The 115343-nt window shown below is 72.1% G+C and carries 100 protein-coding genes, 1 other RNA gene and 1 riboswitch (3 of these 102 cut by a window edge); of the genes, 66 read left to right on the top strand and 35 right to left on the bottom strand.

What is annotated here, in order from left to right; genetic code table 11:
• On the top strand, positions 1-2 hold a 2-nt sliver of the coding sequence (gene neuC, locus ABD297_RS13830) for a UDP-N-acetylglucosamine 2-epimerase (RefSeq protein WP_344255533.1). The gene continues 1222 nt to the left of window position 1, outside the view; a 2-nt sliver of its 1224-nt coding sequence is all that appears in the window; its start codon lies off the left edge, out of view; the stop codon is cut by the window's left edge — 2 of its three bases fall inside, at positions 1-2.
• A protein-coding gene (locus ABD297_RS13825) for a nucleotidyltransferase family protein (RefSeq protein WP_344255532.1) crosses the window boundary here: on the top strand, positions 1-1054 show its 3' portion. The gene continues 2 nt to the left of window position 1, outside the view; 1054 of the gene's 1056 nt are visible here — the last part of the coding sequence; only part of the start codon is in view: it crosses the left edge, with 1 base visible at position 1; its stop codon occupies positions 1052-1054. The genes neuC and ABD297_RS13825 overlap by 4 nt, the downstream gene beginning before the upstream one ends.
• A 173-nt stretch (positions 1055-1227) precedes the next feature.
• Complete coding sequence (locus ABD297_RS13820; RefSeq protein WP_344255531.1) at positions 1228-2205, top strand: GDP-mannose 4,6-dehydratase; 978 nt, start codon at positions 1228-1230, stop codon at positions 2203-2205.
• Between the two features lie 59 nt (positions 2206-2264).
• Positions 2265-3461, top strand: a complete 1197-nt coding sequence (locus ABD297_RS13815) for a DegT/DnrJ/EryC1/StrS family aminotransferase (RefSeq protein ID WP_344255530.1) — start codon at positions 2265-2267, stop codon at positions 3459-3461.
• A 65-nt stretch (positions 3462-3526) separates the two neighbouring features.
• Positions 3527-5413: a Na+/H+ antiporter gene (locus ABD297_RS13810; protein ID WP_344255529.1), complete on the top strand. Its 1887-nt coding sequence runs from the start codon at positions 3527-3529 to the stop codon at positions 5411-5413.
• 18 nt (positions 5414-5431) lie between these two features.
• Here ABD297_RS13810 and recQ read toward each other — a convergent pair whose 3' ends face one another.
• From recQ to ABD297_RS13795, 3 genes are read right to left on the bottom strand one after another with little or no spacing between them, the layout of a single operon-like run.
• A complete protein-coding gene (gene recQ / locus ABD297_RS13805) occupies positions 5432-7372 on the bottom strand; it encodes a DNA helicase RecQ (protein WP_344255528.1) in 1941 nt (646 codons plus the stop codon).
• 35 nt (positions 7373-7407) lie between these two features.
• Positions 7408-8460: an LD-carboxypeptidase gene (locus tag ABD297_RS13800; protein ID WP_344255527.1), complete on the bottom strand. Its 1053-nt coding sequence runs from the start codon at positions 8458-8460 to the stop codon at positions 7408-7410.
• Between the two features lie 52 nt (positions 8461-8512).
• Positions 8513-9829, bottom strand: a complete 1317-nt coding sequence (locus ABD297_RS13795) for a bifunctional o-acetylhomoserine/o-acetylserine sulfhydrylase (protein ID WP_344255526.1) — start codon at positions 9827-9829, stop codon at positions 8513-8515.
• Positions 9830-9917: 88 nt separating this feature from the next.
• Positions 9918-10037: riboswitch (SAM riboswitch) on the bottom strand.
• Positions 10038-10212: 175 nt separating this feature from the next.
• Between ABD297_RS13795 and ABD297_RS13790 the strand changes: the two genes are divergently transcribed.
• The 4 genes from ABD297_RS13790 to ABD297_RS13775 all read left to right on the top strand — a co-directional run bounded on the left by ABD297_RS13790 (position 10213) and on the right by ABD297_RS13775 (position 14056).
• Complete coding sequence (locus tag ABD297_RS13790; protein ID WP_344255525.1) at positions 10213-11376, top strand: acyl-CoA dehydrogenase family protein; 1164 nt, start codon at positions 10213-10215, stop codon at positions 11374-11376.
• 153 nt (positions 11377-11529) lie between these two features.
• Positions 11530-12486 (top strand): glycosyltransferase family 2 protein, encoded by a 957-nt coding sequence (locus ABD297_RS13785; RefSeq protein ID WP_425581174.1) that lies wholly within the window; start codon positions 11530-11532, stop codon positions 12484-12486.
• On the top strand, positions 12486-13280 hold the full coding sequence (locus ABD297_RS13780) for an ABC transporter permease (RefSeq protein WP_344255582.1): 795 nt from the start codon (positions 12486-12488) through the stop codon (positions 13278-13280). The genes ABD297_RS13785 and ABD297_RS13780 overlap by 1 nt, the downstream gene beginning before the upstream one ends.
• On the top strand, positions 13280-14056 hold the full coding sequence (locus tag ABD297_RS13775) for an ABC transporter ATP-binding protein (protein ID WP_344255523.1): 777 nt from the start codon (positions 13280-13282) through the stop codon (positions 14054-14056). The genes ABD297_RS13780 and ABD297_RS13775 overlap by 1 nt, the downstream gene beginning before the upstream one ends.
• Positions 14057-14093: 37 nt before the next feature.
• Here ABD297_RS13775 and ABD297_RS13770 read toward each other — a convergent pair whose 3' ends face one another.
• The 3 genes from ABD297_RS13770 to ABD297_RS13760 are packed head-to-tail and all read right to left on the bottom strand — an operon-like array spanning position 14094 to position 18804.
• Positions 14094-15479, bottom strand: a complete 1386-nt coding sequence (locus ABD297_RS13770; protein ID WP_344255522.1) for a cytidylyltransferase domain-containing protein — start codon at positions 15477-15479, stop codon at positions 14094-14096.
• Between the two features lie 29 nt (positions 15480-15508).
• Positions 15509-17746, bottom strand: a complete 2238-nt coding sequence (locus ABD297_RS13765) for a hypothetical protein (RefSeq protein ID WP_344255521.1) — start codon at positions 17744-17746, stop codon at positions 15509-15511.
• A complete protein-coding gene (locus ABD297_RS13760) occupies positions 17743-18804 on the bottom strand; it encodes a PseG/SpsG family protein (RefSeq protein WP_344255520.1) in 1062 nt (353 codons plus the stop codon). The genes ABD297_RS13765 and ABD297_RS13760 overlap by 4 nt, the downstream gene beginning before the upstream one ends.
• A 168-nt stretch (positions 18805-18972) precedes the next feature.
• Here ABD297_RS13760 and pseB point away from each other — a divergent pair, with 168 nt between their 5' ends.
• From pseB to ABD297_RS13745, 3 genes are read left to right on the top strand one after another with little or no spacing between them, the layout of a single operon-like run.
• The gene (pseB, locus tag ABD297_RS13755; protein ID WP_344255519.1) at positions 18973-19962 is read left to right on the top strand and encodes a UDP-N-acetylglucosamine 4,6-dehydratase (inverting); all 990 of its coding nucleotides are present in this window, start codon (positions 18973-18975) and stop codon (positions 19960-19962) included.
• 1 nt (position 19963) lies between these two features.
• Entirely contained in the window at positions 19964-21091 is a 1128-nt protein-coding gene (locus ABD297_RS13750; RefSeq protein ID WP_344255518.1) for a DegT/DnrJ/EryC1/StrS family aminotransferase, read from the top strand.
• Between the two features lie 4 nt (positions 21092-21095).
• Positions 21096-22217 (top strand): hypothetical protein, encoded by a 1122-nt coding sequence (locus ABD297_RS13745; protein WP_344255517.1) that lies wholly within the window; start codon positions 21096-21098, stop codon positions 22215-22217.
• A gap of 67 nt (positions 22218-22284) precedes the next feature.
• Here ABD297_RS13745 and pseI read toward each other — a convergent pair whose 3' ends face one another.
• On the bottom strand, positions 22285-23361 hold the full coding sequence (pseI, locus tag ABD297_RS13740; RefSeq protein WP_344255516.1) for a pseudaminic acid synthase: 1077 nt from the start codon (positions 23359-23361) through the stop codon (positions 22285-22287).
• A 7-nt stretch (positions 23362-23368) separates the two neighbouring features.
• The gene (gene pseH / locus ABD297_RS13735; RefSeq protein ID WP_344255515.1) at positions 23369-23860 is read right to left on the bottom strand and encodes a UDP-4-amino-4,6-dideoxy-N-acetyl-beta-L-altrosamine N-acetyltransferase; all 492 of its coding nucleotides are present in this window, start codon (positions 23858-23860) and stop codon (positions 23369-23371) included.
• A gap of 107 nt (positions 23861-23967) precedes the next feature.
• On the opposite strand from pseH, the gene ABD297_RS13730 reads away from it, so the two are divergent.
• The 4 genes from ABD297_RS13730 to ABD297_RS13715 are packed head-to-tail and all read left to right on the top strand — an operon-like array spanning position 23968 to position 26651.
• Positions 23968-24219 (top strand): acyl carrier protein, encoded by a 252-nt coding sequence (locus ABD297_RS13730; protein ID WP_147067428.1) that lies wholly within the window; start codon positions 23968-23970, stop codon positions 24217-24219.
• On the top strand, positions 24216-25433 hold the full coding sequence (locus ABD297_RS13725; protein ID WP_344255514.1) for an AMP-binding protein: 1218 nt from the start codon (positions 24216-24218) through the stop codon (positions 25431-25433). Before ABD297_RS13730 ends, ABD297_RS13725 begins: the two co-directional genes overlap by 4 nt.
• A complete protein-coding gene (locus ABD297_RS13720; RefSeq protein WP_344255512.1) occupies positions 25426-26175 on the top strand; it encodes an SDR family NAD(P)-dependent oxidoreductase in 750 nt (249 codons plus the stop codon). The genes ABD297_RS13725 and ABD297_RS13720 overlap by 8 nt, the downstream gene beginning before the upstream one ends.
• Positions 26175-26651, top strand: a complete 477-nt coding sequence (locus ABD297_RS13715) for a hypothetical protein (RefSeq protein ID WP_344255511.1) — start codon at positions 26175-26177, stop codon at positions 26649-26651. Before ABD297_RS13720 ends, ABD297_RS13715 begins: the two co-directional genes overlap by 1 nt.
• On the opposite strand, the gene ABD297_RS13710 is transcribed toward ABD297_RS13715, so the two are convergent.
• Entirely contained in the window at positions 26644-28491 is a 1848-nt protein-coding gene (locus tag ABD297_RS13710; protein ID WP_344255510.1) for a hypothetical protein, read from the bottom strand. The two genes, ABD297_RS13715 and ABD297_RS13710, sit on opposite strands and share 8 nt — an antisense overlap.
• A 177-nt stretch (positions 28492-28668) precedes the next feature.
• On the opposite strand from ABD297_RS13710, the gene ABD297_RS13705 reads away from it, so the two are divergent.
• From ABD297_RS13705 to ABD297_RS13680, 6 genes are all read left to right on the top strand, one after another.
• A complete protein-coding gene (locus ABD297_RS13705; RefSeq protein ID WP_344255509.1) occupies positions 28669-29538 on the top strand; it encodes a glycosyltransferase family 2 protein in 870 nt (289 codons plus the stop codon).
• Entirely contained in the window at positions 29531-30553 is a 1023-nt protein-coding gene (locus ABD297_RS13700) for a hypothetical protein (protein ID WP_344255508.1), read from the top strand. Before ABD297_RS13705 ends, ABD297_RS13700 begins: the two co-directional genes overlap by 8 nt.
• 9 nt (positions 30554-30562) lie before the next feature.
• Positions 30563-31177 carry a GtrA family protein gene (locus ABD297_RS13695; RefSeq protein WP_344255507.1) on the top strand — a complete coding sequence of 205 codons (615 nt, stop codon included), beginning with the start codon at positions 30563-30565 and terminating at the stop codon, positions 31175-31177.
• Between the two features lie 69 nt (positions 31178-31246).
• Positions 31247-32116 (top strand): glycosyltransferase family 2 protein, encoded by an 870-nt coding sequence (locus ABD297_RS13690; protein ID WP_344255506.1) that lies wholly within the window; start codon positions 31247-31249, stop codon positions 32114-32116.
• A 73-nt stretch (positions 32117-32189) separates the two neighbouring features.
• Positions 32190-33197 carry a glycosyltransferase gene (locus ABD297_RS13685; RefSeq protein ID WP_344255505.1) on the top strand — a complete coding sequence of 336 codons (1008 nt, stop codon included), beginning with the start codon at positions 32190-32192 and terminating at the stop codon, positions 33195-33197.
• 2 nt (positions 33198-33199) lie between these two features.
• Positions 33200-34198 (top strand): NAD-dependent epimerase/dehydratase family protein, encoded by a 999-nt coding sequence (locus tag ABD297_RS13680; RefSeq protein ID WP_344255504.1) that lies wholly within the window; start codon positions 33200-33202, stop codon positions 34196-34198.
• A gap of 96 nt (positions 34199-34294) precedes the next feature.
• Here the strand turns inward: ABD297_RS13680 and ABD297_RS13675 are convergent, their stop codons facing one another.
• A complete protein-coding gene (locus ABD297_RS13675; protein WP_344255503.1) occupies positions 34295-36565 on the bottom strand; it encodes a hypothetical protein in 2271 nt (756 codons plus the stop codon).
• Between the two features lie 185 nt (positions 36566-36750).
• Here ABD297_RS13675 and ABD297_RS13670 point away from each other — a divergent pair, with 185 nt between their 5' ends.
• Positions 36751-39204 carry an N-acetylmuramoyl-L-alanine amidase gene (locus ABD297_RS13670; RefSeq protein WP_344255502.1) on the top strand — a complete coding sequence of 818 codons (2454 nt, stop codon included), beginning with the start codon at positions 36751-36753 and terminating at the stop codon, positions 39202-39204.
• A gap of 96 nt (positions 39205-39300) precedes the next feature.
• On the opposite strand, the gene ABD297_RS13665 is transcribed toward ABD297_RS13670, so the two are convergent.
• Positions 39301-39936, bottom strand: a complete 636-nt coding sequence (locus tag ABD297_RS13665; RefSeq protein ID WP_344255501.1) for a CoA transferase subunit B — start codon at positions 39934-39936, stop codon at positions 39301-39303.
• Position 39937: 1 nt separating this feature from the next.
• On the bottom strand, positions 39938-40747 hold the full coding sequence (locus tag ABD297_RS13660; protein ID WP_344255500.1) for a CoA transferase subunit A: 810 nt from the start codon (positions 40745-40747) through the stop codon (positions 39938-39940).
• A gap of 292 nt (positions 40748-41039) precedes the next feature.
• Between ABD297_RS13660 and ABD297_RS13655 the strand changes: the two genes are divergently transcribed.
• Positions 41040-42998, top strand: a complete 1959-nt coding sequence (locus tag ABD297_RS13655) for a peptidoglycan-binding domain-containing protein (RefSeq protein WP_344255499.1) — start codon at positions 41040-41042, stop codon at positions 42996-42998.
• A gap of 11 nt (positions 42999-43009) precedes the next feature.
• On the opposite strand, the gene ABD297_RS13650 is transcribed toward ABD297_RS13655, so the two are convergent.
• Genes ABD297_RS13650 through ABD297_RS13635 form a run of 4 tightly spaced genes read right to left on the bottom strand, consistent with a single transcriptional unit; the run spans position 43010 to position 46076 of the window.
• Positions 43010-43750 (bottom strand): TIGR03089 family protein, encoded by a 741-nt coding sequence (locus ABD297_RS13650; RefSeq protein ID WP_344255498.1) that lies wholly within the window; start codon positions 43748-43750, stop codon positions 43010-43012.
• Between the two features lie 28 nt (positions 43751-43778).
• Positions 43779-44975, bottom strand: a complete 1197-nt coding sequence (locus ABD297_RS13645) for an LCP family protein (protein WP_344255497.1) — start codon at positions 44973-44975, stop codon at positions 43779-43781.
• Complete coding sequence (locus tag ABD297_RS13640; RefSeq protein ID WP_344255496.1) at positions 44965-45393, bottom strand: DUF2304 domain-containing protein; 429 nt, start codon at positions 45391-45393, stop codon at positions 44965-44967. The genes ABD297_RS13645 and ABD297_RS13640 overlap by 11 nt, the downstream gene beginning before the upstream one ends.
• Complete coding sequence (locus ABD297_RS13635; protein WP_344255495.1) at positions 45390-46076, bottom strand: glycosyltransferase family 2 protein; 687 nt, start codon at positions 46074-46076, stop codon at positions 45390-45392. The genes ABD297_RS13640 and ABD297_RS13635 overlap by 4 nt, the downstream gene beginning before the upstream one ends.
• Positions 46077-46175: 99 nt before the next feature.
• Between ABD297_RS13635 and ABD297_RS13630 the strand changes: the two genes are divergently transcribed.
• Together ABD297_RS13630 and ABD297_RS13625 are read left to right on the top strand one after the other, a co-directional pair.
• Positions 46176-48332, top strand: coding sequence for a glycosyltransferase (locus tag ABD297_RS13630; protein ID WP_344255494.1), 2157 nt, complete (start codon positions 46176-46178; stop codon positions 48330-48332).
• A gap of 33 nt (positions 48333-48365) precedes the next feature.
• Positions 48366-49325, top strand: coding sequence for a lysylphosphatidylglycerol synthase domain-containing protein (locus ABD297_RS13625; protein WP_344255493.1), 960 nt, complete (start codon positions 48366-48368; stop codon positions 49323-49325).
• Positions 49326-49522: 197 nt separating this feature from the next.
• On the opposite strand, the gene ABD297_RS13620 is transcribed toward ABD297_RS13625, so the two are convergent.
• Both ABD297_RS13620 and ABD297_RS13615 read right to left on the bottom strand, forming a co-directional pair.
• Positions 49523-49957, bottom strand: a complete 435-nt coding sequence (locus ABD297_RS13620; protein WP_344255492.1) for a nitroreductase family deazaflavin-dependent oxidoreductase — start codon at positions 49955-49957, stop codon at positions 49523-49525.
• Positions 49958-50042: 85 nt separating this feature from the next.
• Positions 50043-50786, bottom strand: coding sequence for a DUF3105 domain-containing protein (locus ABD297_RS13615; RefSeq protein WP_344255491.1), 744 nt, complete (start codon positions 50784-50786; stop codon positions 50043-50045).
• 137 nt (positions 50787-50923) lie between these two features.
• On the opposite strand from ABD297_RS13615, the gene ABD297_RS13610 reads away from it, so the two are divergent.
• On the top strand, positions 50924-51850 hold the full coding sequence (locus ABD297_RS13610; protein ID WP_344255490.1) for a DNA-3-methyladenine glycosylase family protein: 927 nt from the start codon (positions 50924-50926) through the stop codon (positions 51848-51850).
• Between the two features lie 120 nt (positions 51851-51970).
• Here the strand turns inward: ABD297_RS13610 and ABD297_RS13605 are convergent, their stop codons facing one another.
• The 5 genes from ABD297_RS13605 to ABD297_RS13585 all read right to left on the bottom strand — a co-directional run bounded on the left by ABD297_RS13605 (position 51971) and on the right by ABD297_RS13585 (position 61280).
• Positions 51971-54037, bottom strand: a complete 2067-nt coding sequence (locus ABD297_RS13605; RefSeq protein WP_344255489.1) for a PhoX family protein — start codon at positions 54035-54037, stop codon at positions 51971-51973.
• 153 nt (positions 54038-54190) lie between these two features.
• On the bottom strand, positions 54191-54523 hold the full coding sequence (locus tag ABD297_RS13600) for a hypothetical protein (RefSeq protein ID WP_344255488.1): 333 nt from the start codon (positions 54521-54523) through the stop codon (positions 54191-54193).
• 90 nt (positions 54524-54613) lie between these two features.
• On the bottom strand, positions 54614-55102 hold the full coding sequence (locus ABD297_RS13595; protein WP_344255487.1) for a hypothetical protein: 489 nt from the start codon (positions 55100-55102) through the stop codon (positions 54614-54616).
• 343 nt (positions 55103-55445) lie between these two features.
• On the bottom strand, positions 55446-56396 hold the full coding sequence (locus tag ABD297_RS13590) for an acyl-CoA thioesterase (protein ID WP_344255486.1): 951 nt from the start codon (positions 56394-56396) through the stop codon (positions 55446-55448).
• A gap of 369 nt (positions 56397-56765) precedes the next feature.
• On the bottom strand, positions 56766-61280 hold the full coding sequence (locus ABD297_RS13585) for an FtsK/SpoIIIE domain-containing protein (protein WP_344255485.1): 4515 nt from the start codon (positions 61278-61280) through the stop codon (positions 56766-56768).
• Between the two features lie 333 nt (positions 61281-61613).
• Here ABD297_RS13585 and ABD297_RS13580 point away from each other — a divergent pair, with 333 nt between their 5' ends.
• The 9 genes from ABD297_RS13580 (at position 61614) to ABD297_RS13540 (ending at position 68111) form a co-directional block, all read left to right on the top strand.
• Entirely contained in the window at positions 61614-62852 is a 1239-nt protein-coding gene (locus ABD297_RS13580) for a TadA family conjugal transfer-associated ATPase (protein ID WP_344255484.1), read from the top strand.
• Entirely contained in the window at positions 62849-63718 is an 870-nt protein-coding gene (locus tag ABD297_RS13575; RefSeq protein ID WP_344255483.1) for a type II secretion system F family protein, read from the top strand. Before ABD297_RS13580 ends, ABD297_RS13575 begins: the two co-directional genes overlap by 4 nt.
• Before the next feature lie 8 nt (positions 63719-63726).
• On the top strand, positions 63727-64692 hold the full coding sequence (locus ABD297_RS13570) for a type II secretion system F family protein (RefSeq protein ID WP_425581173.1): 966 nt from the start codon (positions 63727-63729) through the stop codon (positions 64690-64692).
• A 52-nt stretch (positions 64693-64744) separates the two neighbouring features.
• The gene (locus ABD297_RS13565; RefSeq protein WP_344255481.1) at positions 64745-64960 is read left to right on the top strand and encodes a hypothetical protein; all 216 of its coding nucleotides are present in this window, start codon (positions 64745-64747) and stop codon (positions 64958-64960) included.
• A complete protein-coding gene (locus ABD297_RS23720) occupies positions 64891-65508 on the top strand; it encodes a TadE/TadG family type IV pilus assembly protein (RefSeq protein WP_425581170.1) in 618 nt (205 codons plus the stop codon). The genes ABD297_RS13565 and ABD297_RS23720 overlap by 70 nt, the downstream gene beginning before the upstream one ends.
• Positions 65505-65993, top strand: coding sequence for a pilus assembly protein (locus tag ABD297_RS13555; protein WP_344255480.1), 489 nt, complete (start codon positions 65505-65507; stop codon positions 65991-65993). Before ABD297_RS23720 ends, ABD297_RS13555 begins: the two co-directional genes overlap by 4 nt.
• Before the next feature lie 104 nt (positions 65994-66097).
• Positions 66098-66571 carry a pilus assembly protein TadG-related protein gene (locus ABD297_RS13550; protein ID WP_344255479.1) on the top strand — a complete coding sequence of 158 codons (474 nt, stop codon included), beginning with the start codon at positions 66098-66100 and terminating at the stop codon, positions 66569-66571.
• 209 nt (positions 66572-66780) lie between these two features.
• Positions 66781-67239: a lamin tail domain-containing protein gene (locus tag ABD297_RS13545; protein ID WP_344255478.1), complete on the top strand. Its 459-nt coding sequence runs from the start codon at positions 66781-66783 to the stop codon at positions 67237-67239.
• A 350-nt stretch (positions 67240-67589) separates the two neighbouring features.
• Positions 67590-68111, top strand: a complete 522-nt coding sequence (locus ABD297_RS13540) for a M57 family metalloprotease (protein ID WP_344255477.1) — start codon at positions 67590-67592, stop codon at positions 68109-68111.
• A gap of 155 nt (positions 68112-68266) precedes the next feature.
• On the opposite strand, the gene ABD297_RS13535 is transcribed toward ABD297_RS13540, so the two are convergent.
• Positions 68267-69493 (bottom strand): alpha/beta hydrolase, encoded by a 1227-nt coding sequence (locus tag ABD297_RS13535; protein ID WP_344255476.1) that lies wholly within the window; start codon positions 69491-69493, stop codon positions 68267-68269.
• A 222-nt stretch (positions 69494-69715) separates the two neighbouring features.
• Between ABD297_RS13535 and prfB the strand changes: the two genes are divergently transcribed.
• The 7 genes from prfB to ABD297_RS13500 all read left to right on the top strand — a co-directional run bounded on the left by prfB (position 69716) and on the right by ABD297_RS13500 (position 77867).
• Positions 69716-70828: a peptide chain release factor 2 gene (gene prfB, locus ABD297_RS13530; protein ID WP_344255475.1), complete on the top strand. Its 1113-nt coding sequence runs from the start codon at positions 69716-69718 to the stop codon at positions 70826-70828.
• A gap of 92 nt (positions 70829-70920) precedes the next feature.
• Positions 70921-71415, top strand: coding sequence for a hypothetical protein (locus tag ABD297_RS13525; protein ID WP_344255474.1), 495 nt, complete (start codon positions 70921-70923; stop codon positions 71413-71415).
• Positions 71416-71596: 181 nt separating this feature from the next.
• The gene (gene ftsE / locus ABD297_RS13520; RefSeq protein ID WP_344255473.1) at positions 71597-72532 is read left to right on the top strand and encodes a cell division ATP-binding protein FtsE; all 936 of its coding nucleotides are present in this window, start codon (positions 71597-71599) and stop codon (positions 72530-72532) included.
• A 24-nt stretch (positions 72533-72556) separates the two neighbouring features.
• On the top strand, positions 72557-73462 hold the full coding sequence (gene ftsX, locus ABD297_RS13515; RefSeq protein ID WP_344255472.1) for a permease-like cell division protein FtsX: 906 nt from the start codon (positions 72557-72559) through the stop codon (positions 73460-73462).
• Positions 73463-73658: 196 nt separating this feature from the next.
• Positions 73659-75161, top strand: coding sequence for a peptidoglycan DD-metalloendopeptidase family protein (locus ABD297_RS13510; protein WP_344255471.1), 1503 nt, complete (start codon positions 73659-73661; stop codon positions 75159-75161).
• Between the two features lie 147 nt (positions 75162-75308).
• The gene (gene smpB / locus ABD297_RS13505; protein WP_147067463.1) at positions 75309-75782 is read left to right on the top strand and encodes an SsrA-binding protein SmpB; all 474 of its coding nucleotides are present in this window, start codon (positions 75309-75311) and stop codon (positions 75780-75782) included.
• A 108-nt stretch (positions 75783-75890) separates the two neighbouring features.
• Positions 75891-77867, top strand: a complete 1977-nt coding sequence (locus ABD297_RS13500) for a DUF2207 domain-containing protein (RefSeq protein ID WP_344255470.1) — start codon at positions 75891-75893, stop codon at positions 77865-77867.
• Here the strand turns inward: ABD297_RS13500 and ABD297_RS13495 are convergent.
• A complete protein-coding gene (locus ABD297_RS13495; protein WP_344255469.1) occupies positions 77796-79061 on the bottom strand; it encodes an MFS transporter in 1266 nt (421 codons plus the stop codon). The two genes, ABD297_RS13500 and ABD297_RS13495, sit on opposite strands and share 72 nt — an antisense overlap.
• A 53-nt stretch (positions 79062-79114) precedes the next feature.
• On the opposite strand from ABD297_RS13495, the gene ABD297_RS13490 reads away from it, so the two are divergent.
• Positions 79115-79960: a winged helix-turn-helix transcriptional regulator gene (locus ABD297_RS13490; RefSeq protein WP_344255468.1), complete on the top strand. Its 846-nt coding sequence runs from the start codon at positions 79115-79117 to the stop codon at positions 79958-79960.
• Here the strand turns inward: ABD297_RS13490 and ABD297_RS13485 are convergent.
• A complete protein-coding gene (locus ABD297_RS13485) occupies positions 79957-80556 on the bottom strand; it encodes a hypothetical protein (RefSeq protein ID WP_344255467.1) in 600 nt (199 codons plus the stop codon). The two genes, ABD297_RS13490 and ABD297_RS13485, sit on opposite strands and share 4 nt — an antisense overlap.
• A gap of 146 nt (positions 80557-80702) precedes the next feature.
• On the bottom strand, positions 80703-84077 hold the full coding sequence (locus ABD297_RS13480; RefSeq protein ID WP_344255466.1) for a pyruvate carboxylase: 3375 nt from the start codon (positions 84075-84077) through the stop codon (positions 80703-80705).
• A 287-nt stretch (positions 84078-84364) separates the two neighbouring features.
• On the opposite strand from ABD297_RS13480, the gene ssrA reads away from it, so the two are divergent.
• Positions 84365-84731: a transfer-messenger RNA gene (gene ssrA, locus ABD297_RS13475) on the top strand.
• Positions 84732-84938: 207 nt separating this feature from the next.
• Here ssrA and trxA read toward each other — a convergent pair.
• Both trxA and ABD297_RS13465 read right to left on the bottom strand, forming a co-directional pair.
• Complete coding sequence (gene trxA / locus ABD297_RS13470) at positions 84939-85325, bottom strand: thioredoxin (RefSeq protein ID WP_344255465.1); 387 nt, start codon at positions 85323-85325, stop codon at positions 84939-84941.
• A gap of 81 nt (positions 85326-85406) precedes the next feature.
• The gene (locus ABD297_RS13465) at positions 85407-86030 is read right to left on the bottom strand and encodes an SIMPL domain-containing protein (protein ID WP_344255464.1); all 624 of its coding nucleotides are present in this window, start codon (positions 86028-86030) and stop codon (positions 85407-85409) included.
• 70 nt (positions 86031-86100) lie between these two features.
• Between ABD297_RS13465 and ABD297_RS13460 the strand changes: the two genes are divergently transcribed.
• The 8 genes from ABD297_RS13460 (at position 86101) to ABD297_RS13425 (ending at position 95949) form a co-directional block, all read left to right on the top strand.
• Positions 86101-86469 (top strand): VanZ family protein, encoded by a 369-nt coding sequence (locus ABD297_RS13460; protein WP_344255463.1) that lies wholly within the window; start codon positions 86101-86103, stop codon positions 86467-86469.
• 289 nt (positions 86470-86758) lie between these two features.
• Complete coding sequence (locus ABD297_RS13455) at positions 86759-89047, top strand: DEAD/DEAH box helicase (RefSeq protein WP_344255462.1); 2289 nt, start codon at positions 86759-86761, stop codon at positions 89045-89047.
• A gap of 29 nt (positions 89048-89076) precedes the next feature.
• Entirely contained in the window at positions 89077-89637 is a 561-nt protein-coding gene (locus tag ABD297_RS13450; protein ID WP_344255461.1) for a YqgE/AlgH family protein, read from the top strand.
• Between the two features lie 7 nt (positions 89638-89644).
• On the top strand, positions 89645-90556 hold the full coding sequence (locus ABD297_RS13445; protein ID WP_344255460.1) for a glutamate racemase: 912 nt from the start codon (positions 89645-89647) through the stop codon (positions 90554-90556).
• A gap of 67 nt (positions 90557-90623) precedes the next feature.
• Positions 90624-90944: a DUF3039 domain-containing protein gene (locus ABD297_RS13440; protein WP_344255459.1), complete on the top strand. Its 321-nt coding sequence runs from the start codon at positions 90624-90626 to the stop codon at positions 90942-90944.
• A 144-nt stretch (positions 90945-91088) separates the two neighbouring features.
• Complete coding sequence (locus tag ABD297_RS13435) at positions 91089-92066, top strand: zinc metalloprotease (protein ID WP_344255458.1); 978 nt, start codon at positions 91089-91091, stop codon at positions 92064-92066.
• A gap of 125 nt (positions 92067-92191) precedes the next feature.
• Positions 92192-93952, top strand: coding sequence for a DEAD/DEAH box helicase (locus ABD297_RS13430; RefSeq protein ID WP_344255457.1), 1761 nt, complete (start codon positions 92192-92194; stop codon positions 93950-93952).
• 137 nt (positions 93953-94089) lie between these two features.
• The gene (locus tag ABD297_RS13425; RefSeq protein WP_344255456.1) at positions 94090-95949 is read left to right on the top strand and encodes a bifunctional metallophosphatase/5'-nucleotidase; all 1860 of its coding nucleotides are present in this window, start codon (positions 94090-94092) and stop codon (positions 95947-95949) included.
• Between the two features lie 300 nt (positions 95950-96249).
• Here the strand turns inward: ABD297_RS13425 and ABD297_RS13420 are convergent, their stop codons facing one another.
• Together ABD297_RS13420 and ABD297_RS13415 are read right to left on the bottom strand one after the other, a co-directional pair.
• Positions 96250-97560, bottom strand: a complete 1311-nt coding sequence (locus ABD297_RS13420) for an alpha-amylase family glycosyl hydrolase (protein ID WP_344255455.1) — start codon at positions 97558-97560, stop codon at positions 96250-96252.
• Positions 97557-98081, bottom strand: coding sequence for an Lrp/AsnC family transcriptional regulator (locus tag ABD297_RS13415; RefSeq protein ID WP_344255454.1), 525 nt, complete (start codon positions 98079-98081; stop codon positions 97557-97559). Before ABD297_RS13415 ends, ABD297_RS13420 begins: the two co-directional genes overlap by 4 nt.
• A 108-nt stretch (positions 98082-98189) precedes the next feature.
• On the opposite strand from ABD297_RS13415, the gene hppD reads away from it, so the two are divergent.
• From hppD to ABD297_RS13400, 3 genes are all read left to right on the top strand, one after another.
• Complete coding sequence (gene hppD, locus ABD297_RS13410; RefSeq protein WP_344255453.1) at positions 98190-99434, top strand: 4-hydroxyphenylpyruvate dioxygenase; 1245 nt, start codon at positions 98190-98192, stop codon at positions 99432-99434.
• Between the two features lie 88 nt (positions 99435-99522).
• Positions 99523-100350 carry an RDD family protein gene (locus ABD297_RS13405; protein WP_344255452.1) on the top strand — a complete coding sequence of 276 codons (828 nt, stop codon included), beginning with the start codon at positions 99523-99525 and terminating at the stop codon, positions 100348-100350.
• Positions 100351-100533: 183 nt separating this feature from the next.
• On the top strand, positions 100534-102096 hold the full coding sequence (locus ABD297_RS13400) for a DHA2 family efflux MFS transporter permease subunit (protein ID WP_344255451.1): 1563 nt from the start codon (positions 100534-100536) through the stop codon (positions 102094-102096).
• Between the two features lie 111 nt (positions 102097-102207).
• On the opposite strand, the gene fahA is transcribed toward ABD297_RS13400, so the two are convergent.
• Together fahA and ABD297_RS13390 are read right to left on the bottom strand one after the other, a co-directional pair.
• Positions 102208-103443, bottom strand: a complete 1236-nt coding sequence (fahA, locus tag ABD297_RS13395; protein ID WP_344255450.1) for a fumarylacetoacetase — start codon at positions 103441-103443, stop codon at positions 102208-102210.
• Complete coding sequence (locus ABD297_RS13390; RefSeq protein ID WP_344255449.1) at positions 103440-104306, bottom strand: hypothetical protein; 867 nt, start codon at positions 104304-104306, stop codon at positions 103440-103442. Before ABD297_RS13390 ends, fahA begins: the two co-directional genes overlap by 4 nt.
• 82 nt (positions 104307-104388) lie before the next feature.
• Between ABD297_RS13390 and ABD297_RS13385 the strand changes: the two genes are divergently transcribed.
• From ABD297_RS13385 to ABD297_RS13375, 3 genes are all read left to right on the top strand, one after another.
• The gene (locus ABD297_RS13385) at positions 104389-105657 is read left to right on the top strand and encodes a homogentisate 1,2-dioxygenase (RefSeq protein ID WP_344255448.1); all 1269 of its coding nucleotides are present in this window, start codon (positions 104389-104391) and stop codon (positions 105655-105657) included.
• Between the two features lie 3 nt (positions 105658-105660).
• Positions 105661-106335 (top strand): IclR family transcriptional regulator, encoded by a 675-nt coding sequence (locus tag ABD297_RS13380; RefSeq protein WP_344255447.1) that lies wholly within the window; start codon positions 105661-105663, stop codon positions 106333-106335.
• Positions 106336-106555: 220 nt separating this feature from the next.
• Positions 106556-107371, top strand: coding sequence for a DUF6299 family protein (locus tag ABD297_RS13375; RefSeq protein ID WP_344255446.1), 816 nt, complete (start codon positions 106556-106558; stop codon positions 107369-107371).
• Positions 107372-107485: 114 nt separating this feature from the next.
• Here ABD297_RS13375 and ABD297_RS13370 read toward each other — a convergent pair whose 3' ends face one another.
• On the bottom strand, positions 107486-108100 hold the full coding sequence (locus tag ABD297_RS13370) for an isochorismatase family protein (protein WP_344255445.1): 615 nt from the start codon (positions 108098-108100) through the stop codon (positions 107486-107488).
• Between the two features lie 3 nt (positions 108101-108103).
• Positions 108104-109417, bottom strand: coding sequence for a nicotinate phosphoribosyltransferase (locus ABD297_RS13365; protein WP_344255444.1), 1314 nt, complete (start codon positions 109415-109417; stop codon positions 108104-108106).
• Positions 109418-109490: 73 nt separating this feature from the next.
• Here ABD297_RS13365 and clpS point away from each other — a divergent pair, with 73 nt between their 5' ends.
• From clpS to ABD297_RS13330, 7 genes are all read left to right on the top strand, one after another.
• Entirely contained in the window at positions 109491-109796 is a 306-nt protein-coding gene (gene clpS / locus ABD297_RS13360; RefSeq protein WP_344255443.1) for an ATP-dependent Clp protease adapter ClpS, read from the top strand.
• Complete coding sequence (locus ABD297_RS13355; RefSeq protein WP_344255442.1) at positions 109796-110533, top strand: DUF2017 domain-containing protein; 738 nt, start codon at positions 109796-109798, stop codon at positions 110531-110533. The genes clpS and ABD297_RS13355 overlap by 1 nt, the downstream gene beginning before the upstream one ends.
• A 56-nt stretch (positions 110534-110589) precedes the next feature.
• The gene (locus ABD297_RS13350) at positions 110590-111357 is read left to right on the top strand and encodes an MBL fold metallo-hydrolase (protein ID WP_344255441.1); all 768 of its coding nucleotides are present in this window, start codon (positions 110590-110592) and stop codon (positions 111355-111357) included.
• 155 nt (positions 111358-111512) lie between these two features.
• Positions 111513-112382, top strand: a complete 870-nt coding sequence (locus tag ABD297_RS13345) for an aldo/keto reductase (RefSeq protein WP_344255440.1) — start codon at positions 111513-111515, stop codon at positions 112380-112382.
• Positions 112383-112498: 116 nt separating this feature from the next.
• Positions 112499-113239, top strand: coding sequence for a ribonuclease PH (rph, locus tag ABD297_RS13340; protein ID WP_344255439.1), 741 nt, complete (start codon positions 112499-112501; stop codon positions 113237-113239).
• On the top strand, positions 113236-113856 hold the full coding sequence (gene rdgB, locus ABD297_RS13335) for an RdgB/HAM1 family non-canonical purine NTP pyrophosphatase (protein WP_344255438.1): 621 nt from the start codon (positions 113236-113238) through the stop codon (positions 113854-113856). The genes rph and rdgB overlap by 4 nt, the downstream gene beginning before the upstream one ends.
• Positions 113853-115343, top strand: partial view of a molybdopterin-dependent oxidoreductase gene (locus ABD297_RS13330; RefSeq protein WP_344255437.1) — the 5' portion only. 75 nt of this gene lie beyond the right edge of the window; the window shows 1491 of its 1566 coding nt (coding positions 1-1491); its start codon is at positions 113853-113855; its stop codon lies off the right edge, out of view. The genes rdgB and ABD297_RS13330 overlap by 4 nt, the downstream gene beginning before the upstream one ends.

Below are 115343 nucleotides of genomic sequence, written 5' to 3'. Positions count from 1 at the left end.
GACGGCGCGAGACCTGGCCGCGGCGTGCGCGCCGACATCGGCGACGATCCGTGACGCGTTGGAGGTCGTGGACCGCAGCGGCAACCTCGTGTGCCTGCTCGTCGACGGCGACGGACGGCTCGCGGGCCTGTTGACCGACGGTGACCTGCGTCGGGCGTTCCTGAAGGGCACGAGCCTGGACGACCTGGCCCTGGACCACGCGACGCGCAGCCCGCACTTCGTGGCGGCGGGGTCGCCGCGGGCGCTCGTGCTGGACGTCATGCAGGCGTTGCGGCTCTCGGCAGTGCCGGAGCTGGCCGAGGACCGCACGCTCGTGGGGCTGCACACCTTGTCGGACGTCGTGGGCTCGCCGCCGTTGGCGAACGTCGCGGTCGTCATGGCCGGCGGTCGCGGCACGCGCCTGGGTGAGCTGACAAGGGACACGCCGAAGCCGTTGATGACGGTCGCGGGCCGCTCGATCCTGGAGTGGATCGTGCTGGGCCTGGTCGGTGACGGCATCCGGGAGATCTACGTCAGCGTCAACTACCTCGCGGAGCAGATCGAGAGCCACCTCGGTGACGGTTCGCGGCTGGGGTGCCGGGTGCGTTACCTGCGGGAGGACCCGGAGCATCCGTTGGGGACGGCGGGCTCGTTGACGTTGCTGGCGCAGCAGCGGCCGGACCTGCAGGACGCGGTGCTGGTGATGAACGGTGACCTGATGGTCGAGTTCGACGCAAGCGACCTGCTCGAGGCGCACCGGCGCACGGGTGCGGTGGTGACGATGGCGACGCGGACCTACCAGCACGAGGTGCCGTTCGGGGTGGTGGAGAGCGTGGACGGGCGCGTGACGGGGGTCTCGGAGAAGCCGACGTTGAGCTTCGACATCAACGCGGCGGTGTATGCCGTGTCGCCGCGGGCGCTGGCGTGGTTGCCGGTGGGTCGGGCGAGCACGATGCCGGGGCTGGTCGAGACGTGCCTGGAGCGGGGTGAGCCGGTGACGGCGTGGCCGATCCAGAGCGACTGGATCGATGTCGGCACCCCGAAGGACCTCGCCCGCGCCAAGGGCGAGGGCTGACCGAGGGCCACAGGGCTTCACGACCAATGACGAACCACGACGAAAAGGCAGCTGTGACAACAGAACTCACGCCCGCACCCACGCCGGCACCCACGCCGGCACCCACGGAGGCACTCACGCCGGCGCTCACGCCGGGGCCGATGGCTGGGTCGATCGCCGGCAGGACGGTCCTCGTGACGGGTTCGGACGGTTTCATCGGCTCCCACGTGGTCGAGCGGCTGCTGGCCGACGGGGCGCACGTGCGGGCGTTCTGCCTCTACAACTCCAACGGCTCCACGGGGTGGCTCGAGGAGTCCGAGGCGTTCAAGGCTGCCGTGCGCGAGGGTCAGGCGGAGGTCGTCCTGGGCGACATCCGCGACCCCGAGCACGTGATGGCGAGCACGGAGGGCGTCGAGGTGGTGCTGCACCTCGCGGCGCTCATCGCGATCCCGTTCTCCTACGTGGCTCCCCGCTCCTACGTCGAGACCAACGTCATCGGCACCCTCAACGTGCTGGAGGCGGTGCGGCGGCACGGCACGCCGCGGATGGTCAACACCTCCACGTCCGAGGTCTACGGCACGCCCGAGTCGGTGCCGATCACCGAGGCGCACCCGCTGCGGGGCCAGTCGCCCTACTCGGCGACGAAGATCTCGGCCGACAAGATGTGCGAGTCCTACGCGTTGTCCTTCGAGACGCCGGTGACGACGCTGCGCCCGTTCAACACCTTCGGTCCGCGCCAGTCGACGCGCGCGGTCATCCCGACGGTGCTCTCCCAGCTGCTCGCGGGTGCCTCCGAGCTGCGGCTGGGCGACCTGTCGCCCAAACGGGACTTCACCTTCGTCACCGACACCGCGGACGGGTTCGTGCGGGCCGCGCTGGCCGACGTCGAGCCGGGCGCGACGATCCAGCTCGGCACCGGGCGCACCGTTTCGGTGGGTGACGTCGTGCAGCTGTGCCGCAAGGTCACCGGCAGCGACGCGCAGATCGTCACCGAGAGCGACCGGATCCGCCCCGAGGGCTCGGAGGTGCAGATCCTGCTGTCGGACCCCTCCCGCGCCAACGAGGTCCTCGGCTGGGCGCCGACGGTGTCGCTCGAGGACGGCCTCGCGGCGACGGCCGAGTGGCTGCGCCCCCGGGTCGACCCCGAGACCGCCGGGCGGTACCACCGGTGACCGCCGGCAGCGTCCCCGCAGACATCCCCGCAGACTCGCCATCTGAGGCTCCGGCAGGTGTGCCGGTAGGTGTCGCGGCGGGGGAGGCCCACGCGCCGGGCGCTCGTGGCCCGGAGGGCACCATCCCGCTCGCGGTGCCCAACATCGGGGAGCTCGAGCGGCGCTACGTCCTCGAGGCGGTCGAGTCCGGCTTCGTCTCCTCGGTCGGGCCGTTCGTCACCGAGTTCGAGCAGCGTTTCGCCGAGCGCGTCGGCGCGAAGCACGCGGTCGCGTGCGCGACCGGCACCGCCGCCATCCACATCGGCCTGCTGCTGCTCGGGGTGGGCCGCGACGACGACGTCGTCTGCTCGGACTTCACCTTCGTCGGCTCCGTCAACCCGATCGCCTACTGCGGCGCCCGGCCGGTCCTGGTCGACGCCGAGACCACGACGTGGAACCTCGACCCGGCCCTGCTCGCGGCCGAGCTCGACCGTCGCGCCGCCACCGGCGAGGTCCAGCCCAAGGTCGTCGAGGTCGTCCACGTGCTCGGGCAGCCCGCCGACATGGAACCGCTGATGGACGCCTGCGACCGGCACGGCATACCCGTGCTGGAGGACGCGGCGGAGTCCCTCGGCGCCTCCTGGACGGCCGGACGCTACGCCGGACGGCACACCGGCACCGTCGGCCGGGTCGGCTGCTTCTCCTTCAACGGCAACAAGATCGCCACGACGGGCGGCGGCGGCATGCTCGTCACCGACGACGACGACCTCGCCGCCCGAGCCCGGCACCTCACGACGCAGGCCAAGGTGCCCGACGTCGGCTACCTCCACGACGAGGTCGGCTACAACTACCGCCTGACCAACCTCGCCGCCGGCCTCGGGCTGGCCCAGCTCGAACGGCTCGACGAGTTCGTCGCCGCCAAGCACCGCATCGCGGCCCGCTACGACGAGGCGTTCGCCGACCTGCCGCTCGTGCTCCCGCCCCGCGTCGAGGGCCTCGACGCGACGGACTGGCTCTACTCCGTCCTCGTGCCCGAGTCCGACGGCCGCGGCCGCGACGACTTCCTGGCCCACCTGCACGCGGCCGGCGTCGGAGCCCGGGCGCTCTGGCGTCCGCTGCACGCCCAGCCCCCGTTCCTGACCGCCCCCGTCCTCGGCGGCGCCGTCGGCGACGGCCTCTTCGCCCGCGGCCTGTCGCTGCCGTGCGCGACCGAGCTCACCGACACCGACCAGGACCGCGTCATCACCGCCGTCCGCTCCTTCTTCGGCGCCGCCTGACCTGCTGACCGGCCCGTCGGCGGACGGCCGACGGGCCGCGGGCCCGGATGGGGCAGGATGTCGACGTGGAGATCGCCATCGGGCTGCTCGCGATCGCGGCCACCGTCCTCGGCGGGTCGTGGCTCGCCGACCGTTTCGACCTGCCGGCCCCGCTCGTGCTCATCGTCGTGGGCATCCTCGGGTCGTACCTGCCGTTCGTGCCCGAGGTGGCCCTGAGCCCGGACGTCGTGCTGCTCGGGATCCTCCCGCCGCTGCTGTATGCGGCGGCCATCCAGACCTCGCTCGTCGACTTCCGCAACAACCGGGGTGTCATCCTCAGCCTGTCCGTGGGACTCGTGCTCTTCACGGCCCTCGGCGTCGCGGTCTTCCTCCGCTGGGCGCTGGACCTCGACTTCGGGGTGGCCTTCGCGATCGGCGCCGTGGTCGCGCCCCCTGACGCCGTGGCCGCCACGGCGGTCGGTCGTCGCATCGGCCTGCCTCGGCGCCTCGTGACGATCCTCGAGGGCGAGTCCCTCGTCAACGACGCGACGGCCCTGGTCTCGCTGCGCACCGCGCTGGCGGCTGCCGGGCTCGCCGCGGGGGTGTCCTCCGGCGGCGTCAGCTTCGACGGCGTCGTGCTCGACTTCGCCTGGGCCTCGGTCGGCGGCGCCGTCATCGGTTTCGTCGTGGCGCTGGTCGTGTCGGTGCTGCGCCGGCACTTCTCCACCGAGCCGGCCTTCGACACGGTGCTGTCGTTCATGGTGCCCTTCGCCGCCTACGTCCCGGCCGAGGAGCTGCACGCCTCCGGTGTCATCGCGGTCGTGACGGCCGGCCTCGTCCTCGGCCACAAGTCGCCGCGCACCCAGTCCGGCGCGTCGCGGCTCAGCGAGCGGATCAACTGGGGGTCGGTGCAGTTCCTCCTCGAGAACGCCGTCTTCCTGCTCATCGGCCTCCAGGTCTTCTACGTCGTGGCCGACGTCCGGCGGTCGAGCCTGTCCACCGGGCAGATCACCCTCGCTGCCGTCGGGACCCTCGTCGCCGTGCTGCTCCTGCGCCCGCTCTGGGTCGTGCCGTTCCGGTTCGTCAGCACCCGTCTGCTCCGCAACGAGGCGCAGGCGCCGTGGACCCACACGGTCGTGCTCTCGTGGGCCGGCATGCGCGGCGTGGTGACGCTGGCCGCAGCCCTCCTGCTGCCCCAGAACACCCCGCACCGCGACGTGCTCGTGCTCATCGCGGTCGTCGTCACCATCGGGACGCTGCTCATCCAGGGCACCACCCTGCCCGCGCTCGCCCGGCGGCTCGACGTGCGCGGCCCCGACCCACGCGAGGACGCGCTCCAGGCCGCGACGGTCCTGCAGGCCGCGACCCGTTCGGGGCTCGACGTCCTCGACCGCATGGAGGACCTCGACGAGGCGACCAGGGACATCCTGCGGTCCCGGTCGGAGGACCGGCTCAACCAGATGTGGGAGCGCCTCGGACCTCAGAGCGGCGACGCCGACGAGACGCCGAGCGCCCGCTACCGCCGAGCCCGCATGCAGATGCTCCAGGCCGAGCGCGACGAGGTGCTGCGGCTGCGTGACGAGGGCCGCGCCGACCACGTCGTGCTCCGCGTCGTGCTGAGCAGCCTCGACCTCGAGGAGACGATGCTCGATCGTCTCGACGACCAGGAGAGCCGTCTGGCAGAAAGTGAGATGTTGCCCGTGGACACCATCGAAGCTCCGTGCGAGCACCTCAAGAGCGCCGACTCGTGCGCCGCCCCCCGGACCCCCGACGGGTGCGAGGAGTGCCTGCGCGACGGCACGAGCTGGGTGCACCTGCGCCTGTGCCTCGAGTGTGGGCACGTGGGCTGCTGCGACTCCTCGGAGATGAAGCACGCCACCGCTCACTTCCACGAGACGCAGCACCCCGTCATGCGCTCGATCGAGCCGGGCGAGGCGTGGCGCTGGTGCTTCGTCGACGAGGTCGTCGGCTGAGGGCGACGCCCCCGGCCATCAGCCCGCGTGCTCGGCCAGCAGACCCAGGAACGCAGCGCCGTACTTCTCTGCCTTGACCGGCCCGATGCCGTTGACCATGAGTAGGTCGTCCGTGCTGCCCGGTTTGGCCTTCACCAGCTCCCAGAGCGTGCGGTCGGGCAGCACGACGTAGGCCGGGACGCCTTCGGCGTCGGCGATCGAGCGCCGCTCGCTGCGCAGCAGCTCGAAGAGCGCGCGGTCGGCAGGGCTGGCCCCGCCGCCGGCCTTTGCGGTGGAGGCCGAGCGCGAGCCCGACCGCGAGCGGCTGCGTGCCGGGGCTGTCGAGAGTCGCCGCAGCTCCACGGTCTCCACGCCGTCGAGGATCGGTCGGGCCGCCTCCGTGATCGTGAGGGCGCCCATCCGGTCCGGGTCGGGTGAGAGCACCGAGCGGGCGACGAGCTGTCGGATGACCGAGCGCCACTCGGGTTCGGCGAGGTCGCTGCCCACCCCGAAGGTCGGCAGCCTGTCGTGCTCCCAGCTGACGATCTTGTCGGTGCGCTTGCCGAGCAGGACGTCGACGACGTGCCCCGAGCCGAAGCGCTGACCCGTGCGGACCACGGCCGAGAGCACCTTCTGGGCGGGCACGGTGGCGTCCCACAGCTCGGGCGGCTCGAGACAGGTGTCGCAGTTGCCGCAGTCGCCGGACTCCTCGTCGAAGTAGGCCAGGAGCAGACGCCGGCGGCACGAGGAGGCCTCGGCGTAGCCGAGCATCGCGTCGAGCTTCGCCGAGTCGACGCGACGGTGCTCGGGGCTGCCGTCGGACCTCATGATGAACGAGCGCTGCTGCACCGCATCGGCCAGGCCGTTGGCCATCCACGCCACCGCGGGCTCGCCGTCGCGGCCGGCCCGCCCGGTCTCCTGGTAGTAGCCCTCGAGGCTCTTCGGGAGGTCGACGTGCGCGACGAAGCGCACGTCGGGCTTGTCGATGCCCATGCCGAAGGCGATGGTCGCCACGACGATCACGCCCTCGTCGCGTCGGAACCGTTGCTGCGCGGCGGCCCTCACCTCGCTGGGCAGCCCGGCGTGGTAGGCGATCGCGTCGTAGCCCTTTTGCCGCAGGAAGGTCGAGATCTCGTCGGTGCGCTTGCGCGACACGCAGTAGACGATGCCGGCGGACCCGCGGAAGCCGGCGCCGTCGTTGCCCTGCTCGAGGAAGCGCAGCAGCTGGGCGCGGGCGTCGGTCTTCTCCTCGACGACGTAGCGGATGTTGGGGCGGTCGAAGCTGGAGACGAACTCGGCGGCGCCGTCGAGGCGCAGCCGCTGGTGGATCTCGCGACGGGTCAACGCGTCGGCGGTGGCGGTCAGTGCGATGCGAGGCACGTGGGGGAACCGGGCGGTGACCTCGGCGATGCGGAGGTACTCCGGCCGGAAGTCGTGTCCCCACTGCGACACGCAGTGCGCCTCGTCGATGGCGAAGAGCGCGAGGCCGGCGCCCGCGGCCGCGTCGTCGAGCAGGCTCTGGAACGACGGCATGAGCAGGCGCTCGGGAGCGACGTAGAGCAGGTCGAGTCGGCCGTGCCGCACGTCGCGACGAACGGCTTCTGACTCCTCGGCTGACGAGGTGGAGTTCCAGAAGGCCGCCCGCGCGCCGAGGAGCCGCAGCGCCTCGACCTGGTCGTGCATCAGGGCGATGAGCGGCGAGACGACGACGCCGACGCCGGGCCGCACGAGTGCGGGCAGCTGGTAGCAGAGCGACTTGCCGCCACCGGTCGGCATGAGGACGACGGTGTCGTGACCCGCCACGACGCGGTCGACGATGGCCTGCTGCGAGCCGCGGAACGAGCTGAAACCGAAGACGTCGTGCAGCACGCGGCGGGCGGCCCCGTCGTCGTGCGGCGGCCCGTCCGTCGGGGCGGGTGCCTCGCCCGTCACCCCGGCATCGACGACCTCGTGCTCGGACCCGACCAGCTGCTTCTCCATGACCCGGCGAGCGTACCCGTCGCCGCCGACCCGCCTCAGGCCAGACGCTGCGTGACCGTGTGCGTGCCGGCTTCCGGGTCGTGCACGACGGTCGTCGACGCGCCCTGCACGAGCGCCAGGTAGGGCGCGACGTGCCCGCACTCGACGTCCGCGAGGATCGGCACGCCGAGCATCCCGAGCGCGTCGCGCACCGCGTCGTGCTGCGTGAACCCGTCGCGCCCCGGCGCGGCAGTCCGGGAGACGAGCACGCCCGTAGCCGCGTCGAAGAAGCCGTGCAGGCGCATCGCGTGCAGCGTGCGGCAGATGTCGTACGACGCCCACTCGCAGACGTCGAGCACGATGACGAGGCCCTCCGGGGCATGCTGTGCCGCAAAGGCGTTCGTGTCACCGAAGCGCCCGCCGGCGAGGAGCCCGACCGTCTCGACGCAGCCCCCGACGACGCGCCCGGTCAGCGTCACCGGCTCACCCTCCTGGCCCGGGTCGATGCGGGTCCACGTGCCGCGACCGTCGAGGGTCATCCGCGAGACCGTCGGGTCGGCGGCGTAGTCGTCCCACCCGCCCGAGCGGAAGCGGCCGGGGGAGTGTTGCGCCAGCTCGCCACCCGCCGGGGTCGAGGCCACGTCGACCCAGTGGAGGATGCCGTCGGGCACGGCGTACGGGGTGTCCATGAGGTTCTGCCCGTGGATCGTCGCGATGCCGGTGCTCAGGGTGAGCGGCGTCAGCCAGGTCGAGGTGTCCGAGAAGCCGACGCACCACGTGGGCTCGGACGCTGCGACGGCGTCGAGGTCGAGCAGGTCGAGCAGGTCGATGCCGGTCTCGCCACCCCAGGGCGGCACGACGGCCCGGACCGTCGGGTCGAGCAGCATCCCCATCAGCTCCTCCGCCCGCGCCTCACGCGGCCCGCTGACGTGGGAGGGCGCGTGGTTGAGCTCGCCCACGACGACCTCGAAGCCGCGGTCGCGCAGGCACGACACGGCATACGTGAACCGCCCCCAGAGGGCGTCGCCCACACCGGAGCTCGGCGAGGTCACGCCGATCCGGTCACCGGGGCGGAGAGGGGCGGGGTAGCGGATCGGCATGGCTGTCATGGTGCCAGCCATGCCGATCCGTCTCATCCGGGTTTCGCCGACGGCGCCCGGCTCACCCCTTGGCTGCGGTGAACCCCTGCTCGAGGTCGGCGAGGATGTCGTCGATGTGCTCGATGCCGACCGAGAGGCGCACGAGACCGGGCGTCACCCCGGCCGCGACGCGGTCCTCCTCGGGTCCCTGCGAGTGCGTCGTCGAGGCAGGGTGGATGACGAGCGAGCGTACGTCGCCGATGTTGGCGACGTGGCTGTGCAGCGTCAGGGCCTCGACGAACTTCTTGCCCGCCTCGAGCCCGCCGGCGATCTCGAAGGACAGCACCGCGCCGGCGCCCCGGGGGGCGTACTTCTGGGCGAGCGCGTGCGACGGGCTCTCGGGCAGGGAGGCCCAGACGACCCGCTCGACCTGCGCATGGTCCGAGAGGAACGCGGCGACCCTGGCGGCGTTGTCGAGGTGGCGCTCGATGCGCAGCGACAGCGTCTCGAGTCCCTGCGCGATGAGGAAGGCGTTGAACGGCGAGGCCGACGGGCCCAGGTCGCGCAGCAGCTGCACGCGCGCCTTGAGGATGTAGGCCAGGTTGGCCCCGAGGGGGCTGCCGACGCCGAGGTCACGCGCGAAGACGAGGCCGTGGTAGCTCTCCTCGGGCGTGTTGTAGTTGGGGAACTTCTCCGGGTCGGCGGCGTAGTCGAAGCGCCCCGCGTCGACGATGACGCCGGCGATCGACGTGCCGTGGCCGCCGAGGTACTTCGTCGCCGAGTGCACGACGACGTCGGCGCCCCACTCGATGGGACGGATGACGTAGGGCGTGGCGATGGTGTTGTCGACGACGAGCGGCACCCCGTGCTCGTGCGCGAGCGCGGCGACCGCCTCGATGTCGAGGACCTCCGCCTTGGGGTTGGCGATGGTCTCGCCGAAGAAGGCCTTGGTGTTCGGCCGGACCGCCGCGCGCCAGGACTCGACCGAGGTCGGGTCCTCGACGAAGCTCACCTCGATGCCGAGCTTGGGGAAGGTGAACTTCAGCAGGTTGACGGTGCCGCCGTAGAGGCTCGGGGACGCGACGATGTGGTCGCCGGCCTCGGCGATGTTGAGCAGCGCGAGGGTCGTCGCCGACTGGCCCGAGGCGACGAGGAGCGCGCCGACGCCACCCTCGAGCGCGGCGATGCGCTGCTCGACGACGTCGGTCGTCGGGTTCATGATCCGCGTGTAGATGTTGCCGAACTCCTTGAGCCCGAACAGGTTTGCGGCATGGTCGGTGTTGTCGAAGACGTAGCTCGTCGTCTGGTAGATCGGCAGCGCGCGTGCTCCGGTGGTGCCGTCGGCGCTCTGTCCGGCGTGGATCTGCTTGGTCTCGAAGGACCAGCTGGGCTCGGTCATCGGTCTGCTCTTCCTGGGTCGTGTCGATGACCGGGGGTCCGTCCGGTGGCGGACCTGGTGCACCGACGGGTCGGTGCGGGAGAGAGTCTCTCCGCGCTTGCCCGAGCGCCTGGTGGCGTCGACGGGCCAGGTCTTCACCCGGGGCACCCCACCGCGGTTGGAGGGTTGCCGGCCAGCGAGCCGGGGCTTGTCGCTGGCGCTCATGACCTACCGGGGAGTGTACGTATGCGTGTCCGTCCTCCGGGAGCGGCTGTCCTCATCGTGGACGCCACGTCTCACTCGACAGGCCGCGGCGAGCGGTATGGCGGGGGCGTGGACGTGCTCGTCGTGGCGTCGATCACTAGGACGTCCTACTAATCCGAACTCGTGAGTAGGATCGCGCCGTGAGCACGAATGCCGACTTCGACCTGTTCCGGACCAGCGAGGACCACGAGGCCCTGAGGGAGGCCGTCCGCGCAGTCGCGGAGGACAAGATCGCCCCCTTCGCCGCGGCCGTCGACGCCGAGGCCCGCTACCCGCAGGAGGCCCACGACGCGCTCGTCGCCTCCGACTTCTTCGCGCCCCACGTGCCGGAGGAGTACGACGGCGTGGGAGCCGACGCCCTCGCGACGTGCATCGTCATCGAGGAGGTGGCCCGCGTCGACGCGTCCGCCTCGCTCATCCCGGCCGTCAACAAGCTGGGCTCGCTGCCGGTGATCCTCGACGGCAGCGACGAGGTCAAGGCCCGCTACCTGCCGCCGCTCGCGAAGGGCGAGACGACCTTCTCCTACGGCCTGTCCGAGCGCGAGGCGGGCTCCGACACCGCGTCGATGCGGTGCCGCGCCCGCCAGGACGGCGACGGCTGGGTGCTCTCCGGCCAGAAGTCGTGGATCACCAACGCCGGCGTCTCGGAGTACTACACCGTGCTCGCCGTCACCGACCCCGACGGACCGCGCGGCGGCAACGTCACGGCCTTCGTCGTCGAGAAGTCCGACGAGGGCTTCACCTTCGGTGAGAAGGAGCGCAAGCTCGGCATCAAGGGCAGCCCGACGCGTGAGCTGCACTTCGACAACGTCCGCCTCCCCGCCGACCGCGTCGTCGGCCAGGTCGGCGACGGCCTGAAGATCGCGCTGCGCACGCTCGACCACACGCGCGTCACCATCGGCGCCCAGGCCGTCGGGATCGCGCAGGGCGCGCTCGACCAGTCGCTCGCCTACATCAAGGAGCGCAAGCAGTTCGGCAAGCGCATCGCCGACTTCCAAGGCATCCAGTTCATGCTCGCCGACATGGCGATGGAGCTCGAGGCCGCGCGCCAGATGGTCTACGTCGCGGCTGCCAAGTCCGAGCGCGGCGACAAGGACCTCACCTTCTTCGGTGCGGCCGCCAAGTGCTACGCCTCGGACGTCGCGATGAAGGTCACGACCGACGCCGTGCAGCTCCTCGGCGGTGCCGGCTACACGAGCGACTTCCCGCTCGAGCGGATGATGCGCGACGCCAAGATCACCCAGATCTACGAGGGCACCAACCAGGTCCAGCGCCTCGTCATGGCGCGGCAGCTGCTGCGCTGACGGCCGCCGGGCTGTCGGGAGGCGGTTCCGAGGGGCAGTAGTCTGTTCCAGCCGTGTTGCGGCCCGGAGCGGACCGCGACGCCCGCCCCAGTCTCCCCACCCCGACGAGAAGGACGCCTGCGCGTGCACCCAACACCTCCGGTCAGCGTCATCATGCCGCTGCTCAACGAGGAGCGGCACCTGGAGGAGGCGGTCGGCGCCGTCGTCGCCCAGCGCTACCCCGGTGAGATCCAGATCGTGCTGGCCGTCGGCCCCGGGCACGACGACACCCTCGGGGTCGCCCGGCGCCTGGCCGACCGCGACCCGCGGATCACCGTCGTCGAGAACCCGTCCGGTCGCACCCCCGAGGCGCTCAACCTCGCCGTCGCCGCGGCGGCGCACGACATCATCGTGCGTGTCGACGGCCACGGCTTCCTCAGCGACGGCTACATCGAGCACGCCGTGGGCGTCCTCGAGGAGACCGGCGCGGCCAACGTCGGTGGAGTCATGCTCGCGCGGGGCGTGACGGACACCGAGCGGGCCGTGGCCGTGGCGATGACCTCACCCCTCGGCGTGGGTGGCGCACGCTTCCACACCGGTGGCGAGCCGGGTCCCGCCGACACCGTGTACCTCGGGGTCTTCCGCCGGAAGTGGCTCGAGGCGGCGGGCGGCTACGACCCGAGGTTCACCCGCGCCCAGGACTGGGAGCTGAACTACCGCATCCGTCAGGCCGGTGGTGTCGTCTGGTTCGACCCCGAGCTGACCGTGGAGTACCGCCCGCGACCCGACCTGCGCGCCCTCGGCCGGCAGTACCGCGACTACGGCCGCTGGCGTCGCGTCGTCGCGGCCCGTCACAAGGGGTCGATCAACGCCCGCTACCTCGCCCCGCCCACGGCCCTGGTCGCCGTCGCGGCAGGGCTCGTCGGCGGACTCGTGTGGCGGCCGCTCTGGGCCGTCCCGGCTGCCTACGCGGCCGGCATCGGCATCGGGGGAGCAGCCATCGCCAGGCGCGAGGGTCCGGCGGTGGCGCTGCGCGTGCCCGGCGTCCTGGCGACCATGCACATGAGCTGGGGCTGGGGTTTCCTCACCAGCAGGCCGGACCAGTTGGTCCCCGAAGGAGACGAGTCGTGATGCTCGAGCGCATGTCCCGGATCTGGGCGCAGAGGGCGATCCTGCAGACCCTGGTCCAACGCGACCTCCGCGTGCGCTACGCCCGGAGCTGGCTCGGCTACCTGTGGACGATCATCGACCCGCTGGCGATGGCCCTCATCTACTTCGTCGTGTTCGCGGTGATCTTCCAGCGCAAGGACGCGGGACACCAGCCGTACTTCCTCTTCCTGCTCGTCGGCCTCCTGCCGTGGCAGTGGTTCAACGCCTCGATCAACGAGACGGCGCGCTCGCTCATCTCCGAGGCCAAGCTGGTCCGGTCCACGAACCTGCCCCGCGAGCTCTGGGTGGTCCGCGTGGTCATCTCGAAGGGCATCGAGTTCCTGCTCTCCCTGCCCGTGCTCTTCGCCTTCGTGGTCGTCTACGTCATCACGGGCGAGACGAAGCTCAACTGGCGCCTCGTGCTGTTCCCGGTGGCTCTCGTGCTGCAGTTCATCTTCCAGACGGGCATCGGGCTGCTCCTCGCCCCCGCGACCGTGCTCGCCGACGACACCATCCGCGTCGTCCGGATCGTGCTGCGGATGCTCTTCTACGGCACCCCGATCATCTACACGCTCGACAAGGCGCCGCACTGGCTGCAGACCGCCCTGTGGTTCAACCCCATGAGCGGCATCCTCGAGTTCTACCGGGCCGGGTTCTTCCCGCAACCGCTGAAGCTCGCCCCGCTCGTGGTGGGAGCGGTCATGTCGGTCGGGTTCCTCGTGTGGGGTGCCTTCTCGTTCGCACGCATGGAGCGTGCCGTCCTGAAGGAGATCTGATGGGGTCCTTCGCCGGTCAGGAGCCGGGCGCGTCGAGCACCCGCGACGTCATCACGGCCGACGGTCTCGGCATCGAGTTCTACCGGTCACGTCGCCGCAAGCTCTCGCTGCGCGAGATGGTCCTGCGCCGTGAGAACACCGCGCCCAAGGAGACCTTCTGGGGGCTCAAGGACATATCCTTCCGCGTCGGTCCGGGGGAGGCCGTCGGGCTCGTCGGCTCCAACGGCGGCGGGAAGAGCACGCTGCTCAAGATGATCGCCGGCGTCCTGCTGCCCGACGAGGGCACGGTGAAGGTCAACGGCGGGGTGGCGCCCCTCATCGAGCTGACCGGAGGCTTCCTCGGCGAGCTCTCCGCCCGTGACAACGTCATGCTGACGGCGGGCCTGCACGGCCTGAGCAAGCAGGAGATCACGGAGCGCTTCGACGAGATCGTCGACTTCGCCGGCCCCCAGGTCCGGGCTGGCATCGACATGCCGTTCCGCCACTTCTCCTCCGGCATGCAGGTGCGGCTCGGCTTCGCCCTGATCACGACGCTCGACGAGCCCATCGTGCTCGTGGACGAGGTGCTCGCCGTCGGCGACAAGGACTTCCGCGAGAAGTGCTACCAGCGCATGGAGTCGTTGCTCGCGGAGGGCCGCACGCTCTTCCTCGTGTCGCACTCCGAGCCCGACCTGCGCCGTTTCTGCACCCGCGGGCTCTACCTCAAGGGCGGCCGGCTCGAGGCCGACGGGTCGATGGACGAGATCCTCGAGCTCTACAACGCCAAGCCGGCCTGACCGGCCGCTCGATCGGGCGGAGCGGCGGCCCTCCGGGTCAGGGCGTGCCCGCGGCCCGGATGGCCCGGTCCAGCACGTCCGGCTCCACGGCCGTGACGAGGTCGGTGGTGGCCCAGGAGGGCAGCGTCTCTCCTGACGCCTCGAGCGCGAGCGCGCATCCTCGGTCCCGCAGGGCCGTCAGGGTCGTGACGGCATCGTCGTCGAGCGGCTGGTGGCCGCGGACCTCGACGTAGGCCACGTCGGTCGTGGCGAGCGCCCAGGCCAGGTCGGCCGGCACCTCGGCCACGAGGCCGAGCGCCGGCACCAGTCCGTCCTCGCGGTAGGCGCGGGCGCGCTCCCAGCCGCGGGACGCCGAGGCCGAGCCGGGGAAGACGAGCACGTCGACGCCGCGGCGTCCGAGGCCCGCGAAGGTGCGCTCGACGGAGGCCTCGACCGCGAGCTCGTCGGCGACGGACGAGCCCTCCTCGAGGGTGCGCGGTGCCACGCGCGAGATGATGCCGAACCGCTTGACGAGGGCAGGCTCGGCGCACGCCTGGAGCAGCTCCTCGCTGCGACCGTCGCCGCGACCGACCTCGATGTGGGTCACCCCGCGCTCGATGGCCTCGGCGATGAGCGTGCGCAGCCTCTCGGCACGCTCGGCGGGCCGCTCGTCCCGCGTCGCGACGTCGAAGTTGCGGGCGGACAGGACGACGCGCGAGAGTCGCCCGGCGTCGGTGCGGACGGCTGTGACCCTCGCCCCGGCCCGGTCGACCCGGTCGACGAGACGCGTCATCAGCGCGGGCCAGGGCCGGCCCACCGGGTCCGGCTCGCCGTCGAAAAGGCTCGAGACGCGGACGTAGTCGCCCAGCACGTCGACGGTGGCGCGGTAGGCCTCGACGCCGTCCGGGCAGTCCGCGGGCACGAAGAGGAGCTCGCCGAGCGTCCGGCGCAGCCACGGCGTGACGTGCTCTCGGTCGTAGGGGGCCGTGGCCTGCTCGTCGGCGTCGCGCAGGGCCCGGACGGTGAACACCTCGGCGCCGAGACCCTCGGGCACCTGGTCGATGTCGACGCGGCCGTAGGTGTGGCCCGAGGCGTCGACCGCGGCGATGAGCTCGTCGACGAGGTCGGCGTCGGCCAGCGGGTTGTCGCCCGTCAGCCGCACGACCCGGTCGGTGTCCGCCAGGTCGGCGGTCGCCTGCACGAACCGCCCGAGCACGTCGTCGAGGGAGCCGCGCACGACGTCGATCCCGACCGAGTGCAGGTGGCTGGCGATGCGCTCGTCGTACTGCTCGGCGCTGGTCGCCACGACGACCTCGTGTCCCGTGCGTCCCGCTCGTCGGGCGACGAGCTCGATCAGCGGCATGCCGGCGATCGTGAGCATGGCCTTGCCCGGCAGGCGGGAGGAGTTGAGGCGGGACTGGATGACGACACGGGTGCGGGGCACTGCTTCTCCTGTGCTGGGTGGGACCGGGCTCAGGCGCCCGTGGTGACGGTCAGTGAGTTGACCCGAAGACCGATGGCCGACTGGGGCAGGCGCCCGTCGCGGGCGTCGGGGTGGCTGCGCAGGACGACGGTCGCGAGCCGGGCGGCTCCCGCAGGGACCGGCACGGTGACCCGCGCGGTTCCCGGCGCCTGGTCGAAGGGCGAGGTGGCGGGGGACAGCTCCACCGTCGTGCCCTCGGCGCCGGGCAGGCCGACCACGACCCGCCTGATGAGTCGGGTCGCGTCGAGGTGCGAGGCGGTCGCCCGCTTCTCCCACCAGGCGGCGCTCTCCCCGTCGACGGCGAGCTCGACCTCGACGAGTCGCGCCGCCTCGGACGATCCCGTGTCGACCACGAGCACGGCCTCCGTGGCGGCCACACGGCCGACGATGGCGCCGCCGCGGACGAAGCCCTCGACCATCCGGACCACGGGGTCGAGGCCCGACGACACCCGTGTGCCGTGGACCCCCGCCGCGAGGTCGTCGTGGGCGGTGCCGAGCCCGTGCCACTCGGCGCCGGCCGGGTGGTGGTCGGTGAGGGCGTGGGACACGGCGAGCCCCGCCGACTCGAGGCCGAGGTCCATCCTCGTCAGCACCGGGTCCCGGCGCTCCCACAGGCGGCTCAGCGCGACGTAGGCCGGGTCGGCGTCGTCCTCGACGTGGTTCATCGCCGTCGTGACGAGCTGGTGCAGGGCAACCCCCTGGCCGTTCTCCCAGTGCGGGACGAGCGGCGAGGTGACGTCGGCGCCGGAGCGGTAGAACCACAGCCACAGCCGGGCCCGCCGCGCCTGCTCGGCGGTGATGAGCGGCACGCCGGCGGCGAGGTCGCCCACCGAACACCGGAGGGCCTCCAGGTACTCCTCCGCCGTGTCGGCCCGACGGGAGAAGCCGAGGTGGCTCCACTCCGACCACCCCGCCTGCAGGGCGGGGATGCCGTAGGCCGGGAACTCGGCGCTGACGCTGCCCCGGACGGTCACGGCCAGGTCGGTGACGCTCCACAGCGCGTTGCGGCTGATCGCCAGGCTGGGCCGGAAGACGAGGTGCGGTCGGTCCGCGCACGCCGCGGCGAGTCGCTCGAAGTGCTCGGTGCGGTCGTAGTTGACCTGGCTGGGGTGGTCGAGGAAGAGCCAGGACGCGCTCTCGTCACCCTTCGCGAACTCGACCGTCTGCTCGAGCCAGGTCGCGAGGTCGGCGAAGGCCTCGTGGTTGCCCTGGACCGCGTCGGAGACGGCGTGGTTGAACACCGTCACGACGGGCCGGTCCGGGTCCAGCCCGAGGCGCTCGAGCGTGTAGCCGCGCAGGGCCTCGCGCTCCGCGGAGCTGCGCAGGTCGAGGCGCGAGATCTCCCCGCCGCCGCGCCACCACGACGGACGGCCCAGGTTGGCCTTGGAGCGCCACGCCGTCCGCTCCGCGCCCGGCATGAGGACGTCCCGGTGCGTCCAGACCTGCTCCTCGAACTGCCGCGCGATCTGCAGGGTCAGGGCCCGCCGGAAGCCGCACTCGGCTCCTTCCGTGCCGGGGAAGAGGGCGTAGGCCTTGAGTCCGCCCGTCGCCTGGGCGTGGATGACCGGCACGCCGTTGGCCGTGGCAGCGTCGACGGCCAGGCCCCACTGGCCGTAGTCGACGTGGCTGGTGACGAAGGCGAGCACGGAGTCCCCGCCGAAGAGCGTGCGGTAGAGGCGGTCCTCGGCGGCTGCCGCGCGGCCGATGCCGGCCGCGTCGTCCTCCGGGACGGCGTCGGCCAGCCGGGGCACGCGAAGGATGCGCACCGCGGTCGAGTCGGTGACGACCTGCAGGCGCTGCCGGCGTGCGTCGTCTGCGGGGGCAGCGACGGGCCGGTCCCGACCGAGCAGCCGCACGACGGACGCCCCGCCTGCGACCTGGTCGGCCAGGTCCGCGACGTCGATGACCTCGTCGGCGCCGTAGGCCGTGGCCAGCTGGATGAGCCGCTCGCGGTCGTAGCCGTCCCAGATGCGGTCGTGCCAGTGGTGGTCGGGACCCACCAGCGCCACCAGACGCGACGGCCGGAGCCGTCTCAGGCTGTTGGCCAGCGTGAGCGTGCGCAGGGCCAGGCGCAGGTCCTGCATGAGCACGTCGACCACGAGGACGGGAGCGTCGTCGGGCGGCTGCGGCAGGGTGGTCCGCCAGTGGGTCGCCGCTGCGGCGCACATCGCGTCGAACGTCGGTCCGTAGGTGGGCAGGTCGGTGGTGGCGGGGCGCGCGCGCGTCATGCAGACCTCATCGTCGAGGGCGGGCGGGGATGGGAGTGGTGCTCGAGGGCGTCGGCGACCCGCCGGCGGCCACGGCCGTCGACCAGGCGCTGTCCGCGCTCGGTCAGCTCACGGCGAACCGTGGGGTCCTCGACGAGCCGGCGGAGCTCCTCGACCGCGGCGGCCCGCGCTCCGGGATCGTCACGCAGGGCGGAGAGCAGCCCCACGGGACCGGCGACGCCGCGGGCGGCCACGGCGTCGTAGCCGACGGCCTGGTTGTCGGTGACGCAGACGAGGCCGGCGGGGACCCCGAGGCACAGGAACTCCCAGACCGAGGAGCCTGCAGCCGTGACGGCCAAGTCGCACGTGACGGCGAGGGCGGCGAGGTCCTCGACGGGCGCGACGACCTCGACCGTCTGGCCGGGGCCGGTCTCGAGCGCCCGCAGCCGTTCGGCGATCTCGGGTCGGGCGGCGACGCAGACGACGTGGAGCGCGAGCCCCGTCGCGAGGAGGAGGGGCACGACGACGGGGCCCGCGGCATACGGGTCCGTGCCGCCGAAGACGGTGAGCACCCGCGGGGGATCGCCCTCGGGCGTGGGGGAGGCAGGGTCGCGACGGCGGCGCAGGACCTGGTCGCGGAACAGCACGTAGTCCAGGCCGGCGAGCGAGGTGGCCGCCCGGCCGGGGTCCACGGCGGCGCCGAGGTTCTGGTCGAGGACGACGTCCGCCTCCTGATCGGCCCCGAACGGGCCGTCGGAGACGGCAAGCACCGTGACGCCCCCCGCCCGCAACCTCGAGCCGCACCCCGGGTCCAGGAGGTACCCGTCGAGCACGACGGCGTCGAGGCCCAGACGGTCCGCCAGGGCCGCGAGCTCGTCCGGGTCGGCCGGGGCGTCCCGCTGCTCGATGCCGCGCTCGCGGAACTGTGCCTCGACCCAGTCGACCCCGCCCACGTCGCCGAGGAGGGTGACGCGATGACCCCGCGCGAGGAGCTCCTCGCCCAGGGCCAGGCAGCGGATGACGTGCCCCACCCCGAGCTCGGCCCCGCCGTCGCAGCGCAGGCCGACATGAAGACGCATGGGGCACAGTGTGCCGTAGCCGGTGGGCCTCCGGGAGCGACGCCACGGGAGAGGCGGACACGCGAATACTGTTAATCTCTCGGGTGGCGCAATGCGCGTCGCCAGCAGGCCACCGCCATCGCCGGTGGCCCTGTTGTCGGTTCGGACACACGACCAGGAGGTCAAAGGGTGAGCATTCTCGAAGGGTCGTCGATCCTCGTCACAGGTGGGACCGGGTCCTTCGGCAAGTCGTTCATCCGCGAGGTGCTGGACAACCACGACCCGAAGAGGGTCATCGTCTACAGCCGCGACGAGCTGAAGCAGTGGGAAGCCCGCCAGCTCTTCAACGACGACCCCCGCCTGCGGTGGTTCATCGGTGACGTGCGCGACCTCGACCGCCTGCGCCGCGCCATGCACGGCACCGACTACGTCGTGCACGCCGCGGCCCTCAAGCAGGTCGACACCGGCGAGTACAACCCGCACGAGTTCGTTAAGACCAACGTCCTCGGCAGCCAGAACGTCATCGAGGCGTGCATCGACGCCGGCGTCAAGAAGGTCGTCGCGCTCTCGACCGACAAGGCGAGCTCGCCGATCAACCTCTACGGCGCCACCAAGCTGACCGCCGACAAGCTCTTCATCCTCGGCAACCACTACGCCGCGCAGTACCCGTCGCGTTTCGCCGTGGTGCGCTACGGCAACGTCACCGGCTCGCGCGGCTCGATCATCCCGAAGTTCCGTGCCCTGCACGAGGCGGGGGAGTCGCTGCCCATCACCGACCTGCGGTGCACGCGCTTCCTCATCACGCTGCCCGAGGCCGTCCAGATGGTCCTCGACACCTTCGAGCTCATGCAGGGTGGCGAGCTCGTCGTGCCGCACATCCCGTCACACCTCGTCACCGACCTCGCGCAGGCGATCGCCCCCGGCGCCAAGATGCACGACATCGGCCTGCGCCCCGGCGAGAAGCTCCACGAGGAGATGATCAGCCCCGAGGAGGGTCGCCGCGCCATCATGATCATGGACGGCAAGTACTACGTCCTCGAGCCCGAGCTCGCGACGTGGGGCTACAAGCCGCGCACCGACGGCACGCCCGTCCCCGAGGGCTTCCACTGCGCCTCCGACAAGAACGACCTGTGGATCGGGGCCGACGAGATCCGCGGGATGCTCGAGGCGGGTATCTGAGTTGATCGCCTACGGACGCCAGTCGGTCAACGAGGACGACGTCGAGGCGGTGGCCCAGGTCCTCCGTGGTGACTGGCTCACCACGGGCCCGACCGTCACGGCCTTCGAGCACGCGCTCGAGGCGCTCACCGGGGCCACCCGGTGCGTCAGCGCGACGAGCGGCACCGCCGCCCTGCACATCGCGTATGCCGCAGCCGGCGTCGGTCCCGGGGACGAGGTCGTCACCACCCCGATGACGTTCGTGGCGACCGCGTCCTCCGCGCTCGCCCTCGGCGCCGAGGTGCGCTTCGTCGACGTCGAGGAGGACACCGCCAACATCGACCCGGCTGCCCTCGACGCGTCCGTCACCGACCGCACCAAGGTCATCGCCGGTGTGGACTACGCCGGTCACCCCATCGAGATCGACACGATCAACGAGACGGCGCGACGGGTCGGCGCCCTCGTCGTCGAGGACGCGGCCCACTCCATCGGCTCGACCTACAAGGGCCGTGCGGTGGGCTCGCTCGCCGACCTCACGACGTTCTCCTTCTTCCCCACGAAGAACATGACGACCGCCGAGGGCGGCGCCGTGGCCGCCCTCGACGCCGAGCTCGGTCAGCGGGCGCACGAGTTCCACTTCATCGGCCTCGTGCGCGACCGGGACCGGATGCGCTACCCCGACGAGGGTCCCTGGCACCAGGAGGTCCACGAGTACGGCCTCAACTACCGGCTGCCCGACGTGCTCGCCGCCCTGGGCCTCAGCCAGCTGAAGCGCCTCGAGGCGTTCAAGGCCCGCCGTGCCGCGATCTTCGCCCGCTACCAGGAGGGTCTCGCGGGCGTCGACGGCATCCGGCTGCCGACCCGGCGCGAGCACGTCGACCCCATCTGGCACCTCTACCCGCTGCGCGTCCTCGGTGGCCGCCGCCGCGAGGTGTTCGACTCGATGCGGGCCGCGGGTGTGGGCGTCCAGGTCAACTACCTGCCGGTCTACTGGCACCCGCTCTTCGAGGACATGGGCTTCAAGCGCGGGATGTGCCCCAACGCCGAGCAGTTCTACGCCGAGGAGCTCTCGCTCCCCATGCACGCGGAGCTGACCGACGCGCACGTCGACCAGGTCATCGACGCCGTCCGCGCCGCCGTCGGAGGCTGATCCGGTGCACCACGCGAACCACTTCTACGGGCACGCGCACATCATGGCCCGCTACGTCGGCCTCGAGGCCCCGCCCCGGATCTGGGGCTACCTCCAGCACGGGTGGAACATGCACGACGGCTTCGCCGTGGGCACCGTCTTCACCCCGCAGTACCCCAAGTTCGTCTGGTCCGAGGCGTGCGCCCGGCGTGGATGGGCTGCCGGCCTGCGCAACTACATGGTCGTGGCCGCCCCGTGGCTCTACCTGCTCGAGCTCGAGAAGCAGAGGGAGTGGCTGGCCTCGGCCCCGCCCCGCACGGGCACGATCGTCTACCCGTTCCACGGGTGGGAGGGCCAGCAGGTCCTCGGCAGCCACACGGCATACATCGAAGAGGTGAAGGCGGCCGAGGGTGACGTCCCGATCACGGTGTGCCTGCACTGGAACGAGTACGACAACCCCAAGGTGCGCCGCGAGTACGAGGACGCCGGCGTCCGCGTCGTGACCCACGGCCAGCGCGGCTACCTGTGGCAGGACACCGACGTCGCCTTCCTCTACCGGCAGCTGCACGAGATGCGCGGTCACAAGCGCGTCGTCAGCAACCGCATGAGCAGCGCGATCCTGTATGCCGCGTCGGCCGGTGTCGAGGTCGGCGTCTACGGCGACCCGATGGCCCTCGAGTCGGACCACGCGGTGCTCGGCGGCGTCGGCAAGCCTCGCCGCATCTGGCCGGAGATGCACCAGTTCTCCGTGCCGATGGACTACGCGGCCGAGGTCGCCAACCGCGAGCTCGGGGCCGACGAGATGCTCCTTCCCGAGGAGGTCATCGACGCGTTCGGCTGGGCCGACGAGATCGCCCGCCCGGCCCCGCCACCTCCGGCCCCTCCGCTCGAGGTCGACATGTCGGTCTTCACCCGGCGTCGGCGTCGGAGCCACCGCTCCGAGAGCCACCGTGCGCCCGGCGCCGAGGAGCCCTCGGACCTGATCGGCTCGGTCGACGTCACGGTCGAGGACGCCCACGACCACGGCAAGCACTCCGACAAGAAGGACGACTCACGCGCCGACGAGCGCACGGCCGACGGGGTGGAGCCGACCGGCGACGTCTCCGTGCCTTCGGGCGCCGGCTCGAGCAGCGCCGACGACTCCTAGCACCCGGCACGAGCAAGGGCCCCCGACGCGACTGCGCGTCGGGGGCCCTTCGTCGTGGACGGTCCGCTCAGACGAGGTCCCAGGACATCGGGGTCCCGCGCTCGACGTCACGGGTGAACCGCTTGGACTCGACGAGCGAGAAGGCGTCCGGCGCCAGGCCGTTGGCGGGGCGGATGGAGCGCACGTTGGCCGAGGTCACGGGGTCGCCGGCCTTGACGTCCTCGACGACGAAGAGGGAGCGACGGAAGCGCAGGCCCTCGCGCTCGGCCTCGCGGGCGCCGATCCGGGGCTCGCCGAGCGCCTGCCACGCCACCTTGGTCTCGCGGACCAGTGCGGCCAGCTCGTCGGGCTCGAGGGAGAAGGCGGAGTCGACGCCGCCCTCCTCGCGCGACATCGTCACGTGCTTCTCGACGAGCACCGAGCCGAAGGCGACCGACGCGACGGCGGCGCCGATGCCCATCGTGTGGTCCGACAGGCCGACGGGGACTCCGAAGGCCTCGCGCATGACGGGGATGCCGCGCAGGTTGGACGAGGCGGGGTCGGCGGGGTAGCTCACCGTGCAGGAGAGCAGCATGACCTGGCGGTTGCCGGTGGAGTGGGCGGCCTCGACGGCGGCGGCGATCTCGCCGACCGACGCCATGCCCGTCGAGATGATGAGCGGCTTGCCGGTCGCGGCGGCGAGGCGGATGAGGGGCAGGTCGACGATCTCGGACGAGGCGATCTTGTAGGCCGGCACGTCGAGGCCCTCGAGGAACTCGACCGCCGTGGGGTCGAAGGGGCTCGAGAAGGCGAGCAGGCCCAGCTCGCGGGCGAGGTCGAAGATCGGCCGGTGCCACTCCCACGGGGTGTGGGCCTCTTCGTAGAGCTCGTAGAGGCGGCGCGAGCCCCACAGCTCGTGGTCCTCGGAGAGGCGGAACTCGGGCTTGTCGACGTCGATGGTGATCGTGTCGGCGGTGTAGGTCTGGAGCTTGATCGCGTGGGCGCCCGCCTTGGCGGCCATCCGGACGATCTCGAGGGCCTTGTCGAGGCTGCCGTCGTGGTTGCCCGACATCTCCGCGATGATGAACGGCGGCGCGTCGGGTCCGACGGGGACGCCGCCGATCGTCAGGGACGTCGTTGCTGGTGTTTCGACCGGGGTGCTCATCTGTCGTTCAGTCCTTCGTGGCTCGAACCCGCAGCACGGGTGTCGGGGTGCCGTCGATGTCTTGGGTGTAACGCTCGATCTCCTCGAAACCATTGCGACGGTTGAAGCGGCGCACGGCCTCGTTGGCCTCGAGGACCTCGCCCTCGAGGGTGGTCAGGCCGAGCTCGTCGAACGCCAGCCGCTTGGCCTGGCGCTGGATCTCGATCCAGGCGGGGAGCAGCTCATTGCGCTCCTTGAGGCCGTCGTTGTCGAGGTAGTAGCCCCACCAGGCGCTGCCGGCCGCACGGTCGATGTCGAAGTAGGTCACGACGCCGGAGGGGACGCCGTGGCGCTCGTAGATCCAGATCTCGCGGGCGTCGTTCTCGCGCGTGGCCGCCCAGAAGGCGGCGTGCTCCTCATCGGTGATCTCGTGCTGGGTCAGGGACACGGCGCGCACCTCGGGGTGGTTGCGCCAGCGGAGCACGTCTGCGCTGTCGGCATCGGTTGCGGGACGGAGCATCTGACCTCCTCATGAGGACGCCGCGGGCACCATGGGGCCGCGGCGGTCGGTGGGGGATTCGTTGTTAGACTACCGGACGCCCCATACCCCCAGCCCAAGGCGGAAACATGAGCGCACTGAGCCGTGACGCGATCCGGACGATGATGGCCGAGGTCCTTCAGGCCCAGGGCAAGTCGATGCCTGAGAGTGACTCTGCGAACCTCGAGGAGATCGGCTTCCGTTCCCTCGACTTCTCCGAGCTCGCCCTGCGTGTCGAGGACGAGATCGGCGACGAGCTGAACTTCGACGCCCCCGAGCTGCGCCAGATCGCCACGATCTCCGACGTGCTCGACTTCCTCGAGCAGCTCCAGGCCGCGTGAGCGCGGGAGCTGGCGGACTCGCCGGCGCCGCCAACCGGATCATCACCCGCGGCTTCGACGGCCGGTGGGACCAGCTCGAGTCGATGGAGCTGCCGCCTGCGGCGGCCGTCGCCGTGGGCGACAACCATGACGCCGCCCGCGCCGTGTGGGCTGCCGCGACGGGCGACCTCGAGGTGCTCGTCGCCTCGCGGTCTCGCCTGACGCCCGACCTCGCCGAGAGCCTGCGCGACTCCGGTCTCGCGCTGGTCGACGGTGCGGACGTCGAGGAGCCGACGACCGTCCGCGATGCCACCCCCGGTCGGGTGTGGCTGCTGACGAGCGGCAGCACGGGCCGGCCGAAGCAGGTGGCGCACACGCTCGCCTCCCTGACGACCGTGGCCGGCGACCAGCCCCGCCGGACGTGGCTCTGCCCCTACGCGCACGGCGCGTACGCCTGGTGGCAGGTGGTCACGCTGAGCATCGCCCACCCGGGCCAGGACGTGCTGTTCATCGAGCCCGACGAGCTGGACACCTGGCCGGCGCGGGCCCTCGAGGTGGGCGTCACCGCGGCCTCGGGCACCCCGACGTTCTGGCGCCAGGCGCTCTACCGCGACCCCGACAGCGTCGCGGCGCTGCCCCTCGAGCAGGTCACCCTCGGCGGCGAGCCCGTCGACCAGGCGATCCTCACGCGCCTCACCGAGATGTTCCCGAAGGCCCGCGTCTCGTGGATCTACGCCTCGAGCGAGGCCGGCGCGACGATCGCCGTCCACGACGGGCGCGCCGGCTTCCCCGAGCAGTGGCTCGGCCGCGAGATGGACGGTCGGGCGACCCTCACCGTCGACGACGGCGAGCTGCTCATCGCCTCGCCGAAGCGCGGCGAGGGCATCGACCGGGTGCTGCGCACCGGCGACCGGGTCGAGGTCGTCGACGGTCGCGTCCTCATCACCGGCCGCATCGCCTCCGACGAGATCAACGTCGGCGGCGCCAAGGCCTCGGCGTCGGCCGTGCGCGACGTCCTCCAGGCCCATCCGGCAGTGGCCTGGGCCGCGGTGCGCGGCCGCAAGGCGCCCATCGTCGGCAGCATGGTGACGGCCGACGTCGTCCTCTCCGGTGAGGCCACGGCGGCAGACCTGACAGCCTGGTGCTCGGAGCGGCTCCCGGACTACTCCGTGCCCCGTCGGGTGCGGTTCCTCGACCAGATCCCGATCAAGGAGACCCTGAAAAGCGATGTCTGACAAGACCGAACCCATCGGCCCCGCAACGGTCGTCGTCGTCTCGGGCGGCTCGCGCGGGCTCGGCCTCGCGATCGTCGAGGACATCCTCGCCCAGGGCGCCAAGGTCGCTGCCTTCGCGCGCACCGTCACCCCCGAGCTCGAGGCGGTGGCTGCGGCCAACCCCGACCGTGTCGTCGCGGCCTCGGTCGACGTGACCGACGTCAAGGCGGTCAACGCGTTCCTCAAGGAGGCGGAGTCCCGCCTCGGCCCGATCGACGCGCTCGTCAACAACGCCGCCATGGGTCAGGACAGCCTGCACGTGCACACCTCGCCGGAGAACATCGCCCGGATCATCGAGACCAACCTGACGGCGCCGCTGCTGCTCGCGCGCGCGGTCCTGCGCCGGATCATGGCCAAGGGCAACCGTGGCCGCATCGTCATGGTGACCAGCGTCTGCGCGCAGCGCGGCTACTCGGGCCTCGTCGCCTACTCCGCGACCAAGGGTGGCCTCGACAGCGCCATGCGCACCTTGGCCCGCGAGATGCACGGACGGGTGCTGGTCAACAGCGTCGCGCCCGGCTTCTTCGCGTCCGAGATGAGCTCGGTCCTCGGCCAGACGCAGCTCGACACGATCACCCGCCGCACGCCGTCGAACCGCCTCGTCGAGCCGGAGAACATCGTGCCCGTCGTGAACACGCTCCTGTTCCAGGACACCAACATCAACGGCCAGGTCATCACGGTCGACGGCGGCAACAGCATCTGATGGAACCGCGGGCGGACCTGCTCTCACGAGCGGTCCGCGAGCACCCCGTCGTCATCGAGGCGCGAGCGGCGCACCGGTGCGACGGGGGGACCCACTCCCACCTGGCCGACGGCAGGGTGGTCTGCTGGGTCCTCCCCGTCGCCGGGTCCCGCGCCGTCGATGGCCTATGCGTCGACGACGCCCCGACGGCCCACGCGGTCGACGCGGAGCTGGCCCTCCAGCCGGTCCCCGCGCGGGTGGCCTCCCGGTGGGAGCCCGAGGGAGCGGCGGACCCTCAGCGTTTCTGGGACCGGTGGTGCGCCACCGAGGTCCTCGCCAAGCTGGCCGACGTCCCGATGGTCGTGCTCGTGGGCGGGCCGCCGGTCACGACCAGCCCCGTGCGGCGTCACGGGCTCGAGGTGCACTGGACGGTGCGCCGCGTGGCAGACGTGGTGGTGGCCCAGGGTCTGTCCTGGGCCACCACGGACGTCACTTGAGGACGCGCGCCGCCAGCTGACGGGCCTTGTTCATCGCGCCGGGCGGCAGGGCCTCCTGGGCGGTGGACTTCGCGACGGAGACGGCCTTCTCGGTGGCGATGCGCCGAGGAGCCCGCAGCGCCTCGACGGCGCGGTAGGTCAGGGTGTCCTCGTAGCGCTCGATGACCTTCTCGAGGCGGCGGATGTAGCGGTCGCGGTGGCGCAGGGTGCCCTCGAGCCAGGCGACCTGTCCCTGCTTCTCTCGCAGCTCGCGGGAGATGACCCGGTGGCGGGTCAGCAGCTCGCGGAAGCCCACCTCGTCGGGCGCCGGCAGGTCACGGGCGAACTCGCCCTGCTCGAGGTTGCGCGACAGCAGCTCGTCGAGGTCCTCCGGACGACCGGCGATCGTCGAGGCGACCTCGGCCTCGACGCGGGCGACACGGGCGATCGCCGCGTGCGTGACCGTGAGGCCGGTCATCGAAGCGAGGGTGACGGTCAGCTCGTCGGGCGTCACGGACGGTCGCCACGGGTGGGGCGAGCCGGAGGCGAGCAGCCGGCGGCTGAAGTCGCGCAGGCCACGCACGAGGGCGTCCTCGGCGGAGACGATGCCGGTGCGGCGCCAGGACGCGTCGGCCATGGTGAGCCGGTCACCCTGCACGAGGGTGTTGGCCGGGGTCGCGAAGTAGCGGCGCTCAGCCGTCTGCGTCGTCCACACGCTCGGGTCGGCCAGCCACGCGGCATACCTCCTGACCCGGCCGCGGATGGCGGCGTGACGGCGCGTCGCGCAGGCCTGGCGCAGCTCGAGCTCGAAGGACCGGCCGCCGTAGGAGGGGACGAGGGTGCGGGAGAGCTTGCCCTCGCTGATCTCGTCGTCGCCGCGCGGGCGCGCCCACGACAGCGTCTCGGTGTCGTCCTCCGACACCACGGCCACGGTGCTCCACGGGTTGTCGGTCTCACGCTCCGCCGACACGATCGCCGGGTAGGAGGGCACCTCGCCGGCGGCGGCGCCCTTGGTGGCGAGCACGACCCAGGCAGGGGCGAGCTCGTCGAGCATGCCGGCGTCGACGATGCGCTGCAGCACGGCGCGGGGCTCGCGCAGCATCGGGGTCGTCGAGAAGTGCTCGTCCATGGCCTGGCCCGCGCGGACACCCACCCGGTCGCGGACCCGCTCGTGCTGCACCGCGTCGTCGCGGACGAGCAGGCTGTGGTGGTCGACGGAGGGCAGCGCCGCGAACGTCGCCTCGCTGTGCAGGCCCTGCGCCTCGAGCACGGCCGCCCGCTCGCGGGCGAAGACGTGGCGCGGGCTGAAGCCGGCCGCCCCGACGTACCAGCCGGCGTCGGACTCCAGCGTCTCGTCGGGCAGCGCCGAGACCAGGTCGGTGAAGCCCATCTCGTTGGCGAGGTCGACCACGAGGCGGCCGCCGTCGTCGAGCAGGGCCGCCAGCCTGGCGACCGTCTCGGCCTCGGTGAGGCCCTGGGAGTCGGGACCGAGCAGGCGCCCGGGTCCGCCGAGCGCGACGATGAGGTCGTAGGTGTGGCCCGGCGCGAAGACGTCGAGGCCGCCGCAGTAGAGGTCGGAGCTCTCGTGCAGACCGGCGCGGTCGCCGAGGATGCGGGCGTCGGGGAGGGCGCGGACGAGCAGGTCGACCCGCACGTCGGTGGGCACCGCGTCGACGAGCAGCCCGGCCCGCGGACCGGCCAGGAGCACCCGACGGGGACGCTGCGCCGCGATCGCGGTCCGGACGACCTCGCGCACCGCGAGAGGGGTCTCCAGCGTCTCGAGGTCGGACCACATCAGCATGTCGCCGACAAGGATGCGTGCTCCGGAGATGGCGTCGCGCTGGACGTCCTGGTCGCTCACGTGGGCGGTCAACTCGTGGTCCTCTCGTGGTGGGTCCCCGGAGCCACGGCGAAGCCCGTCCGGATGACCTGACTACAATAGCGATGCCGTGCAGGAGCGGGCGCAGGACCGATCGCCCCCCGCCCGGCGCGCGTGCCCATCCAGACCCTTCGGGGCCAGACGACCGCAGGAGCGACGATGCCGGCGCTGACCACCGTGGGCGCCGTCGTCCTGTCGATGGGCGACCGCCCCACCGAGCTGGCCAAGGCGCTCGAGACGCTCCTCGCCCAGGAGGGCGTAGAGCTCGACGTCGTCCTCGTCGGCAACGGCTGGGAGCCGACCGGACTGCCCGAGGGCGTCCGCACGGTCCACCTGCCGGAGAACGTCGGCATCCCCGAGGGCCGCAACGTCGGTGCCCGCGAGGTGCGCGGCGACGTCCTCTTCTTCTACGACGACGACGCCTTCCTGCCCTCGACCGACGTGCTCGCCCGGCTCGCGTCCGAGTACGCCCGTGACGACAGGGTCGCCGTCGTGCAGCCGCGCGGGTGCGACCCCGACGGGCGCCCCACGCCGCGACGCTGGGTGCCCCGGCTGCGCGCCGACGACGGCGGCACCGGGGGAGAGGTCGTCGTCTTCTGGGAGGGCGTCTGCACGATCCGCCGGGCGGCCTTCGAGGCGGTCGGCGGCTGGCCGGGCCACTTCTGGTACGGCCACGAGGGCATCGACCTCGCCTTCCGCCTGGTCGACGCCGGCTGGCGCCTGCTCTACCGCCCCGACGTCGTCGTCAACCACCCCGCCACCCAGCCGACGCGGCACGCGGTCTACTACCGGATGAACGCCCGCAACCGGGTCTGGGTCGCCAAGCGCAACCTGCCGCACCCGGTCGCCGAGCTCTACGTGGGCGTCTGGTCGGCCATCACCGTCGCCCGGGTGCGCGACCGCGAGAAGCTCGGTGTCTGGTTCCGCGGGCTCCGGGAAGGCGTGCGCACCGACGCCGGGGACCGCCGGCCGATGTCGTGGCGCACGGCCTGGCGCCTCACCCGTGCCGGAAGGCCGCCGGTTGTCTGAGCCCACCGCCCCGCTGGACCTCGTCCTGACCGGGGTCAGGTCCCGCTCACACCTCGTCTACGCGTCGTCCTACCTGCGCCACGTGCTCGAGTCGCGCCCGGGGCCCGTGCACCTGACGGTCCTGCCGACGGGCGATGCGTTCGGGCACGGGCCCGACGCCGAGGCGGCGGTACGCGCCCTGCTCGTGGACGACCCGCGCCTCGACGTCCGCTTCTCCGGTGAGGGCGAGCAGCTCGCCGGCCTCCCGCGGACCGCCCGGCTGCTCTGCGTCGGAGCCCCGTCCGTCCGGGCCTGGACCTCGTTCGTCCGCACGCACCGGGGTCGGCCTCCCCACGTCACCGTCATCGACGAGGGACTCGGCTCGTTCGGCACCTGGGCCACACGACGCAAGGCCTACCGCCGCGAGGGCGGACGTGAGCCCCGCTCGACCGTGCGGGCGATCGCGGTCGCCTCGAGCGCACGGTGGCTCACCGGGGAGCGGTGGTCCCTCTACGTCAGGGACGGACGGTCCTGGCGGGTGGACGACCGCGTCGCCCGCGAGTTCCGGCTGCGGCTCGAGGGCTCACCCCCGGCCGCAGGCACCGCCGTCTACCTCACCCAGCCCTGGGCCGCGCTCGGACTGCTGTCCCAGACGGCATACGCCCACCACCTCGAGGCCGTGCGCGCTGCCGTGTCCACGGCGGGCCTGTCGCTCGCGCTGCGGCCGCACCCCTGGGAGCAGCCGGAGTCGTATGCCGGCTTCGACCTCGTGCACGGACGCACCCCCGCGGAGCTCGACCGGCAGGTCCTCGGTGCCGAGCTGGTCCTGGGCGGCAACAGCACGGCGCTGCTCAACCTCGCTGCCGTCCACGGCACGCGTGCCGTGCGGGTCATGGTCCCGGAGCTGGCCTTCCTCGACGCGGCCCTCGGCAGCGGTCAACGCTCGTTGCTCGACGCGTTCCTGCCGCCTGCCGTCCCCGTCGAGGCGCTGCCCCGGACGCTTCGCGTGGGGGGCCGAGGCGCCGCGCCACTGTAGGATCCGTGGGTGCCTGACAGCGAGACACGCCCCGAGACGGGCGCAGACGTGAGTGCCCCGTCGGGGCCGGGACCCGTCTCCACCACCCCCGGCCCGCCTCAGGAGACGGCTGAGCCGACGCCGTCGCCGACGGCGACCGAGGACCCCGCGGAGAACTCCGCCGAGGCACGGCAGGCGCCGGGGGGCATGCAGGGCCCGCAGGGCCCGCTGTTCCGGCTCATCAAGGACCAGCGCGTGCTCTTCCTCATGGTGGGCGGCGTCAACACGCTCGTCGGCACGCTCTGGTTCGTGCTGTTCGACTCGCTCCTCGGCCACCGGTGGAACGGGTGGGGCCACTACCCGGCGCTGGTGCTGACCTACGTCTTCTCGATCCTCTGCGCCTTCGTGCTGTACCGGAAGCTCGTGTTCCGCGTGCACGGCCACGTCTGGCGCGACCTCGTGCGGTTCGCCTCGGTCTACGTCCTGGCCTTCTTCATCAACCTCGCGCTGCTCGCCGTGCTCGTCAACGGGTTGCACTGGCCCGCCATCGTGTCCCAGTTCATCATCGTCTTCGTCACCACGGCGCTGAGCTGGTTCGGCCACAGCTCGTTCTCGTTCCGCCGGTCCGGTGACGGGGACTCCTGACCCAGCCGCAAGACCCGCCGGCCCGCCGCACGGGCCGACGACCCCCGCCGTCCAGCAAGAGAGGTCCCCGTGCCCGCCCACGTGTCGATCGTCGTGCCCACGTACAACAACGCCGACTTCGTCGAGGAGACCATCGAGTCGATCCTCGCCCAGACGTACGCCGACTTCGAGCTGGTCATCGCCGACCACTCGAGCACCGACGGGACCTGGGAGAAGCTCCAGCGGTTCGCCGACGAGCCCCGGGTCACGCTGCTGCAGACTCCCGCCGGTGGAGGCGCCCCGGCCAACTGGACCCGAGTCACGGAGGCCGCCACGGGCGACTACCTGAAGCTCGTGTGCGGTGACGACCTGCTCGAGCCCACCTGCTTGGAGCAGCAGGTCGCCGTGCTAGACGCGCACCCGAGCGTGGTGCTGACGAGCTGCCGCCGCACCCTCGTGGACGCCCGCGGGGAGCAGTTCACCTCCGCCCGGGGGCTCGCGGGCCTGCAGGGCGTCGTCCCGGGCCGCGACGCGGCTCGCAAGGCCGTCATCTCGGGCACCAACATCTTCGGGGAGCCGGCCTGCGTCATGATGCGCCGCGAGGCCCTCGAGCGCGCCGGCGGCTGGGCCGACACCGAGCCCTACGTCATCGACCAGCAGACCTTCTGCAACGTGCTGATGCAGGGCGACTTCTACGCCATCCCCATCGCCCTCGCGAGCTTCCGCCTCAGCATGGGGCAGTGGAGCGTCAACCTGGCCCGCAAGCAGTCGGCGCAGGTCGTCGACTTCCACCACCGGCTCGCCGAGCAGAACGCAGGACTGCTGTCCAAGGCCGACCTCGTGCGCGGTGACACCCTCGCCCGGGGCATGGCCTACGTGCGTCGGGGGGCCTACCTCTGGCTCGGCCGGAAGATGCACCCCGAGCAGCAGGCCGAGGCCGCGGTCGGCACCGGACAGTGAGGGCCCAAGGCTGCGTCCGCCGTCCGGAGTCCGGTGCGGAGGACCCCCTGCGACACCGGCTACCCTCTAGGTCGTGACCCCACTCCACACGCCGGGACCCACCCGGATCTCCGTCGTCACCCCCGTCTACCAGGGTGAGCGCACGCTGCCCGTCCTGGCCGAGGAGATTGCTGCGCTCGCGACGACGCAGACCAGTCCCGAGGGGCACGAATGGGTCGTGGCGGAGTGGCTCCTCGTCTTCGACAACGGCCCCGACGGCTCGGCCGACGTCATGGCAGCGCTGGCCGAGGCCTACCCGTTCGTGCGTCCGATCTGGCTCAGCCGCAACTTCGGCCAGCACGCCGCCACCCTGGCCGGGATGGCCTCCAGCGGCGGCGACTGGATCGTGACCCTGGACGAGGACGGTCAGCACGACCCGCGTGACATCGGCGTCTTCATCGACGTCGCCATGCGCGAGCAGGCGCAGCTCGTCTACGCCGAGCCGACCAACCCGGCTCCGCACGGCGCGCTGCGCAACATCACCTCGAGGGGGGCCAAGTGGTTCTTCTCGATCTTCCTCGCCGGCGGCTCGGTCACGACGTTCCAGAGCTACCGGCTCGTGCTCGGTGAGCTCGGACGCAGCGTCGCGGCGTATGCCGGTGCCGGCGTCTACCTCGACGTCGCCCTCGGCTGGGTGGTGGGCCGTCTGGCGCACGCCCCCGTCGCCCTGCGCAGCGAGGGGGACGAGCGGCGCTCGGGCTACAACCTGCGCCGCCTGCTCTCGCACTTCTGGCGCCTCGTCCTCTCGAGCGGCACGCGGGCGCTGCGGCTCGTGAGCATCCTCGGCGCGGTCTTCGCCGTCGCCGGCGTCGTGTTCGCGATCTACGTCGTCATCGCCACCGCCCTAGGGGCCCAGACGCCCGTCGGCTGGACGTCGACCATGGTCGTCGCGCTGCTCGGCACGGGCGCCATCCTGCTCTCGCTCGGCGTCATCGCCGAGTACCTCGGGGTGGCCGTGGGCATGGCGATGGGACGTCCTCCGTACCTCATCACGAGCGACCCGCAGGACGGCCCGCTGGCGCGTCGACCCGGTCGCCGTTGACCATGTCGGCCACCGGGCCGAGGCCGCCCGTCTCCTGGGTCGTCGGGGCGAACGGCCTGCTGGGGCAGCACGTGCGGGCGGCCCTGACCCGCCGTGGCCTGACCTACCTCAGCCCGCCCATCCCCTGGGGCAGCCCCGACGACGCCGAGGCCGCCCTGGCCGCAGCGGCCGCTGCTCTGGTGCGCGCTGCCGACGGTGGCCCCTGGCAGGTGTTCTGGTGCGCGGGTGCCGGGGTGACCGGCACGTCGTTCGACCGGTTCGTCACCGAGAACCGCATGCTGCGCACGGCGCTCGAGGCACTGGCCGAGGCGAACGGTCCGGAGGCGCCGGGCCACGGTGACAACGCGGTCTTCCTGGCCTCGTCGGCGGGAGGTCTGTACGCCGGTTCGCCGAGCGCCCCGTTCGACGAGTTCTCCGAGGTCGTCCCGCTGTCCGACTACGGCCGGGCCAAGCAGCAGGCGGAGCGGATCGTCACCGACTGGGCAGTGGGCGCCCCGGCACGCGTGCTCGTCGGGCGGATCGCCAACCTCTACGGCCCCGGACAGGACCTCGCCAAGCCGCAAGGGCTCGTCTCCCAGCTGTGCGCGGCCTACCTCGACCGCCGGCCGACCCAGATCTGGGTCTCGCTCGACACCCTGCGCGACTACCTCTTCGCCCCCGACGCCGGCGAGATGGTCGTCGACGCCATGGACCTGCTCCGTCGCGGGCCCCTGCCCGAGACGGCCGGAGCCGGGGGCGTCGTGACGAAGATCTTCGCCACCCAGCGGGCCGTCACGATCGGGGCGGTGCTGGCTGAGCTCCGACGGATCTTCCGGCGCCGCCCGGCGACCGTGCTCGGCGCGAGTCCGACGTCCTCGCTGCAGGGCCGGGACCTCCGCCTCGTCTCGCGGGTGTGGCCCGAGCTCGACCGACGGACGTTGACGCCGTTCCCGGCGGGTGTCCAGGCCACGCTGACGGACCTCCAGTTGCGGATGCAGGCCACCGGCCGCGCGCGTCCCTGACGGTCGCGTCACTCCCGAGGTCGGGGCCCTTGCGCCATCACGGCTGACAGCCGACGGAGGGACCGTCGAGGGTCGGCCGACGACGGCGGGCGGGGCTCAGCCCAGCTTGTAGACCGACACCGACCCGGACGAGAAGACCTTCGTGGTGAGCGTCGACAGGGCGGGGGAGACGGCGCCTGCCTGGGTGTCGGCGACGAGCCAGCGCACGCCGCGCTGCTTGACGGCTCCGAGCGTGCTGGCATCCGGCCGGGTGAAGGCGGCCTGGTTGAGGGCGTAGAGGGCAGGGTCGTCGTAGCCCTTGTTGGCCGCGGCCCCCGGCAGGTAGGCCCAGCCCTCCAGCAGCACCCTCCGGCCGCCGAGGCCCGAGATCCACCACTCGCGGGAGTTGCAGCGCGTGCCGCTGCCCGAGAGGCAGTGGTCGTTGGTGGCCATCACGTCGTAGAGCGGCACGTGGTCCTCGATCCAGGCCGCCGCGAGGTCCTGCGAGAGCAGGTGCGGGTTGGAGGTGGTGGGCGCCTTGCTGTGCAGCCGCAGCAGGCCGACTGACCCGGTGACCAGCAGGGGCGCGACCACCGCGCAGGCGGCGACCGGCATGAGCCAGTCGCGGCCCCGACGACGCAGCACGAGGGCCGTGACGAGGATCGCGAGCAGGACGAGCGCGCAGACCGCGACCTGGCCGACGAAGGTCCACAGCTGTGCCGCCTGCGCGGGCCGGCCGACCGGGCGGACCCGGCTGGGCAGCACGACGGCAGCGAGCGCGGTGAGCACCCCGACGACGACGAAGGTCGCGGCGGCGGCCTTGGCGCGTGCCCGGGAGTCCCCGACGAGCTCCCCGATGCTCCACGCCCAGAGCGCGGAGCCGAACGGGATCGCGCCGAAGAGGAAGTAGAACTGGCTGTAGCCGTTGTGGGCGATGACGAAGAAGGGTAGGAACGGCGTCAGGCACAGGCCCGCCAGCAGCCAGGCGGCCAGGTCGGTGCGCAGGGCTCGCTGGAAGAAGGGCAGGAAGCCGGCCAGCAGGCGACCGTAGGTGAGCAGGGCGATGAGCAGCAGGGCCACGAGCAGGACCGGCCCGACACCGGGGGTGTGCACGAGCCCGTCGAGCACCGGGGTGCCGAGGTTCGGCCGGGCGGTGACGACCTCGCGGTAGGACGCGAAGAGCGACAGCGCCGAGAAGAGCTGGTAGCCGGAGCCGGCGTCGCCGCCGGCCACGAACGAGAACGCCACGGCCGCCAGGACGGCGCCGATCGCGCCGATGGCGAGCAGCAGGACACGGTTGCGGCGCAGGACGAGGGCCGCGAGGAAGGCGACCCCCACCCCGCCGAGCACGACGGGCAGGGCCGAGCTCTTGCTGCCGCTCGTGGCCAAGGCGGCGAGTGCTGCGACGGCGACGGTGCCCGGGCTGGGCCGGCCCTTCGCGCGGACGAGGTCGACGAGGGTGATGACGAGCAGGAGCGCCAGCGCGGTGGAGAACACTTGCGACGGGGACAGGGGGTTGAGGTGGTTGCTCGCGTTGAGCAGCCCCGGCCAGAAGGTGTAGCCGAGGGTGGGGACGACGAACCAGCCGGCGAGGGCCCCGACCCAGGGACGCCCCGACACCCGGTGGGCGAGGACGGCCGTCAGGAGCACGACGAGGACGACGATCGGCAGGATCCAGAGCCTGAGGAAGACGACGGCTACGTCGGTGCCGGTCATCATCGAGGAGGCGGCGATGTGCGCGTTGGAGAACCAGTGGTAGCGCAGCGTGCCGTCGGCGACGGACTGCGGTGTCAGCAGCGGCACCGAGCGGGTGGCCTCGTGGACCAGCCCCATGTGCCACATGAGGTCGGGGTAGTACGGGGCGCCGGCCGGGGGGAGGGGGTAGTCGACCATGTAGCCGCGGTAGACCAGCAGCACCATGAGCATGCAGGCCAGGCCCAGGGCCACGCCGGCCCAGGGGCCCCAGGACTGGGAGGAGTCCGACGGTGTGGGGCGCGCGAGGACGCGCTGCCGGGTGCTGCGCACCAGCAGGAGCGGCACGGTCAGGATCGGCCAGGCCCACAGCGCCTGCTGCAGGTGCAGGGCGGTGAACGCGGCCCAGGCCGCCAGCTCGAGCGCGAGGCCCGTCGCCGCGCCGAGGGCGAGGTCGGCCACCCACGTCGTCCGGGGGCCGCGCAGGCTGCGGTGCACGATCGTGCCGGGGGCGACCACGCCGAGGACGACGTAGGCGACCTGCTTGGCGATGTCGATGCCGGGGGTGTGCGAGGCCACCGACACGGCGACCGCGGTGCCGAGCACGGCGACCGTCATCACGGCAGGCACCAGGCGCTGCCACGCCGGCGTCGCCCCCGCGGTCGTCTCGGTGGAGGTGGGGGCTGGTGACGGCATACCGGCGAGAATAGTTGACCGTGCGCCGCCTCCCGAGCAGGCACGGTCGGCCTACCCGTACCCGGGTGCCCGCTGTGAGCATTCCGAGCGCCGCGCACCCGTAGGAACCCGAGAGGCGCCTGATGGAACTGTCACTTACTGTGACAAATGGGACATGAACTGCGTGCCCCTCCGGAAGGAGCCCCATGCGTGCACACCCCAGATCCCTGCTCCCGGCCCTCGTGGTCGCCCTGTCCGCGCTCGTCGCCTCCGGGGCGACCCCGGCAGCGGCGGAACCCGCAGCCCACGCGACCCGAGTCGGCCCCACGGGCCTCCTCCCGGCCGCACCCGCGCCGGCCGCCGCTCCGGTCAGGCCCCGGGTGACGAGCTTCGCCATCCCGGACGTCGCCGCCGGACAGGCCTCGTCGGCGCCCGGCACATCGGCCTCGAAGGGTCGACGCGTCGTCGCGCAGTCGCAGCACACCGGGGTGGCGTTCGACGTGGCCGGGGTGACCTTCACGGGCCGGGCGCCCGCGGACCTCGAGGTGCAGGTGCGCACCCGCGCCCGGTCGACGTGGACCGGGTGGATGGACCTGGAGGTCGACCCCCAGGACGGCCCCGACCCGGGCTCGGCAGAGGGACGCCGATCGAGGTCCGGCACCGAGGCCGTCACCGCCGCCGACTCCGACGGCATCGAGGTGCGCGTGCTGACAGCGGCGGCCACCCCGAAGGGCCTGGCCCTCGCCGTCGTCGACGCCGGCACGTCGCCGGCCGACGCCACCATCGGAGCGGTCGGGGACCCCGCCGGCACGGGTGTGGACCCGGCGTCCTCGTCGACGGCAGGGGCGGGCGACCGAGCCGCCCCGTCCACCGTCGACGCCTCCACGGCCGCCGCCTCCACGACCACCGCTCCGACCACGACAGCCGCCTCGACGACGGCCGCGGCCACGGCCGCAGCGGCAGCATCCGTGCCGCGGCCGGCGATCATCTCGCGGGCGCAGTGGGGTGCCGACGACAGCCTCATGCCGTGCCAGCCGCAGCACCTCGCCGGCTTCAAGGCCGCCGTGGTGCACCACACCGTGAACGCCAACACCTACACCTCCGCCGAGGCGGCATCCCTGATGCGCGGCATCTTCGCCTTCCACACCCAGAGCCGCGGCTGGTGCGACATCGGCTACAACTTCCTCGTCGACCGCTTCGGACGCATCTACGAAGGGCGCAAGGGCGGCCTCAGCGGCTTCACCCTCGGAGCGCAGGCGGGCGGCTTCAACCAGGAGACCTTCGGGGTCTCGGTGATCGGCGACTTCACGTCGGTGCCGTTCCCGAGCGCGGTGCGCACCGCCGTCGCCAGGGTGGTCGCCTGGCAGGCCGACCGCAGCGCGTTCGACCCCTCCGCCTCGGTGACCCTGACGTCGGGAGGCAGCACCCGCTACGCCCCCGGGGTGCGCGTCACCAAGCCGCGGGTCATGGGGCACCGCGACCTCAGCCTGACCGACTGTCCCGGCGACGCGGCATACCCCCAGGTCCCGGGCATCCGCTCGGCCGCGGCGTCGGAGTGGCGCGCAGGGCAGTACTCCGGGCGGGCCAACCGCTTCACGCCGGTGACGGCGCGGCGGGTCGTCGACACCCGGAGCGGGGTCGGCGCCCCGAGGGCCAAGCTTGCCGCGGGAGGCTCCATCACCTTCCGTCCCTCCGGGATGCCGGCGGACGTGTCGGCCGTGGCCGTCAACGTCACGACCACGGGGGCCACCCGCCTCACGTCGGTCGGGCTCGTCCCCGCCGGCGTGGAGCCACGGAGCGCGTCGGTGCTCAACACCGGGCCGGGGCGCACGACGGCCGCAGCCGTCACCGTGGGCGTCGGGTCGGGCGGGGCGGTCACGCTGCGCAGCTCGTCTGGCTCGGTCGACGTGATCGTCGACCTCGCCGGCTACTACTCGAACGGGTCGGCCAACGGTCTGGCGGGCAGCTTCCGCCGGGTCCTCGACACCCGGAGCGGCCTCGGCGCTCCGGCTCGGAGGGTGGAGCCCTCGCGCCCCCTCACGCTCACGGTGGCGAACCTGCCCGCCGGCACGCGCGCGGTCAACCTCAACCTCACGGTGACGGGGCCGCAGGGGGCGGGTCACCTGACGGCGTATGCCGGGGGCTCGGCCCGCCCGTCTACCTCCAACGTCAACTTCCTCACGGGTCAGGACGTCGCGAACCTCGCGACGGTGCCGGTGGGCCCCGGCGGCACGGTGACGATCCACAGCACGGCACCGACCCATGTGGTCGCCGACGTCATGGGCGTCTTCGTGGCGGGGACGGGATCCCGCTTCACCCCCGTGAGCCCGCGTCGGGTGCTCGACACCCGGTACGGCTGGGGGGCGCCCTACGGCCCGCTCGTGGCCGGACGGACCCTGACCGCCACCGTGGCCGGGATCCCGGCCACGGCGAACGGTGTCGCGATGTCGCTGTCGGCGACGAGCGCGACGCAGCCCACGTCCCTGACCGTCTACGCAGCTGGCACGTCACGGCCGGGCACCTCGAACGTCAACGTCGTTCCGGGACAGGCGGTCTCGGCGCTCGTGGTGTCGGGGATCCGGGGGTCCGCCGTGTCGGTGAGCAGCGCGGTCGGCTCGGTCTCGGTCATCGGCGACCTCATGGGCTACTACGCCGGCTGAGACGACGACGGGCCCCCTCCTCTCCGGCTGCGGAGCGAAGGGGGCCCGTTCGGCACCCGGTCGTGCCCGGTCCTGCGCGGTCCGCGCACCGACCGGTCAGAGCGCGCTGATGAGCTCGGGCTCGGTCCTGTCGCGCACCTCGGCCTCGGTGACCCCGGGCGCGAGCTCGCGCAGGACCAGGCCCGCGTCCGTGACGTCGAGGACGCACAGGTCGGTGATGATCCGCTGGACGACCCCGCGGCCGGTGTACGGCAGCGAGCACTCCTTGACGATCTTGTAGGAGCCGTCCCGCGCGTTGTGCTCCATGAGGACGATGACCTTCTTGGCGCCGTGGACGAGGTCCATCGCGCCGCCCATGCCCTTGACCATCTTGCCGGGGATCATCCAGTTGGCGATGTCGCCGCCCTCGCTCACCTGCATGGCGCCGAGGATGGCGGCGTCGACCTTGCCGCCGCGGATCATCCCGAAGCTCGTGGCCGAGTCGAAGAACGCGGCGCCCTTGCGCAGGGTCACCGTCTCCTTGCCGGCGTTGATGAGGTCGGCGTCCTCGTCGCCGTCGAAGGGGTAGGCGCCGACGCCGAGGATGCCGTTCTCGGACTGCAGCACGATCTCGACGTCGTCGGGCACGTAGTTCGGCACGAGCGTGGGAAGCCCGATGCCGAGGTTGACGTAGGCGCCGTCGGACAGCTCGGCGGCGGCACGCGCCGCCATCTGCTCACGGGTCAGTGCCATCTCAGGCCCCCTGCTCGGTCGTGCTGGCGGTCGTGGCGGCGGTGCGGGGTCGCACCGTGCGGCGCTCGATGCGCTTCTCGGCGGCCTGCTCCGGGGTCAGCGGCAGCACGCGCTGCACGAAGATGCCGGGCAGGTGGATCCGGTCGGGGTCCAGCTCGCCGGGCTCGACGAGCTCCTCGACCTCCGCGACGGTGACGCGACCGGCCATGGCGCAGAGCGGGTTGAAGTTGCGAGCGGACTGGTTGAAGACGAGGTTGCCGTGGCGGTCGCCCTTCGCGGCGCGCACGAGACCGAAGTCGGTGGTGATGGCCTGCTCGAGGACGAACGTCCGCGTCTCGCCCATCCAGTCGAAGTCCTGGGTCTGCTTGGGCGGTGAGGCGACGGCGATGTTGCCGGCGTCGTCGTAGCGCCAGGGGAGCCCGCCCTCCGCGATCTGCGTGCCGACGCCGGTCATGGTGAAGAAGGCGCCGATGCCCGAGCCTCCCGCGCGCAGCCGCTCGGCGAGCGTGCCCTGGGGCGTCAGCTCCACCTCGAGCTCGCCGGAGAGGTACTGCCGCTCGAACTCCTTGTTCTCCCCGACGTAGGAGCTGACCATGCGGCGGATGCGCTTGTCGCGCAGCAGGATGCCCAGGCCCCAGTCGTCGACGCCGCAGTTGTTCGACACGGCCTCGAGGTCGGTCAGCCCGGCGTCGTGGATGGCGGCGATGAGAACGGAGGGGATGCCACAGAGGCCGAAACCGCCGACCGAGAGCGACATTCCGTCGCTGATCCCGGCGATGGCCTCCTGGGGGGTGGAGACGACTTTGTCCATGCGTCGGACTCTATCCGCGCGGGGTCGGCCCGGTGCCGTGGGGTCGCCCCACAGGATCGGCCGGACGTGTGGTCGCCGAGCACGTATGCCGACCGGCCGGCACACGTGCTCGGCGACCGCGTGCGCCCCGACCGGAGCGACGGCGAATGACATTGGTGTCATTCGCGGCCCACGCGAAGAACACCCCTGTAATTCGCCGGACCGGGTTGTGGTCCCTGTGACTGGAGTGCATAAATGGTGCGGGAGTAAACCCGCACGAGCGCTCCTTCCCCGTCTGCCGAAGAGGTTCACCATGGCCCTGCGCCGACGCCCGCTGGGCCTCGTCCTCGCCCTGCCCGCCCTCACGGTGCCGATGGCGGCGCAGCCGGCCGCGGCGGTCCAGGCGCCGCCGACGCGGACGCTGCCGAGCGGACTCGACGTCTACGTGCCCTACCAGGGCCAGACGGTCTGCGACCCGGTCGCCCGGCCCGGCGTGCTGGCGTTCGCGCGTCTCATGACGTCCCACTACGGCATGGGCTCGACGGGCCTCATCGGCCGGACGTGCGGCAGCGGTCCGTCCGAGCACTACGACGGGCGGGCGTGGGACTGGATGCTCAACGTCGCCAACCCCTCGCAGGAGGCCGTGGCCCAGTCGGTCCTCGCCTGGCTCACGGCCCCCGACAAGAACGGCGTCAAGGGCGCCATGGCCCGCCGCTTCGGGATCATGTACATCATCCACAACCGGAAGATGTGGCGGTCCTACGCGCCGGACCGTGGCTGGGCCCCCTACTACGGCAGCTCACCGCACACGGACCACATCCACTTCAGCTTCAACTACGACGGTGCGGCGGGCCGCACGTCGTGGTGGACCGGCGTCCCGACGAAGACCTACCTGACGTCCCTGCCGCCGGCCGCCTCGAGCCTCCCGACGACGCCGCCCTCGACCCCGACCACCCCGACGACGCCGCTGCCCTCGACCCCCGCCGTGCTGTCGCCGGGCATGCGGTCCGAGGCGGTGCGACAGCTGCAGGTGCGGCTCGGCAACCTGCCGACCACCGGCTACTTCGGCGACCAGACGAAGGCCCGGGTCGTCGCCTACCAGGCGTTCGTCGGGCTGGCCCGGACCGGGACCGCCGACCTGCGCACCCAGGAGATCCTCGCCTCCCGGGGCTGGCGGAGCGTCACCGCCGCCTACCCGACCCTGAGGACCGGCATGACCTCGGCCGCGGTCAGGACGCTGCAGGTCAAGCTCGGCTCGCTGCCGACGACGGGCTACTACGGCAGCCTGACGCAGGCGCGGGTGACGGCATACCAGAAGTTCGTCGGCCTGCCGCAGACGGGAGTGGCCGACCCGGTGACGCAGGCCAGGCTCTGGGTGCGCGGCTGGACCGGGGCCGCGGCGGCGCCGGCCGCGTCGCCCGCCCCTGCGGCCCCGACCTACCCCACGCTGCGCTTCGGCATGACCTCCGCCGCCGTCAAGACCCTGCAGGCGAAGCTGGGCTCGCTGCCGACCACGGGCTACTACGGCACCATGACGAGGGCGCGGGTCACGGCCTACCAGAAGTTCGCCGGCCTGCCGCAGACCGGCGTGGCCGACTCCAGGACCCAGCAGGTGCTCCTGTCCCGCGGGTGGTCGGGCACCGGCACCGCTTCCACGGTGGCGCTCCGGAGCCTGCCGGCACTGGACTCCCTTGACACCACGACGCTTCCGACACGTCCAGCGGCTCTGACGGTGACGACCGCGGACCTGCGCACCACCACGACCGGGAGGGGTCCTGCCATGACCACCTACGCCAGCACGTCGTCACGCAGCACCGCCGGGGTGGCCAGCGTCGAGGTCGGCACGAGCTACACGCCGTACAAGAGCCTGACGCTGGCCACGGGCTCACGCGGTGCCGCGGTCCGGGTCCTGCAGCGGGCCCTGGGTGGTCTCGCGGTCGACGGCGTCTTCGGGACGGTGACGCGCGACAAGGTCGTCTCGCTCCAGCGGTCGCTGGCGCAGCCCCAGACCGGGGTCGTGACGCCGGAGCTGTGGGACGTGCTCGAGGCCCGCGACTTCCCGTTCGTGGCCGACCGGTCGACGGTCCTGCGCGCGGGCGACACGGGGCCGCAGGTCGTGGCCGTGCAGCGGCTCCTCGGAGTTCGCCAGACCGGTGTCTTCGACCTCGCGACGCGCGAGGCCGTCAAAGCGGCCCAGGCGAGGGCCGGGCTCGCGAGCACCGGCGTCGTGGCATCCCGCACCTGGTCGCTGTTCGACCGGCTTTCCGCGTAACCGCTTGCGGCTCAGGCTCCCTCGCGCGCGTCGACGGTGACGCCCTCCGACGCGAGCCGGGCGGTGAGGTCGGTGGACTCACTGCGGTCACGGCGCATCAGCACGACGGAGCCGTCGACCGCCCACGCGGCGAGCGACGCGCGAAGGACCTCTTCCAGTCCTCCGGACAGAGCGACGCGCGGGGACGGACCCCAGCCCTCGTCGACCACGACGAGGCTGCCGTATGCCGTGTCGTCGCCGTCCGCCGCCAGGGCGACGTCGCCGGGCTCGGGATCGGACATCGGGGAGAAGACGTCGCCGTGGGTCGCGAGCTCGCGGGCCTCGTCGACGGCTCCGGGCGCGTCGCCGGCCTCCGGGTGGCTGCGGGCGAGAGCAGGCAGCGAGACGAGGACGGCGTCGCCGCCGTGACCTGCCGCCGCCGCAGGGGAGTCGGTGACGAGGACGTCCGCTCCCGTGGCCGCGTCGCCGACGACGACGGTGGCGCCGACCGACCACGTGGCGAGCGACCAGTAGAGCGAGCGCCAGTGCGCGGGCAGGTCGAGCCCGACGGTCGTGCCGGGTCCGGCCGCGGCGTCGTCCTGAAGGAGGTTCGCCGCCTTGGACACCCAGTTGGCGAGGACGCGGGCGCTCAGCTCGATGCGCTCGCCGGCGGTCGGCCCGGGGCCGTCGTCGTACCACGTGAGCCGAGGGCGTCCGGGGTCGGAGGCGACCATCCGGGCGAGCACCTCGGCGGGGAGGGCCGGGGCCGTCATCGGACGTGGCCCGTCAGAGCGTGCGCCATCAGCTGTTCTTCGCTCCTTCGACCGTGGTCCCGGGCGGCGGGGCGGTGAGCGGCTCGTCGTTCTTCAGGGCGGTGAAGAGCGCCTTGGCCCGTTCGGTGTCCCACTTGACCGCCAGGGCCCCCGTGCTGGTGCGGTAGGAGAGGTCGGACGTCGGCACCGAGAGGGAGAGACCCTCGTCGTTGCTCACCGACCGCATCGCCTGCAGGACCCGGACGGCGTCCATGATGCCGGTCTCGGTGCCGACGGCGAGCCCGGCGGCGGAGGCGTCGGCGAAGCTCTTGTAGCGCCACGGGATGAGCACCGTGGCAGGCGTCGCCGCCTTCTTCATCAGGGCGCCGAGGAACTGGCGCTGGCGCGCGGCGCGGCCGATGTCACCGAGCGGGTCCGTGTAGCGCGAGCGCACGTAGCCGAGCGCGTTGCCGCCGTCGAGGGTCTGGCAGCCCTTCTTGAGGTTGATGCCGGCCTTCTTGTCGTTCATGTCGCGCGGCACGCAGAGGTTGACGCCCCCGACGCTGTCGACGACCGCGGCGAAGCCGCCGAGGCCGATCTCGACGTAGCCGTCGACGTGGATGCCGGTCGCCTGCTCGACGGTCTCGGTGAGCAGCTTCGGGCCGCCGATCGAGTAGGCGGCGTTGATCTTGTCGCGCCCGTGGCCCGGGATCGGGACGTAGGAGTCGCGGGGGAGCGAGACCATGACCGACTTGCCACCGCTCTCGGAGACGTGCACGAGCATGATCGTGTCGGTGCGGCTGCCCACGGCGCTGCCGGTCGCGTACTTCTTGCGCTGGGCCTGCGTCAGGCCCTCACGGCTGTCGGACCCCACGAGCAGGTAGTTGTAGCCCGAGGTGTCGGTCGGTCGCGCACCGTCGGGGATGTTGTCGACCTTGTTGACCGAGCCCCAGGCCTGCATCGGGACCCAGACGAGGAAGCCGACCCAGGCCAGCAGCAGCACGAGGAGCCCGATGAGGATGATCCGGCCCTTGCGCCAGCGGTAGCGGGGCTCCCGGGGCTCCCGCGGTCCGCCCGCAATGCCCGAGGACCCCCCACGTCCACGCGTGTCCACGACGTCGGCGTCCCGCGCGTCGACGTGCGACGAGGCGATGGCCCCGTCGCCGCGCTTGGGGCGGCGACGGGTGTCGACGGTGTAGGCGTCGTCGCGCGCGGTGCGGCGGGGAGTGGTCGGATCAGTCGGCATCGGCTGCCTTCACGCTCGGGGACGGGGGAACGTCGCCGGTCAGTGTGTCAGGAGTTCCTGTCGAACCGCCGTGTCGCGGCACAGGTCGTGCCTCGTCGAGGGCGATGCGGCGGGCCAGCCGCGTGTAGCGGGTCTCCATCGCGCGGAACCGCTTGTAGGTCGTCACGACGAAGCCGAGGAAGGCGACGACGAGCCCGTAGAGGATGAGGTCGGCGCCGCGGCCGATCCCCAGCGCCTTGGCGAGGTTGGTCCACGTCTTGCTCGGGTCGATGATCGAGTAGATGACGAGGGCGAGCAGGAGGAGCAGCCCGAGCCGGCGCAGGGCCTGGGTGCGCTGCCCCGAGCCGATGAGCAGCCGCCAGGCGATGACGAGCACCGCCGCGATGAGCAGGATCTGGATGACGCTCTGTCGGCTCATCGCCAGATCAGCTCCGCGAGGATGTTGACGGCGTTCCAGAGCGACTGGCCCTTGGCCCTGGAGTAGTCGGTGTAGAGGATGTGCACGGGTTCCTCCGCGTAGGCGACCCGGGCGCCGTCGAAGCGCATCGAGCCGATCTGGGCGACGATCTCGGAGGCGTGGGCCATCCGGTTCTGGGTGATGTCGAGCCGCTCGACGACGTCGCGGTGCAGCACGCGCAGCCCGTTGTGGGCGTCGGTCAGGCGGGTGCCGGTCGTCAGGTTGGTGTAGGCCACCGCCGCCCGCAGCACGATCCGCTTGCCGGTGGAGGCGTCGGTGCGCTCGTCGAGGAAGCGCGAGCCGAAGACGACGCGGACGTCGCCCCGGCGGATGCGCTCGAGCATGACCTCGACGTCGCTGATCTGGTGCTGTCCGTCGGCGTCGTAGGTGACGACGTAGCGCATGCCCGGGTCGCCGAGGGCGTACTCGAAGCCCGTCTGGAGCGCGGCGCCCTGCCCGAGGTTGACGGGGTGGCGCACGACAGCCGCACCGGCGGCCTCGGCGAGGTCCGCCGAGGCGTCGCGCGAGCCGTCGTCGACGCACACGATGTTGGGGAAGACGGTGCGGGCCTCGCGCACGACGTCGGCGATGACGGCGGCCTCGTTGTAGAGCGGCACGACCAGCCACACGTCCTCGTTCTGCATGGGCTCCAGCGTAGGGCCGTCCGCCGGGGGCGCCCGACACGCGAGGCGGGCACGTCGGCGCACCTCCCGGTCCACGCCGCCAACTAGAGTCGGAGCACCATGACGGACGCGTTGTCACAGGGTTCCCCGGCGCGGGGCCACCAGTCCTCCGGGACGCCAGCAGCCGCACCACACCTCGCGGGCTCGCCCGAGCCGGGCGAGCTGACGGGATCGGCCGCGCTCCGCGTCGCGATCGTCGGCCCCACGCACCCGCACAAGGGGGGTGTGGCGGCGCACACGACGATGCTGGCCCACCACCTGGCCGACGCGGGGCACGACGTCACCCTCGTCTCGTGGGCGCACCTCTACCCCTCGAAGCTGCACCACGCGGACGCCTCGGTGCCCGACGGGCAGCCCGAGGTGCCGCCCTTCCCGCGCACGATCCGTGCCCTGAGCTGGGCCCGTCCCGACACGTGGGTGCGCGCGGGTCGGCGCCTGCGCGACGTCGACGCCATCCTGCTCGTGCACGTCATGCCTGCGGTCGTCCCAGCGCACCTCGCGCTGCTGCGGGCCGCCGGCGCCGTGCCCGGTGCCGCGGGTCCGCGTCCCCAGTCGGTGGTCGTGTGCCACAACGTGCTCCCGCACGAGCCGCACGTGGGCGACGCCCAGCTCATGTCGTTGCTCTTCGCCCGGGTCGACTCGGTCCTCGTGCACAGCGCGGAGCAGGCCCGCGTGGCCCACGACCTCGGTGCCCGCCGGGTCTCCGTCGCCGACCTGCCGCCGCACCTGCCCGGGGGAGACCCCATCGCGCGCGGTCCCCGGCCCGGACCCACCCGGCTGCTCGCCCTGGGGCTCATCCGCGAGTACAAGGGCATCGACGTGCTCCTGCGCGCCATGCGCTCGGTCCCCGAGGTGACGCTCACCATCGCCGGCGAGATCTGGGGCGCCAACCGCGGCGTCATCGCGCGCCTCGCCTCGGACCCCGCGCTCGCGGGGCGGGTCGAGATCCGTGACGGCTACGTGCCGGCGGACGCCCTGGCCGCGTTGCTGGCCGACCACGACGTCCTGGCGCTGCCCTACCGTTCTGCGACGGCGTCGCAGAACGTCATCCTCGGGCACGCCCACGGGCTGCCGGTGCTGGCCTCGGACATCTCGCCCTTCTCGCAGCAGGTCGTCGACGGCGTCAACGGCCTGCTCGTGCCACCCGAGGACGAGCGGGCCCTCGCGGGCGCGCTGCGCCGTCTCGGTGACCCCGAGGTGCGGCGCCGCCTCGCCGAGGGGGTGCAAACGCCCGACCTGTCCGGGCCGTGGGCGCACTACCTCGGCACCCTCGAGGCGCTCTCCCTCGACGAGAGCGTCCTGCTCGGTGACACCGAGGGGTCGTATGCCGGGTCGCCGGGCCCGTCCGCCACCGGCACCTCCGCAGGTGACCCTCTCGACGACGCGGACGACGTGAGCGACGACGACGTGCCCGGCGACGGCGGCCCCGACCCCACCGACGGGGACGGTGTCCCGGCCACCGGGACCGGCGCGGTCACCCGCGGCGGCCGTGCCCTCGTAGGGGCTGCGCGGCGGGTCGCCTCCCGGGCCCGGCGCGGCGCGACCAGGGCCGTCGCCGCGCGCCGTCCCCTCGTGTCGCTGCGACCGGACGACCTGCCCGAGTGGGTGCTGGCGACCGACGTGCTCGGCGAGCCCGACGAGGCCGACGACGCGCGCCGGCTCTCGCGCATCCTCGGCCTGCCGCGGTCGCTCGACAGCGTGTCCGCCTGGGCGGCGCTCGGGGCGCTGGCGGCGATCCTGCGCGTGCGCGACGACGGCCGCCGCAGCGCTGTCATCGTCGACGAGGGCGGCACCCGGTCGCTCCTCTCTCGCTGGGCCCGGGCCGTCGGCTTCGCGCCCGTCGAGATCGACTTCACCGGCTCGCACCCCAGCGTGGCAGCGCTCGACGTCGACACCGGATCCCTCGACGTCATCGTCCGCATCCACCCCGACGGCTGCGACGCCGACGACGTCGACCACGTCCTCGAGCAGGCGTCCTGGGCGCTCCGCTCCGGCGGCCTGCTCGTCGTCACGATCCCCATCGGCCCGCGCGCCGCCGAGGGAGCGGTGGGGCCGGCCGACGTGCGCGGCATCCTCGCCCGCGCCCACGACCTCGGTTTCGTGCTCATCGGTGACCTCGACGGCGACGTCAACGCCCGGATGCGCGAGGCGGCGTCACGCGCCCGCGCCGACGATGCGGCATACGGCCTCGTGCGTCTGACGCTGAGACGGCGCTGAGCACCCCCGTGGGACTGCGATGATGGGGCGGACATGACCCGCAAGAAGATCCTCACCGTCCTCCGCGTGGCCATCGCGTTGATCACCCTCGCCGCGGTCGTCTACGCCGTGGCGCGCAACTGGGCCGACGTGTCGGTGCACCTCGACCAGATCTCCTGGTCGACCTTCCTCTGGTCGACGCTGGCTGCCGCCGTCGGCACCTGGCTGACGATGATCGGCTGGAAGACGCTGCTGCGCGACCTCGGCTCCGACCTGCACCTGGCCCCGGCGTCCGGCGTCTACTTCGTCGGGCAGCTCGGCAAGTACCTCCCCGGCTCGCTGTGGTCGGTGCTCGTGCAGGCCGACATCGCGAGCCACCTCAAGGTGCCGCGGCGGCGCACCGCCGTCACCGGGCTGCTCGCCCTCGGCCTCTCGCTGCTCACCGGCCTGCTCGTCGGCCTCCCGGCCGCGTCGTTCCTGCTCACGCGCGCCTCGACGGGCTTCGACTGGTGGCTGCTGCTCGGCATCCCGATCGTCGTCGTGCTCTGCTTCCCCCGACTGCTCAACGCCATCATCGACCGGATGCTGCGCACCCTGAAGCGGGAGCCGCTGGAGCACGGGCTGTCGGCCGGCGCCGTCCTGCGCGCCGTCGTGACCTTCGTCCTCGTCTGGCTCTCGTTCGGCGTGCACACGCTGCTGCTCGCCCGCGCGGTCGCCGGTGAGGGGGCGCACCCCGACCTCACCACGGCTGCGATGACGGGCTACGCGCTGTCGGTCTCGCTCGGCATGCTGACGATCGTGCTGCCGGCCGGTCTCGGGGCCCGCGAGGGCCTGCTGACCCTCATCCTGTCGACGGCGATGCCGACTCCGGCCGCCGCCGCGGTGGCGATCATGTCGCGCTTCATCGTCACCATCGTCGACGTCCTGGCCGCCCTCGGCGGCTGGCTCTACGCGCGGTCGCACCACCTGCTCAGCGAGCGGCACGCGCAGGAGAGCAGCGACCTCCCGGCCTGACCCACCGGCCTGACCCACCGACCCGACCGGCCGGCCGGCCGGACGCACCGACCCGACCGGCGTCCGCCGGGATAGCCGGGGTGGTCCGGACGGTCGCCGCGGCGGTCAGCGGTCGGCGGCGTCCGCCGGCCCGTGGAGCCCGGCGGACCGTCGAGCGCCACGGTCCGGCGAGCTCGGCAGACGACCGGCGAGGAGGGCTACCGACGCTCGAGGACGAAGACGGGGATCAACCGGTCGGTCTTGGTCTGGTACTCGGCGTAGGACGGGAACGCCGCGACGCACCGCTCCCACCACTGCGTGCGCTCCTCACCCTCGAGCTCACGCGCGTGGACCGGGAACGTCTCGGTGCCGGCCTGCAGCTCGATGTCAGGGTGGGCGAGCAGGTTGCGGTACCACTGGGGGTGCTGCGGCGCGCCGCCCTGGCTCGCGACCGCGGCGAACGCGCCCTCGTGCTCGACCCGCATCAGCGGCACCTTGCGCACGGCGCCGGTCCGGGCGCCGCGCATGGTCAGCAGCACCACCGGCAGGCCCATGATGTCCACGGAGTCCGTCGTGCCGGTGCCCTCGATCGTCTCGACCTGCTTGCGGACCCAGTCGCTGGGGCTGGGGACGTACTCGCCGGTGATAGCCATGCGGGCAGGTTAGCCCGGAGCGCGCGACCGGCCCCCGGTGGGGTCACCGGGGGCCGGACGCGGACTGCAGGGGGTGGGTCGACGCTCAGGCGGCGCCGGGCTCCGGCGCGGAGCTCCACGGGTGGGACTTGACGAAGTCCTCGACGACCGTGGTGTTGAGGCCGCCGCACAGCTGGCGGTGGCCCATCTGGGTGCCGACCTTGCCGGTCGCCTGGTCGACGTCGGCCGACCAGTGCGACAGGGCGTACTTCTTGCCGGCCGGGAAGGCGCCGTAGGAGGGGTCCCACGGGCTGATGAGGAACTTGTTGGCCGACTCCTTCATGGCGTTGACCTTGGTCGCGAGGGCCTGGAAGGCCGCGGCCTGGTCCTTCTCGACCGAGCGGTCGTACCAGAGGATCGTGTAGCCGTGCTCAAGGTTGTGCACCAGCGTCTCGATCTGGGGCGCGTCCGCGACGGTGTAGACCCGGCGGGAGTCGACGGCCGGGACGGCGAAGTGCTTGCCGCTCGACGGGGGCACCGTGGAGTACTGGATCCGGGTGACGCCCGGCTGGTTGGTGCCGGGGCCGACGTGGTCGCTCGAGCCGCTCGCGGGGTCGTTGGTCACCGGGTCGCACGACGCCGCGGCGACGTCGCCGCTGATGTTGGCCAGCGCCTCGTTCTTCTTGTTCTGCTCACCGATGACGGCCCAGGCGACGGCAGCGCCGATGATGGCGATGACGGCGACACAGGCACCGATGACGGCGAGCAGCCGACGGCGCTCGCCCCTCTTCTGGGCGGCCTGCATCTGGGCGACGCGCTCGCGGCGGTCTCGGCTCGTCTCGCGGGCCATCGTTCCTCGTTTCCTGTCGGTCTTCCGGCGTGCCGATGGTCAGGTGGTCGGCTGGGCAGGCAGGCGGGTGTGAGTCGCTCGTCGAACGGGCCGGCGACGGCCCGGTCAACACGGTGCCGAGTGTAGGCGAGGATGTTGTGGTGCCCGAACCGTCGACCCGTCTCTGGCGAAGCGACCGCGAGATCGCGCTGCGTGCGCAGCTCGGGGTCTTCCGCCGGGGGTCCGGCGACCCGACGTCGCGGTTCACCCGCGAGGGCACCGTGACGCGGGCGGCGCAGACTCCCGAGGGCGTCGGCACGCTGCACCTCGTGTGCCGGCCCGGTGACTCCGAGGTCCTGGCCCAGGCGTGGGGTCCCGGGGCGGTCTGGCTGCTCGAGGCCCTGCCGGCCCTGCTCGGTGACGAGGACGACCCCTCGGGCTTCGAGACCCACCACGAGGTCGTCGCCGAGGCGTGGCGTCGCTTCCCCCACTGGCGGGTGCCGCGGTCCGGGCTCGTGCTCGACGCCCTCGTCCCGGCCGTCATCGAGCAGAAGGTCACCGGTCAGGAGGCCTTCGCCGGCTACCGGGCGCTCGTGCGCCGCTTCGGCAGCCCGGCGCCCGGACCGTTCCCCGGGCTGATGGCCCCGCCCACCCCCGCCGGCTGGGCGGCGATCCCGTCGTGGGCCTGGCTGCAGGCGTCGGTCGACGGGGCCCGGTCGCGCACCGTCGTGCGAGCCGCGGGGTATGCCGGCCGGCTCGAGGAGGGTGCATCCGTGTCGGTCGCCGAGGCGCACCGTCGCCTGCGTGCACTGCCCGGCATCGGGGTGTGGACCGCGGCCGAGGTCGCACAGCGGGCCCTCGGCGACCCGGACTCGGTGTCGTTCGGTGACTACCACGTGGCCAAGGACATCGGGTGGGCGCTGACCGGGACCCCGGTCGACGACGATCGTCTCGCGGAGCTGCTCGAGCCCTACCGCGGCCACCGCTACCGGGTGCAGCACCTGCTCGGTCTCGCGGGCCACCACCGACCACGCCGCGGCCCCCGGATGGCGCCGCGCACCCACCTGCCCACGCGACCGCGCTGAACGGCATACGCCCTCGTGTCGCCCGAGTCCGGGAGGCACGAAGGCCCGGCACCCCCTGACGGTGCCGGGCCCTGGTGCGGCGTCCCCGACGGCGTGGTGCCGTCGGGGACGCCGCTGTCGTCACTTCCGGTACGACACGACCACGCTCGGGCGCGGGAAGCCGTCGCTGTGCGGCCAGGTGCTCGACGGGGCCTCGAAGGTGGCGCCGTCGGTCTCGCCCGGGTGCTGCACGGCGACGAAGACCGAGAGCTGGTCCTCGGTGACGAGCGGGCCGCACGTCTCGGCACCGAACGGCACGGTGAGGAACTGCTCGACACGGCCGCGGTCGGGGCCCGCGACGGGCACCCGGAAGAGTCCGTCGTTGGAGCCGAGGACGTTGCCGTCCGTGGAGATCCAGAGGTTGCCGACCGCGTCGAAGGCGACGTTGTCGGGGCAGCTGATCGGGCTGACCTTCGCCTTGTCGTAGCCGGCGAAGTAGGTCTCCGGAGCCTCGGGGTCGCCGCAGACGAGGAAGAGGTCCCACGTGAACGTCGTTGCGGTGTGGTCGTCCCCGCGCTCCGTCAGCTCGAGCACGTAGCCGTTGCGGTTGCCCGACTTGCTCGTCAGCGGGGCGCCGAGGCTGGCCCGGACCATGCTCGAGGAGAGCGGGTTGGTCTCGTCGGTGGGGTACTTCGTGCCCCGGTCGGAGTTGTTGGTCAGGGCGGCGTAGATCTTGCCGTTGACCGGGTTGGGCTCGACATCCTCGGGTCGGTCCATCTTCGTCGGGCCCACGGTGTCGGCGGCCAGGCGGGTGTTGACGAGCACCTCGGCGACGCTCATCCCGGGGACGAACGAGCGCGTGTGGGACGTCAGCGCCACCCAGGTGCCGGCGCCGTCGAACTCACCGTCGCCCGTGCCGTCGCCCGTGAACTTCGCGACGTAGAGCGTCCCCTTGGTCAGGAGCGTCTTGTTGTGGGCGCGGGCGGCCGGGGAGGCGCCCTTGCGGAAGCGGTCGGCCGAGACGAACTTGTAGAGGTAGTCGCCGCGCTCGTCGTCACCCATGTAGGCGACCGCGTGGCCGGAGTCGGAGAGCGTGACGTTGGCGCCCTCGTGCTTGAAGCGGCCGAGCATCGTCTGCTTGACCGGGGTCGAGCCGGGCTCGTAGGGGTCGACCTCGACGACCCAGCCGAAGCGGTAGGCCTCGTGGGGGTGCTTGCTGAGGTCGAAGCGCTCGTCGACGCTCGACCAGCCGCGGTTCGTCGCGGCGGCGGTCGCGAGGCCGTAGCGCTTGAACGAGGTCGCGTTCGCCGGGTCGACGGCGCCGCTCGCGTCGAAGTAGCCGTTGAAGTTCTCTTCGCCCGACAGGACCGTGCCCCAGGGCGTCGTGCCGCCGGCGCAGTTGCCGAAGGTGCCCAGGACCCGCGTGCCCGTGGGGTCCGCGGCGGTGCGGAGCAGCTCGTGCCCGGCGGCAGGTCCGCGGACGGCGAACTCGGTGTGGACGGTGATGCGGCGGTTGTGCCGGGCGCGGCGGTGGTTCGAGCGGATCCACGAGCCCTTGGCGCGGCCACGCTCGATGGTGACGACCGCCATGCCGTGGGCGGCCATCGCGATCTTCTTGGTCGTCGCGTCGTCGTAGGTGGCCGCCGGGAACATGAGGTTCTCGTCGGTGTACTCGTGGTTGGTGACGAGCAGGGCGCTGCGGCCGGTGAGGGGCAGCACGCCGACATAGTCGTTGTTGTAGCCGAACTGCGTGGCTTGCGCCTCGGGCGTCTGGGCGTAGGCGTCGAAGCGCGGGGCGTGCGCCTCGACGGGGTCGCCCCAGCGGATGACGACGTTGTGCGTGAACTCCGGCGCGTTCGTCAGAGCGTCGGCACGGTTGGGAGCGACCGGGGTGAAGGCGGCTCGGCTGACGTCGCCCGTCTGCCGCCCCCGGCCCGCTGCGGCGCCCGTGGCGGTGCTCGTGGTCGCGGCCGCGGCAGGCGCTGCGGCGACGAGGCCACCCACGACGAGGGCGCCGGCGCCGAGCGCCCCGCTCTTGAGCAGCGACCGGCGGGCGAGCGCGCCCTCGACCAGGTCGCGCATCGCCGGGTGGTCGGTCTCGTTGGGGACCGGGGCGTCGCAGGCGTTGTTGCACCGGTAGTGGCACGTCGCGCGGCTGCGCGAGCCGTGACGCGGCGCGGAGATCAGGGGGAGAAGGTGGGGGGTCATGCGGGTGCTCCTTCGGCGAGGTGAGTCCGCCGCGCCCCTCTAGTCGACGCGGCTGGGAACCACCTGTGACGTTAGGAGCGCAGGGGGAAGGAACGGGTGCAGCCGTGGTGGCCATCGGGTGAACGCCGTATGTCGGCTCCGGCGGACCGAGGCTCAGATGAGGACCGCGGGATCCGGCGCCGTGCCCGTGCCTTCCTTGCCGGTGCCGCCCTTGCCGGCGCCTCCCGGGCCGCCCGTGGGTGCGCCACCGGTGCCTCCTCCTCCGGTGCCCCCGCCCCCGGAGGAGGAGGGAGGGTTGCTGACGACGTTGGCGAAGCGGAAGGCGGTGCTGGCCGTGACGAAGGCGCCGAACATCGCGCCCGTCAGGGTGAGCCAGTCCGAGGTCGACGCACCCCAGGTGGCGCTGCCCAGGTAGGCGCTCGCATACACCCCGAGCGCTGCTGCCCCGCCCGTCACGGTCGAGGCGAGGCCGAGGGGCGAGGACATGAAGCGGGCGACCTCTGCGATGTTGAGCGGAGCCCGGTCTGTCAGCGACGGCGTCGACGGGCTCGCCGGCTCGTTGCGGATGACGAAGACCTAGCCGGCGCCCACGAGGACGACGAGACTCCAGCAGATGAGCACCACAGGCCAGTTCGTGTAGGACAGCGTGATGCTGAACGGGATGGTCGTGGCGGGCAGGCGGGGGTCCACGACGGTGACCGAGCCGGCGTACTCGCCGGGGTCCAGCACGAACGAGCCCGGGCGAGCCCGCTCGATGCAGATCCAGACGGTGAGGTTGCTCGAGGTCGTGAAGGCCGCGTGGCTCGAGACGGCGACGCTGACGTCCGGGTTGTCACCCCGGCGGAGCGAGTCGATGCTGACCGGCACCTGCCGCGGCGTCGGCAGGGTCTTCTGCGGATCCATCTCGAGGACGATCGCGGCGTTTGCCGGCCCCTTGTCGCTGCCCAGCGAGATCCGGGTGGCGGCAGGGTCCTTGATCTTGAGCGACTTCGTCGCGATGGCCGGGCTGCCCGCCGGGACGGCGGGCTGGTCGGCGCTGACGGTGCACGTGCCCGGCCCGGGCATCGCGGTGGACAGCGAGGCCAGGTAGAGCGAGAAGGCGATGGGGATCGCCAGGACGAAGAAGCCCCAGTTGCGTTGTCCCGTGGCGCTCCTCGCCGGCCTCTCGGTCGACGAGGCGCTCGCGCGCAGGGAGAGCGTCAGGCCCAGCAGGAGCGCCGCGACGGCGAGGACGAGCTATGGCTGCATGTCGGTTTCCGATCCACGAGACCCAACCAGAGACGACGTGCCGTGGCAGCAGCGGTGCGTGTTTCCTTGTCTCCACGGTAGGGGCGAGCCGGGGCAGACGCGGGCGAATCGCCGGACCCCGCTGAGTGGTCGGGGGCCTTGTGGCCGCGGGAGATCCGGGTCAGGGGATGTGGCGCTCGGCGTCGACGTGGTTGCGCATCGTGACGAGCTGCACGGCGTGGTCGCGCAGGGCCACGTCCTCGTCGGTGACCGGGGTCCACGGGCGCGCGGCCACCGCGTTGCCCTCGGGGTCGAGCGGGACGAACACGATGAGGGAGTGGGTGGTCAGCTCCAGCTCACCCGTGGCAGGATCGCCGGAGCGCACGTGGACGCTGATGTGCATGCTCGACGTGCCCGTGAGCAGCAACCGTGCCTCGACCTCGACGAGGTGCCCGATCCGCAGCGGCCGGTAGAAGCGGACGCCTCCGGCGTAGACGGCGACGTTCGAGGCAGAGCCCGTCCACTCGGTCGCGAGCACGTGGGCGGCCTCGTCGATCCAGCGCATGACGATGCCGCCGTGGACCTTGCCGCCCCAGTTGACGTCGGTCGGGGCCGCGAGGAAGCGCAGCACCACCCGCGGCGCCGTGCCCGCGTCGCTGTAGGTCTGGGCCGCCATCGCGGTGGCGATCTCTGTGCGCAGCGCGATGCGCTTGACGGCACTCTCCTGCCACTCGCGGTCGTGGTCGTCCTCGGGAACGAGCTGGGGGACCGGGGTCGGCTTGCCGTGCTCGTCGACGGCGACGAAGACCATGATGCAGTCGGTGGTCGGGCGCAGGTGCCCGTCCTTGGGGTTGCCCGCCGAGACGGTGACGAGGATGTGCATGCTCGTCGTGCCGGTGTGGATGATGCGCGCGGTTGCCTCGACGAGGTCGCCGACCTCGACGGGCCGGGTGAAGCGCACGTTGCCGACGTAGGCCGTCACGCTGTAGGTCCCGCTCCACCCCGCGGCGGCGGCGTAGCCCGCCTTGTCGATCCACTCGAGGACCCGTCCGCCGCCGACCGTGCCGGAGTAGCCGGCGTCCGTGGGCGCGGCGAGGAACCGCAGGGTGATCTCGCGGGCTCCGCGGGCCATCGACGTCTCCTCGTGCTCGGTGTGCTGGCCACGAGAGTGGCAGACCCGGGGGCCGGACGTCAGCGGAGTCCGCGCGGTGGAGGGCGCCCGGCCCCGACGACTCGGGTCTCCAAGACCCGTGAGTTGTCCCGTTGTTCGCCACCCACGAGCGGGTCAGGCACGAGCGGGTCAGGCACGAGCGGCTAGGCACGAACGAGCCAGCCACGAGCGGACGAGCCACGAAAGAGCCAGCCACGAGCGGGACAGCCACGAGCAAGCCGGGCGCGGGGACGCGGGGACGCCGGGACGCCGGACGCCGGATGACGGCGTGGTCAGGGCCGGGACTGCGGTGCCGTGATCGGGCCCTCGCCCGGCGGACCGAGTCCGCTCTCAACATGCCTCCGCGCGCACCGGCTCGGCAGCACCCGGTGCGTCGTCCGACGGGCGGGTTCGCTCGAGAAGTGCCACCTGGACCGCGGTCGCGCAACCGTCGACGACGAGGTGGCCACGTCCGGGGCGGCGGACGGTCCCGGGGTCGAGGCGCACCCCGAGCACGTCCCCGTCCGACGGTGCCGAGGCCCCGAGCAGGACCCCGAGGCCGTCCCGGGCCACCTCGGGCACGAGCCCGCGGAAGGCGCCGTTCGCCCGGGTCAGCTCCGCGGCGAGCACCACCGCCCCCTCGGTCGTGTCGACGAGGCGGGCCATCTCGAGCAGCGCCCGCTCGACCGGGCTGCCGTCGACGAGCTCGCCGTCGTCGACGAGCACGCACAGGTCGGCGTCAGCCTGCCGCGCCGCGACGAGGTCGTCGGCATCGAGGTGGGTCAGCTGGAGCACGCCGGAGGCGGCGGCCCACGTCGACAGCGGCGACCGGCGCGGGCAGACGACCGCCACATGACGTCCCTGCGCCACCAGGCCGGCGCCGATGACGGCCAGTGTCGACGAGCGTCCGGAGCGGAGCGGTCCGGCCACCAGCACCCGTCCGCGGCCCCCGGCCAGGGGGAGAAGAGTCGGGACGGCGTCGTCACCGCCCAGTCCCAGCCACAGCCCGTCGGTGAAGGGCGGCATGGTCCGGGCCTCGACGCGTTCGGGCAGGGCGGTGATGCGCCACGGAAGGGGTACCTTCGCTGCCTCCCGCGGTTCCCCCCGCGCCGGGCCCTGCGTGGGCGCCGGCGATGCCCCCTGCGCCGGGCCGACGCGGGACGCGGCGCGGCTCGTACGCTCCGTGCGCACCACGCCGTCACCGCCCGACTCGCCGTCCTCGCTCGACCGACAGTGGTCGCCCGGGTCGCCCGCGCCGGGCAGCGCCAGCTGCAGCTCGTGCCCGGTCCGGAGGTCGATGGCGCGTCCCGGTGGACGCGGATTCGCGGCGACCGCGGGCGAGACCCCGGCCAGCGTGAGGTCCAGCGGGTCGGGCATGTGCAGCACCAGTCGGTGCTCGAGCAGCCCGGGGAGCCTCCCGGACAGCAGGGCACGCCCGCCGGTGACGGCGAACCTGATCCCTGCCGCAGGCCCGTCGCGCAGCAGTCGGTGGAGGTCGTCGACCGGTGCGCGGTGGTCGATGCCCGAGAGCGACTCCTCGAGGGACTCCCACCCGTCGACGAGCACGAGCGTGCGTGCAGGCCCGGTCTCCGTGACGTCGACGAGGCCGAGGAGGCGCGCGATGAGGCGACGGCTCACAGTCGGGTCCCCGGCGTCGGTGACCGTCCCGACGCAGGGGAGCGCGGCCAGCCCTGAGCAGGGGCCCGGTGCGCCCTGGAGCACGTGGACGTGGACGTCGTGCAGCCCCGTGGTGGCGGCGATGCCGCGCGCGAGGGTCATGAGGGCCGTCGACCGTCCGGAGCGTGGGCCGCCGGCGATCCCGAGGTGGCCTCGCTCGTCGTGACGCCAGCGGAGCACCTCGCGGCGCTGGTGCGTCGGTACGTCGATCAACCCGAGGGCCACTCCGCCTCGCTCGGTCGGCCCCTCGGCCCTGATCGAGCCGGCTGCGATCGACTCGGCCCCGGTGGACGCGGCCCCGATCGACTCAGCCCTGCTGGAGGCGTCCCCGGTCGACTCGACTCCGATCGACTCGGCCATGAGGGCCGCGGAGGCCAGCTCTGTCGGCAGGGGCGGCAGCCAGGGCGGGGCCGCGGGGCGCAGCTTCAGGAGCCGAGCGGCGGCGTCGGCCGCGGCGACGACGGCGTGCAGCTCTGTCGGCACGTCCGCGGCGTCCGCCACAGGATGCTGGGCCGTCGGTCCGACGGGCCGCCCGCCGGTCGCGGGAGTAGCGGCAGCGAGGTCGCGCACGACGACCTGCTGCGGGTCCGCGTCGGAGTCCGGGCCTGTCAACGGGCCGCCGAGGTAGGCCGTCTGCACCGTCGTCAGTCCCCGGTCACCGATCCGTAGGCAGGCCCGTCCGGGAGCCCGGGGGTCGAGAGCAGCTGCGTCCGCCGCGTCGACGACGTCCTCGCTGTCGGCTCGGTCGCGCACGCGCAGCGCGATGCGGCATGCCACGTTCGCGCGCATGTCTGCCGAGACGATGCCGGCCGGACGCTGGGTCGCGAGCACGAGGTGCAGCCCCAGGGATCGGCCGAGCGCCGCCACGCGGACGAGTCCGGTGATGAAGTCGGGGAACTCGTCCGCGAGGGCCTTGAACTCGTCCACGACGATGACGAGACGTGCGAGCGCAGGCAGCTCACGGCATACCGAAGCCGCCCGGCGGTAGTCGTCGAGGTCCCGGGCCGACGCCTGGGCGAGCAGGCGCTCGCGGCGCTTCATCTCGGCGTCGAGCGAGGTGAGGGCGCGCGCGGTGAGGTGCGCGTCGAGGTCGGTGACGAGGCCGACCGTGTGCGGCAGGCGGGCGCAGTCGCTGAACGCCGAACCACCCTTGTAGTCGACCAGCACGAAGGAGAGCTCGTCGGGGCGGTTGCTGACCGCGAGGCCGGTGACGAGCGCCTGGAGCAGCTCGGACTTGCCCGACCCGGTGGTGCCTCCGACGAGCAGGTGCGGCCCGTCGGCGCTCAGGTCCAGCGTGAGGGGACCCTCGGTCGTGCGTCCCAGCAGTGCGGTCGGTCGTCCGGCGCTCCCCGACCACGACCGGACGAGCCCGTCGGGGTCGGTGGGGTCGACGCCCGAGGCACGGTGCAGGTCGACGAAGGACACGACGCGCGGGAGTGCTGCGTGCCCGGTCTCGGGAGTGGCGTCGACGCAGGGGGCCAGCGCGCGACTCACTCCCTCGAGCCAGCCCAGCGACGGCAGGTCCGGCACGACGTCCGGGAGGCAGTGGCCGTCCCGGCGCAGGATCGCGACTTCCCCGGTGTCGCAGATGTCGAGGGCCACCTGGGTCTCGGCGGGAAGCGACGTGACGTCGTGGTCGGTGCAGACGAAGACGATGCCCGCGCGAGGACCGTCGCGGAGGAGGTCGACGACGCCCGGGACGGCGCGCGTCGCACTGGCACCGTCGAGGACGACCAGGAGGTCGGGCGCGGGGCGTCCGTCGGCTCCGCCTCGCCCGTCTGGCGACGCCAGCCGTCCGTCGACGAGCACCCGGAGGGCGGCCACGTGGCGCGCGATCTCGACGGCCCCCGCGGCCACTCGGGGTCCGCCCGCCACGCCGTCGCGCAGGTGCGGCAGGTGCGTGGCCCAGTCCCAGTCCGAGACACGATGCCGTGCGTCGACGAGGACGTGGAGGCCCAGGTGTCGTGGCGTGTGCCATGTCGCGGCCTGCGCCACGAGGGAACCGATCACGGAGAGGGTGTGGTCGCGGCGACCCGCGATGCCGAAGACCCCCGATGCCGCCAGGTCCACGACGGCCGGCAGCCCAGCCGTCTGCGGATGCCCGTCGGGCGCTTGACCCTCCACCTTGACGTCCGCGGGCTGGAGGGCGGTGCCGACGCGGACCACGAGGTAGTCGTCGTCCTGCGGGCGGCGCTCCCAGAGGCGGGTGCCCCGGCGGCGCACGACGGCCTCGAGGATGCCGAGGTCCGGCTGGCGCTCGTGCCGACTTCTCGCGTCCTCGGCGCGGGCGAGGTCGAGGTCGGCTCGCAGCCGCTCCAGCTCGGCAGCGTGCTCGCGAACCAGACGGCGGTAGGACTTGCGCCCCGCGCGCCGGTCGCTCCACCACTGGCCGAGCAGCATGACTGGCGAGAGCAGGGCGAAGAGCAGGAGCGCCGGCGACGACATCGCCAGAGCGAGCCCCGCCGACACGACCACCGGGGCGAGGGAGGCGAGCAGCGGCATCCGGTGGTGGTTCGGGCGGGCAGGGGGCTCAGGGAACGTGACGCACGCCGGCGTGCCCCCGTCGCGGAAGCGTGGCTGCCGGTGGATGTGGACCTCGCCGTCGAGGACCTCGTGGTAGCCGGAGCGGACGTCGGGTGGGCCGAGGACGAGGGTCGTGGACCCGAGCACCAGGCGCTGGCCCGGAGCCAGCCGCGCGCCGGCCTCGGGCAGAGGCGTGCCCTCGAGCCGGGACCGGTTCGTCGGCTCGAGATCGCGCACGGTGACGCCCTCCGCGGCGACGTCCACGAGGGCGTGGGAGCGGGAGATGCCCGGGTCGTCCAGGCGAATGTCGGCCGACGCCGCGCGACCCGCGACGTGCTGGCCCCGGCCGAGACGGCTGACCCGGCCGGCGCCGATCCCGCCCACCACCCGCAGCTCGACCGCGCCGCGACCCGCACCGGTGCCTGCAGGGTCGTCCGCTCGAGCCACCGTCAGCAGGGCGTCACGCATCAGCGGGCGAGCGCCGACGACGTCCGTGTCGGCGACCGTTCGACCCTCGATGCGGAAGCCGCAGCCCGGCACGCCCACGAGGTCCGCGAGCTTCGGGCGCACCTCCGCGAAGGGCGTGCCCGACGCAGCCACGACGACCACCTGACGCGGGGCGACGGCCGCGCGTCGCGGGTCGATGACGGTCAGTGGCAGGTGCACGTGGGTCTCCTTGTCGTGGTCGCCACAGTCGACCGCTTCCGGCGGCCCGGGGGAGCGACGCGTGCACAGCTGTGGATGACCGCTCCGTCGAGCGAGACGACGCCGCTAGGGTGCCGGCCTCGCAGACCGGGGACGTGCGCTGGCCACAGCCGGCGACGGGGCAGGACGGCACCCCCGACGGTGGTGGCAGACGTCCCGGAGCCCGGCTCGCGACGGGCCTGTGGATGACGGTGACGGGGTGGCCTGACCCTGGCCTAGCTTGAACAGGCCAGATCAGCACACTCCGGGCAGGATGTCGGGCGAAGCAACTCACAGGGTTCAGGGGAAACAGGGATGTCGACACAGGAAGCGGTCCGTCACGTCGAGGGCGAGGTCCGCGAGCTGATCCGCCGCTCGGGTCTCGACCCGGCGAGCGACACCAAGGCCGTGAGGCGGCTGGTGCAGGACGCCGTGCAGGACTACGACGAGCGCTCGCTCCACGGTGGCCTGCCGTCGCTGGGGGACGCGCGCCTTGCCGTCCACTCGATCCTCGCCGTCGTGGCGGGCTACGGCCCGCTCCAGCAGTACTTCGACGACCCCACGGTCGAGGAGATCTGGATCAACGAGCCCTCGCGGGTCTTCATCGCCCGCGGCGGCATCGCCGAGCTGACGCCGACCATCCTCACGGCTGACGAGGTGCGCGACCTCGTGGAGCGCATGCTCAAGAGCAGCGGTCGCCGGGTCGACCTCAGCAGCCCGTTCGTCGACGCCACCCTCGCCGACGGCTCGAGGCTGCACGTCGTCATCCCGGACATCAGCCGGACGCACTGGCAGGTCAACGTCCGCAAGTTCGTCGTCAAGGCCGACCAACTCGACGACCTCGTCAGGCTGGGCACGATGCCCAAGCAGGCGGCGACGTTCCTGGAGGCGGCGGTCGCGAGCGGTCTCAACGTCCTCGTCGCCGGCGGCACGCAGGCCGGCAAGACGACGCTGCTCAACTGCCTCGCTGCCGCCATCCCGCCGCGCGAGCGCATCGTCACCTGCGAGGAGGTCTTCGAGCTGAAGATCCCACAGCGGGACGTGGCCTCGATGCAGTGCCGCCAGCCCAGCCTCGAGGGCACGGGCGAGGTGCCGCTCAGGCGGCTCGTCAAGGAGGCGCTGCGCATGCGCCCGTCGCGGATCATCGTCGGCGAGGTGCGGCAGGAGGAGAGCCTCGACCTCCTCATCGCCCTGAATTCCGGCGTGCCGGGCATGTGCACGGTGCACGCCAACAGTGCCCGAGAGGCCGTGACCAAGATGTGCACGCTGCCGCTGCTGGCCGGCGAGAACGTCTCGAGCCGGTTCGTCGTGCCCACGGTCGCCGCTGCCGTCGACGTCGTCGTGCACGTCGCGCTCGAGCGCGACGGAGTGCGCCGCGTGCGCGAGATCGTCGCCGTTCCCGGGCGCGCCGAAGGGGACGTCATCGAGGTCGCCGACCTCTTCGTCACCCGCGACGGGGTGCTTCGCCGTGCCGACGGGTTCCCGCCGCACCGTGAGGCCTTCGAGCGCGCCGGCTACGACGTGGCCGCCCTTCTCGCCCGGGTCGATCCATGATCTCGCCGCTGTTCATCGGCCTTCTGCTCGCGGCGGGCGTCTTCTTCGTCTACTGGTCGTTCTGGCCCCAGGAGGCTGGTCCCCGCCGCACCAGGACGGACGGGTTCATCGTCGAGCTGCGCGACCACCTCAACCAGGCCGGCTACGCCTCGGTCACCCCGGCCAACGTCATCCTGGGATCCGTCGTCCTCTTCGTGGTCGCCTTCGTGATGGTCCTGGCCCTGACCCGTGTCGTGCCGATCTCCCTGTGCTTCAGCCTCATGGCGGGAGCCCTCCCGCTCTCCCTCGTGCGCATGCGAGCGCGCAAGCGCCGCAACAAGCTTCGTGACCTGTGGCCCGACGTCGTCGACAACATCACCTCCGGCGTGCGCGCCGGTCTCGCCCTGCCCGAGGCACTGTCGCAGCTGGCCGTGCGAGGTCCGGCCGAGCTGCGACCGGCCTTCGCGGCCTTCTCCGAGGACTACCGCACGACCGGGCGGTTCCACGACTGCCTCGACCGGCTCAAGGACCGCCTCAGCGACCCTGTCGGAGACCGCATCGTCGAGTCGCTCCGCATCGCCCGCGAGGTCGGTGGCAGCGACCTCGGCAAGCTGCTGCGCACCCTCTCGTCGTTCCTGCGGGAGGACGCCCGCACCAGGTCCGAGCTCGAGACCCGGCAGAGCTGGACGGTCAACGCCGCTCGGCTCGCGGCCGGCGCCCCCTGGGTCATCCTCGGCCTGCTCGCCCTCAACGGCGGCTCGCTCGCGGCGTACTCCTCGCCGACGGGGTGGGCCGTCCTGGCGGTGGGGGCTGCCCTCTGCATCGTCGCCTACCGGGCGATGATCTGGATCGGGCGGCTCCCCGAGGAAGAGCGGGTCCTCCGGTGAGCGCCATCATGACCAGGGTGGGCGGCCTTCTGGGAGAGGGCTGGTCGTGGGTCGGCGCGTGTGCCGGCGTGCTGTTCGTGGCCGGGCTGTCCCTCGTCTTCGCCGGCCTGCCGGTCAACCGGCGCCCCACCCTCGACGACCGTCTCGAGCCCTACCTGCGGGACACGCCGCGTCCCTCGACCCTGCTCGCCCGCCCCGCGCCCCCGCGAGGACCGTTCGGGTTCGGCGAGCTCGTCGCGCCGTACGTCGCGAGGCTGGGGTCCGGTGTCGGCTCGATGCTCGGTGGGGCCTCCTCCGTGGAGCGCCGACAGCTTCGGGCCGGTCAGCCGGCAGACGTCGAGCGCTTCCGAGCCGAGCAGGTCCTGTCCGGCGCCGTCGGAGCCCTCGTGGGCCTGGCGTTCACAGCCGTCGTCGCCGTGGCCCAGCGTCGCTTCCCGGTGCCCGTCCTGGTCTCGATGGTCATCGTGGGCGTCCTCGGAGGCATCGCAGGCCGTGACTACCTCCTCAGCCGGGCGGCGACCCGCCGCGAGGCACGCATGCTGACCGAGTTCCCCACGGTGGCCGAGCTGCTCGCCCTGGCCGTCAGCGCGGGTGAGGGGGCGGTCGGCGCCCTCGAACGGGTCTGCCGACTGTCGCACGGTGAGCTCTCCGACGAGCTGCGGCGCTGCCTCGCAGACGCTCGCGCCGGCGCCAACCTGCCGACCGCCCTGCAGGGTCTGGCCGACCGCACCGGCCTGATGAGCCTGACGCGTTTCGTCGACGGCATCGTCGTCGCGGTGGAGCGCGGGACACCTCTGGCCGAGGTGCTCCGGGCGCAGGCCCAGGACGTCCGCGAGGACGGGCGCCGCACCCTCATGGAGGAGGGCGGCAAGAAGGAGATCTACATGATGGTCCCGATCGTCTTCCTGACCCTGCCGGTCACCGTGCTCTTCGCGCTCTACCCGGGACTCAGCTTCCTCCACCTCAAGCTCTGACGACCGGCTCTCCGGACGTCGCACACCGCACCACCAGACAGGGAGAAAGAGAATGAACCGCATCATCACCAGCCAGAACCGCGCGCGAGCGGCGCTCCTGACCGCCGTGTCACGCCGCATCCCAGGGGCTCGCGATCGAGGCGACGTGCCGGGCTGGGTGCTCATCACGATCATGACGGCCGGGCTCGTCACCGCTCTGTGGGCCATCGCCGGGCCGCAGCTCGGGCAGCTCTTCAGCGACGCCATCTCCAACGTCAAGGGCCCGTGACGCCTCGCGGTCTCGCGGCGGTCCGGAGTCCAGGAGAGCTGCTGGCGCACGTCCGGCGCCGGTCGGTGCAGACGGCGTGTGGGAATCCCCGACGGCTTTCGGGGGCCCGGGGGACTGGCGCCGACCACCCTCCCGGTGGGGCCCGTGGGTCTGACCGTGAGCAGGGGTCGGCCGTCGCGGAGTTCGTGATGGTGGCGGCCCTCCTGCTCTTCGTCGCGATGGGGGTCTTCCAGCTCGGGCTGGCTCTGTACGTGCGCAACACCCTGATCTCGGCGGCGTCCGAGGGTGCGCGCTACGGGGCCCGGGCCGACGCGCAGGCGGCTGACGGGGTGAGCCGCACCACGGCGCTCATCACCTCGTCCCTCAGCGCGTCCTTCGCCCAGGACGTCAGGGCTGCGAGCACTGTGACCACCTCGGGGGTTCGGGTCGTGGAGGTCCGTGTCAGCGCTCCACTGCCGGTGATCGGCCCGATCGGTCCGTCCGGCGCGCTCACCGTGTCGGGACGCGCCTTCAGCGAGGACCAGGTCGTGTCGGGGGCGATCCGATGATGCGCCCCCACGACCTCGTCCGGGCCGCCGCCCGCCGACGTGCTGCCGGTCGACCCGAGCCCGCGTCACCGGACCAGGGCCGCGCGATCCTCGAGTTCATCTTCCTCGGCATCCTGCTCCTGCTGCCGTTGACCTACCTCGTGCTCACCGCGGCGCGCCTTCAGGCCGCCTCCTTCTCTGCCTCCCTCGCGGGGCGCGAGGCGGGGCGCGCCTTCGTCACCGCCGCCTCGGACGACCAGGGGTTCGCTCGGGCCCGAGCCGCCGCGTCCCTGGCCTTCACCGACTTCGCCTTCGACGACGGCGCCGAGGTCTCGGTGTCCTGCGACGGGTCGCCGTGCCTGCGGCCCGACGGGTCGGTCACTTCCACGGCGAGCATCGAGGTCCGCCTGCCGCTGGTGCCCGACTTCATCGCCGCGCACGTGCCTGCCTCCGTGACGATCTCCTCGACCCACGTGGCCTCGGTTGACAGGTTCGTGGCCCGATGAGCGTCGAGAAGGAGAGGGCGTATGCCGTGCGCCCCGGTGGGCGCCCACGCTCGCTCCCGTCAAGCTGGATGCCGGGCTGCTCGGCGAGGCGGAGGCCTCGGTGGATGGCGCGGTTCTCGGTGCGGCCGCGTCCGCAAGCCTCCGACGACCAGGGCCAGATCGGGGTGCTCGCCCTCGGGCTGTTCGTCCTCGCGACCCTGCTCGTGCTCGGAGCGGTCGACGTCACGGCCGCACAGCTGGCGCGGATGAGACTGCTCGACGCTGCGGACTCGGCGGCCCTCGACGCCGCCGACGCGCTCGACGAACGGGCCGCCTACGAAGGCGGCGTGCTCGACCAGCTCGCCCTCACCGACGAGTCCGTGGCCGCCGCGGCGGCTGCCCACCTCGCCCGCACGCCGATGCCGCCCGGCATCACGTCGTGGTCCGTCGTCCCCCGCTCCGGCGCCAGCGACGGAGCAACCGCCGTGGTGACGGTGCAGGGGACCGCCACCTTGCCGATGAGCGGCTGGGTGCTCGAGTCGCTCGGCGGCAGCGTCACGATCACCGTGACCTCCCGGGCGCGGGCCTCGCTGACCTGACCGGGTCCGTCGGAGAAACGGCCTACATCTCGCAAAACGGTCACGCACGGGTCGGGCGCCCGCTACCGTCCGGGGCAGACGCCCGCGCCGCCCAGCACGTCCAAGGCCTGGTGGCGCGTGCGTCGAGACAGGGAGTGATGGCGCCGTCCGACGGACGGCGCCATCCGCACGTGGCGCGGCCGAGGTGCCGCGACGACAGACAGGGAACCATGCGCTCGTTCATCACCAAGGCCCTCGTGGCCACCACCGGTCTCGGCCTCGCCGTCGTGGCCCCCGTCGCCGCAGCCGGCTCCGCGCAGGCGCTCCCGGCGATCATGATCTCCAAGGTCCAGTACAACTCTCCCGGCGCCGACACCGGGAGCAACGCCAGCCTCAACGCCGAGTACGTCGTCATCAAGAACACCACCCGGAGCAACCGGGTCCTGACGGGCTGGACGCTGCGCGACAAGACGGGCTACACCTACCGCTTCCCGAGCTTCACGCTCAAGGCCGGGGCCAGCGTCACGGTCCACACCGGCCACGGGACCGCCACGGCTGCCCACCGCTACTACAACAAGTCCTGGTACGTCTGGAACAACACCGGCGACACGGCATACCTCAAGAGCGCCTCCGGCGCGACGGTGGACACGTGCACGTGGAAGGGCTCCGGCACCGCGACCTCCTGCTGAGCACCACCGAACCGCACGACGAAGGCCCGCCCCGCTCGCCGGGGCGGGCCTTCGTCGTGCTCGGCGCCAGCAGCACGGCCCACCCATCCGCGTAGCCGCTGAGGCCGCTGCCGTTCCCCGCCCGGTCGTCGCCCGACCGTTGGCTGGGAGTTGTCCCAGCAAATCGCCGGGATTGGTCAAGAGATCGTCAAAAAGACCGCATACAGGCACGTAAAAGATAATTTGGACAAACAGCGCCAATCCCCTCGAGACCACTCACCCCCGAGTGGTCTCGGCGTCTGTCTCAACACCGCATGGAGCCACGCCAGTCCTGAGCCCCCAGCACCATCCCCCACAGCAGGAGAAGGCACATGAAGCGGATCATCTTCGTCGTCCTGGCAGCCGTCGGCCTCGCCGTCGGCGCCGCGGCACCCTCGCAGGCCGCCAAGCCCGCCCCCACGGCCACCGCGGCCTACTGGGGCCACTGGGCCACCCAGGCCCTCGTCTACGACGCCACCGGAGGCAACAACTCGTTCAAGGTCCCCGAGGCCGTGTCCGAGTGGAGCAAGTCCGGCTGGAACGTCGTCATGACCACCGACGCCACCAAGGCCAACATCACGGTGGTCGCCGAGAACTCGACCGTCGACGGTGCTGTCGGCGACGCCACCCTCGTCACGAGCGGCAGCATCATCACCGGCTGCACGGTCCACCTGTCGCCGACCTTCACCTACGTCAACGTGGGTGAGCACATGGCCATCCACGAGCTCGGTCACTGCGGCGGCCTGCCGCACTCGACGTCGACCAAGAGCGTCATGTACCCCACGACGAACTCCAACACGATGATGACCAAGCCCAGCGCGCAGGACATCCGCTGGATGGCCGGCAACTACTGACCGGACCGCACGACCCGCTCGGGGGAGCTTGCACCGCAACCACATCGGGCTCACGGCGTATGCCGTGGGCCCGATGCGTGTCTCCGGATCCCGAGCGCAGGGCTGGGTCGCGAGAGGTCGGGCGACCCGCCCGGAGCCGTCCGGGCAGGGCTCGCTCAGTGCGTGACGGGCCGGAGGAAGGACACGACCGCGTCGTCCCAGCGGAACATGTCGAAGTTCCACGACTCCGCGTGCAGCGCCCGGGGGAACTCCGCGAGGGTGACGAGCTTCGGGGCGGCGTCGCGCAGCTGCTCGGAGCCGGCCACGGGCACGGTCGGGTCGGCCGTCCCGTGGGTCACCAGGGTCGGCACCCGCAGCCAGCTCGTGTCGTCGAGGTAGTCGACGGCTGCCCAGTCGACGCCGTAGCGCACCCCGGCGATCTTCTCGGCCGCCCAGACGATGCTCCCCGGCACGGGCAGTCCGCCGGGCAGGGCCGAACCCGCTCCGTTGGAGACGATCTGGGACAGCGAGAGCACGGGGCAGTCGAGGAAGATCCGGCTGACCGCGCTCCGGCGGGGCGAGTGCTCGAGGAACGCCGCGACGATCGCCCCTCCCATCGACTGGCCGGCGAGGACGACGCGGCGCAGGCCCTGGGCCTGCGCCCATGCCACGGCGGTGTCGAGGTCGCGCCACTCGGTGGCGCCGTACTGCAGCCGGCCCGAGGGGTCGCGCGGGGCTCCCGCGTCGTTGCGGTAGCCGATGACGAGCGCAGCCAGTCCGGCCCGGTGGGCCGCCTCGACGAAGCGGAGACCGTCCGTCCGGGTGCCGTTCTGGCCGTGCACGAAGATCGCGACGGCCTTGCCCTTGGTGGGGGCGCCGGCCGGCACGTACCAGGCCGGTGCGCCGGCGATGGTGACGGTGCGGGTCTTGAGCCCGAAAGCGCTGGACGGGTCGCCGAAGTAGTAGGCACGTTCCATGGCGGCGCCCTGACCCGCCTTCGGGCGGACCCCGGTCACGATGTCGAGGGGCCGGGTCACGGTCCCGTCCGGGTTGACCGACGCCGGGCCCACGTGTCCGGTGCCGCCGGGCCAGGCCAGCCCGTAGGAGGCGGTGGCCTCGAAGTTGGCGGCGGCGTCGCGACCGCGTCGCAGGGTGACGTGGTCGCCCTCGAGCGACACGACCTGGGCGTCGTCGTAGGCAGGTGTCGTCGTTCCGGGGGTGGCGGCGAGCACCTGGGTGTCGATGCGGCCGGCGAGGTACCAGCCGCCGACGAGGTGGGCAGCGAGGACGAGGCCCACGACCGCTCCGAGCCACCACTTCCAGTGGTGCGCGCGCCGCGGCTGCTCGGGCAGGACGGTCCCGATCCGGATGCGGGGCCTGTCCGGTGCCGGTCTGACCGTCATCGTGCCCACCTCCTCCTGCGTCCCTGGCGCGGCAGTGGTGACGACGCACGGGCAGCCGTCCCTCTCCGAGCATGACGTCTCCGGCCGCCGTACGGCAGGGCCGAACGTCCTGTCGGCCACGCGCCCTCACGTCGCACCCGCGGGAGACCCCCACGACATGGGGACCGCGCGGCAGCGCCGGCGTGCGCGGCGGCCGTCCGCGCTGCCGTAGGCTGCTGCCTCGTGGCTGTTGACTTCACGCAAGAGATCAAGGACCTGCGCGCGACGATGGACTCCGTGCGCGGGGTCACGAACCTCGACGAGCTCGCCCGCACCATCGACGAGCTCGAGCAGCAGGCCTCAGCCCCCGACCTCTGGGACGACCCCGATGCCGCGCAGCAGGTGACGAGCGCCCTGAGCCGCGCCAACTCCGAGCGCGACCGCGTCCTCGGCATGGATGCCCGCATCGAGGACCTCGAGACCCTGGTGGAGATGGGCCAGGAGGAGCACGACGCCGCCACCCTCGAGGAGGCCGAGCGCGACCTCGCCACCCTGAAGAAGGACGTCGGCGAGCTCGAGGTGCGCACCCTGCTGTCGGGGGAGTACGACGAGCGCGAGGCCGTCGTGACGATCCGCTCGGGGGCCGGTGGCGTCGACGCCGCCGACTTCGCCGAGATGCTCATGCGCATGTACCTCCGGTGGGCCGAGCGCCACGGCTACCCGACGAAGGTCATGGACACCTCCTATGCCGAGGAGGCGGGTCTGAAGTCCGCCACCTTCGAGGTCAACGTGCCCTACGCCTTCGGCCACCTGTCGGTCGAGGCCGGCACCCACCGCCTCGTCCGGATCAGCCCGTTCGACAACCAGGGCCGTCGCCAGACCAGCTTCGCGGCGGTCGAGGTCATCCCCCTCATCGAGAGCGACGACTCGGTCGACATCCCCGAGAACGAGCTGAAGATCGACGTCTTCCGCTCCAGCGGTCCCGGTGGGCAGAGCGTCAACACGACCGACTCGGCCGTGCGCATGACGCACATCCCGACCGGCATCGTCGTGTCGATGCAGAACGAGAAGAGCCAGATCCAGAACCGTGCCGCGGCGCTCCGCGTGCTCCAGTCGCGGCTGCTCCTGCAGCGCAAGGCGGAGGAGGCCGCGGTCAAGAAGGAGATGGCCGGCGACGTCAAGGCGAGCTGGGGTGACCAGATGCGCTCCTACGTCCTCAACCCGTACCAGATGGTCAAGGACCTGCGCACCGAGTACGAGACGGGCAACCCGAGCGCGGTCTTCGACGGCGACATCGACGGTTTCATCGAGGCGGGCATCCGCTGGCAGATCGGCCAGAACCGCCAGCAGGACTGACACATCGGGCGATTCAGCCTTTCGACGGGCGCGTCACCCTGGTCGCTCGTAGGGTCGGGCCAGCACCTGAACCCGCCTGAGAGGTTCCGCCCATGTCACCCCTCCACCGTCTGGGCGCGGCCGTGGCCGCCCTGCTCGCCTCGATCGTCGTCACCGTGACCTTCGCCGCGTCGGCGTCGGCAGCACCGGCCGCGACCGCCTCACCCACCGTGTCCTCGGCGTCCCTGCCGTGCAGCAGCGTCCGCCAGATCGGGGACAAGAAGGTCGTGGCCGACCTCGGCATGTCCGCCTTCACGGTGCGCCAGTACATCGGCTGGTGCCAGGACTCCCGCGGATCGGCGTGGATGAACTTCGCGTCCGTCTACGTCTGGGACCAGTACCACCTCCGTGGCTTCTCCTACCGGTCGTCGGTCGGGATCGCCGTGCGAGGGGAGCCCGAGACGCGGGGCTTCACCACGGGCGCGAACCGCCAGCAGCTGACCTACTCCGTGCCCGTGCGCACGACGGCCTCGTGCACGCAGGGCTGGGGCAAGATCGCCCGCGCGGGCTCGGAGTCGGGGCAGGGCCTCACCTCGGTCGTGTGCTGAGCCGGCAACCCGACGGTCTGCCCGCCACGCCGGGTCCCGTGGGGTTCCGGGTGATTCGCCCCGGTGCCCGTAGCCTCGTAGGCGGTCCCGTGCACGACCGTCGGCGTATGCCGGCACGTGCCCACCCAGCCCAGCTGCTGTCCCGCTGACGCCCAGCCCAGTACGAGTCGAGGCCCGACGCATGATCCTCTTCGAGAACGTCACGAAGACCTACCCCCGGACCACGCGTCCGGCCCTGGACGACGTCAACCTCGAGATCCCGCGGGGCGAGTTCGCCTTCGTCGTCGGCACGTCCGGCTCGGGCAAGTCGACGCTGATGCAGCTCGTCATGAAGGAGCAGGACGCCTCGCGCGGCCGCATCCTCGTGGCCGGCCGCGACCTCGACCGCCTGCCCGAGCGCAAGGTCCCGGCCCTGCGGCGCGAGATCGGCTGCGTCTTCCAGGACTTCCGCCTGCTGCCCAACAAGACGGTCTTCCAGAACGTCGCCTACGCCCTGCAGGTGCTCGGCAGCAGCCGCGCCCGCATCCGCCAGACGGTGCCCGAGACGCTCGAGCTCGTCGGCCTCGCGGGCATGGAGAAGCGCCTGCCGCACCAGCTCTCCGGTGGCGAGCAGCAGCGCGTCGCCATCGCCCGCGCCTTCGTCAACCGGCCGCCGATCCTGCTGGCCGACGAGCCGACGGGCAACCTCGACCCGGACACGAGCCTCGGCATCGTGCAGCTGCTCGACCGCATCAACCGCACCGGCACCACCGTCGTCATGGCGACCCACGACACGGTCACGGTCAACGCCATGCGCAAGCGCGTCATCCGCCTCGACGGCGGGGTGCTCGTCAGCGACATGGAGGCGGGCGACTACACGACCGGCTCGATCCCGCGGATCCGCCTCGGCGACGAGGGCGCGGCGCGTCCTGCGGCCGACCCCGAGGTCCCCGACGGCTGCGACGACGGGGCCCCCACGGCATACGCCGGCGACCCGGCAGCCACCCGAGCCCCCGGTGGCCCGGAGGCGGGGGACCGGGAGGGGGCGTTGGCGCCCATCGGGCGTGACGCGGACGCACCGCGTGCCAAGGGCGGGATCTTCCGCCGGCACAAGGCAGTCCACACGAGCGACCGCTGAGCCCGAGACGGAGCGAGACACGACATGCGATTCCAGTTCCTCCTCGGTGAGATCGGCAACGGCCTCCGGCGCAACCTCTCGATGGCCGTCTCGGTCGTCATCGTCACGATGATCTCGATGTACCTCCTCGGTCTGGGCCTGATGGGCCAGCGGCAGGTCGACACCATGAAGGACTACTGGTACGACCGCGTCCAGGTCACCGTCATGCTCTGCGCCGAGAAGACCCGCTTCACCAACTGTGCGGGTGAGGCGACGACCGACGCGCAGCGCACCGCCATCAAGGCCGAGCTCGAGGCGCTCAAGCCCACGGTCAAGGACGTCTTCTACGAGTCCCGCGACGAGGCCTACGACCGCTTCAAGCAGACCTACAAGAACTCGCCGCTGGCACGGGCCGGGGAGTCCTACTTCGCCGACTCCTACCGGGTCAACCTCAACGACGCCAGCAAGTTCGACGTCGTCGCGAGCTCGATCAAGGGCATGCCCGGCGTCGCCGACGTCCAGGACCAGAAGAAGCTCCTCGAGAAGTTCTTCACCTTCATGAACACCGTGTCGTGGGCGGCGATCGCGCTGTCCTCGCTCATGGTCTTCGCCGCCGTCATGCTGATCTCGACGACGATCCGCCAGACCGCCTTCAGCCGGCGCCGCGAGACGGGGATCATGCGCCTCGTGGGGGCCTCGAACTTCACGATCCGTTTCCCGTTCGTCATGGAGACGGTCCTGTCGAGCGTGCTCGGGGCGGTGCTGGCGATGGGCATGCTCTGGGCCACGGTCCGTTACGGCGTGGTGGGCTTCCTCAGCCAGGCCCTCACCGACACGGCGTTCATCGGGGTGGCCGACGTCTACTACGTCGCGCCGTTCGTCATCCTCGGCGTCGTCGTGCTCTCGAGCCTCACCTCGTGGGTGACGCTGCGCCGCTACCTGCGGGTCTGAGCGCCCCCCTCCGGCGACCGTCTCCCGCGGACACCGGCGCCGGCGCCGGGATCGGGCGGTAGCGGTTGTCCCGTTTGTCCTGGGGCACCCGTCCCACGGTGCATGCTGTCCACGTCGAGCAGGACCCGAAGCCCCGATCCAGGCGAAATCTCCCCAACGGGAGTGACCTGTGGTACCAATGGAGCATATGTGGCTCATGAGGCGTTCTGAGAAGAGCGGTCCCGCGACGAGACTGACGGCGGCGGGGCTCGTCGTGGCGTGCTCCGTGTCCGTGGGCACGGCCCTCGTCGCGCGTGCCGACTCGGTCTCGGACCAGAAGAAGCGCAACGACCAGAAGATCGCGGCCCTCGGCCAGCAGCTCGAGGGCACCAACGCCTCGCTCGCCCGTGCCTACGTCAACCTCGAGCGCACCAACGCCGCCCTGCCCATCGCGCAGCAGCGCGTCGTCGCCGCCCAGAGCGCCCAGGCCCAGGCCCAGGCCGCGCAGGCGGCCGCCGAGGACACCGAGGCCCGTGCGGTCGCCGCCGAGGCCAAGGCCCGCGCCTACAACGACGAGGTCGCCCAGCGGCTGGCCGTCGCCCAGGCCAACGAGCAGCGCGCCAAGGAGCAGCTGGCCAAGAGCTCGACCGACCTCGTCTCGAGCCAGGACGCCCTGGACTCGTACGCCGCCGAGGTCTTCCAGGGCTCGGACCAGGAGTCCCAGCTCGGCATGGTCTTCGGGTCGACGTCGCCGCAGGACTTCGCCAACCGGCTCGTCATGGCCGACACAGCCAGCGCCGTCGCCAGCGACACCATCGACAAGCTCGCGGCGATGACCGTCGACAACACCTCGACGCGCTCGTACCTCACGTCCGTGCGCGGTGAGATCGACGACCTCAAGCGCCAGGCGGAGGCCGCCCTGCAAGGGGCCGAGGCGGCTGCCGCTGCTGCCACGCAGGCCAAGAACCAGTCCATCATCGCGAAGAACAACGCGATCACGGCCGCGCAGAACGCCGCCGCGGCCAAGACGCAGCTCGACCAGCTCAAGACCAAGCAGGCGAGCGCCGCTGCCGACCTCGCGGCGCAGCGCCAGAACGAGGCCGCCGACCTGGCGTCGGCGCAGGCCGAGTCCAACCGACTTCAGGCCATCCTCGTCGAGCAGGCCCGCAAGGCCCGCATCGCCGAGCAGCAGCGCCTGGCCAGGCTCAAGGCGCAGCGCGACGCCAAGATCCGGGCCGAGCGCGCCAAGGCGGCCGCGGCGAAGAAGCGCGGGCAGGTCTACGTGCCGAAGGACCCGCCGCCGGTCCAGAGCGACCCGACGCCGTCGAACTACCTCACCTACCCGGCCAACGGGCCCACCACGTCGGGCTTCGGCATGCGGTGGCACCCGATCCTGAAGAAGTGGATGCTCCACGACGGTCTCGACTGGGGCATCCCGTGCGGCACCCCCGTCTACGCTGCGGCGCCGGGCGACGTCATCCGCGCCGGCTGGCGTGCGAGTGGCTGGGGCAACCAGGTCGTCATCGACCACGGCATCCACCGTGGCGTCGACCTCGTGACGACGTACAACCACCTGACGAGCATCGTGAAGTTCAGCGGCTCGGTGAACCGGGGTCAGCTCATCGGCTACTCCGGCACGACCGGCTACTCCACCGGCTGCCACCTGCACTTCGGCGTCTACGAGGACGGCACCCCGGTCGACCCGCGCAAGTGGCTCTGAGCGGCGAGCGGGCGCGAAACCGACTCTGAGCCGGGCACGGTCTCGGGGTAGCGTTGGTGCGCTGACCCGCCTCCCGCGGCTCAGCACACCCAGCACCCGCGCGCCCACGCGCGCCGTGGTCGCAACAACGAGTCGGAAGGACGTCCGGTGGCCAAGGAGAAGGGGCGGTCGCTCATCGCGAGCAACCGCAAGGCCCGACACGACTACCTCATCGACGACACCTTCGAGGCGGGCATCGTGCTGTCCGGCACCGAGGTCAAGGCCCTGCGAATGGGCCGTGCGTCCCTCGTCGACGGCTTCGCGATGTTCACCGGCGACGAGCTCTACCTCGAGAACGTCCACATCCCCGAGTACCTCAACGGCACGTGGAACAACCACGCCCCGCGGCGCAAGCGCAAGCTGCTCCTGCACCGGGCCGAGCTCGAGAAGATCGCCCACAAGACCCGCGAGAGCGGCCGCACCATCGTGCCGCTGTCCCTGTACTTCAAGGACGGCCGGGCCAAGGTCGAGATCGCCATCGCGACGGGCAAGAAGGAGTACGACAAACGTCACGCCCTGCGTGAGCGCCAGGACAACCGCGAGGCCGAGCGCGCGATGAGCGCGGCCAACCGCCGCCGCTGACGGGCTTCCACCGAGGGTCGCACGACACGTGGTCGGGCGACCGGAACCGCCCGCCCGCACGCTGCGTCCGGTGTCAGGATGGGTGGGACCAACGACGTGGAGGACCCGATGGCTGGATCGACCGGATCGACCCGACCGAGCGCGCGGCACGGCCGGCGCCTCGGCGTGCTGGGGCTCCTCCTCGCGGCCGCCCTGCTTGTCCTCGCGCCCATGGGCAGCGCGTATGCCGCGGGCGACGAGGGCATGGACTCCTTCGTGGCCGTCTACGACCTCCAGCCCGACGGCAGCATGAAGGTGACCGAGACGATCACCTGGCGCTTCCCGTCGGGCGAGCAGCGGCACGGCATCTTCCGTGACGTCGTCGTGCGGATGGGCTGGAACAACGAGGAGAACCGCTACCGCTACTACGACCTGACCGACGTCGCGGTCTCGAGCCCGAGCGGTGCACCGGCCGCCTTCCAGGTGAGTGACAACGGCGCCGCGCGCGAGATCCGCATCGGGTCGGCCGACCAGTACACCAGCGGCACGCAGGTCTACAAGGTCGCCTACACGCTGCACAACGTGCTCAACCCGATCACGGCTGACGGCAAGCCGGCCCCCGACTCGAGCCAGGCGTCCACGGTCGAGCTCTACTACAACGTCTTCGGCACCAACGAGACGACGCAGCGCGACAAGGTGTCGATCACCGTCAACGCGCCGACGGCCTCGACGAAGGTCGCCTGCTACCAGGGGGTCAGCCGGTCCGACACCCCGTGCCGGGCGACCCCCGGCGAGCCGGCGCAGTTCTCGGCCGACGCCCTGGCCTCCGGCGACGCCATGTCGGTCCTGGCGTCCTACCCGGCCTCGGCCTTCACCGACGTCCGGGCCGACGTCCGCCAGGGTGACTCGGGCTCGCAGGTCGGCTCGGACGCGGCACCCGCCGCCAACGCGGCGGCCTGGGCCGGAGCGATCGGCGCCCCTGTGCTCGCCCTCGCCGTGATGGGCGCGCTGGTCTGGACGCGCGGACGTGACGAGCGCTACGCCGACCTCACCCCGGGTCTGTCGCCCGCGGTCGGGACGGGCGCCCCCGGCGACGGCACGCCGGCCGCGGCCACCGTCCGTGGTGGCTCCTCCACCGTCGCGGTGCAGTTCCAGCCGCCTCGGGGGGTGCAGCCCGGCATGGTCGGCACCATCATCGACGAGACGGCCAACCCGATCGACGTGTCCGCCACCCTCATCGACCTCGCGGTCCGCGGGTTCCTGCGCATCGAGGAGATCGGCGGCGAGGGCCTGTTCAGCCGCACCGACTGGAGCCTGACCCGGCTGGCCCCGCCGGCCGACGAGCGCCTGCTGCCCTACGAGCGGCAGCTGCTCGACGGCGTCTTCTCCACCCGCGGCGACGTCGTGCGCCTGTCGGAGCTGAAGAACACCTTCGCGAGCACGCTCAAGCGCATCCAGGGCGCGATGTACCAGGAGGTCGTGACCCGCGGCTGGTTCCGCTCCTCGCCGCAGACGCAGCGCGGCGCCTGGCAGGGCCTGGGTCTCGTCATCGCCGCGCTCGGCGGCCTCGTGCTCTTCTACGGGCGGCCGGCCGTGAGCGCCATCCTCGGCGGCGGCTTCAGCGGGGGAGTGGCGCTCGGCATCGGCCTCATCGTGGCGGGCCTCATCGTGTGGGTCCTCGGCGGGCGCATGGCCGCCAAGACGGCCGAGGGCTCCGCGGTGCTCGCGCAGTCGCTCGGCTTCAAGGAGTACCTCACCACCGCCGAGGCGGGGCAGATCGAGTTCGAGGAGGCGTCCAACGTCTTCAGCCGCTACCTGCCGTATGCCGTGGTGTTCGGTGTCGCGGACCGGTGGGCCCGGACGTTCGCCGACGTCGCCAAGGCGGCCGAGGCGGCCAACCAGCCGCTCATCATGCCGACCTGGTACGTCTGGAGCGGCAACGCGTTCCCCGACTTCACGAGCATCGCCGCAGGAGTCGACTCGTTCTCGACGACGTCGACGGGCACCTTCACCTCGACGCCCGGCTCGTCCGGCTCATCGGGCTTCTCGGGCGGGGGCGGCTTCTCCGGCGGCGGCGGTGGCGGCTCCTCGTCCGGGTCCTGGTAGCCCGCCGGACCTCGTCGCGTCGGCGGCCACGCTGCCTCGGGCCACCCGCCCGGCGGCGAGGGCCAGCACCGCCCCGGTGCCGGCCACGACGCCACAGAGCGGCCACAGCAGTCCCGGCGACGCGGCATACACGATCCCGCCGAGCGGTGCCGAGAGCATCGTGCCGCTCGTCGCCGCACCGGTGTAGAGGCCCTGGTACTGCCCGACGAGGTGTGTCGGAGCGGCGTCGAGGACGTGCGCGGTCGCGGTGGTCTTGTAGAGGATCTCCCCGGCGGTGAGCACGACCATGGCGACGACCGCGCCGACGGCGACGCCGAGCCAGGTGAGCCCGAAGATGACGAAACCCATTGCGACGAGGGCGTATCCGGTGGCGATGACGGGGATGGCGGGGCGGTCGCGCAACCAGAGGGCCGCGGGGATCTCGAGGGCGAGGATGAGGCCCGAGCCGATCGCGACGAGCATGGTGTAGAGCGCGAGCGGCTGCCCGTGGTCGCGCAGGTGCAGGGGCAGGGTGGAGTAGAGCTGGCGGTAGACGAGGTCGACGAGGACGACCCCCGCCAGGAGCAGCAGCAGCGACCGGTCGCCCCGGACGGCGCGCCAGAGTCCGGTGGGCGCGCCCTCGGCACGGGTCACCGGAGCTTCGTCCGGCAGGAACCGTGACGTGACGTGGCGCAGCACGAGGGTGAGGACGCCGTCGAGGACGAAGAGGGTGTCGTAGCCGCGGGTGGCGAGCAGCGCCCCGAGCGGCGGCCCGATGACGAAGCCGGCGTTGGAGGCGGCCCGGCTGACGGCCACCGATGACCGCCTCGACCCGGGCGGCACGGCGAGCGCCGCGAGGGCGCCCTGCCCGAGCGATGCGACGGCGCCGAGGTAGCCGGTGATCGGCATGGTGACGGCCAGCAGCCACACCGGCTGCCACGGGATCAGGGCGGTGAGGACGCCGACGACGCTGGCCGTCAGGAGCAGGACGCGGCGGTGCCCGTGGCGGTCTCCGAAGCGGCCCCCGGTGAGGTTGCCGAGCAGAGCCCCGACGCCGTTCGAGCCGGCGATGACACCGGCCGGCACGACCCCCAGCCCGCGCGGTCCGGTGAGGTAGAGCACGAGGAAGAGCATGAGGAAGGCGCTGGCCGAGCTGACGAGACGGCCGGCGGCCAGCACCCAGACGACGCGTGGCAGGTCCCTGAGATCTCTCACCACGTCATCAGACCATAGTGAGTCTCTTTTGGGAACTCAGTTAGGATGGGCACATGACGAGGCGGCACGCGCAGCCCGACGACTCCTGCGGCATCGCCCACGCCGTCGGCGTCCTCGGCGACCCGTGGAGCCTGCTCGTCCTGCGCGACGTCGCCGGCGGCCGCATGCGGTTCGACCAGCTCGTCGCCGAGACCGGGATCTCCCGCAAGGTCCTGACCCAACGCCTCGACGCCCTCGTCGCCGACGGCATCCTCGAGCGCCGGGTCTACTCCGAGCGGCCGCTGCGGCACGAGTACGTCCTCACGGCCGTGGGCCGCGGAGCGCTTCCGGTCCTCGGTGCGCTCCAGGAGTTCGGCGACACCTGGCTGCTCGGTGACGGGGCGCCCGACGCCGGCGCCGCCACCGACTCGAACGAGGCAGCTCGCGTGGCCGCCCTCGTCGGACAGGCCGTTCCGAGGCTGCACACCCTGGAGCCCGTCTCGGGGGAGGCGCTCACCGTCGTCTACTGCTACCCCGGCAACGCCTTCCCGGGAGCGGACGAGATCCCCGGCGGCATCGGCTGCACGCTCGAGTCGTGCACCTACCGCGACCGCCTCGGCGAGTTCGCGGCCCTCGGTGCTGCCGTCGTGGGCGTCTCGACGCAGCGCCCCAGCGAGCAGGCGGCGTTCGCCGCGGCCAACGGCATCCGCTTCCCGCTGCTGTCCGACGCCGACCTCGAGCTGACGACGGCGCTGCGGCTGCCCACCTTCCGGGCCGGTGGTGCGACGCGCCTCAAGCGCCAGACGCTCGTGGTCGACCGGGACCGCGTCGTGCGGGCGACGCTCTTCCCCATCCCCGACGTCACGGGCTCCGTCGAGGACGCCCTGCGTCTCGTGCGCGAGCTGAGCCGGGCCGCCTAGCCCCGTCGGCGCAGCGTGCCGCTCAGGCCGGCGTCGTAGCCGGTGCGGTAGGTCAGCACGTCGGTCCCCATAAGGAAGTAGTCGCCGCCATTCGTGCGCAGGGCGCAGGACGGCGAGCTGTCGGCGCTGAAGGACCCCGTCGCGAAGTCGAACTCGGGCCCGTCGTTGATCCTGACGAGGCTGATGGGGCCGACGCACGGCAACAGGTCGGTCGTCAGGGTCCCGCACGGCAGGCCTTCGGCGCACGAGCTCGTCACGACCAGGGTCATGGTGTAGCGCTGCGACCCCGACCTCGCCGGGCCGGACCAGGTTCCGGCCAGGCGGGTCAGCAGCCCGGACCGGGGGGACGTCACCGACGACGACGGGACGGGAGCCGACACGGGTGCTCCCGCGGTCGGGGAGGGGCTCACCGCCTCCCCGACCACCTGCTGCGGTGGGACCGACGACGGGACGAAGTGGGTGACGAGCGTGACGGCGGCCGTGATCGCCGCGGCTCCGAGGGCCGTGACGGCCGCCCACCCGCTCGCGCTGAGACCGCCGTGTCCGTCCGGCCCCGACGCTGCGGGCCCGGTAGGACGCTGTTCGGGATCGCCCATGAGGCACCTGCTTCGCTCTTCCCCCGACAGTCGAGCGTAGCGAGGGCAGGGCTGGCCGCACACGAGAACGGTGCGTATGCCGTCCGCCCGGGCGAACGTGCCCCCACCGGGGGCGAGGTCCCGGGGTCCACGACCCGTGGGTCGGGTCAGGCGATGACGACGAGCAGGTCGCCGCCCTCCACCTGCTGCTGGGTGCCGATGGCCACGCGGGAGACCGTGCCCCCGGTCGGGCTCGTGATGTTGGCCTCCATCTTCATGGCCTCGATGGTGGCGACGACGCCTCCGGCCTCGACCCGGTCGCCCTCGGCCACCGCGAGCGTCACGACGCCGGCGAACGGCGCCGCCACCTGACCGGTCGCTCCAGGGTCGGCCTTCTCGGCGGACTTGACGTCGGCCTCCACCGATCGGTCGCGCACCTGGATCGGTCGGAACTGGCCGCCCAGGGTGCACATGACGGTGCGCATGCCCTTGGAGTCGGCCTCGCCGATGGACTGGACGCCGATGAGGAGCACCTTGCCCGGTTCGATCTCGACCTCGTACTCCTCGCCCTGCTCCAGTCCGTGCAGGAACTCGACCGTGCCGAGCACCGAGAGGTCGCCGTAGGACTCGCGCGAGGACTCGAACTCCTTGGTCGGGCCCGGGAAGAGGAGCTGGTTGAGGGTGCGCCTCGGGGCCTCGTCGAGGTCGCGCTCCTGCTCCGGCGTCAGCTTCGTCAGGCGCGGCTTCGACCGGCGCCCGGCCAGGGCCTTGGTGCGGAACGGCTCGGGCCACCCCCCGGGCGGGTCGCCGAGCTCGCCGTTGAGGAAGCCGATGACGGAGTCGGGGATGTCGTACTTCTGCGGGTCGTCCTCGAAGTCCTTCGGGTCGGCGCCCGCGCCGACGAGAGCGAGCGCGAGGTCGCCGACGACCTTGGAGCTCGGGGTCACCTTGACGACGTTGCCGAGGATCCGGTTCGCGGCGGCATACATGTCCTCGATCGCCTCGAAGCGGTCGCCGAGGCCCAGGGCGATCGCCTGCTGGCGCAGGTTGCTCAGCTGGCCACCCGGGATCTCGTGGAAGTAGACGCGGCCGGTGGGGGAGTCGAGCCCCGACTCGAAGGGGCGGTAGAGGTGGCGCACCGCCTCCCAGTAGGGCTCGAGCGCGAAGACGTTGGTGATGTCGAGGCCGGTCGGCCGGTCGGTGTCGTCGGTCGCCGCGACGAGCGCCGAGAGCGAGGGCTGGCTCGTCGTGCCCGCCATCGTCGCGGTGGCGGCGTCGACGGCGTCGACCCCGGCGTCGATGGCCGCGAGCAGCGTGCCGATCTGGCCGCCTGCGGTGTCGTGGGTGTGCAGGTGGACGGGCAGGTCGAAGCGCTCACGCAGGGCACGCACGAGACGAGCGGCAGCGGGTGCGCGCAGCAGGCCCGCCATGTCCTTGATCGCGAGCACGTGGGCGCCGGTGTCGACGATCTGCTCGGCGAGGCGCAGGTAGTAGTCGAGGGTGTAGAGGTGCTCGTCCGGGCTCATGAGGTTGCCGGTGTAGCAGAGGGCGACCTCGGCCACGGCGGTGTCGGTCGTGAGCACGGCTTCGACGGCGGGCTGCATCTGGGAGACGTCGTTGAGGGAGTCGAAGATGCGGAAGATGTCGAGGCCCGTCGAGGCCGCCTCGCGCACGAACGCGTCGGTGACGGCCGTCGGGTAGGGGGTGTAGCCGACCGTGTTGCGCCCGCGGAGCAGCATCTGGAGGGGGATGTTCGGCATGGCCTCACGCAGGGCGGCCAGTCGCTCCCACGGGTCCTCCGCCAGGAAGCGCAGGGCGACGTCGTAGGTGGCGCCGCCCCAGGCCTCCATCGACAGCAGCTGCGGCGTCAGGTGCGAGACGTGCCGGGCCACGTGGAGCAGGTCCCGGGTGCGCATGCGGGTGGCCAGCAGGGACTGGTGGGCGTCGCGGAAGGTCGTGTCGGTGACGGCGACCCCGGTGGCCTCGCGCAGGGACCGCGCGAAGGCGGCCGGACCCTCGGCGACGAGCCGGTCGCGCGCGCCCGGCGGCACCGGGGTGTCCGGCAGCTCGGGGAGCTTGGTGCGCGGACGGACCCGCGTCGTGACCGGGCCGTTGGGGCGGTTGACCGTGACGTCGGCGAGGTAGGTCAGAAGCTTCGTGGCGCGGTCCGCGCTGACGCGGGCCGAGAGCAGCTCGGGCCGCTCGTCGATGAACGACGTCGTCGCCAGGCCGTCCTGGAAGACGCGGTCGCTGAGCACGGCCTCGAGGAAGGGGATGTTGGTCGAGACGCCACGGATGCGGAACTCCGCGAGCGCCCGCTGGGCGCGCCGCACGGCGATGGGGAACGTCATGCCGCGACAGGTGAGCTTGACGAGCATCGAGTCGAAGTGGGCGCTCACCTCGGCGCCGACGAAGACCGTGCCGCCGTCCAGCCGGACCCCGCTACCCCCGGCGGAGCGGTAGACCGTGATGGTCCCGGCGTCGGGACGGAACCCGTTCGCGGGGTCCTCGGTCGTGATGCGGCACTGCATCGCGAAGCCCTTGGTGCGGATGTCGTCCTGCCGCAGGCCCATCGAGGCGAAGGTGTCGCCCGACGCGATCTGCATCTGCATGACGACGAGGTCGATGTCCGTGACCTCCTCGGTGACGGTGTGCTCCACCTGGATGCGGGGGTTCATCTCGATGAAGACGTAGCGCCCGTCCTGCCCGAGGAGGAACTCGACGGTGCCGGCGTTGACGTAGCCGATCGAGCGCGCGAAGGCCACGGCGTCGGCACACATGCCGGCCCGGGTGTCGGCGTCGAGGTTCGGCGCCGGTGCGATCTCGATGACCTTCTGGTGGCGGCGCTGGAGCGAGCAGTCGCGCTCGTAGAGGTGGACGACCTCGCCGGTGCCGTCGGCGAGCACCTGCACCTCGATGTGACGGGGGTTGACCACCGCCTCCTCGAGGTAGAGCGTCGGGTCGCCGAAGGCGGACTCCGCCTCGCGCTGGGCGGCCTCGAGCGCCTCGCGAAGGCTCTCTCGGGCCTCGACCCGGCGCATGCCTCGGCCGCCCCCGCCGCTGACCGCCTTGACGAAGACGGGGAAGCCGATCTCCTCGGCGGCTGCCTCGAGGGCGTCGAGGTCGGTGCCCGGGTCGGACCCCCGCAGCGTCGGCAGGCCCGCGTCACGGGCAGCCGCGATCGCGCGGGCCTTGTTGCCGGTGAGGTGCAGCACGGAGGCCGGCGGACCGATGAAGGTGATCCCGGCCCCATCGCACGCCTCGGCGAGGAGAGGGTTCTCGGAGAGGAAGCCGTAGCCGGGGTAGATCGCGTCGGCACCCGCCTCGACGGCCTGCGCGACGATCGCCTCGTGGTCGAGGTAGGCGCGGACCGGGTGCCCCTCCTCGCCGATCTGGTAGGCCTCGTCCGCCTTGAGCCGGTGCTCGCTCTTGCGGTCCTCGTAGGGGAAGACGGCGACGGTCCGGGCGCCGAGCTCCGTCGCGGCCCGGAAGGCTCGGACGGCGATCTCGCCTCGGTTGGCGACGAGCACCTTGCGGAACATCGGACCTCCAGGGTGCGGGGGCGACTGGGGTGGTCCGCGTCGACCACGATCGGCAGCCTACTGGCGCGGGGCTCGCCCGCCTTTCCGCGTCCGAGCCCGCCTCCGCGGTCGGAGGCCCGGGCCCTGCTCGTCCCGTGCCTCGACCCGTGCCTCGACCCGCTCCTCGACCCGTGCCGACCGGGAATGGCTTGGACCGCCCGAGCGTTCCTCCTGCATACTGTGGTCTCCACCTCGGTGGAGCGCAGGGCAGCTTGACAAGTCAACAGCGTGACGTGGACACCCCTCATGGGGGTGATCGGTTTCGACGGTGGTCGACGCATCAGGGGAAGCGGGTCGAGGATGCAGGGTTATCTCGTAAACGCTCCTTGCAAAACAATAGGTGCCAATTCCAAGCGCACCGACTTCGCCCTCGCCGCCTGAGCGAGCCTCGAAGTCTGTCAGCCTGAGCTAGTTTCCGACTCAGTGCCTGGCATCAGCTAGGAAACTTGCTGCGCAGTCATGTTGGGGGGCTGCGCGGGACTCTTACTCAACTGGGCCTGTCAGGGGACGCGTGCGTGCGAGCCCTGGGGCCGAGAAAAGCCATAGCGCACTGCACCCGGAGAAGCCCTGGTTTCTCGTCATCGGACGCGGGTTCAATTCCCGCCACCTCCACCACTTCCGTGGTGGCCACGTCACGCCGTTGGTTGTCAGCAGCGCAGGAGGGCGTCCCGTTCGCGGGTCGCCCTCTTCGCGTATGCCGTCACCTCGCTCGTGCGCCCGCCGGCACCTGCTGGATCCCGCCGGGAGCAGAGCAACGCGGTGGGTCACCGGCACTTGGTGCCGGTGACCCACCGCGTCGACTCGAGTGTGGCGCGCGAGGCCTCAGGCCTGCTCGGGCGCCCCGGCGGCCTCGGCCGCCATCTGCTCCTTGATCGGGGCCATGTCGAGGTTCTTGACCTGCTCGATGACGTCCTGGAGCGCGGACTGCGGCAGCGCGCCGGGCTGGGCGAAGACGAGCACGCCCTCCTTGAACGCCATGAGCGTCGGGATGGAGGTGATGTTCGCCGCCGAGGCGAGCGACTGCTCCGCCTCGGTGTCGACCTTGCCGAACACGATGCCCTCGTTGTCACCGCTGCTCGACGCGGCGTCGTAGACCGGGGCGAACTGCCGACACGGGCCGCACCAGGACGCCCAGAAGTCGACCAGGACGATGTCGTTGTCGAGAACGGTCTTCTCGAAGGACTGCGCGGTCAGGTCAGTGGTAGCCATGTATCTCCCAACGGATGGTGCGCGAACGGTATTCCGGGGCGCGGGCGCTGCGGGGTGTCGGACGGATCCCTCGGACGGCGCTCAGGCCAGCTCCCACCGGACGGTCACGGAGGCGCCGAGGTCGAGGTCGCCGCCCTCGACCGGCATGCCACCGGCGCCGGCAGCCACCGCCATGAGCTTCATCTCGCGAGGGCCGGAGAGCGGGACGGCGCCCGTCTCGGCCACCCCGAGGACGGCGCCGAGCTGTGCGCCGGAGAGGACGGCATACTGCTCCGCCTTGTCGCGGGCGTCGGCGAAGGCTGCGTCGCGGGCACGTCGCAGCCCGTCGCTGCGGTCGGACACGTCGAGCCGCACCTGGTCCACGAGGAGCGCCTTGCCGACGGCCGCGGCGGCGGCCTCGAGGATCTCGCCGACCGCCTCGAGTCGGCGCACCGTGACGGCGAGCCGTTGCTGGGCCGTGAAGCCGACGGCCGTCCCGGTGTTGTCCCACCGCTGGTTGACGGCGGCGTCGAGCGTGCGGATGTCGGCGTCCGCGACGTCGTGCTCACGGATGACCGACCCGATCCTCGTGATGCCCGCGGCCGCGCCGGCGAGCGCTGCCGCGACGTCGGCCGCGTCGTGACCGACCCGCAGGTCGAGCCGCACGACGTCGGGGGAGACGGCCGCCCTGCCGGTGCCGGTGACGGTGACCGTGCGCTTGCCCATTGGGGTTCCTCTCGTCGCGGTCCGCCGACGGGTCCGGGACCTGCTCGCAACCTACCTAGACTGCGGTGCCATGACGAGCCTCCCGCGACGGTCCGCACCGGCCCGACGGCTCGTCACCGGCTTCGCCGTGGTGGCGGTCGTCGTGCAGCTGCTCGCGCTCTACTGGCCGGTCGTCACCGTCGAGGGCCCCGTCAGCTGGACCGACAAGGTCGTGCACCTGCTCGTCTTCGCCGTGCCGACGTATGCCGTGGGGCGCGCTCGGGGGTCCGTGCGCACCGCCGTCCTGGTCTTCGCCATCCACGCGCCGGTGAGCGAGCTGGTGCAGCACTTCCTGCTACCCGGGCGCTCCGGCGACGTGTGGGACGCCGTGCTCGACCTCGTCGGCGTCGCGCTGGGGGCGGCGGCCCTCGTGGTCGGGGCGAGGCTGCGGCGCTGTTAGACTTGGGGAATCCGACTCCGAGGTCTCCTCGGATCACGACGGAAGAGATGGCGCCGGGGATGCCCGGCGGGCAGGCTCGTCCGACGGGGTGACACCCCCACCGGAAGACCGCGCAGACGGCGCGGCCCGGCACCGACGCGGAGCGGATCCGATCACCGGACGGCACAGATGCCGGGCACCGGTACACATGGGGCGCAGGTCTTCCTGCGCCTGAGGCTCGTCTGCATGGTCGTGGTGTGACTCACGGCTCGAGGCGAAGTCTGCATCGAGTCAAGAGAGTTGAACACGTATGCCCAAGCACACCTCCTCCGGCGCGCCCAAGAAGGCCCGCTGGACCACCGAGAAGAAGGCTGCCGCCTCCAAGAAGCCGCACCGCGGCCAGGGCGGCCCCAAGACCTCCTCCCGCCCCACCTCGTCCGGCACCTCGCACGTCGGTGGCCGCGAGTGGCGCGCCCCGCGCGACGAGCACCGCTCCTCCGACCGTCCCTCGTTCGACCGTCGTGACGACCGCGGCGGTGACCGCGGCGGCTACCAGCGTCGTGACGACCGTGGCGACCGCGGCTTCCAGCGTCGTGAGGACCGTCCCTCGTTTGACCGTCGTGACGACCGCGGTGGTGACCGGGGGGGCTTCCAGCGTCGTGACGACCGTGGCGACCGTGGTTTCCAGCGCCGTGAGGACCGCCCGTCCTTCGACCGTCGTGACGACCGCGGCGGTGACCGCGGTGGTTTCCAGCGTCGTGACGACCGGGGCGACCGCGGCTTCCAGCGCCGCGAGGACCGTCCGTCCTTCGCCCGTGGCGACGACCGCGGCGGTTACCAGCGCCGTGACGACCGCCCGTCCTTCGACCGTCGTGACGACCGCGGCGGTGACCGTGGCGGTTACCAGCGCCGTGACGACCGCGGAGACCGCGGCTTCCAGCGCCGCGAGGACCGCCCGTCCTTCGACCGTCGTGACGACCGTGGCTTCCAGCGCCGCGACGACCGCGGAGACCGCGGCTACCAGCGCCGTGACGAGCGTCCCTCGTTCGACCGTCGCAACGACCGCGGCGACCGCGGTGCCGACCGCTTCGCGGCCGCGGCTCCGGTGAGCTTCGAGGACGCCGAGGCCGAGCGCATGGACGCCGACAACTGGACCAAGGCCACCCGCGCCGACATCTCCGACGGCCCCGTGGACGTCGCCGCCGACAACGGCTTCGCCGCTCTCGGCCTGCCCGAGCGCATCGTCGAGCGCCTCGCCCGCGAGGGCATCACCGCCCCGTTCCCGATCCAGACCGCGACGATCCCCGACGCGCTCGCCGGCAAGGACGTCCTGGGCCGCGGCCAGACCGGCTCGGGCAAGACGCTCGCGTTCGGCCTGCCGCTCATCACGCGCCTGCTCGAGGCGGACCTGCAGCGTCGCCCCCGCAAGCCGCACGCCCTGATCCTCACCCCGACGCGCGAGCTCGCGATGCAGATCTCCGACGCGCTCGAGCCCCTCGTGCACGTCGCCGGCCTGCGCCACAAGCTCGTCGCCGGTGGCCTCAGCTACACGACCCAGATCAACGCCCTCAACAAGGGCGTCGACATCCTCATCGCCACGCCGGGCCGCCTCAACGACCTGCTCGAGCGCGGCGCGGTCGAGATGGACGACATCGCGATCACCGTGCTCGACGAGGCCGACCACATGGCCGAGATGGGCTTCATGGCCGAGATCACGACGAGCCTCGACAAGATCCCGGCCGACGGCCAGCGCCTGCTCTTCTCGGCGACGCTCGACCGCGGCATCGACGCCCTCGTCGAGAAGTACCTCACCGACCCGGTGACGCACTCGACGAACGACGCCACCGCTTCGGTCGAGGGCATGGACCACCACGTCCTGCTCATCGACCCGCAGCACAAGAAGGTCATCACGGCCGAGGTCGCCAACCGCGAGGGACGCACCGTCGTGTTCTGCCGCACCAAGCTCGGCGCCGACCGCATCGCGCTGCAGCTGCGCGAGCAGGGCGTCATGGCCGCGGCGCTGCACGGTGGCCTCAACCAGGGCCAGCGCAACCGCGTGCTCGGCGCCTTCCGTGACGGCACCCTCCCGGTGCTCGTCGCGACCGACGTCGCCGCACGCGGCATCCACGTCGACGACGTCTCGGTCGTCCTGCAGGTCGACCCGCCGGCCGACCACAAGGACTACCTGCACCGCTCGGGCCGCACCGCCCGCGCCGGCGACAAGGGCACGGTCGTGACCCTGGCGCTGCCGCACCAGCGCAAGACGATGGAGCGCCAGCTCAAGGACGCCGGTCTCGAGATCTCGCCGGTCCGGGCCACGCCCGGCGACGCGATCATCGCGGCGACCGGCGCGACGACGCCCAGTGGCGTCGCCATCGCCGAGGACGACTTCCAGCGCCTCATCGCTGGTCCCAAGCAGCACCGGCGTGGTCCGGCCGGCCCTCGTGGCCCGCGCCAGGGCCAGCGCGGTGGCTCGCGCCCGCACCACGGTGGCGGTCGTGACGACCGACGTGGGTCGCGTGGCGACCGTGGCGACGGTCTCGTCTCGCGCTGGGGTGGCGACGACGAGCGCGCCGGTCGTCGGGGCGCTCGCTTCTGAGAGGTCGCCGGTGTGGAAGGCTGAAGCCCGTGAGCTCGACGTTCCACACCGGCCGCCTCCTGGTGGCGACGCCATCCGTCGGCGGTGACGTGTTCCACCGGTCCGTCGTCCTCATGCTCCACCACGACGACGGAGGCGCCCAGGGCGTCGTGCTCAACAAGCCGCTGTCGGCCGCGGTCGACTCGGTGCTGCCGGGCTGGCAGCGCGTCGTCACCGCACCCCACGTGCTCTTCCAGGGCGGTCCCGTGTCGACGTCGTCGGCGCTCGGTCTCGTGACCGTGCCCGGCGAGGAGCCCGAGCCGCTCGGGGTCAAGCGCCTCTTCGGCTCGATCGGTCTCGTCGACCTCGACGTTCCCACGCCCGCGGTGGCGGCGGAGCTCGCCGGTCTGCGCATCTTCGCCGGCTACTCCGGCTGGGAGGCGGGCCAGCTCGAGGGCGAGGTCCTGCGCGGCGACTGGTACGTCGTCGACGCGGAGGTGCGCGACGCCTTCACGCCCGAGCCCGACCGGCTCTGGCGCGAGGTCCTGCGCCGGCAGCGCGACAGCCTGGCCTACGTCGCCAACTTCCCCGACGACCCGTCGATGAACTGACGGCGCCATGACGAGGATCGGCAACAGCGACACCGCGCCCACGACCGCGCCCGACACCCAGCCCGACACCCAGCCCGACACCCAGCCCGCGACGGGGGAGCAGTCCGAGATGCCGAGGTCGACCAGGCGAGTTGCCTTCGTCGACAGCGGGCTCGGGCTCCTCGGGTATGCCGATGCCCTCCACGGGCTGCGTCCCGACCTCGGGCTCGTGCTGTCCCTCGACCCCGACAACATGCCGTACGGCCCGCGCACCCCGGCCGAGGTGGAGCGACTCATCATCGCCTCCGCCCGCGCCACCCTCCGGTTCGAGCCCGCCGCCATCGTCGTCGCGTGCAACACCGCGACCGTGCACGGCCTCGACGCGCTCCGGGCGGAGCTCGAGCCCGACGTGCCCGTCATCGGCACCGTGCCGGCCATCCGTCCGGCCGCGGCGTCGGGCGGCCCCGTCGCCGTGTGGTCCACGGCTGCAACGACGTCGAGCGACTACCTCCGTGGCCTCGTCGACGCCTTCGCCGCCGACGTGCAGACCCATGCCGTCGCGGCGCTGGGCCTCGCCGAGGCCGTGGAGTCAGGGGACGAGCAGGCGATCGACGAGTGCATCGCGTATGCCGCGTCGCAGACTCCCGCGGGCGTGCGCTCGCTGGTGCTCGGCTGCACCCACTACGGCCTCGTCGTCGACCGGATCGTCGCGGCGCTCGGAGACGGCGTGACCGTCCACGACTCGCCCGTCGCCGTCGCCCGGCAGACGCTGCGCCGTCTCGGTCTCGAGCCCGACCCGACCGCGCCGGAGACCGGTGTCGAGGCGGTGCTGCTCAGCGGCCGGCCGGGTGCCGCCCCGCAGTCGTGGGGGGCCTACCCCGCGGGCCGACGCCTGCTCGCCGCCCCCGCGGCGCGCCGACCTGCCGGACAGAGCCACTGAGACCGGAGCCGAAGGGCCGGGATCGGGCTTCGTGCCGGGCGCTCGAGCGCCGCCGTAGACTTCCGGCATGAGCACGATGCCTCCTGACCCGTTCGAGCCCGAGCCGCTGCGGGGCACGAGCACGGCCACGATCGAGCGCGAGGAGGTCCGCGAGGAGCTCCAGGAGCCGGGCGACCACGAGCGCTTCTCGCACTACGTGCGCAAGGAGAAGATCCTCGAGAGCGCCCTGTCCGGCGAGCCCGTCGTGGCTCTCTGCGGCAAGATCTGGGTCCCCGGCCGTGACCCGCAGAAGTTCCCCGTGTGCCCCGTGTGCAAGGAGATCTACGACGGCCTGCGTGACCCGCAGGACGGGGGCGACGGCGACAACGGCGGCGACGGAGGGTCCTGACCGCCTCGCCCGCCGGCGTCCGAAACGCGGCACTCTTCTTAACGGTTCTTTACTCGCCCCGGCTCCGCCACTGACGGTCGCGTACCTACAGTCGCTGGGATCGACGCCTGACCGGGTGTCGTGTCGGACGAGAAAGGTCACCCCATGAAGCTCCGCTCCCTGATGCTCGCGGCACCCCTCGCACTCGCCGCGGTCTCGCTCGGCGCGCCCGCCCAGGCGTCACCAGTGCTCGACGGCCACGGCAGCCCGACGTGCCTCGACCCGGCCACCGTCGGTGCCGCCGGTGCCGCCGGAGCCCGCGGCACGCACGGCACGGCGAAGGACCCGCACGAGCTGAGCGATGCCCAGGTGCGCGCCAACGAGGCGGCCCTGACCAAGGCCCTCGGTGCCAAGGGCCTGACGCGCGACTCGTCGGGCAAGGTCGTCAAGGAGGGGCAGAAGGGCAAGCCCGGCACCGGCGGCACCTTCGCCCCGACGACCGTCAAGGTCTACTGGCACACCATCACCAACGGCACCCAGGGAGCCGTGAGCAGCAGCGCCATCAGCAGCCAGCTCAGCGTGCTCAACAACGCCTACTCCGGCACCGGACTGAGCTTCAGCCTCGCCGGGTCCGACTCGACGAGCAACTCGTCCTGGTACACCGTGACGCCCGGTTCGGCGGCCGAGAAGAGCATGAAGACCACCCTGCGCAAGGGCACGATGGCCGACCTCAACCTCTACTCGGCCAACATCGGGCAGGGCCTGCTCGGCTGGGCGACGTTCCCCAAGAGCACCTACGACGCCATGGACGGCGTCGTCGTCCTCACCGCCTCGCTGCCCGGCGGCAGCGCGACGAACTACAACCAGGGCGACACCGCCACGCACGAGGTCGGCCACTGGGTGGGTCTCTACCACACGTTCCAAGGCGGCTGTAACGGCAACGGCGACTACGTCGACGACACGCCCGCCGAGGCCAGCGCCGCCTACGAGTGCCCGACCGGTCGCGACACGTGCACGAGCCCCGGCCTGGACCCGATCAAGAACTTCATGGACTACACCTACGACGCGTGCATGAACACCTTCACGACCGGCCAGGTCAACCGCATGCAGGCCCAGTGGACGGCCTACCGCGCCGGCCGCTGAGCGCGAGCACGACCACCGAGCCCGGTCGCGAAAGCGACTGAGCGGCATACCATCCAGGCCGAGGCCCCGCTCGCAGGCGGGGCCTCGGCATGTCGCCGCCGGGGATTCGTTACGGTGGTCCCTCTATGAGTTCAGGGGCCGCCTTCCACCTCCCACCCGCCTTTCCGGAGCGGGCTGCCTGGGGTACCGCCAGCAAGCTGCGTGCGTGGCAGCAGGAGGCGCTCGACCTCTACCTGTCCAAGGGTCCGCGCGACTTCCTCGCGGTGGCGACGCCGGGGGCCGGCAAGACGACCTACGCCCTGCGCGTGGCCACCGAGCTGCTGAGCGCCGGCATCGTCTCGCGCGTCACCGTCGTGGCCCCCACCGAGCACCTCAAGACCCAGTGGGCCGACGCCGCCGCCCGGGTCGGCATCAGCCTCGACCCGAAGTTCAGCAACAGCGTCGGCCGGCACAGCGACGACTACCACGGCGTCGCCGTGACCTACGCCCAGGTCGCCTCGCGGCCCTCGCTGCACCGCGAGCTGACGACGTCGCGCTCCACGCTCGTGATCCTCGACGAGGTCCACCACGGCGGTGACGCGAAGAGCTGGGGCGACGGCATACGCGAGGCGTTCGAGCCCGCCACCCGGCGCCTGTCGCTGACGGGCACGCCGTTCCGCTCGGACACCTCGCCGATCCCCTTCGTCACCTACGAGCTCGACGCCGAGGGCACGCTCGTCAGCTCGAGCGACTACACCTACGGCTACGCCGAGGCGCTGCGCGACGGCGTCGTGCGCCCCGTGCTCTTCATGGCCTACGGCGGCAGCATGCGCTGGCGCACCAAGGCCGGCGACGAGCTCGAGGCGCGCCTCGGCGAGCCGATGACCAAGGACTTCGTCGCCCACGCGTGGCGCACCGCGCTCGACCCGAAGGGCGAGTGGATCCCCGCCGTGCTCGCCGCGGCCGACCGTCGCCTCACCGAGGTGCGCCGGCACGTCGAGGACGCCGGCGGGCTCGTCATCGCCTCCAACCAGACCCAGGCGAGGGCGTATGCCGCCATCCTGCGCACGCTGACGGGCGAGGCGCCCACGGTCGTGCTCTCCGACGACCTCGGCGCGAGCAAGCGCATCGAGGACTTCGGCGCGAGCGACGAGCGGTGGATGGTCGCCGTCCGCATGGTGTCCGAGGGCGTCGACGTGCCGCGCCTGGCGGTCGGCGTCTACGCCACCTCCACCTCGACGCCGCTCTTCTTCGCCCAGGCGGTCGGCCGGTTCGTCCGGGCCCGCCGCCGGGGCGAGACCGCCTCGGTCTTCCTCCCGTCGGTCCCGGTCGTGCTCGACCACGCGTCGCGGCTCGAGGAGCAGCGCGACCACGCCCTCGACCGCAAGCCCAACCCCGAGGACATCGGGCAGATGTGGGCCGAGGAGCAGGCGCTCATCGACGACGCCAACCGGGCCGACAAGGCGAGCGGCGCCCTCGACGAAGGGGCCTTCGAGGCGCTCGAGTCCGACGCACACTTCGACCACGTGCTCTTCGACAAGCAGCAGTGGGGCATGCACGCCCAGGTCGGCTCCGAGGACGAGGAGGAGTACCTCGGCCTGCCCGGCCTCCTCGAGCCCGACCAGGTCTCGGCCCTGCTGCGCGAGCGGCAGAGCCGCCAGGTCAAGAAGGCCCCCCAGGGCGCGGCCGCCCCGATGCCGGTCGCGGCCCACCGGGCCCTGGCCGCGCAGCGCAAGGAGCTCAACACGCTCGTGTCGACCTACGCCCGCCAGAAGGGCCTGCCGCACGCCAACGTGCACATGGACCTGCGCCGCGTGTGCGGCGGTCCCGACCTCGCGGCGGCGTCGTCCGACCAGGTCTCCGAGCGCATCGACAAGATCCGGCTCTGGCTCGTCGGCCGACGCTGACGTTCACGATCCGGACGTCTGCTCGCCCCTTTCCGGGTGGTTCGTCGGGCTAGGGTCTTGGCTTGCGCCTCGGGGGCGAGCCGCGCACCTGTGACACGGGACTGCTCCGATCGAGCACCTGACAGACGAAGGACGACATGAGCAACGACCACACCTCCGTGACCCCTGACCTCCTCGGTTCCTCGACCACCCGCCGCCAGCTGCTGGCTCTCGCCGCCGTCGGCGGCGCCGGCCTCGCCACGGTGCGAGCGGCCGGGACCGCCACCGCAGCCTCGGGGACGCCCGGCCCGGGGACCAACGGCGAGGTCGTGCGGCTGACCGTGCTCGGCACGACGGACCTGCACGGCAACGTCTACAACTGGGACTACTTCAAGAACGCCGAGTACGACGACAGGGCGCACAACGACATCGGCATCGCCAAGGCGTCCACGATCATCAAGGCGATCCGTGCCGAGGTCGGCGCCGAGCGCACCCTGACGATCGACGCCGGCGACACGATCCAGGGCACGCCGCTCGCGTACTACTACGCGAAGATCGACCCGATCACCGGCGGCTCGACCCACCCGATGGCCGCAGCCATGAACCAGGTGGGCTACGACGCCGCAGCGCTCGGCAACCACGAGTACAACTACGGCCTCGACACGCTGCGCGCCTTCGAGAAGCAGCTGCGGTTCCCGCTCCTGTCGGCCAACTCGGTCGACTGGAACACCGGCGCGCCGGCCTTCAGGCCGTGGGTCATCAAGACCGTCAAGCTGCCTGACACCAAGGCGATCAAGATCGGCATCCTCGGCCTCGTCACGCCCGGCGTCGCGATCTGGGACAAGGCCAACGTCGAGGGCAAGGTGCGGTTCCCCGGCATCATCGAGCAGGCCAAGGTCATGGTGCCGCGCCTCAAGGCGGCCGGCGCCGACGTCGTCATCGTCGCGTGCCACTCCGGCGACAGCGGCAAGTCCTCCTGGGGAGACTCGCTGCCCTACGTCGAGAATGCCAGCGCCCTGCTCGCCCAGCAGGTCCCGGGCATCGACGCGGTGCTCGTCGGGCACGCGCACCTCGAGATCCCGCAGCGCTACGTCACCAACACCGCGACGGGCAAGCAGGTCCTGCTGTCCGAGCCCTACTACTGGGGCATGCGCGTGACCCGCATGTCGATCGACGTGCAGAAGATCCGCGGCCAGTGGCAGGTCGTCCACTCCGAGGCGAGCCTCTACAACTCCAACGTCGCGCCGGAGGACCCCGCCGTGACGGGCGCCGTCGCCGCGGCCCACCAGAAGGTGCTCGGCTACGTCAACGGCGTCATCGGCACGTGCACGCAGGCGATGTCGGCGGCGACCTCGCGCTACGAGGACACCGCGGCCATCGACTTCATCAACTACGTCCAGGCCGACGCGGTCAAGAAGGCGATCGCCGGCACGCCAGAGGCCTCCCTCCCGGTGCTCTCGATCGCCGCGCCGTTCAACAAGCTGGCGGCGATCCCCGCGGGCCAGGTGACGATCCGCGACGTGGCGGGGCTCTACATCTACGACAACACGCTGCTCGGCATCGTGCTCACCGGCGCCCAGGTCAAGGCCTACCTGGAGAAGAGCGCGGAGTACTTCCAGGCGTGCACGTCGACGGGGCCGGTCGCGGCCGACACCATCACCAACGCCAACTCGACGCCGGACTACAACTACGACGTCATGGGCGGGCTCGACGCCGACCTCACCTACGACATCGACCTCGCCAAGGCGGTGGGCTCGCGCATCACCAACCTCGCGTATGCCGGGGCGCCCGTCGCGTCGGACGCCCGCTTCGTCGTGGCGATCAACAACTACCGCCAGTCCGGTGGTGGCAACTTCCCGGGCGTCGTGGCGGCTCCCGTCATCTACAACCGGCAGATCGAGATCCGCCAGCTGCTCATCGACTGGGCGACGGCCAACAAGGTCATCGACCCGACGACGTTCGCGAGCATGGACTGGAAGCTCGTCAGCAACGGCAGCCCGATCACCGTCACGCCCTGACGTCCGGTCGGCCGACGGGGGTGTCCCGCTGTTTGGGAGGACAGCGGGACACCCCGTCACCGGGCGTGCTGCGGGTGGGACCACAGCACGGCAGAGGCGTACCCGCCGGGACAGGGGAGCACCGACGGGTACGCACCTCCATCCTCGCGGATCGAGGGCCTCGGTGTGATCTGTTTCGAGGTCTTCGCGTCATGATCTGCGATCTCGATCGTCTACCAGGTGACGGGACAGCAGCCCTGTGCCGTCGGGGGCCTCGGGTTGCTCGTGGAGGGGTGCCCGGGGCCCCTCCCGGCGCGGCGGTCAGGCCCCGACGAGCACCTGGTAGCCCCAGGCCGGCAGTCGGTAGCCCTGCCCCTGCGTCAGCTCCACCGTCGTCCCGGTGAACGCGTCGCGCCACGACCCCGCCTGGGGGCCGTCGCCGAGCGTCACCGTCTGCTCCTGTCCGCTGAAGTTGAAGGCCCCGAGCACGCGGTCGTCGCCGACCGCCCGCACGAAGGTGAGCACCGAGGACTCGGCCGAGTTGGGCACGCGCACCATCCGGCCACCGGCGGCGCCGTTCCAGAGGGCGGGGTGCTGCTTCTTGAGCGCGAAGAGCTGCCGGTAGAGCTCACCCTGCTCGTCCTCGCGCCAGTCGATCTCGTCCTTGTCGAAGAAGGTCAGGCGCTTGTCGCTGCCGGCCTCCTGCCCGTTGTAGACCAGGGGCACGCCCTCGCTCACGACGGAGAGCACGATCGCGGGCAGCAGCGCGTCACCGAACTGCTCGTACTCGGTGCCCTCCCAGGCGTTCTTGTCGTGGTTGCTGACGAAGAGCATCCGGTAGGCGTCGCGTTGGTAGAAGCGGTCGTTCCAGGCGTAGTAGACCTTGAGCGCCTCGACGTCGGCCTTGCCGTGGGCGATCTTGTGGAGCGTCTCGTTCCAGCTCCACCCGTAGGTCATGTCGAACGCCCGCACGTGCAGGTCACGCGACTCCCACTCGGCGAGCATGAAGACCGGCTTGATCTCGTCGAGCTCGCGGCGGACGTTGTCCCAGAAGTCGAGGGGCACGAATCCCGCGACGTCACAGCGGAACCCGTCGAAACCGACCTCCCGCACCCAGTACTTCATCGCGTCCGTCATGTAGCGGCGCAGGCCGGGGTTGTCGTAGTCGAGGTCGATGATGTCGTCCCAGTCCCACCACGGCGTGGGGCGGAAGTCGCCCTTCCAGTCGCGGGCGTACCACTCGGGGTGCTCCTGCACGAGGGGGTTGTCCCAGGCGGTGTGGTTGGCCACCCAGTCGAGGATGACGTGCAGCCCCAGACCGTGCGCGGTGTCGACGAAGTGGCGCAGGTCCTCGAGGGTGCCGTACTCGGGGTTGACGGCCAGGTAGTCCTTGACGGCGTAGGGGCTGCCGAGCACGCCCTTGCGGTTCTGCTCGCCGATCGGGTGCACGGGCATGATCCAGACGACGTCGATGCCGAGCTCGCGGATGCGGGGCAGGTGCGCCTCGGCGGCGCGGAAGGTGCCCTCGGGGGTGAAGTGGCGCTGGTTGATCTGGTAGATCGTGGCGCTGCGGGTCCACTCGGGGTGGGTCAGCTCCACGGCGGGCCGGGGCGCGTACGGGTCGGCGGTCACGGTGCGGGCTCTCCTTGGGCGAGGTCGAGCAGGTGCTCGACGAGCGGGATGGTGCGGTGGTCGAGCCGGGTGGCGAGCGAGATGACGGTGGAGGCGCGGGTGACGTGGGCGTCGTCGACGACCCGGTCGATGACGCGTTGCAGGTCCGCGTTGTCCCGACCCACGATGCGGATGAGCACGTCGCCCGAGCCGGTGATCGTGTGCGCCTCGATGACCTCGGGGATCGCGGCGAGGTGCTCGACGACGGGGGAGTGGCCCCCGCGACCCTGCCGGATCTCGAGGGTGCAGAAGGCCGTCACGGGGTAGCCGAGCGCCGCCGGGTCGACGTCGGGCGCCATCGACCGCAGGACTCCGGTGCGCTGGAGCCGGTCGAGGCGGGCCTGCACCGTGCCCCGGGCCACGCCGAGGCGCCTCGACGCGCCGAGCACCCCGACGCCGGGCTCGGTGAGCAGCAGCAGCAGGATCCGGCAGTCCAGGGCGTCGACCGGTGCGCGTGATGCCTCGCCCGGGGAGGAAGTCATGGACAGAGTGTCCAGCACCACACGGCATACGGGCAACAGTTTGTGCACTCTGCCCAGCGGGCAGCGCTCCTGTTGCACACCTCGAGGTGCTCGGTCACCCTCACACCTATGACCGACACGATGCCGTCTGCGGCCACCGACCTCACCGACGACCGGACCCAGCAGGAGCGCGAGGCCGACCTCGACCTCGACCAGCTCAAGCAGCTCGTCGGTCTCGTCGAGTACGACGAGAACACCGACGTCTTCCCCGTCACCGGATGGGACGCGATCGTCTTCGTCGCGGGCAACGCCACCCAGAGCGCGCACTACTACCAGAGCGCCTGGGGCATGGAGCTCGTCGCCTACTCGGGCCCCGAGAACGGCAACCGCGACCACAAGTCGTTCGTCCTCAAGAGCGGCTCGATCCGCTTCGTCGTGATGGGCGCCGTCGACCCCGACAGCCCGCTCGCCGACCACCACCGCCGTCACGGCGACGGCGTGATCGACATCGCCCTCGAGGTGCCCGACGTCGACAAGTGCATCGCCCAGGCCCGCACGGCCGGCGCCACGGTGATCGAGGAGCCGACCGACCACAGCGACGAGCACGGCACGGTGCGCACCGCGGCGATCGCCACCTACGGCGAGACGCGCCACACCCTCGTCCAGCGCACCGTGAACGGGCAGACGTATGCCGGCCCGTACCTCCCGGGCTACGTCCCCTCGAGCTCGTCCTACGAGAAGCGCGAGGGCCAGCCCAAGCGCCTCTTCCAGGCCCTCGACCACATCGTCGGCAACGTCGAGCTCGGCCACATGGACGAGTGGGTCACCTTCTACAACAAGGTGATGGGCTTCGTGAACATGGCCGAGTTCATCGGTGACGACATCGCGACGGACTACTCGGCCCTGATGAGCAAGGTGGTCGCCAACGGCAACCACCGGGTGAAGTTCCCCCTCAACGAGCCGGCCATCGCCAAGAAGAAGAGCCAGATCGACGAGTACCTCGAGTTCTACCGCGGCGCCGGCGCCCAGCACCTCGCCGTCGCGACGAACGACATCCTCGCCTCCGTCGACGCCCTGCGCGCGAACGGCGTCGAGTTTCTCGACACCCCCGACAGCTACTACGAGGACGCCGAGCTGCGCGAGCGCATCGGCAACGTCCGCGTGCCCATCGAGGAGCTGCAGAAGCGCAAGATCCTCGTCGACCGCGACGAGGACGGCTATCTCCTGCAGATCTTCACCAAGCCCCTCGGCGACCGCCCGACCGTCTTCTTCGAGCTCATCGAGCGACACGGCTCGCTCGGCTTCGGCAAGGGCAACTTCAAGGCGCTCTTCGAGGCGATCGAGCGAGAGCAGGACAAGCGCGGCAACCTCTGAGCCTCCCTCCGCGACAGCACGTCACGCATCGGCCGTGGCCCCGGCATGCCGGGGCCACGGCCGATCGCCGTCGTGGCACAGTTGAGCCATGAGCCAGCAGCCCTCCGGGTGGTACGACGACCCCAGCAACGCCGACATGCTCCGCTACTGGGACGGCGTGACGTGGACCAACCACACCGCGCCCAAGAAGTCGCCGACGGCGGCGCAGAGCACCATCGGACTGCCCCAGCAGAGTGCACCGGGTCAGGCGCCGGCCGACCGCACCGGCGGCGCCGTGCCGACGGCCCCCCTGCAGCAGGGGACGGGCTGGCCCAGCTCGACGCAGGCGCCGCAGCAGCAGGCCCCGCAGGGCTACTACCAGCAGGCTCCGGCCAACGCCCAGTGGATGCACAACATCAAGGCCACCGCCGACGGTGTGCCGCTGGCGTCCTGGGGCAAGCGAGTGGCGGCGTGGCTCATCGACGGCCTCATCGTGGGCATCGTCGGCGGCATCGTCGCGTGGTCCGCCACCCCCCGCCTGTCCGAGCTCTTCTCCGAGATGATGACGGCGGCCGAGGCCAACAACCAGGCGCGACTCGTCGAGATCCAGACCCAGCTCACCGGGCCCGCGCTGCAGTTCACGATCCTGCTGTGGCTCGTCACGACGGCCTACTGCCTCGTGTTCTGGACGACGGTCGCCCAGACGCCGGGCAAGATGGCGCTCGGGATCAGCGTCCGGCGGGCTGACGCGCCGGGGCCGCTCCCGATCGGCACCGCGCTGCTGCGCCGCATCATCCCCCTGGCCGGGCAGTTCGTGCCCTTCCTGTCGCTGCTCGACGGGCTGTGGCCGCTGTGGGACGACAAGCGTCGGGCCCTGCACGACAAGGTCGCGAGCACGCAGGTCGTCGAGGGCAAGCAGCCGCGCAAGCAGGCCTGAGGTCGTGGCCCGGGGTGACGGCCGGGGTGATGGTTCGGGTGGTGCCCGGGTGAGGTGACGGGTCCGTCGGCGGCGTAACTCCCTTGCGCCGCTGTCGGTGGCCGGAGCGAGAATGGATCTCTCGCGGGGCGTCCCGCGACCGCGGCGTGACGCGTCGCCCACCTCCGCCCGACGGGAGCCCCCGTGTCTGCTCACACCACCACACCGCAACCCGACTACCCCGACGCCATCGACGGGGCCGTCCTCAAGATCGCCGGGGTCGTCGTCCTCGGCGCCATCATGTCGATCCTCGACATCACCGTCGTCAACATCGCCCTGCCGACCTTCCAGACGGCCTTCGCCGACGCCTCGGGGCAGCCGGTGCCGTACTCCACGGTGGCGTGGACGGTCACCGCCTACACGCTCTCGCTCGCCACCGTCATCCCGCTGACGGGCTGGGCCGCGGACCGCTTCGGCACCAAGCGGCTCTACATGCTGGCCGTCGTCCTCTTCACGGCGGGCTCGGCGCTCTGCGCGACGGCCGGCTCGATCGAGGTGCTCATCCTCTTCCGCGTCATCCAGGGTCTCGGCGGCGGCATGCTCATGCCGCTCGGCATGACGATCATGACGCGGGCGGCGGGCCCGGCCCGGATGGGGCGGCTCATGGCGATCCTCGGCGTGCCCATGCTCCTCGGCCCCATCTTCGGGCCCATCCTCGGCGGCTGGCTCATCGAGGTCGCGACGTGGCACTGGATCTTCCTCATCAACGTCCCCATCGGGGTCGTCGCCGTGCTCTACGCGTGGTGGGCGCTGCCCTCCGACGCTCCGGAGCCCTCAGAGTCCTTCGACTTCGTGGGCATGCTGCTCATGTCGCCGGGACTCGCGCTCTTCCTCTACGGCATCAGCTCGATCCCCGGCGAGGGGACCTTCGTGTCCAAGAAGGTGCTCATCCCGTTCGGGATCGGCTTGGCCATGGTCGTCGCGTTCGTGATCTACAGCTTCCGCCCCAAGCACCCGCTGCTCGACCTGCGCCTCTTCCGCAACCGCCGACTCACCGTCGCGTTGGTGACGATGTTCCTCTTCGGCGCGGCCTTCTTCGGCGGCCTGCTGCTCGTGCCCACCTACTTCCAGGAGGTGCGCGGCGAGAACACCCTGCACGCGGCCTTCCTCATGGTCCCGCAGGGGGTCGGCGCGATGTTGACGATGCCGGTCGCCGGTGCCCTGGCCGACCGCATCCCGGTGGGGCGCATCGTGCCCTTCGGGCTCCTGCTCATCACCGGCGGCATGTTCGCGCTGACCCAGGTCGGGCCCGACACTCCCTACTGGGGCTTCACGATCCCGGTGCTGTTCGTCATGGGCCTCGGCATGGGCGGCACGATGATGCCGATCATGACCTCGGCCCTGAAGACCCTGACGGCTCACCAGGTCGCGCGCGGCTCGACCCTGCTCAACATCACGCAGCAGATCGCCAGCTCCATCGGCGTCGCCGTCATCTCGGTCGTCTTCACCAACAACCTCGCGAGCAAGCCCCTGGCAGGGCCCGCCATCGCCGCGCAGAAGGACCCCGCCCTCGTCGACAAGATCGGCGGTCCGGCGGCGGTGCAGCAGGGCCTGGCGCAGGCCGCCGACGCGTTCGGTGAGACCTTCCTCGTCGCGGCGATCCTCGTGGCCACGACCCTGATCGCTGCGTGGTTCCTGCCGCGACGACACGAGGAGTCGCACCTGCTCGACGACGAGGCCCAGGTCGCGCCGGCAGTCCTGCACTGAGCTCACCGGTCCGCACAGCCGGCACAGCCCCCCGACTCACGTCCCCGACGGCCGCCCTCGGTCCCTAACGAGCCGTCGGCGCCGTCGACGGGCTGTGAACGGTTCCTGCTCTCAGACGGCCGGGCGGACGGTTCCGGTGACCTCGCCGAGCCCGATGCGCGTCCCGTGAGGTCCCGGCGCCCAGGCCGTCATCGTGACCGTGTCGCCGTCCTCGAGGAAGCCCCGCGTCGTGCCGTCCTCCAGCGTCAGCGGCTCGCTGCCGTTCCAGGTCAGCTCGAGCAGGCTGCCCCGGGTCTCGCGCGTCGGGCCGCTGATGGTCCCCGACCCGAAGAGGTCCCCGTCGCGCAGGGAGGCCCCGTTGACCGTGAGGTGGGCCAGCATCTGCGCCGGCGACCAGTACATCGCGGAGTGCTCGGGGCGGGAGACGACGGTGCCGTTGAGGCGCACCTCGACGTGCACGTCGAGACCGAAGGCGTCGCCCCGCAGGTAGGGCAGGACCTGCGGGTCCGACTGTCCCGGAAGGGCGGTGCGCGCCGACCCGAGGGCTTCGAGGGGGGTCACCCAGGCCGACACCGAGGTGGCGAACGACTTGCCGAGGAAAGGGCCGAGCGGGACGTACTCCCACGCCTGGATGTCGCGCGCGCTCCAGTCGTTGAGGATGACGACCCCGAAGAGGTGGTCACCGGCCTCGTCGACCGAGACGCGCGAGCCCAGCGCGGTCGCGCCGCCGACGACGTAGCCCAGCTCCGCCTCGATGTCGAGGCGGATGCTGGGACCGAAGACCGGTGCCGGGTCGTTCGGGCCCTTGCGCTGGCCGGTCGGACGCACGACGTCGGTCCCCGAGACGACCACGGTGCCTGCGCGTCCGTGGTAGCCGATCGGCAGGTGCTTCCAGTTCGGCGGCAGCGCGGCGTTGTCGGGTCGGAAGATCTGCCCGACGTTGCTCGCGTGGTCCTCGCTCGCGTAGAAGTCGACGTAGTCGGCGACCTCGACGGGCAGGTGCAGCGTGACGTCGTCGAGACGGTGGAGATGGGGTGAGACGCCGTCGCGGTGCACCTCGTCGCGCAGGACCTCCGTCAGCCATGCCCGGGCCGTGGTCCACGCCGGCCGGCCGAGCGCGAGGAAGGCGTTGAGGCTCGGCGTCTGCCACACGGCCGCGAGGTCGGGACCGTCGCCGACGAGGCCGGCGTCGCGCCCGATGGCGGCGACGGCGCCGGCGTCGAGCACGAGGTCGCCGATCCGGACGCCGACGCGGTGCGTCGGGTCGGCGGCCGTGCTGAACACGCCGTAGGGCAGGTTGTCGATGCCGTAGAGGTGGTCGTCGGGCACGTCGAGCCAGGTGGTCACCGCTGCTCCTTCGGGTCGGTGGCGCGGATGAGCCCGAGCGCCTCGAGCTCGGTCAGGGGGTCGAGGACGCCGCAGCAGCCGTAGGAGGCGAAGCTCGCGCGCACTCGTTCGGCGGCGTCGGTGTCGAGGCCCGAGAGGGCCGTGACGAGCACCTCGGTGTCGTGGCGCGCCAGGACGCCGGTGAGCTCGTCGGCCTCGGCGCCGTGGAGCGCCTCGTGGGTCGCGAGCAGGACGTTGAGCAGGCCGTGAGCCGGCTCGCCGCCGTGCATGCCGCGGACGGCGTGGTGCAGCCCTCCCGTCAGCTTGAACGACAGCCCGTGCAGCACCACGGCGTCGAGGAAACCGCCGAGCACGCCCTCGTCGGGCCAGGACCAGCTCGGGGTGGCGCCGGTGCGGAACTTCGCCGTGACGTCGTGCTCCTCGTCGACGGTCGACGCGATGTCGTCGAGCCCGCGGGCCTGCTCGTCACCGAGCCCGACCTCGACGACGACGGGCACCTCTGCCTCGAGCGCCCGTCGCCAGTCGTCGGACCAGCCGAGCTCCGCCGCCGTCACGAGCACCCGGTCGTGGTCCCGCAGCAACGCGAGAGCGTCGACGAGGGGTTGCACGGGGGCGCCGGGTCGCACGACGAGGCTGACCTCGAGCGGCGCCTCCGACGTGCGCGGGTCGGCCGACGCGAGCGTCGCGAGCTCGGCGGCCGACGATGCGGGCACGAGCAGGGGACCGATGTGGGCGGCATACGGCCCCGTGCGCCGGTCGAGGTGCTCGCGCACTGCGGCGTCCAGCGGCGAGAGGCCCGGCGGGAAGACGGCTGCATCGTCGACGAGGTGGTCGAAGAGGGGCGCGAACGGCGTCCTTGACATGACCCGGAGCGTACTCCACTGTTGCAATAGCGATACATCAGCGTCCGCTCAGCGGACGCGTTCGACGGAGAGGCCTTCGCCCATGGCGCACTACCAGGCGGTCGGGAGCATCCCGCCCAAGCGGCACACCCAGCACCGGCGTCCGGGGCAGGGGGACGCGCCGGGAGAGCTCTACTACGAGGAGCTCATGGGCGAGGAGGGCTTCAGCTCCGACAGCTCGCTGCTCTACCACCGCAATGTCCCGTCGACGACCGTCGCTGCCTCCGTGTGGGAGGTGCCCGACCAGGCGACGACCCCGAACCACCCGCTGACGCCGCGTCACCTCAAGCTGCACGAGCTCTTCGACGCCGAGTCCGTCGCGCGGACGGACGTCGTGACCGGCCGCCGACTCGTGCTCGGCAACGGCGACGTCCGCATCTCGTATGCCGTTGCCGCACAGGCGAGCCCGTGGTACCGCAACGGCATCGGCGACGAGTGCGTCTACGTCGAGCGGGGCCGGGCCCGCGTCGAGACGGTCTTCGGGGCCTTCGACGTCGCCGAGGGCGACTACGTCATCATCCCGCGCGCCACGACGCACCGGTGGCTGCCGGTCGCCGACGCCGACGAGCCGCTCCGGGCGTACTGCATCGAGGCGAACAGCCACATCGCTCCGCCCAAGCGCTACCTCAGCCGGTACGGCCAGCTCCTCGAGCACGCGCCGTACTGCGAGCGCGACCTGCGCCAGCCCGAGGGGCCGTTGCTGGCAGAGCACGTCGGGGCGAGTCCTGACGAGCAGACCGACGTCTACATCAAGCACCGCGGCAACGGCCCTGGCGGGGTCGTCGGGACGGTCCACACGCTGCCCTTCCACCCCCTCGACGTCGTCGGCTGGGACGGCTGTCTCTACCCCTACGTCTTCAACGTGCGCAACTTCGAGCCCATCACCGGGCGCATCCACCAGCCGCCGCCCGTGCACCAGGTCTTCGAGGGCGCGAACTTCGTCATCTGCAACTTCGTGCCCCGCAAGGTCGACTACCACCCGCTGGCGATCCCGGTGCCGTACTACCACTCCAACGTCGACAGCGACGAGATCATGTTCTACGTCGACGGCGACTACGAGGCGCGCAAGGGCTCGGGCATCGGAAAGGGCTCGATCTCGGTGCACCCCGGCGGCCACCCGCACGGTCCGCAGCCGGGAGCGACCGAGGGCTCGCTCGGCGTCGAGGCCTTCGACGAGCTCGCCGTCATGGTCGACACGTTCCGCCCGCTCGAGCTCGGTGAGGGTGGGCTCGCCGTCGACGACGGGCTGTATGCCATGTCGTGGTCCAGGGGGACGGCCCGCACGGCCGGCAGCCCCCACTCCGAGGGCTAGACGGTGCCTGGTCCCACCGGGGCCGCGAGGGGTGAGTCCTCCCAGACCCTCGACCGGGGCATCCGGGTGCTCGAGGCCCTGGCCGAGGAGGGGGACTCGGCGGGACTGACGATCACCGAGCTGTCGGCACGGCTCGGCGTCGGCCGGCCCGTGGTCTACCGTCTCGTCACCACCCTCGAGGAGCACCATCTCGTGTCGCGAGCGACCGACGGCCGTGTCCGGCTGGCGCTCGGCATCAGCCGGCTCGCCTCCGCGGTGACGCCTGTCGTGCGCAGCGACGCGCGGCCCGTGCTGCGCGAGCTCGCCGACGCGGTGGGGGCGACGGCGCACCTGACCATCGCCGAGGGCGACGAGGCCCTGGCGCTCGTCGTCGTCGAGCCGTCCTGGACCGACGTGCACGTGGCCTACCGCTCCGGGGCGCGTCACGGACTCGACCAGGGCGCCGCCGGCCGGGCGATCCTCGCCGGGCGCGCCGGTGAGGGCGGCATCGTCGGCACCGACGGCGAGCTGCAGGCCGGCGCCCACGGCCTCGCGCTGTCCCTGTCGACCCGCGCCGAGCCCGCGCCCGGCGGCGTCGAGGCGTCGGTCGGAGTGGTCTCGCTCGAGCCGCTCGACCTGGCCGCCGTCGGTCCCCGCCTCGAACGAGCAGCCCGGGCCCTGCGCGCCGTCCTGCGCTGACCGCGGGCACGACGCCGAGCGGTCGGTCGGGTCCGGCAGGACCGGCGCCTGCCGGCTACCGCCACCACCGGCCCTGTCCGGCAACGGAAAAGGCGCATTCCGGGCCTGACCGTAAAGGTTTGGTCTGGACCTGACCTGACTCGACAACCCCGATCGGCCCGGTGCGGTCTGGTGGGGTGAGGCGCTCAACGGGGAGCGCCCACAGGGATAGGGGATTTCCATGAGAGCACCACGCCTACTCGTCGCCATCGCCGCAGCCGCGCTGCTCGCCCCACTCGGGGCCACGACAGCCTCTGCAGCGCCCACGAACGACACCCTCGCGGGTGCCACCACCATCACGTCGCTGCCCGCGTCCGTCACCCAGGACACGAGCACGGCGACGACGGACTCGGTCGACGCCGCGATCAACCAGCAGTGCGGTGCCCCCGCAACGAACGGGAGCGTCTGGTTCACCTACACCGACACGACGGGCAAGGGACTCGTCGTGGACCTGACCGGCTCGTCGTTCAGCGCGGGTGTGGCCATCGTGGCCGGCGACCCGACGGCCGGCGGCCAGCTCCTCGCCTGCGCACCCGGCGTCGCCGCTGCCCGGGGTGATGCCGGCACGACCTACTACGTGATGGCCTTCTCCGACACCCCGGGCGTCACGGGGGGCAACCTCGTCGCGGACTTCGCCGAGGCTCCGCCGGCTCCCGAGGCCACGGTGACCGTCGACCCCCGCGCCACGGCATACAAGGACGGCAGCGTGCTCCTCTCGGGCACGTACTCCTGCCTCAACGCCGACGGCTACAGCAGCGACGTCGAGGGTGAGCTCGTGCAGCAGGTCGGGCGCGTCAAGATCAGCGGCAGCTTCTTCGCCTACCCGCTCGAGTGCGACGGTGCGGTGCACTCGTGGAGTGCCGTCGTCACGAGCCAGAACGGTCTCTTCGCGGGCGGCAAGGCCGCGAACGTCACCGTGGCCTTCGCCTGCGGGCTCCTCGACTGCGCCACGGCCTTCGCGGAGCAGCGCGTCCAGATCTCGCGCAACGGCAAGTGACCTGAGCCGAGGGGTGCGGCGAGTCGCGACGACGGGGGTCGCGACTCGCCGTCACCTGGGGGGATCACCGGGTCCGCCAGATCCGTTGCGGCCCAAGGCCGTCGGCGTATGCCGTCAGCGGGGGGTCGTGGGTGCGCCCAGCAGGCGCACGCCTGCCTCAGCCAGCTGCGCCAGGGCCGCCTCGGTGGTGGCCCTGGCCACGCCTGCCGTGAGGTCGAGCAGCACCGTGGTCTCGAAGCCCTCACGTCGGGCGTCGAGGGCCGTGGCCCGCACGCAGTGGTCGGTGGCGATCCCCACGACGTCGACGCGCGAGACCTCGCGCTGGGTCAGCCACGTCGCGAGCGCGACGTGCTCGTCACCCGTGGACCGGCCCTCGAACCCGCTGTAGGCGGCGGCGTGCTCGCCCTTGCGGAAGACCTCCTCGATGTTGTCCAGCGCCCCGACGAGGTGGGGGTGGAAGTCGGCGCCGTCGCTGTCGGCGACGCAGTGCACCGGCCACGAGTCGACGAAGTCGGGGGTCGCCGAGAAGTGCTCGCCCGGGTCGACGTGCCAGTCCGCCGTGGCGACGACGTGGTCGTAGTCGGCGACGTGGGCGTTGACGTGCTCGCTGATGCGCCGGGCCACGTCGGCCCCGCCCTGGACCGCCAGTGACCCGCCCTCGCAGAAGTCGTTCTGCACGTCGACGATGACCAGTGCTCGACCACCGTCGCGGTGCGCGGAGACGTCCATGGCTCAGTCCTTCTCGTAGACGGTGGGGATCACGGGCTCTCCCCGGGACAGCTGGGCAGCAGCGCGGGGCAGCTCCGCCCGCGAGGCCTCGTGCCTGGCGCGAGCCTCGTGGATGTCCTGGTGGTCGACGACCTCTCCGGCCCGGACGAGGTCGACCATGAGCGGGCGGTCGTCGCCGTCGTCTCCGGGCTGCTCGCCGATGCCGAGGACCTCGGCCTGGGCCACGCCGGACTCGCTGAGGCGACGCAGGGCCCACTTGCGGCCGCCGACCGACGCCTTGTCCTTGCTCTTCTTGGCCACACCCTGCATCTGCCCGGACGCGTCCTCGCGCTGCACCAGCTTGTAGACCATCGAGGCGGTCGGTGCGCCCGACCCGGTCACCAGGGCGGTGCCGACGCCGTAGCCGCTGACCGGTCCGGCGGCCAGCCCGGCGATGGCGTACTCGTCGAGGTCGGACGTGACGATGATGCGGGTGTCGGTGTTGCCGGCCGCGTCGAGCTGGGCGCGGACCTCGGTGGCCTGGATGAGCAGGTCGCCCGAGTCGAGCCGGACCGCACCCAGCTCGGGCCCGGCGATCTCCATGGCCAGGGCGACGGCGGTCCTGACGTCGTAGGTGTCGACGAGCAGGGTCGTGCCCTTGCCGAGCGAGTCGACCTGCGCGGTGAACGCCTCCTTCTCGGAGTCGTAGAGCAGGGTGAAGGCGTGGGCCGCCGTCCCGGTCGTCGGCACACCGTAGCGGCGCCCCGCCTCGAGGTTGCTCGTCGCCTCGAAGCCGGCGACGTAGGCCGCCCGGGCCGCCGCGACGGCCGACTCCTCGTGCGTGCGCCTCGACCCCATCTCGATGCAGGGACGCCCCACCGCAGCCGTGGTCATGCGCGAGGCGGCGGACGCGATCGCGGTGTCGTGGTTGAGGATCGACAGGACGAGGGTCTCGAGGATGACGCCCTCGGCGAAGGTGGACTCCACGACGAGCACGGGGGACTGCGGGAAGTAGCACTCGCCCTCGGCGTAGCCGCTGACGTCACCGGAGAAGCGGTAGCCGGAGAGCCAGTCGACGGTCTGCCGGTCGACGACCTTGTTGTCGGACAGGAAGCGCAGCTCGTCGTCGCCGAACCTGAACTGCTCGAGCGCGTCGAGGACCCGTCCGGTCCCCGCGACGACGCCGTAGCGCCGGCCGTCGGGCAGCCGGCGCGCGAACGTCTCGAAGACGCAACGCCGGTGCGCCTCGCCCGAGGCGAGCGCCGCCTGAAGCATCGTCAGCTCGTAGTGGTCGGTCAGCAGCGCCGTGCTCGCGGCGCGGGGGCTCGTCGGGCTCACGAGCCCACCCTAGGCGCGAACAGCCGCCGGGGACGGTCTGCCCCGCGCACCCCGGTGGACCTAGGGTGGCCCTGTGACCGCAGCCACCCTCTCCCTCGCTCCCGTCGAGCAGGAGGTGACCTCCACCGACGAGGTCGTCGCACCCGACGTGCCCTGGGTGACCATCGTCTGGAACGACCCCGTCAACCTCATGACGTACGTGACCTGGGTCTTCGAGACGTACTTCGGCTACGCCCGGGCCAAGGCCGAGAAGCTGATGATGGACGTGCACGTCAAGGGACGTGCCGTCGTCTCCAACGGCCCTCGGGAGTCGATGGAACGCGACGCCGAGGCGCTCCAGGGCTACGGCCTGTGGGCGACCTTCGAGAAGGACAGCTGATGGCCCGCGCCTTCCTGCGCGAGCAGGGCCGCTACGTCGGTCTGCTCGAGTCGACCGAACGCATCGTGCTGCAGGGGCTCATGCAGCAGACGCGGCTGCTGCTCTCTCCGGAGATCGAGCCCACCGGCGACGCGTTCGACGACCTGGTCGCCTCCATGGGACTGTCCCTGGGCGCCCAGGGGGAGGAGCCTGGCGCCTCGGGCGACGTTGCCCCGCAAGCGGACTCGTCGTCCATCGTCGAGCGTGACCCGGCTCTCGACCGACTCCTGCCGACCGCCCACCGCGGCGACGACCAGATCGCGGCCGAGTTCCGCCGGCTCACCGAGGAGGGGCTGCGCCAGCGCAAGAGCGGCAACCTCGACGTCGCCCTCCAGTGCGTCGAGCAGGCGGTCGGCAACCGGGTCGTCCTGGACGAGTCGCAGGCGCCCGCGTTCCTGATGGCGCTGACCGACGTGCGGCTCCTGCTGGGTGAACGCATGGGCATGCGCACCGAGGAGGACGCCGAGGCGCTGCACGCCGCGATGGAGGACATCGACGACGACGACCCGCTCGGCTACGCCATGGCGTGGTACGACTTCCTCACCTGGCTGCAGGAGACCCTGACCCAGGCGCTCATGGGCACCGACCTGCGCGACGTCGTCGCGGCCTACGACGACGAGGACCTCGACGACGACGAGGACGACGAGGACGACCTCGAAGACGACGGCGACGGACGTCCGCACGGGAGTGCGGTGTGACGCATCCGACGCGCTGCCGCCCGGCTGGCGTCCGCGGCGACACCTAGGCTCGTCCCGTGGACGTCACGATCGTCGGGTGCTCGGGATCCTTCGCCGGGCCACGCTCGCCCGCGTCGTGCTACCTCGTCCGCGCGGAGCACGAGGGACGCACCTGGAGCATCGTGCTCGACCTCGGCAACGGTGCCCTCGGGGCGCTGCAGCGCCACATCCAGCCGTATGCCGTCGACGCCGTCCTCGTCAGCCACCTGCACGTCGACCACTGCATCGACCTGTGCGGCCTCTACGTCATGATGCGCTACGTGCCCGGTGGTCCCGGGCGCTCGACGATGCCCGTGTGGGGGCCTCCCGGCACCGGTGCGCACCTCGCCCGCGCCTACGGCAACGGCGAGGCCGAGGACGTCCTCGGTGTCTTCGACTTCCACGACGTGCGCCACCGCGACCCCGTGCAGGTCGGGCCGTTCACGATCACCCCGGTGCGCGTCAACCACCCGGTCGAGGCCTACGGGTTCCGGGTCGAGGCGGGCGGGCGCGTCCTCGCCTACACCGGCGACACCGACACGTGCGACCAGCTCGACGAGCTCCTGTCCGGCGCCGACCTCGTCCTCGCGGACTCGGCCTTCGTCGACGGTCGCGACACCGTGCCCGACATCCACCTGTCCGGTCGTCGGGCCGCAGAGGCGGCGGTGCGCGCCGGGGGAGTGCGACGGCTGATGCTGACCCACATCCCGGCGTGGAACGACCCCGCGGAGTGCCTCGCCCAGGCCTCGGCGGTCTGGCCCGGCGAGGTCGAGCTCGCCGAGCCGGACGCGACGCACTGCGTCTGACGCGGTCCCGGCGCCCGGGGCGGGCGGCGGTTTCCGGCGAGCGGCCCGGTCGGTGAGCGGGCCGGGCACGCGGGTATGGACCGTGACGGTGCGACGCGCCGCCGGCCCCGCCCGGAGGTGCGCCGACCGCGACACCCCCAACCCAGGAGGCACCCTTGCAGCAGCGAACCATCGGATCGAGGAAGGTCAGCGCGATCGGTCTCGGCGGCATGCCGATGTCGATCGAGGGCCGACCCGACGAGGACCGCTCGATCCGGACCATCCACGCCGCGCTCGACGCCGGCGTCACGCTCATCGACACGGCCGACGCCTACCACCGCGATGCCGGGGAGGTCGGACACAACGAGTCGCTCATCGCCAAGGCCCTCGCGTCGTGGTCGGGCAGCGCGTCGGACGTGCTGGTCGCCACCAAGGGCGGCCACCTGCGGCCCGGCGACGGCTCGTGGACCCGGGACGGCAGGCCGCAGCACCTCAAGGAGGCGGCGAAGGCCTCGCTCCAGCGTCTCGGTGGCGACGCGATCGGGCTCTACCAGTTCCACCGGCCCGACCCGGACGTGCCGTATGCCGAGTCCGTCGGCGCGCTCGCCGACCTGCTCGACGAGGGCGTCATCGAGATGGCCGGCATCTCCAACGCGGACCCCGACCAGATCCGCGAGGCGCAGCAGGTCCTGGGCGGCCGGCTCGTGTCGGTGCAGAACCAGTTCTCGCCGGCGTTCCGCAGCAGCCGTCCCGAGCTCGACCTCTGCGCCGAGCTCGGCATCGCGTTCCTGCCGTGGAGCCCGCTCGGCGGCATCAGCAAGGCCGGTGACCTTGGCAGCCGGCACGACGCGTTCGCGGAGGTGGCCAAGGCGCACGACGTGAGTCCCCAGCGGGTGGCCCTCGCCTGGGAGCTCGCCCTCGCGCCGACCGTCGTGCCGATCCCGGGTGCCTCGCGACCGGAGAGCATCGAGGACTCGGTGCAGGCCGTCGACCTCGAGCTGTCGGCGGACGAGATGGAGCGCCTCGACGCCGAGACCCTCGACTGAGTGACGGCGTCGCCGGTGGCCGGGACGGGTCCTTACGGTTCGCGAACGAGCCGGCCCGGCCCGTCCCGCCCCCCGCGATTGAGGCCTAGCGTTGAGTCATGGCTAGCCTCGTGGGCATGACTGACCGACATGACGGCCGTGCCCCCGACGAGACCCGAGAGGTCCGCATCACCCGCAACTGGCTCGACCACGCGGAGGGCAGCGTCCTCGTCGAGTTCGGGCGCACCCGCGTGCTGTGCGCTGCGTCCTTCACCGAGGGCGTCCCGCGCTGGCTCAAGGGCAAGGGAACCGGCTGGGTCACCGCCGAGTACGCCATGCTTCCCCGTGCGACGAACACCCGCTCCGATCGCGAGAGCGTCAAGGGCCGCATCGGCGGCCGCACCCACGAGATCAGCCGCCTCATCGGCCGCAGCCTCCGTGCCGTCATCGACACCAAGGCGCTCGGGGAGAACACCATCGTCCTCGACTGCGACGTGCTGCAGGCCGACGGCGGCACCCGCACCGCTGCCATCACCGGCGCCTTCGTCGCCCTCGCCGACGCGATCGAGCACGCCCGCGCGCAGGGCCTCATCGCCAAGAAGGCCCAGCCGCTGACCGGGTCGGTCGCCGCCGTCTCCGTGGGCATCGTCGAGGGCCGCGCCGTCCTCGACCTCGACTACCCCGAGGACTCGACCGCCGAGACCGACATGAACGTCGTCATGACCGGCGACGGGCGCTTCATCGAGGTGCAGGGCACCGCCGAGGGGGCGCCGTTCGACCGCGACCTGCTCGGGCAGCTGCTCGACCTCGCGACGAAGGGCTGCGCGGACCTCACCGACCGGCAGCAGGGCGCCCTGGCCGAGGAGGTCGCCTCGTGACGAAGGTCGTCCTCGCCACCCGCAACGCGCACAAGGTCGAGGAGCTGCGCGAGATCCTCGCCGACGTCAGCGCCGACCTCGGTCTCGAGATCGTCGGCCTCGACGCCTTCCCCGAGGCGCCCGACGTCGTCGAGGACGGCGTGACGTTCGAGCAGAACGCCATCCTCAAGGCGGCGTCGGCGGCCAACGCCACCGGCCTGCCCGCGCTGGCCGACGACTCGGGGCTGGCCGTCGACGTGCTCGGCGGCGCACCCGGCATCTTCAGCGCCCGGTGGTCCGGGGGCTGCGGCGACCGCGGCAACCTCGAGCTGCTCCTCGCCCAGCTCGGCGACGTGCGCGACGAGCACCGCGCCGCCGCGTTCGTCTGCGCTGCCGCTCTCGTGCTGCCCGACGGACGCTCCGCGGCCGAGCTCGGACGCTTCCCCGGCACGGTGGCCCGCGAGCCCCGTGGTGAGGGCGGCTTCGGCTACGACCCGGTCTTCGTGCCATCCGACCAGCCGGACGGCAACGAACGCACACTGGCGGAGTACGACCCCGACGAGAAGAACCACGTGTCGCACCGAGCGCTCGCCTTCCGCGCCCTCGCGCCACACCTGAAGGAGCACCTGAGGCCATGACCACGACCAGCCCTGCCACCCGTCCCGAGACCGCACCCGAGCCGCAGGCCCGTCCGCTGTGGTGGGGTGCCCTCGACGGGGTGGTGGCCGGGCTGCTCACGGTCGGCGTCGCGACGCTCGTCGCGTCCGCCCTCACGGCGGTCGGCCAGTCCTCCGGCCAGCCCGCCCCCATCGCGGCGGTGGGGGGCGCCTTCATCGACCGGACCCCGCCGTGGCTCAAGGACTTCGCCGTCTCGACGTTCGGCACCAACGACAAGCGGGCCCTCCTCGTCGGCACCGTCGTCGTGCTCGCGGTGGCCTGCGCGGCCATCGGGGTGCTCGCCGCCCGGCGCCTGGTCGCCGGCCTCGTCGTCTTCGCCGTGGTCGGTGTGGTGGGAGCAGCAGCGGTCCTCACCAGGCCGGGCGCGGGCCCGGCCGACGTGCTCCCGACGATCATCGGCACGGCGATCGGGCTGTGGTTCCTCAGCCGTGCCGCAGCGCCCTCGCCGGCCGACCCGGGTGCCGCGAACGCCGGCCGACGCTGGCTCATCGGGGGAGCGGTCGGTGCCGTCGCGGCCTACGCCGGCAGCGTGTTCGGCGGCGGCTCGGCGGCGGCCACGGTCTCGCGCGACGCCCTCCGGTCCGAGCCGGTCACGGGGACGAAGCTCACCATCCCGGCGGGCGCCGACCTCAAGATCCCCGGCCTGAGCCCCTACATCGTCCCGAACGCCGACTTCTACCGCATCGACACCGCCATCGTCGTCCCACGCATCACCACCGACGACTGGAAGCTCAAGGTCACCGGGATGGTCGACCGCGAGATCGAGATCGACTGGAAGACCCTGCAGAGCAAGCAGATGCAGGAAGCGCTCGTGACGCTGACGTGCGTCTCGAACGAGGTGGGTGGCAACCTCATCGGCAACGCCGTGTGGACCGGCTGGCCGGTGCGCGAGCTCCTCGCGATGGCCGGGCCCAAGGCGGGCGCCGACATGGTGCTTCAGACGAGCATCGACGGCTTCACCGCCTCGACGCCGCTCGGCGCGCTCACCGACGACCGCAACGCGCTGCTCGCCACCCGGATGAACGGCGAGCCGCTGCCCTTCGAGCACGGCTTCCCCGTGCGCGTCGTCGTGCCGGGCCTCTACGGCTACGTCTCCGCCACGAAGTGGGTCACCGAGCTCAAGGTGACGACGTATGCCGCAGACGTGGCCTACTGGACCCCGCGCGGCTGGTCGCCCACCGGGCCCATCAAGACGGCCTCACGCATCGACGTCCCCCAGGCCGGCGCCGTCGTCAAGGCGGGCACCGTCGCCGTCGCCGGGGTCGCGTGGGCGCAGCACACCGGCATCTCCAAGGTGGAGGTGCAGGTCGACCAGCAGCCGTGGACCGAGGCACGTCTCGCCGCGGACGCTGGCATCGACACGTGGCGCCAGTGGGTCTACGAGTGGCAGGCGACGCCCGGTAGCCACGACATCCGCGTGCGGGCCTACGACGCCAAGGGGCAGGTG

Origin of the sequence: Terrabacter carboxydivorans (assembly GCF_039532035.1) — a bacterium.
GTDB classification, from domain to species: Bacteria; Actinomycetota; Actinomycetes; order Actinomycetales; family Dermatophilaceae; genus Terrabacter; species Terrabacter carboxydivorans.
The sequence above is the reverse complement of the archived record's forward strand: the minus strand, read 5'-3'. Positions and strand labels throughout refer to the sequence as shown.

Excerpts from the sequence above, each read along its gene's own strand:
- recQ (WP_344255528.1), bottom strand. The coding sequence starts at position 7,372 with ATGGAGAAGCAGCTGGTCGGGTCCGAGCACGAGGTCGTCGATGCCGGG.
- ABD297_RS13800 (WP_344255527.1), bottom strand. The coding sequence starts at position 8,460 with ATGACAGCCATGCCGATCCGCTACCCCGCCCCTCTCCGCCCCGGTGAC.
- ABD297_RS13795 (WP_344255526.1), bottom strand. The coding sequence starts at position 9,829 with ATGACCGAGCCCAGCTGGTCCTTCGAGACCAAGCAGATCCACGCCGGA.
- ABD297_RS13785 (WP_425581174.1), top strand. The coding sequence starts at position 11,530 with ATGCCGCTGCTCAACGAGGAGCGGCACCTGGAGGAGGCGGTCGGCGCC.
- ABD297_RS13780 (WP_344255582.1), top strand. The coding sequence starts at position 12,486 with ATGCTCGAGCGCATGTCCCGGATCTGGGCGCAGAGGGCGATCCTGCAG.
- ABD297_RS13775 (WP_344255523.1), top strand. The coding sequence starts at position 13,280 with ATGGGGTCCTTCGCCGGTCAGGAGCCGGGCGCGTCGAGCACCCGCGAC.
- ABD297_RS13765 (WP_344255521.1), bottom strand. The coding sequence starts at position 17,746 with ATGACGCGCGCGCGCCCCGCCACCACCGACCTGCCCACCTACGGACCG.
- ABD297_RS13760 (WP_344255520.1), bottom strand. The coding sequence starts at position 18,804 with ATGCGTCTTCATGTCGGCCTGCGCTGCGACGGCGGGGCCGAGCTCGGG.
- pseI (WP_344255516.1), bottom strand. The coding sequence starts at position 23,361 with ATGAGCACCCCGGTCGAAACACCAGCAACGACGTCCCTGACGATCGGC.
- pseH (WP_344255515.1), bottom strand. The coding sequence starts at position 23,860 with ATGCTCCGTCCCGCAACCGATGCCGACAGCGCAGACGTGCTCCGCTGG.
- ABD297_RS13730 (WP_147067428.1), top strand. The coding sequence starts at position 23,968 with ATGAGCGCACTGAGCCGTGACGCGATCCGGACGATGATGGCCGAGGTC.
- ABD297_RS13720 (WP_344255512.1), top strand. The coding sequence starts at position 25,426 with ATGTCTGACAAGACCGAACCCATCGGCCCCGCAACGGTCGTCGTCGTC.
- ABD297_RS13715 (WP_344255511.1), top strand. The coding sequence starts at position 26,175 with ATGGAACCGCGGGCGGACCTGCTCTCACGAGCGGTCCGCGAGCACCCC.
- ABD297_RS13705 (WP_344255509.1), top strand. The coding sequence starts at position 28,669 with ATGCCGGCGCTGACCACCGTGGGCGCCGTCGTCCTGTCGATGGGCGAC.
- ABD297_RS13680 (WP_344255504.1), top strand. The coding sequence starts at position 33,200 with ATGTCGGCCACCGGGCCGAGGCCGCCCGTCTCCTGGGTCGTCGGGGCG.
- ABD297_RS13675 (WP_344255503.1), bottom strand. The coding sequence starts at position 36,565 with ATGCCGTCACCAGCCCCCACCTCCACCGAGACGACCGCGGGGGCGACG.
- ABD297_RS13670 (WP_344255502.1), top strand. The coding sequence starts at position 36,751 with ATGCGTGCACACCCCAGATCCCTGCTCCCGGCCCTCGTGGTCGCCCTG.
- ABD297_RS13665 (WP_344255501.1), bottom strand. The coding sequence starts at position 39,936 with ATGGCACTGACCCGTGAGCAGATGGCGGCGCGTGCCGCCGCCGAGCTG.
- ABD297_RS13660 (WP_344255500.1), bottom strand. The coding sequence starts at position 40,747 with ATGGACAAAGTCGTCTCCACCCCCCAGGAGGCCATCGCCGGGATCAGC.
- ABD297_RS13655 (WP_344255499.1), top strand. The coding sequence starts at position 41,040 with ATGGCCCTGCGCCGACGCCCGCTGGGCCTCGTCCTCGCCCTGCCCGCC.
- ABD297_RS13650 (WP_344255498.1), bottom strand. The coding sequence starts at position 43,750 with ATGACGGCCCCGGCCCTCCCCGCCGAGGTGCTCGCCCGGATGGTCGCC.
- ABD297_RS13645 (WP_344255497.1), bottom strand. The coding sequence starts at position 44,975 with ATGCCGACTGATCCGACCACTCCCCGCCGCACCGCGCGCGACGACGCC.
- ABD297_RS13640 (WP_344255496.1), bottom strand. The coding sequence starts at position 45,393 with ATGAGCCGACAGAGCGTCATCCAGATCCTGCTCATCGCGGCGGTGCTC.
- ABD297_RS13635 (WP_344255495.1), bottom strand. The coding sequence starts at position 46,076 with ATGCAGAACGAGGACGTGTGGCTGGTCGTGCCGCTCTACAACGAGGCC.
- ABD297_RS13630 (WP_344255494.1), top strand. The coding sequence starts at position 46,176 with ATGACGGACGCGTTGTCACAGGGTTCCCCGGCGCGGGGCCACCAGTCC.
- ABD297_RS13625 (WP_344255493.1), top strand. The coding sequence starts at position 48,366 with ATGACCCGCAAGAAGATCCTCACCGTCCTCCGCGTGGCCATCGCGTTG.
- ABD297_RS13620 (WP_344255492.1), bottom strand. The coding sequence starts at position 49,957 with ATGGCTATCACCGGCGAGTACGTCCCCAGCCCCAGCGACTGGGTCCGC.
- ABD297_RS13615 (WP_344255491.1), bottom strand. The coding sequence starts at position 50,786 with ATGGCCCGCGAGACGAGCCGAGACCGCCGCGAGCGCGTCGCCCAGATG.
- ABD297_RS13605 (WP_344255489.1), bottom strand. The coding sequence starts at position 54,037 with ATGACCCCCCACCTTCTCCCCCTGATCTCCGCGCCGCGTCACGGCTCG.
- ABD297_RS13600 (WP_344255488.1), bottom strand. The coding sequence starts at position 54,523 with ATGTCCTCGCCCCTCGGCCTCGCCTCGACCGTGACGGGCGGGGCAGCA.
- ABD297_RS13595 (WP_344255487.1), bottom strand. The coding sequence starts at position 55,102 with ATGCCCGGGCCGGGCACGTGCACCGTCAGCGCCGACCAGCCCGCCGTC.
- ABD297_RS13590 (WP_344255486.1), bottom strand. The coding sequence starts at position 56,396 with ATGGCCCGCGGAGCCCGCGAGATCACCCTGCGGTTCCTCGCCGCGCCC.
- ABD297_RS13580 (WP_344255484.1), top strand. The coding sequence starts at position 61,614 with ATGTCGACACAGGAAGCGGTCCGTCACGTCGAGGGCGAGGTCCGCGAG.
- ABD297_RS13575 (WP_344255483.1), top strand. The coding sequence starts at position 62,849 with ATGATCTCGCCGCTGTTCATCGGCCTTCTGCTCGCGGCGGGCGTCTTC.
- ABD297_RS13570 (WP_425581173.1), top strand. The coding sequence starts at position 63,727 with ATGACCAGGGTGGGCGGCCTTCTGGGAGAGGGCTGGTCGTGGGTCGGC.
- ABD297_RS13565 (WP_344255481.1), top strand. The coding sequence starts at position 64,745 with ATGAACCGCATCATCACCAGCCAGAACCGCGCGCGAGCGGCGCTCCTG.
- ABD297_RS13555 (WP_344255480.1), top strand. The coding sequence starts at position 65,505 with ATGATGCGCCCCCACGACCTCGTCCGGGCCGCCGCCCGCCGACGTGCT.
- ABD297_RS13550 (WP_344255479.1), top strand. The coding sequence starts at position 66,098 with ATGGCGCGGTTCTCGGTGCGGCCGCGTCCGCAAGCCTCCGACGACCAG.
- ABD297_RS13545 (WP_344255478.1), top strand. The coding sequence starts at position 66,781 with ATGCGCTCGTTCATCACCAAGGCCCTCGTGGCCACCACCGGTCTCGGC.
- ABD297_RS13540 (WP_344255477.1), top strand. The coding sequence starts at position 67,590 with ATGAAGCGGATCATCTTCGTCGTCCTGGCAGCCGTCGGCCTCGCCGTC.
- ABD297_RS13535 (WP_344255476.1), bottom strand. The coding sequence starts at position 69,493 with ATGACGGTCAGACCGGCACCGGACAGGCCCCGCATCCGGATCGGGACC.
- ABD297_RS13525 (WP_344255474.1), top strand. The coding sequence starts at position 70,921 with ATGTCACCCCTCCACCGTCTGGGCGCGGCCGTGGCCGCCCTGCTCGCC.
- ftsE (WP_344255473.1), top strand. The coding sequence starts at position 71,597 with ATGATCCTCTTCGAGAACGTCACGAAGACCTACCCCCGGACCACGCGT.
- ftsX (WP_344255472.1), top strand. The coding sequence starts at position 72,557 with ATGCGATTCCAGTTCCTCCTCGGTGAGATCGGCAACGGCCTCCGGCGC.
- ABD297_RS13510 (WP_344255471.1), top strand. The coding sequence starts at position 73,659 with ATGAGGCGTTCTGAGAAGAGCGGTCCCGCGACGAGACTGACGGCGGCG.
- ABD297_RS13500 (WP_344255470.1), top strand. The coding sequence starts at position 75,891 with ATGGCTGGATCGACCGGATCGACCCGACCGAGCGCGCGGCACGGCCGG.
- ABD297_RS13490 (WP_344255468.1), top strand. The coding sequence starts at position 79,115 with ATGACGAGGCGGCACGCGCAGCCCGACGACTCCTGCGGCATCGCCCAC.
- ABD297_RS13485 (WP_344255467.1), bottom strand. The coding sequence starts at position 80,556 with ATGGGCGATCCCGAACAGCGTCCTACCGGGCCCGCAGCGTCGGGGCCG.
- ABD297_RS13480 (WP_344255466.1), bottom strand. The coding sequence starts at position 84,077 with ATGTTCCGCAAGGTGCTCGTCGCCAACCGAGGCGAGATCGCCGTCCGA.
- trxA (WP_344255465.1), bottom strand. The coding sequence starts at position 85,325 with ATGGCTACCACTGACCTGACCGCGCAGTCCTTCGAGAAGACCGTTCTC.
- ABD297_RS13465 (WP_344255464.1), bottom strand. The coding sequence starts at position 86,030 with ATGGGCAAGCGCACGGTCACCGTCACCGGCACCGGCAGGGCGGCCGTC.
- ABD297_RS13460 (WP_344255463.1), top strand. The coding sequence starts at position 86,101 with ATGACGAGCCTCCCGCGACGGTCCGCACCGGCCCGACGGCTCGTCACC.
- ABD297_RS13455 (WP_344255462.1), top strand. The coding sequence starts at position 86,759 with ATGCCCAAGCACACCTCCTCCGGCGCGCCCAAGAAGGCCCGCTGGACC.
- ABD297_RS13445 (WP_344255460.1), top strand. The coding sequence starts at position 89,645 with ATGACGAGGATCGGCAACAGCGACACCGCGCCCACGACCGCGCCCGAC.
- ABD297_RS13440 (WP_344255459.1), top strand. The coding sequence starts at position 90,624 with ATGAGCACGATGCCTCCTGACCCGTTCGAGCCCGAGCCGCTGCGGGGC.
- ABD297_RS13435 (WP_344255458.1), top strand. The coding sequence starts at position 91,089 with ATGAAGCTCCGCTCCCTGATGCTCGCGGCACCCCTCGCACTCGCCGCG.
- ABD297_RS13430 (WP_344255457.1), top strand. The coding sequence starts at position 92,192 with ATGAGTTCAGGGGCCGCCTTCCACCTCCCACCCGCCTTTCCGGAGCGG.
- ABD297_RS13425 (WP_344255456.1), top strand. The coding sequence starts at position 94,090 with ATGAGCAACGACCACACCTCCGTGACCCCTGACCTCCTCGGTTCCTCG.
- ABD297_RS13415 (WP_344255454.1), bottom strand. The coding sequence starts at position 98,081 with ATGACTTCCTCCCCGGGCGAGGCATCACGCGCACCGGTCGACGCCCTG.
- hppD (WP_344255453.1), top strand. The coding sequence starts at position 98,190 with ATGACCGACACGATGCCGTCTGCGGCCACCGACCTCACCGACGACCGG.
- ABD297_RS13405 (WP_344255452.1), top strand. The coding sequence starts at position 99,523 with ATGAGCCAGCAGCCCTCCGGGTGGTACGACGACCCCAGCAACGCCGAC.
- ABD297_RS13390 (WP_344255449.1), bottom strand. The coding sequence starts at position 104,306 with ATGTCAAGGACGCCGTTCGCGCCCCTCTTCGACCACCTCGTCGACGAT.
- ABD297_RS13385 (WP_344255448.1), top strand. The coding sequence starts at position 104,389 with ATGGCGCACTACCAGGCGGTCGGGAGCATCCCGCCCAAGCGGCACACC.
- ABD297_RS13375 (WP_344255446.1), top strand. The coding sequence starts at position 106,556 with ATGAGAGCACCACGCCTACTCGTCGCCATCGCCGCAGCCGCGCTGCTC.
- ABD297_RS13370 (WP_344255445.1), bottom strand. The coding sequence starts at position 108,100 with ATGGACGTCTCCGCGCACCGCGACGGTGGTCGAGCACTGGTCATCGTC.
- ABD297_RS13355 (WP_344255442.1), top strand. The coding sequence starts at position 109,796 with ATGGCCCGCGCCTTCCTGCGCGAGCAGGGCCGCTACGTCGGTCTGCTC.
- rph (WP_344255439.1), top strand. The coding sequence starts at position 112,499 with ATGACTGACCGACATGACGGCCGTGCCCCCGACGAGACCCGAGAGGTC.